115 protein-coding genes, 6 tRNA genes and 1 riboswitch (2 of these 122 cut by a window edge) are annotated in these 109,030 nt (G+C 68.4%); of the genes, 61 read left to right on the top strand and 60 right to left on the bottom strand.

Annotation, left to right across the window (positions count from 1 at the left end):
* On the top strand, window positions 1-864 hold the 3' portion of the coding sequence (locus tag HDA39_RS42555; protein ID WP_238356162.1) for a serine/threonine protein kinase. It extends 729 nt beyond the left edge of the window; the window shows 864 of its 1,593 coding nt (coding positions 730-1,593); the start codon falls outside the window, past its left edge; its stop codon occupies window positions 862-864.
* A gap of 95 nt (window positions 865-959) precedes the next feature.
* Window positions 960-1,082 carry a hypothetical protein gene (locus HDA39_RS43435; RefSeq protein WP_273482333.1) on the top strand — a complete coding sequence of 41 codons (123 nt, stop codon included), beginning with the start codon at window positions 960-962 and terminating at the stop codon, window positions 1,080-1,082.
* Here HDA39_RS43435 and HDA39_RS27280 read toward each other — a convergent pair.
* From HDA39_RS27280 to HDA39_RS27260, 5 genes are all read right to left on the bottom strand, one after another.
* A complete protein-coding gene (locus tag HDA39_RS27280; protein ID WP_184799857.1) occupies window positions 1,074-1,772 on the bottom strand; it encodes a hypothetical protein in 699 nt (232 codons plus the stop codon). The genes HDA39_RS43435 and HDA39_RS27280 overlap by 9 nt on opposite strands.
* Window positions 1,773-1,848: 76 nt before the next feature.
* Window positions 1,849-2,544, bottom strand: coding sequence for a hypothetical protein (locus HDA39_RS27275; RefSeq protein WP_184799855.1), 696 nt, complete (start codon window positions 2,542-2,544; stop codon window positions 1,849-1,851).
* Window positions 2,541-3,152, bottom strand: a complete 612-nt coding sequence (locus tag HDA39_RS27270) for a thiaminase II/PqqC family protein (protein ID WP_184799853.1) — start codon at window positions 3,150-3,152, stop codon at window positions 2,541-2,543. Before HDA39_RS27270 ends, HDA39_RS27275 begins: the two co-directional genes overlap by 4 nt.
* Before the next feature lie 31 nt (window positions 3,153-3,183).
* Entirely contained in the window at window positions 3,184-4,614 is a 1,431-nt protein-coding gene (locus HDA39_RS27265; RefSeq protein WP_184799851.1) for a family 43 glycosylhydrolase, read from the bottom strand.
* Between the two features lie 61 nt (window positions 4,615-4,675).
* Window positions 4,676-5,524 carry a hypothetical protein gene (locus HDA39_RS27260; protein ID WP_184799849.1) on the bottom strand — a complete coding sequence of 283 codons (849 nt, stop codon included), beginning with the start codon at window positions 5,522-5,524 and terminating at the stop codon, window positions 4,676-4,678.
* 240 nt (window positions 5,525-5,764) lie between these two features.
* Between HDA39_RS27260 and HDA39_RS27255 the strand changes: the two genes are divergently transcribed.
* From HDA39_RS27255 to HDA39_RS27190, 14 genes are all read left to right on the top strand, one after another.
* Complete coding sequence (locus HDA39_RS27255; RefSeq protein ID WP_184799847.1) at window positions 5,765-6,031, top strand: hypothetical protein; 267 nt, start codon at window positions 5,765-5,767, stop codon at window positions 6,029-6,031.
* 63 nt (window positions 6,032-6,094) lie between these two features.
* A complete protein-coding gene (locus HDA39_RS43840) occupies window positions 6,095-7,534 on the top strand; it encodes an FGGY family carbohydrate kinase (protein WP_184799846.1) in 1,440 nt (479 codons plus the stop codon).
* Entirely contained in the window at window positions 7,531-8,148 is a 618-nt protein-coding gene (locus HDA39_RS27245) for a histidine phosphatase family protein (RefSeq protein ID WP_184799844.1), read from the top strand. Before HDA39_RS43840 ends, HDA39_RS27245 begins: the two co-directional genes overlap by 4 nt.
* On the top strand, window positions 8,145-8,939 hold the full coding sequence (locus HDA39_RS27240) for a DeoR/GlpR family DNA-binding transcription regulator (RefSeq protein WP_184799842.1): 795 nt from the start codon (window positions 8,145-8,147) through the stop codon (window positions 8,937-8,939). Before HDA39_RS27245 ends, HDA39_RS27240 begins: the two co-directional genes overlap by 4 nt.
* Window positions 8,940-8,949: 10 nt before the next feature.
* The gene (locus tag HDA39_RS27235) at window positions 8,950-10,431 is read left to right on the top strand and encodes an FGGY-family carbohydrate kinase (RefSeq protein ID WP_184799840.1); all 1,482 of its coding nucleotides are present in this window, start codon (window positions 8,950-8,952) and stop codon (window positions 10,429-10,431) included.
* Window positions 10,428-11,414, top strand: a complete 987-nt coding sequence (locus tag HDA39_RS27230) for a 2-hydroxyacid dehydrogenase (RefSeq protein ID WP_184799838.1) — start codon at window positions 10,428-10,430, stop codon at window positions 11,412-11,414. Before HDA39_RS27235 ends, HDA39_RS27230 begins: the two co-directional genes overlap by 4 nt.
* The gene (locus tag HDA39_RS27225) at window positions 11,411-11,926 is read left to right on the top strand and encodes an MgtC/SapB family protein (protein ID WP_184799836.1); all 516 of its coding nucleotides are present in this window, start codon (window positions 11,411-11,413) and stop codon (window positions 11,924-11,926) included. Before HDA39_RS27230 ends, HDA39_RS27225 begins: the two co-directional genes overlap by 4 nt.
* A 39-nt stretch (window positions 11,927-11,965) precedes the next feature.
* Window positions 11,966-12,766, top strand: coding sequence for an inositol monophosphatase family protein (locus HDA39_RS27220; protein WP_184799834.1), 801 nt, complete (start codon window positions 11,966-11,968; stop codon window positions 12,764-12,766).
* Window positions 12,763-13,713: a carbohydrate ABC transporter permease gene (locus HDA39_RS27215; protein ID WP_238356161.1), complete on the top strand. Its 951-nt coding sequence runs from the start codon at window positions 12,763-12,765 to the stop codon at window positions 13,711-13,713. The genes HDA39_RS27220 and HDA39_RS27215 overlap by 4 nt, the downstream gene beginning before the upstream one ends.
* Window positions 13,710-14,525, top strand: a complete 816-nt coding sequence (locus HDA39_RS27210; RefSeq protein ID WP_184799832.1) for a carbohydrate ABC transporter permease — start codon at window positions 13,710-13,712, stop codon at window positions 14,523-14,525. Before HDA39_RS27215 ends, HDA39_RS27210 begins: the two co-directional genes overlap by 4 nt.
* Window positions 14,522-15,844, top strand: a complete 1,323-nt coding sequence (locus HDA39_RS27205; protein WP_184799830.1) for an ABC transporter substrate-binding protein — start codon at window positions 14,522-14,524, stop codon at window positions 15,842-15,844. Before HDA39_RS27210 ends, HDA39_RS27205 begins: the two co-directional genes overlap by 4 nt.
* A 43-nt stretch (window positions 15,845-15,887) precedes the next feature.
* Window positions 15,888-16,571: a glycerophosphodiester phosphodiesterase family protein gene (locus HDA39_RS27200; protein WP_184799829.1), complete on the top strand. Its 684-nt coding sequence runs from the start codon at window positions 15,888-15,890 to the stop codon at window positions 16,569-16,571.
* 73 nt (window positions 16,572-16,644) lie between these two features.
* Window positions 16,645-17,835 (top strand): Gfo/Idh/MocA family protein, encoded by a 1,191-nt coding sequence (locus tag HDA39_RS27195; RefSeq protein WP_184799827.1) that lies wholly within the window; start codon window positions 16,645-16,647, stop codon window positions 17,833-17,835.
* Between the two features lie 111 nt (window positions 17,836-17,946).
* Window positions 17,947-19,554, top strand: a complete 1,608-nt coding sequence (locus HDA39_RS27190) for a phosphodiester glycosidase family protein (RefSeq protein ID WP_184799825.1) — start codon at window positions 17,947-17,949, stop codon at window positions 19,552-19,554.
* A 124-nt stretch (window positions 19,555-19,678) separates the two neighbouring features.
* On the opposite strand, the gene HDA39_RS27185 is transcribed toward HDA39_RS27190, so the two are convergent.
* The 3 genes from HDA39_RS27185 to HDA39_RS27175 form a co-directional block, all read right to left on the bottom strand.
* Entirely contained in the window at window positions 19,679-21,124 is a 1,446-nt protein-coding gene (locus HDA39_RS27185) for a hypothetical protein (protein WP_184799823.1), read from the bottom strand.
* A gap of 101 nt (window positions 21,125-21,225) precedes the next feature.
* On the bottom strand, window positions 21,226-22,146 hold the full coding sequence (locus HDA39_RS27180) for a hypothetical protein (protein ID WP_184799821.1): 921 nt from the start codon (window positions 22,144-22,146) through the stop codon (window positions 21,226-21,228).
* A 92-nt stretch (window positions 22,147-22,238) separates the two neighbouring features.
* Window positions 22,239-22,925 carry a GntR family transcriptional regulator gene (locus HDA39_RS27175; protein ID WP_184799819.1) on the bottom strand — a complete coding sequence of 229 codons (687 nt, stop codon included), beginning with the start codon at window positions 22,923-22,925 and terminating at the stop codon, window positions 22,239-22,241.
* 124 nt (window positions 22,926-23,049) lie between these two features.
* Here HDA39_RS27175 and HDA39_RS27170 point away from each other — a divergent pair, with 124 nt between their 5' ends.
* Genes HDA39_RS27170 through HDA39_RS27135 form a run of 8 tightly spaced genes read left to right on the top strand, consistent with a single transcriptional unit; the run spans window position 23,050 to window position 34,362 of the window.
* Complete coding sequence (locus tag HDA39_RS27170) at window positions 23,050-25,770, top strand: UxaA family hydrolase (protein WP_184799817.1); 2,721 nt, start codon at window positions 23,050-23,052, stop codon at window positions 25,768-25,770.
* An 11-nt stretch (window positions 25,771-25,781) separates the two neighbouring features.
* Window positions 25,782-26,672 carry a fumarylacetoacetate hydrolase family protein gene (locus HDA39_RS27165; RefSeq protein WP_184799809.1) on the top strand — a complete coding sequence of 297 codons (891 nt, stop codon included), beginning with the start codon at window positions 25,782-25,784 and terminating at the stop codon, window positions 26,670-26,672.
* Complete coding sequence (locus HDA39_RS27160; protein WP_184799801.1) at window positions 26,669-28,123, top strand: aldehyde dehydrogenase (NADP(+)); 1,455 nt, start codon at window positions 26,669-26,671, stop codon at window positions 28,121-28,123. The genes HDA39_RS27165 and HDA39_RS27160 overlap by 4 nt, the downstream gene beginning before the upstream one ends.
* Window positions 28,120-29,991: an IlvD/Edd family dehydratase gene (locus HDA39_RS27155; RefSeq protein WP_184799799.1), complete on the top strand. Its 1,872-nt coding sequence runs from the start codon at window positions 28,120-28,122 to the stop codon at window positions 29,989-29,991. Before HDA39_RS27160 ends, HDA39_RS27155 begins: the two co-directional genes overlap by 4 nt.
* Window positions 29,991-31,382 (top strand): nickel pincer cofactor-dependent isomerase, group 22, encoded by a 1,392-nt coding sequence (locus tag HDA39_RS27150; protein ID WP_460658503.1) that lies wholly within the window; start codon window positions 29,991-29,993, stop codon window positions 31,380-31,382. The genes HDA39_RS27155 and HDA39_RS27150 overlap by 1 nt, the downstream gene beginning before the upstream one ends.
* Window positions 31,379-32,239, top strand: a complete 861-nt coding sequence (locus HDA39_RS27145) for a hypothetical protein (RefSeq protein WP_184799797.1) — start codon at window positions 31,379-31,381, stop codon at window positions 32,237-32,239. The genes HDA39_RS27150 and HDA39_RS27145 overlap by 4 nt, the downstream gene beginning before the upstream one ends.
* Complete coding sequence (locus HDA39_RS27140) at window positions 32,239-33,603, top strand: FAD-binding oxidoreductase (protein ID WP_184799795.1); 1,365 nt, start codon at window positions 32,239-32,241, stop codon at window positions 33,601-33,603. The genes HDA39_RS27145 and HDA39_RS27140 overlap by 1 nt, the downstream gene beginning before the upstream one ends.
* A 54-nt stretch (window positions 33,604-33,657) precedes the next feature.
* Window positions 33,658-34,362: a class I SAM-dependent methyltransferase gene (locus HDA39_RS27135; protein WP_184799794.1), complete on the top strand. Its 705-nt coding sequence runs from the start codon at window positions 33,658-33,660 to the stop codon at window positions 34,360-34,362.
* A gap of 103 nt (window positions 34,363-34,465) precedes the next feature.
* Here HDA39_RS27135 and HDA39_RS27130 read toward each other — a convergent pair whose 3' ends face one another.
* The 9 genes from HDA39_RS27130 to HDA39_RS43420 form a co-directional block, all read right to left on the bottom strand.
* Window positions 34,466-34,663: a hypothetical protein gene (locus HDA39_RS27130; protein WP_184799792.1), complete on the bottom strand. Its 198-nt coding sequence runs from the start codon at window positions 34,661-34,663 to the stop codon at window positions 34,466-34,468.
* 36 nt (window positions 34,664-34,699) lie between these two features.
* Window positions 34,700-34,789 (bottom strand) — tRNA-Ser (locus HDA39_RS27125).
* Window positions 34,790-34,905: 116 nt separating this feature from the next.
* Entirely contained in the window at window positions 34,906-36,099 is a 1,194-nt protein-coding gene (locus HDA39_RS27120; RefSeq protein ID WP_184799789.1) for an RtcB family protein, read from the bottom strand.
* Between the two features lie 140 nt (window positions 36,100-36,239).
* Window positions 36,240-36,686: an HNH endonuclease gene (locus tag HDA39_RS27115; RefSeq protein ID WP_184799787.1), complete on the bottom strand. Its 447-nt coding sequence runs from the start codon at window positions 36,684-36,686 to the stop codon at window positions 36,240-36,242.
* 58 nt (window positions 36,687-36,744) lie between these two features.
* Window positions 36,745-36,818 (bottom strand) — tRNA-Leu (locus HDA39_RS27110).
* Window positions 36,819-36,837: 19 nt separating this feature from the next.
* A tRNA-His gene (locus tag HDA39_RS27105) sits at window positions 36,838-36,914 on the bottom strand.
* Between the two features lie 2 nt (window positions 36,915-36,916).
* Window positions 36,917-36,990 (bottom strand) — tRNA-Arg (locus tag HDA39_RS27100).
* A gap of 44 nt (window positions 36,991-37,034) precedes the next feature.
* Window positions 37,035-37,110: transfer RNA gene (locus HDA39_RS27095), tRNA-Pro, on the bottom strand.
* A 133-nt stretch (window positions 37,111-37,243) separates the two neighbouring features.
* Complete coding sequence (locus HDA39_RS43420; protein WP_273482322.1) at window positions 37,244-37,375, bottom strand: hypothetical protein; 132 nt, start codon at window positions 37,373-37,375, stop codon at window positions 37,244-37,246.
* A gap of 164 nt (window positions 37,376-37,539) precedes the next feature.
* Between HDA39_RS43420 and HDA39_RS27090 the strand changes: the two genes are divergently transcribed.
* The 3 genes from HDA39_RS27090 (at window position 37,540) to HDA39_RS27080 (ending at window position 39,001) form a co-directional block, all read left to right on the top strand.
* Window positions 37,540-38,319, top strand: coding sequence for an SDR family oxidoreductase (locus HDA39_RS27090; protein ID WP_184799785.1), 780 nt, complete (start codon window positions 37,540-37,542; stop codon window positions 38,317-38,319).
* A gap of 71 nt (window positions 38,320-38,390) precedes the next feature.
* Window positions 38,391-38,463: transfer RNA gene (locus tag HDA39_RS27085), tRNA-Thr, on the top strand.
* 253 nt (window positions 38,464-38,716) lie between these two features.
* Entirely contained in the window at window positions 38,717-39,001 is a 285-nt protein-coding gene (locus tag HDA39_RS27080; protein ID WP_184799783.1) for a hypothetical protein, read from the top strand.
* 56 nt (window positions 39,002-39,057) lie between these two features.
* On the opposite strand, the gene HDA39_RS27075 is transcribed toward HDA39_RS27080, so the two are convergent.
* From HDA39_RS27075 to HDA39_RS26985, 19 genes are all read right to left on the bottom strand, one after another.
* Entirely contained in the window at window positions 39,058-39,723 is a 666-nt protein-coding gene (locus HDA39_RS27075; RefSeq protein WP_184799781.1) for a hypothetical protein, read from the bottom strand.
* 13 nt (window positions 39,724-39,736) lie between these two features.
* Window positions 39,737-41,200, bottom strand: coding sequence for a hypothetical protein (locus HDA39_RS27070; RefSeq protein ID WP_184799779.1), 1,464 nt, complete (start codon window positions 41,198-41,200; stop codon window positions 39,737-39,739).
* A 46-nt stretch (window positions 41,201-41,246) separates the two neighbouring features.
* Complete coding sequence (locus HDA39_RS27065) at window positions 41,247-42,392, bottom strand: DUF5047 domain-containing protein (RefSeq protein WP_184799777.1); 1,146 nt, start codon at window positions 42,390-42,392, stop codon at window positions 41,247-41,249.
* Entirely contained in the window at window positions 42,389-43,189 is an 801-nt protein-coding gene (locus HDA39_RS27060; RefSeq protein WP_184799775.1) for a hypothetical protein, read from the bottom strand. Before HDA39_RS27060 ends, HDA39_RS27065 begins: the two co-directional genes overlap by 4 nt.
* Window positions 43,190-45,328, bottom strand: a complete 2,139-nt coding sequence (locus tag HDA39_RS27055; RefSeq protein ID WP_184799773.1) for a phage tail tape measure protein — start codon at window positions 45,326-45,328, stop codon at window positions 43,190-43,192.
* Window positions 45,321-45,782 (bottom strand): hypothetical protein, encoded by a 462-nt coding sequence (locus HDA39_RS27050; protein ID WP_184799771.1) that lies wholly within the window; start codon window positions 45,780-45,782, stop codon window positions 45,321-45,323. The genes HDA39_RS27055 and HDA39_RS27050 overlap by 8 nt, the downstream gene beginning before the upstream one ends.
* Before the next feature lie 127 nt (window positions 45,783-45,909).
* Window positions 45,910-46,197, bottom strand: coding sequence for a hypothetical protein (locus HDA39_RS27045; RefSeq protein ID WP_184799769.1), 288 nt, complete (start codon window positions 46,195-46,197; stop codon window positions 45,910-45,912).
* Window positions 46,197-46,604: a phage tail protein gene (locus HDA39_RS27040; protein WP_184799767.1), complete on the bottom strand. Its 408-nt coding sequence runs from the start codon at window positions 46,602-46,604 to the stop codon at window positions 46,197-46,199. Before HDA39_RS27040 ends, HDA39_RS27045 begins: the two co-directional genes overlap by 1 nt.
* Window positions 46,604-46,945, bottom strand: coding sequence for a hypothetical protein (locus HDA39_RS27035; RefSeq protein WP_184799765.1), 342 nt, complete (start codon window positions 46,943-46,945; stop codon window positions 46,604-46,606). The genes HDA39_RS27040 and HDA39_RS27035 overlap by 1 nt, the downstream gene beginning before the upstream one ends.
* A complete protein-coding gene (locus tag HDA39_RS27030; protein ID WP_184799763.1) occupies window positions 46,945-47,259 on the bottom strand; it encodes a hypothetical protein in 315 nt (104 codons plus the stop codon). Before HDA39_RS27030 ends, HDA39_RS27035 begins: the two co-directional genes overlap by 1 nt.
* Window positions 47,260-47,275: 16 nt before the next feature.
* Window positions 47,276-47,542 (bottom strand): hypothetical protein, encoded by a 267-nt coding sequence (locus HDA39_RS27025; RefSeq protein ID WP_184799761.1) that lies wholly within the window; start codon window positions 47,540-47,542, stop codon window positions 47,276-47,278.
* A gap of 14 nt (window positions 47,543-47,556) precedes the next feature.
* Entirely contained in the window at window positions 47,557-49,419 is a 1,863-nt protein-coding gene (locus HDA39_RS27020; protein ID WP_184799759.1) for an HK97 family phage prohead protease, read from the bottom strand.
* On the bottom strand, window positions 49,337-50,530 hold the full coding sequence (locus HDA39_RS27015) for a phage portal protein (protein WP_184799757.1): 1,194 nt from the start codon (window positions 50,528-50,530) through the stop codon (window positions 49,337-49,339). Before HDA39_RS27015 ends, HDA39_RS27020 begins: the two co-directional genes overlap by 83 nt.
* A 69-nt stretch (window positions 50,531-50,599) precedes the next feature.
* Window positions 50,600-52,054: an HNH endonuclease gene (locus tag HDA39_RS27010; RefSeq protein ID WP_238356158.1), complete on the bottom strand. Its 1,455-nt coding sequence runs from the start codon at window positions 52,052-52,054 to the stop codon at window positions 50,600-50,602.
* Between the two features lie 577 nt (window positions 52,055-52,631).
* Entirely contained in the window at window positions 52,632-53,750 is a 1,119-nt protein-coding gene (locus HDA39_RS27005) for an AAA family ATPase (protein ID WP_184799753.1), read from the bottom strand.
* Window positions 53,747-54,391: a hypothetical protein gene (locus tag HDA39_RS27000; protein WP_184799751.1), complete on the bottom strand. Its 645-nt coding sequence runs from the start codon at window positions 54,389-54,391 to the stop codon at window positions 53,747-53,749. Before HDA39_RS27000 ends, HDA39_RS27005 begins: the two co-directional genes overlap by 4 nt.
* Window positions 54,388-54,678, bottom strand: a complete 291-nt coding sequence (locus HDA39_RS26995) for a hypothetical protein (RefSeq protein ID WP_184799749.1) — start codon at window positions 54,676-54,678, stop codon at window positions 54,388-54,390. The genes HDA39_RS27000 and HDA39_RS26995 overlap by 4 nt, the downstream gene beginning before the upstream one ends.
* A 106-nt stretch (window positions 54,679-54,784) precedes the next feature.
* Window positions 54,785-55,204 carry a helix-turn-helix domain-containing protein gene (locus HDA39_RS26990; RefSeq protein WP_184799747.1) on the bottom strand — a complete coding sequence of 140 codons (420 nt, stop codon included), beginning with the start codon at window positions 55,202-55,204 and terminating at the stop codon, window positions 54,785-54,787.
* Window positions 55,201-55,386, bottom strand: coding sequence for a helix-turn-helix domain-containing protein (locus HDA39_RS26985; RefSeq protein ID WP_184799745.1), 186 nt, complete (start codon window positions 55,384-55,386; stop codon window positions 55,201-55,203). Before HDA39_RS26985 ends, HDA39_RS26990 begins: the two co-directional genes overlap by 4 nt.
* 302 nt (window positions 55,387-55,688) lie before the next feature.
* On the opposite strand from HDA39_RS26985, the gene HDA39_RS26980 reads away from it, so the two are divergent.
* Both HDA39_RS26980 and HDA39_RS26975 read left to right on the top strand, forming a co-directional pair.
* Window positions 55,689-56,870, top strand: a complete 1,182-nt coding sequence (locus HDA39_RS26980) for a tyrosine-type recombinase/integrase (protein WP_184799743.1) — start codon at window positions 55,689-55,691, stop codon at window positions 56,868-56,870.
* A gap of 198 nt (window positions 56,871-57,068) precedes the next feature.
* Complete coding sequence (locus HDA39_RS26975; RefSeq protein ID WP_184799741.1) at window positions 57,069-57,506, top strand: hypothetical protein; 438 nt, start codon at window positions 57,069-57,071, stop codon at window positions 57,504-57,506.
* 24 nt (window positions 57,507-57,530) lie between these two features.
* On the opposite strand, the gene smpB is transcribed toward HDA39_RS26975, so the two are convergent.
* From smpB to HDA39_RS26955, 4 genes are all read right to left on the bottom strand, one after another.
* A complete protein-coding gene (gene smpB / locus HDA39_RS26970; RefSeq protein ID WP_184799739.1) occupies window positions 57,531-58,013 on the bottom strand; it encodes an SsrA-binding protein SmpB in 483 nt (160 codons plus the stop codon).
* Window positions 58,014-58,050: 37 nt separating this feature from the next.
* Window positions 58,051-58,443 carry an SRPBCC domain-containing protein gene (locus HDA39_RS26965; protein WP_184799732.1) on the bottom strand — a complete coding sequence of 131 codons (393 nt, stop codon included), beginning with the start codon at window positions 58,441-58,443 and terminating at the stop codon, window positions 58,051-58,053.
* Window positions 58,440-58,991, bottom strand: a complete 552-nt coding sequence (locus HDA39_RS26960; RefSeq protein ID WP_184799730.1) for a dihydrofolate reductase family protein — start codon at window positions 58,989-58,991, stop codon at window positions 58,440-58,442. Before HDA39_RS26960 ends, HDA39_RS26965 begins: the two co-directional genes overlap by 4 nt.
* Window positions 58,992-59,126: 135 nt before the next feature.
* On the bottom strand, window positions 59,127-59,414 hold the full coding sequence (locus tag HDA39_RS26955) for a DUF1905 domain-containing protein (protein ID WP_184799728.1): 288 nt from the start codon (window positions 59,412-59,414) through the stop codon (window positions 59,127-59,129).
* Between the two features lie 110 nt (window positions 59,415-59,524).
* On the opposite strand from HDA39_RS26955, the gene HDA39_RS26950 reads away from it, so the two are divergent.
* On the top strand, window positions 59,525-60,319 hold the full coding sequence (locus tag HDA39_RS26950) for an LLM class flavin-dependent oxidoreductase (protein ID WP_184799726.1): 795 nt from the start codon (window positions 59,525-59,527) through the stop codon (window positions 60,317-60,319).
* Here HDA39_RS26950 and HDA39_RS26945 read toward each other — a convergent pair.
* Window positions 60,273-61,136 (bottom strand): alpha/beta fold hydrolase, encoded by an 864-nt coding sequence (locus HDA39_RS26945; RefSeq protein WP_184799724.1) that lies wholly within the window; start codon window positions 61,134-61,136, stop codon window positions 60,273-60,275. The genes HDA39_RS26950 and HDA39_RS26945 overlap by 47 nt on opposite strands.
* A gap of 95 nt (window positions 61,137-61,231) precedes the next feature.
* Between HDA39_RS26945 and HDA39_RS26940 the strand changes: the two genes are divergently transcribed.
* A complete protein-coding gene (locus tag HDA39_RS26940) occupies window positions 61,232-61,912 on the top strand; it encodes an HAD-IA family hydrolase (protein WP_184799722.1) in 681 nt (226 codons plus the stop codon).
* On the opposite strand, the gene HDA39_RS26935 is transcribed toward HDA39_RS26940, so the two are convergent.
* Complete coding sequence (locus HDA39_RS26935) at window positions 61,909-62,280, bottom strand: VOC family protein (protein WP_184799720.1); 372 nt, start codon at window positions 62,278-62,280, stop codon at window positions 61,909-61,911. The genes HDA39_RS26940 and HDA39_RS26935 overlap by 4 nt on opposite strands.
* Before the next feature lie 210 nt (window positions 62,281-62,490).
* Here HDA39_RS26935 and HDA39_RS26930 point away from each other — a divergent pair, with 210 nt between their 5' ends.
* Genes HDA39_RS26930 through HDA39_RS26920 form a run of 3 tightly spaced genes read left to right on the top strand, consistent with a single transcriptional unit; the run spans window position 62,491 to window position 64,338 of the window.
* The gene (locus HDA39_RS26930) at window positions 62,491-62,904 is read left to right on the top strand and encodes a VOC family protein (RefSeq protein ID WP_184799718.1); all 414 of its coding nucleotides are present in this window, start codon (window positions 62,491-62,493) and stop codon (window positions 62,902-62,904) included.
* The gene (locus tag HDA39_RS26925) at window positions 62,905-63,777 is read left to right on the top strand and encodes an alpha/beta fold hydrolase (RefSeq protein WP_184799716.1); all 873 of its coding nucleotides are present in this window, start codon (window positions 62,905-62,907) and stop codon (window positions 63,775-63,777) included.
* A gap of 60 nt (window positions 63,778-63,837) precedes the next feature.
* Entirely contained in the window at window positions 63,838-64,338 is a 501-nt protein-coding gene (locus HDA39_RS26920) for a DinB family protein (protein WP_184799714.1), read from the top strand.
* On the opposite strand, the gene HDA39_RS26915 is transcribed toward HDA39_RS26920, so the two are convergent.
* Complete coding sequence (locus HDA39_RS26915; RefSeq protein WP_184799712.1) at window positions 64,335-65,303, bottom strand: 2-hydroxyacid dehydrogenase; 969 nt, start codon at window positions 65,301-65,303, stop codon at window positions 64,335-64,337. The two genes, HDA39_RS26920 and HDA39_RS26915, sit on opposite strands and share 4 nt — an antisense overlap.
* 135 nt (window positions 65,304-65,438) lie before the next feature.
* Here HDA39_RS26915 and HDA39_RS26910 point away from each other — a divergent pair, with 135 nt between their 5' ends.
* The 3 genes from HDA39_RS26910 (at window position 65,439) to HDA39_RS26900 (ending at window position 67,964) form a co-directional block, all read left to right on the top strand.
* On the top strand, window positions 65,439-66,449 hold the full coding sequence (locus HDA39_RS26910) for a magnesium and cobalt transport protein CorA (RefSeq protein WP_184799710.1): 1,011 nt from the start codon (window positions 65,439-65,441) through the stop codon (window positions 66,447-66,449).
* 87 nt (window positions 66,450-66,536) lie between these two features.
* Window positions 66,537-67,469: a hypothetical protein gene (locus HDA39_RS26905; RefSeq protein ID WP_202893133.1), complete on the top strand. Its 933-nt coding sequence runs from the start codon at window positions 66,537-66,539 to the stop codon at window positions 67,467-67,469.
* 60 nt (window positions 67,470-67,529) lie between these two features.
* Window positions 67,530-67,964: a VOC family protein gene (locus HDA39_RS26900; RefSeq protein ID WP_184799707.1), complete on the top strand. Its 435-nt coding sequence runs from the start codon at window positions 67,530-67,532 to the stop codon at window positions 67,962-67,964.
* A gap of 37 nt (window positions 67,965-68,001) precedes the next feature.
* On the opposite strand, the gene HDA39_RS26895 is transcribed toward HDA39_RS26900, so the two are convergent.
* Window positions 68,002-69,123, bottom strand: coding sequence for a glycosyltransferase (locus tag HDA39_RS26895; protein ID WP_184799705.1), 1,122 nt, complete (start codon window positions 69,121-69,123; stop codon window positions 68,002-68,004).
* 37 nt (window positions 69,124-69,160) lie between these two features.
* On the opposite strand from HDA39_RS26895, the gene uppS reads away from it, so the two are divergent.
* Window positions 69,161-69,937, top strand: coding sequence for a polyprenyl diphosphate synthase (uppS, locus tag HDA39_RS26890; RefSeq protein WP_184799704.1), 777 nt, complete (start codon window positions 69,161-69,163; stop codon window positions 69,935-69,937).
* A gap of 21 nt (window positions 69,938-69,958) precedes the next feature.
* Here uppS and HDA39_RS26885 read toward each other — a convergent pair whose 3' ends face one another.
* Complete coding sequence (locus HDA39_RS26885) at window positions 69,959-70,447, bottom strand: Lrp/AsnC family transcriptional regulator (protein ID WP_184799702.1); 489 nt, start codon at window positions 70,445-70,447, stop codon at window positions 69,959-69,961.
* A 120-nt stretch (window positions 70,448-70,567) separates the two neighbouring features.
* Between HDA39_RS26885 and HDA39_RS26880 the strand changes: the two genes are divergently transcribed.
* Genes HDA39_RS26880 through HDA39_RS26870 form a run of 3 tightly spaced genes read left to right on the top strand, consistent with a single transcriptional unit; the run spans window position 70,568 to window position 73,909 of the window.
* Window positions 70,568-71,656: a thiamine pyrophosphate-dependent enzyme gene (locus tag HDA39_RS26880; protein ID WP_184799700.1), complete on the top strand. Its 1,089-nt coding sequence runs from the start codon at window positions 70,568-70,570 to the stop codon at window positions 71,654-71,656.
* 1 nt (window position 71,657) lies between these two features.
* The gene (locus tag HDA39_RS26875; protein WP_184799698.1) at window positions 71,658-72,644 is read left to right on the top strand and encodes an alpha-ketoacid dehydrogenase subunit beta; all 987 of its coding nucleotides are present in this window, start codon (window positions 71,658-71,660) and stop codon (window positions 72,642-72,644) included.
* Window positions 72,641-73,909 (top strand): 2-oxo acid dehydrogenase subunit E2, encoded by a 1,269-nt coding sequence (locus HDA39_RS26870; RefSeq protein WP_184799696.1) that lies wholly within the window; start codon window positions 72,641-72,643, stop codon window positions 73,907-73,909. The genes HDA39_RS26875 and HDA39_RS26870 overlap by 4 nt, the downstream gene beginning before the upstream one ends.
* On the opposite strand, the gene HDA39_RS26865 is transcribed toward HDA39_RS26870, so the two are convergent.
* Window positions 73,906-74,616 carry a TetR/AcrR family transcriptional regulator C-terminal domain-containing protein gene (locus tag HDA39_RS26865; protein WP_184799694.1) on the bottom strand — a complete coding sequence of 237 codons (711 nt, stop codon included), beginning with the start codon at window positions 74,614-74,616 and terminating at the stop codon, window positions 73,906-73,908. The two genes, HDA39_RS26870 and HDA39_RS26865, sit on opposite strands and share 4 nt — an antisense overlap.
* A 61-nt stretch (window positions 74,617-74,677) precedes the next feature.
* A complete protein-coding gene (locus HDA39_RS26860) occupies window positions 74,678-75,472 on the bottom strand; it encodes a S1 family peptidase (RefSeq protein ID WP_184799692.1) in 795 nt (264 codons plus the stop codon).
* 200 nt (window positions 75,473-75,672) lie between these two features.
* Between HDA39_RS26860 and HDA39_RS26855 the strand changes: the two genes are divergently transcribed.
* The 6 genes from HDA39_RS26855 to HDA39_RS26830 all read left to right on the top strand — a co-directional run bounded on the left by HDA39_RS26855 (window position 75,673) and on the right by HDA39_RS26830 (window position 82,028).
* The gene (locus tag HDA39_RS26855) at window positions 75,673-76,824 is read left to right on the top strand and encodes an abortive phage infection protein (RefSeq protein WP_184799690.1); all 1,152 of its coding nucleotides are present in this window, start codon (window positions 75,673-75,675) and stop codon (window positions 76,822-76,824) included.
* Window positions 76,825-76,950: 126 nt separating this feature from the next.
* Window positions 76,951-77,400 (top strand): MarR family transcriptional regulator, encoded by a 450-nt coding sequence (locus HDA39_RS26850; RefSeq protein ID WP_184799688.1) that lies wholly within the window; start codon window positions 76,951-76,953, stop codon window positions 77,398-77,400.
* 69 nt (window positions 77,401-77,469) lie between these two features.
* Window positions 77,470-78,726, top strand: a complete 1,257-nt coding sequence (locus HDA39_RS26845; protein WP_184799686.1) for a DUF1800 domain-containing protein — start codon at window positions 77,470-77,472, stop codon at window positions 78,724-78,726.
* 10 nt (window positions 78,727-78,736) lie between these two features.
* A complete protein-coding gene (locus HDA39_RS26840; protein ID WP_184799684.1) occupies window positions 78,737-79,981 on the top strand; it encodes a DUF1501 domain-containing protein in 1,245 nt (414 codons plus the stop codon).
* Between the two features lie 38 nt (window positions 79,982-80,019).
* A complete protein-coding gene (locus HDA39_RS26835) occupies window positions 80,020-80,688 on the top strand; it encodes a response regulator transcription factor (protein WP_184799682.1) in 669 nt (222 codons plus the stop codon).
* A gap of 2 nt (window positions 80,689-80,690) precedes the next feature.
* Entirely contained in the window at window positions 80,691-82,028 is a 1,338-nt protein-coding gene (locus HDA39_RS26830) for a HAMP domain-containing sensor histidine kinase (RefSeq protein ID WP_184806579.1), read from the top strand.
* Here HDA39_RS26830 and HDA39_RS26825 read toward each other — a convergent pair.
* Together HDA39_RS26825 and HDA39_RS26820 are read right to left on the bottom strand one after the other, a co-directional pair.
* The gene (locus HDA39_RS26825) at window positions 82,025-82,216 is read right to left on the bottom strand and encodes a DUF3099 domain-containing protein (protein WP_337925910.1); all 192 of its coding nucleotides are present in this window, start codon (window positions 82,214-82,216) and stop codon (window positions 82,025-82,027) included. The genes HDA39_RS26830 and HDA39_RS26825 overlap by 4 nt on opposite strands.
* A gap of 4 nt (window positions 82,217-82,220) precedes the next feature.
* Complete coding sequence (locus HDA39_RS26820) at window positions 82,221-83,126, bottom strand: LysR family transcriptional regulator (RefSeq protein ID WP_184799680.1); 906 nt, start codon at window positions 83,124-83,126, stop codon at window positions 82,221-82,223.
* 71 nt (window positions 83,127-83,197) lie between these two features.
* On the opposite strand from HDA39_RS26820, the gene HDA39_RS26815 reads away from it, so the two are divergent.
* The 6 genes from HDA39_RS26815 (at window position 83,198) to HDA39_RS26785 (ending at window position 90,114) form a co-directional block, all read left to right on the top strand.
* Window positions 83,198-84,253 (top strand): SDR family oxidoreductase, encoded by a 1,056-nt coding sequence (locus tag HDA39_RS26815; protein WP_184799678.1) that lies wholly within the window; start codon window positions 83,198-83,200, stop codon window positions 84,251-84,253.
* A 23-nt stretch (window positions 84,254-84,276) separates the two neighbouring features.
* Entirely contained in the window at window positions 84,277-84,867 is a 591-nt protein-coding gene (locus HDA39_RS26810) for a helix-turn-helix domain-containing protein (RefSeq protein WP_184799676.1), read from the top strand.
* 171 nt (window positions 84,868-85,038) lie between these two features.
* Window positions 85,039-86,187: an NAD(P)/FAD-dependent oxidoreductase gene (locus HDA39_RS26805; RefSeq protein ID WP_184799673.1), complete on the top strand. Its 1,149-nt coding sequence runs from the start codon at window positions 85,039-85,041 to the stop codon at window positions 86,185-86,187.
* Window positions 86,184-88,217: an FAD-dependent oxidoreductase gene (locus tag HDA39_RS26795; RefSeq protein WP_337925909.1), complete on the top strand. Its 2,034-nt coding sequence runs from the start codon at window positions 86,184-86,186 to the stop codon at window positions 88,215-88,217. Before HDA39_RS26805 ends, HDA39_RS26795 begins: the two co-directional genes overlap by 4 nt.
* On the top strand, window positions 88,214-89,116 hold the full coding sequence (locus HDA39_RS26790; RefSeq protein WP_184799671.1) for a dihydrodipicolinate synthase family protein: 903 nt from the start codon (window positions 88,214-88,216) through the stop codon (window positions 89,114-89,116). Before HDA39_RS26795 ends, HDA39_RS26790 begins: the two co-directional genes overlap by 4 nt.
* On the top strand, window positions 89,113-90,114 hold the full coding sequence (locus HDA39_RS26785) for a proline racemase family protein (RefSeq protein WP_184799669.1): 1,002 nt from the start codon (window positions 89,113-89,115) through the stop codon (window positions 90,112-90,114). The genes HDA39_RS26790 and HDA39_RS26785 overlap by 4 nt, the downstream gene beginning before the upstream one ends.
* Here the strand turns inward: HDA39_RS26785 and HDA39_RS26780 are convergent.
* Genes HDA39_RS26780 through HDA39_RS26760 form a run of 5 tightly spaced genes read right to left on the bottom strand, consistent with a single transcriptional unit; the run spans window position 90,095 to window position 94,892 of the window.
* Entirely contained in the window at window positions 90,095-90,943 is an 849-nt protein-coding gene (locus HDA39_RS26780; RefSeq protein ID WP_184799667.1) for a 5-oxoprolinase subunit C family protein, read from the bottom strand. The genes HDA39_RS26785 and HDA39_RS26780 overlap by 20 nt on opposite strands.
* Entirely contained in the window at window positions 90,940-91,575 is a 636-nt protein-coding gene (locus HDA39_RS26775) for a 5-oxoprolinase subunit B family protein (protein WP_238356157.1), read from the bottom strand. The genes HDA39_RS26780 and HDA39_RS26775 overlap by 4 nt, the downstream gene beginning before the upstream one ends.
* Window positions 91,576-91,594: 19 nt before the next feature.
* Complete coding sequence (locus HDA39_RS26770; RefSeq protein ID WP_184799665.1) at window positions 91,595-92,356, bottom strand: LamB/YcsF family protein; 762 nt, start codon at window positions 92,354-92,356, stop codon at window positions 91,595-91,597.
* 10 nt (window positions 92,357-92,366) lie between these two features.
* Window positions 92,367-93,650, bottom strand: a complete 1,284-nt coding sequence (locus HDA39_RS26765; RefSeq protein ID WP_184799663.1) for an NRAMP family divalent metal transporter — start codon at window positions 93,648-93,650, stop codon at window positions 92,367-92,369.
* 54 nt (window positions 93,651-93,704) lie between these two features.
* A complete protein-coding gene (locus tag HDA39_RS26760; protein WP_184799661.1) occupies window positions 93,705-94,892 on the bottom strand; it encodes a hypothetical protein in 1,188 nt (395 codons plus the stop codon).
* Window positions 94,893-95,018: 126 nt separating this feature from the next.
* Here HDA39_RS26760 and HDA39_RS26755 point away from each other — a divergent pair, with 126 nt between their 5' ends.
* The 4 genes from HDA39_RS26755 to HDA39_RS26740 all read left to right on the top strand — a co-directional run bounded on the left by HDA39_RS26755 (window position 95,019) and on the right by HDA39_RS26740 (window position 98,398).
* Window positions 95,019-95,750 carry a GntR family transcriptional regulator gene (locus HDA39_RS26755; protein ID WP_184799659.1) on the top strand — a complete coding sequence of 244 codons (732 nt, stop codon included), beginning with the start codon at window positions 95,019-95,021 and terminating at the stop codon, window positions 95,748-95,750.
* Window positions 95,751-95,777: 27 nt separating this feature from the next.
* Entirely contained in the window at window positions 95,778-96,551 is a 774-nt protein-coding gene (locus HDA39_RS26750; protein ID WP_184799657.1) for a putative hydro-lyase, read from the top strand.
* Window positions 96,552-96,563: 12 nt separating this feature from the next.
* Window positions 96,564-97,985 (top strand): aminopeptidase P family protein, encoded by a 1,422-nt coding sequence (locus HDA39_RS26745; protein WP_184799655.1) that lies wholly within the window; start codon window positions 96,564-96,566, stop codon window positions 97,983-97,985.
* A 194-nt stretch (window positions 97,986-98,179) separates the two neighbouring features.
* Window positions 98,180-98,398, top strand: a complete 219-nt coding sequence (locus HDA39_RS26740) for a hypothetical protein (RefSeq protein ID WP_184799653.1) — start codon at window positions 98,180-98,182, stop codon at window positions 98,396-98,398.
* 51 nt (window positions 98,399-98,449) lie between these two features.
* Here HDA39_RS26740 and HDA39_RS26735 read toward each other — a convergent pair whose 3' ends face one another.
* Both HDA39_RS26735 and HDA39_RS26730 read right to left on the bottom strand, forming a co-directional pair.
* Window positions 98,450-99,706, bottom strand: coding sequence for a S1 family peptidase (locus HDA39_RS26735; RefSeq protein WP_184799651.1), 1,257 nt, complete (start codon window positions 99,704-99,706; stop codon window positions 98,450-98,452).
* A 200-nt stretch (window positions 99,707-99,906) separates the two neighbouring features.
* Window positions 99,907-101,367 (bottom strand): alpha/beta hydrolase, encoded by a 1,461-nt coding sequence (locus HDA39_RS26730; RefSeq protein ID WP_184799649.1) that lies wholly within the window; start codon window positions 101,365-101,367, stop codon window positions 99,907-99,909.
* Between the two features lie 99 nt (window positions 101,368-101,466).
* Between HDA39_RS26730 and HDA39_RS26725 the strand changes: the two genes are divergently transcribed.
* Window positions 101,467-101,799, top strand: coding sequence for a DUF3817 domain-containing protein (locus HDA39_RS26725; RefSeq protein WP_184799647.1), 333 nt, complete (start codon window positions 101,467-101,469; stop codon window positions 101,797-101,799).
* Window position 101,800: 1 nt separating this feature from the next.
* Here HDA39_RS26725 and HDA39_RS26720 read toward each other — a convergent pair whose 3' ends face one another.
* On the bottom strand, window positions 101,801-102,718 hold the full coding sequence (locus HDA39_RS26720; protein WP_184799645.1) for a hypothetical protein: 918 nt from the start codon (window positions 102,716-102,718) through the stop codon (window positions 101,801-101,803).
* A gap of 136 nt (window positions 102,719-102,854) precedes the next feature.
* A riboswitch (glycine riboswitch) is annotated at window positions 102,855-102,947 on the top strand.
* 78 nt (window positions 102,948-103,025) lie between these two features.
* On the opposite strand from HDA39_RS26720, the gene HDA39_RS26715 reads away from it, so the two are divergent.
* Window positions 103,026-104,399, top strand: a complete 1,374-nt coding sequence (locus HDA39_RS26715; protein ID WP_184799643.1) for an L-serine ammonia-lyase — start codon at window positions 103,026-103,028, stop codon at window positions 104,397-104,399.
* 106 nt (window positions 104,400-104,505) lie between these two features.
* Window positions 104,506-105,111 (top strand): hypothetical protein, encoded by a 606-nt coding sequence (locus HDA39_RS26710; protein ID WP_184799641.1) that lies wholly within the window; start codon window positions 104,506-104,508, stop codon window positions 105,109-105,111.
* 254 nt (window positions 105,112-105,365) lie between these two features.
* Here the strand turns inward: HDA39_RS26710 and HDA39_RS26705 are convergent, their stop codons facing one another.
* A complete protein-coding gene (locus HDA39_RS26705; protein WP_184799639.1) occupies window positions 105,366-106,094 on the bottom strand; it encodes an SDR family NAD(P)-dependent oxidoreductase in 729 nt (242 codons plus the stop codon).
* Between HDA39_RS26705 and HDA39_RS26700 the strand changes: the two genes are divergently transcribed.
* Entirely contained in the window at window positions 106,093-107,046 is a 954-nt protein-coding gene (locus HDA39_RS26700) for a helix-turn-helix transcriptional regulator (RefSeq protein WP_184799637.1), read from the top strand. The genes HDA39_RS26705 and HDA39_RS26700 overlap by 2 nt on opposite strands.
* Here the strand turns inward: HDA39_RS26700 and HDA39_RS26695 are convergent.
* Both HDA39_RS26695 and lysX read right to left on the bottom strand, forming a co-directional pair.
* Complete coding sequence (locus HDA39_RS26695; protein WP_184799634.1) at window positions 107,043-107,993, bottom strand: hypothetical protein; 951 nt, start codon at window positions 107,991-107,993, stop codon at window positions 107,043-107,045. The two genes, HDA39_RS26700 and HDA39_RS26695, sit on opposite strands and share 4 nt — an antisense overlap.
* A gap of 69 nt (window positions 107,994-108,062) precedes the next feature.
* Window positions 108,063-109,030, bottom strand: the 3' end of a protein-coding gene (gene lysX, locus HDA39_RS26690; RefSeq protein ID WP_184799632.1) for a bifunctional lysylphosphatidylglycerol synthetase/lysine--tRNA ligase LysX. 2,368 nt of this gene lie beyond the right edge of the window; 968 of the gene's 3,336 nt are visible here — the last part of the coding sequence; the start codon falls outside the window, past its right edge; its stop codon occupies window positions 108,063-108,065.

The raw sequence follows: 109,030 nt of genomic DNA, 5'->3' as shown, positions 1-109,030 counted from the left end.
CGGGCGCTGGACCCCGACCGCGCGAACCGCTGGCCGGACGTCGCGAGCTTCACGCGGGAGCTGGTCGGTGCGCTGGACGAGACGACCCACGGGTTCCTGCCGTCGTCGGTCGCCGGGCTGACGACGGAGTCGATCGCGGTGAGCGGCGCGGACGCGCCGACCGAGCGACCGTCGTCGGAGGCGCCGACGCAGCTCCGGGCGGCTGAGGCGCTCACGACGCCGGTTCGCGTTGGTGACGACCCCGAGCCGACGGCGCCGAGCGACGAGAACGCGCCGACTTTGCTGAAGCCCGAGCAGGCCGCGGCCGAAAGGTCACCTGAGACCCCGCCGGTACTTGAAGAAAAGGCGGAGCGGGAAAGCGCAGGGCCGGCGACGGGCCTGCCCGGGCCGACCGCCGGTGCGGCGAGCGCCCCGACGACGGGCACGGCGAGCGCCCCGACGACGGGCACGGCGAGCGCCCCGACGACGGGCACGGCGAGCGCCCCGACGACGGGCACGGCGAGCGCCCCGACGACGGGCACGGCGAGTGCGTCGGCTGCCGGTGCCGGTGCGATCTCGGCGTTGGCTTCGGTTGACGTGGGCTCCGGTTCGGAACAGCAAGTAGTTGCTTCCGACAAGACCGGCCTGTCGCGCAAGGATCGGAAGGCTGCCAAGGCCGCTGAGAAAGCCCAAGCCGGGGAAGTCGCGAAGGCTGCCAAAGCGGCGGCCAAGGCGGCCAGGCCTCCTCGGAGGAAGGGGCGGTGGATCGCGGCTGCTGTCGTGACGTTCCTGGTGTCCGGTGCCGCCGGGTTCAGCTACCAGCGGTACGTCGAGCCGCGCACGATGGGCGTCCTGGACGGGTACAGCGCGGTCCAACGCAACTGATCGGTAAACTTTGGTGTCAGGGGGATTTCACTCTGCGCACCCGGACGCCTACTCTGCTGCGGCCCCCGTTTTCACCGCGCCGCTGAGGAGTCCCCGTGCGGGATGTGATCGACCGGCTGATGCCGTCGCCAGCCCTGGTCCAGTCGAGCCGTCGCCGGTTCTACCGGTTCCGCTCGATCGTCTTCCGCACGATCTGGCCGGCGGACGCCTCACAGTGACGAGTCGGAGCGCGTGACGCTGTCCGCCGCACGCTCCAGCACCGCCGGGATCGCTTCCTTGTCCTGGTTCAGCCCGGACACGGCGATCTCGACGGCACAGTTGCCGGAGCCGTCGAGCGCGACCCACCGCACCACGACGTACCGCAGGACCTTCTCCGGGTCCGGGACGTAGGTGTAGATCAGCGTCGCCGACCGCTTGTCCTCGGCGACCCGCTCGCTCACGATCCGCAGGTCCTGACGGTACGGCGTGCCGTCGAGCTGCCCGATCCGTTCGGCCATCGACGCCGCCGGTGGCCGCTCGATGGTGAATCCGGCCTGGACCCGGACGAACCGCCGTCCGGTCGGATCGGTGAACCGGGCCTGGTCCTGCGGGTCGGCGGACAGCGTCAGGTGCCAGTCCTTCGGCACCTCGACGGTCACCTGCGACCGGACCGTCTTCTTCGCGACGAACTCCCGCTCCTTGTACCGCAGCTCGCTCTTCTTCAAGGCCGGCGTCGGATCCTTGACCGCGACGTTGAGCGGCTCCGTCGGGGTGACCTCGGCGCTCGGACCCAACGGCGCCGCAGACTCCGTCGACTGGGCCCGCGGCTCGGTCAGCTGCCCGATCCCGTACCCGCCGGCCCCGCCGGCCAGCGTGATCACGAGCAGCCCGGCACCTAGCAGCACACCACCCACGAATCGCCCGGCCACGGGCATTCCTCCTCTCCCGGTTCCGCCCCCGATGGCACTTGGACACCGTAAACCGGAGAAAGGTTCGCCCCGCGGTTCAGTAGTCCCGAACTGTGACCGACTTGGTGGCTTCGGCCAGGAGGGCCTTCAGGGCGGTGGCGTCCTGGGGCAGGCCGGTGATGCTCATCTCGACCGTGGCCAGGTCGTCGCCGCGGGTCGAGACCCAGGCGACGATGACGTAGCGCAGCGTCTTCTTCGGGATGTAGGTGTAGATCAGCGTCGCGGCCGTTCGGGAGGTTCCCTCGATCTCGATCTGCTCGTCCTGGGACAGGATCTTCAGGTCGTTCTCGTACGGCTGGCTCGACTCCAGGCCCGCGATGAGTCGCTGCATCGAGTCGGAGGTGGTCAGCGACTCGGGCAGGGCCGACTCGACGCGGATCCCGCGCTCCTTCAGCGGGTCGAGGAACTTCACCTCTTGGGGTGCCTTGGGGTCGCGGGTCAGTTGCCAGCCGCGGGGCGCTCTGATCGACAGCGGAACCTGCGCGCCGGACTTGTCGCGGATGGTGAAGTTCTCGGTGTGGTACCGCAGCTTGGCGGCCGACAGTGGCGTCTTCGGGTACGGCTCCGCGGTCTTCTTGGGCAGCGGAACGTCCGGCGGCGAGTCCCCGCCGGTCGGGTACTCGTTGTTGGCGCTGGCCGACGTCGGCTGGGTGAGGTCGCCGACGAGGTAGCCCCCGGCCGCGCCGATCAGGCCGAGCGCGATGACGCCGCTCGCGAGGACCGCTGTCTTCACCCGTGCACCAGGTCCCAGAACGCGAGCTCGAAGCGGACCACGCGGTCGAAGCCGAGCTCCATCGCCTCGGTGAGCACCTCGCGGTCGACCAGCGCGGCGAGCTGCTCGACGTACGCGGCGAACTCCGGCGACGACCAGTTCGCGATGAAGCCCGCGTACCGCGTGTCCGGGCCGGTGGTGTCGCGGACCGAGGCCCACGCGTCGTAGTAGGCCTTCTCCACGGCGTACAGGACGGTGATCGCGACCGGCCAGCCCTCGCGGACCGTGCTCAGCAGGTACGACGAGTAGCCGACGTTCAGCAGCGACGGTTCGACGGCGAGGTCGAGGCCACGGCCGGCGGCGGCCTTCTCGAACAGGGCCAGCTCCGGGACGAGCGCGGCGACGCCCCCGGCGAGGACCTCACGGGCCTCGTCGTCGGGGGCGATCGCGCTCAGCTCGGCCAGGTAGACCTGGAAGGACCGGACGAAGTAGTAGTCCTCGGTCAGCCACCGGTCGAAGGTCTCGCGCGGCAGCGTGCCGTCGGACGTCCGGGCCACGAACGGGTGCGTGAGCATCCGCCGCCAGGCGGAGCTCTGCCCGTTCACCAGTTCCTTCGCAGTCTCACCCACTCAGCCATTCTGTCACTCACGGCGTACAGCGCTAGTACACCTCGATCCGGTCGACGCTGACCTGGGTGCTGGTCGAGGCCGGGTTCTTCTCGCCGGTGACGCGGATCTTCAGGGTGTGCGGGCCGGGGGACAGCGTCGGGCTGATGTAGGTGACCTGTTCGCCGACGCGCAGGGAGCTGTAGTAGTCGACGCGCTGCTCGGGTCCGCCGTCGATCGAGATGGCGGCGATGCCGTTGCCGACGTCGACGACGCTGAGCAGCGCGACCTTCGTCCCGGTGAAGCGGATCGTCGCGGACGCGTTGGCGATGCCGGTCCAGTGGTCGTTGCCCCAGAAGCACTGGTTGCCGCAGCCGGAGCCGGAGTTCCAGGCTCCGGCGTACTCGACCTGGTTCTGGCCGGTGCCGACGTCGGTGTCGTTGATCACCGAGGTGGTCGCGCCGGGGTCGCCGGACGGCAGTTGCTGGGTGGCGCCGGCGGCGAGCGGGCTGCCGAGGTTCGGTGAGCCGTCGGCCTTCCAGGTGATCTTCTGCACCCGCGCGGTGCGGAACGAGTACGTGTAGGCGCTGGTGTTCTTGCCGTGGTAGGCGATCCAGTCCTCGGTGCCGTCGGGCGAGGTGAAGAACGAGTGGTGGCCGGGACCCCAGACGCCGTTCGCGTCGTTGCGGGAGAAGATCGGGCCCGGGTGCTGGACCCAGTTCGCCGCGACCATCGGGTCGGCGCCGTTCGCGATGCTCTTCATCCACAGCTGGTAGTCGGGTTTGCCGGTGTCGCAGGACGAGTACGTGAGCCACGTCCGGCCGTTGCGGTACAGCGGTGTCGGGCCCTCGCGGACCTCGGAGCAGCCGCCGTCGGCGGGGATCGCGACCCGGTTGCCGGTCGCCGTCCACGGGTTGCTCATCCGCACGATGTAGAGCTGCGCCGGTCCACCCTGGCCGCGGCCCGGGCCGGTCCAGACGAAGTACTGCTGCCCGTTGTGCGTGATCGGCTCGCCGTCGATCGCGTACTCGCCGAAGTCCGCGATCTTCGCCTTGAACGTGTACGGGCCGAGCGGGTCGTCGCCGGCCGACTCCAGCACGTACATCCTGTGGTTCGCGTCGACACCGTCCGAGGCGGTGTAGTAGACGTACCAGCGGTTCCCGACGTGCCGGAAGGCCGGTGCCCACATCTGCGTGTTCCGGCTCGGGTCGCTGTCGCGGTAGACGACCTTCTCCGGCGCGGCCAGCAGCGTGGCCAGGCTGGACGACGACCAGATGCCGATCCGGTCGCCGGTGGTGGTGGCGATGTGGTACTTGCCGTTGTAGTGGATCAGCGACGGGTCGGCGCCGCGGTTCACCGGGTTACGGAAGGTCTGCGCCATCACGTTCTCCGTACTGGCAGGTGATTCGGGCAGTTCGGCAGCGGCGGCCGGGACGGCGGCCGTGGTCAGCATCAGGGCGGTCAACACAAGGTGGGCGATCCTCATGGGCCATTGTTACAACGTTGGAACTGCGAGCGGAACCCTTCACGCTCAGATCGAAGAGTGATCACCCACCGTAAGCGGCGACGGGTCCCGGGACGACGTGCTTGTTGGCCGCCCAGAAACGGTTGCGCAGGGCAAGCATCGTCTGGGTGAGCAGCTCCGCCCGCGGTCCGACCAGCTCGTCGTCCAGCAACCGGGTGCCACCGGACGTCTCGAACTCGCGGGCGCTGGTCGCGACCAGGTTGAGCAGCTCGGTGTTGCTGCGCAGGGTCAGCCGCTGCAGTGCGATCCGGTGTGCGGCGCCACCGCGCAGGCCGAGCAGCAGCCGCTCGGCGAGCAGGATCTCGGCCCATGCCTCGGACAGCTGCTGCGACAGCCCGCCCGCGCCGAGCCAGGGCTGGACCGCCGGATCGAGTCGTTGCCGGTAGCCCGCGAGCCAGGGGGAGCAGTCGGCCACGATCGCGGCGGTCGTGAAGTACGCCGGGGTCGAGCCGTCGCCGACCATCGCCCGCAGCATCGCGACCTTGTCGCGGACGCCGGCGAACCGCGGCGTCCCGGCGAACAGGTCCAGGTCGTACTCGACCAGGATCCCGAGGCTGCGCAGGATCTGGACGGCGAGGACGAGCTCGCGGACCCGGGCCGGGTCGCCGGCGGCGCCGCCGAGGTCGACCTGGGCAAGGAACAGGCCGCTGTCGCGAAGCTGCTGGAAGTTCGCCCACGAGACGTCGGTCGCCGTACAGGTCGTGCTCCAGAGGACCTGGCCGAGCAGGCCGTCGGCGGTGAGCCGGGCGACGGCATCGGCGCCGAACGGGCGGCCGGGACGCGGCCGGGCGCAGCTCAGCTTCAGCAGGGTCGCACCGCTGGTCCGGCCGGTGAACCGGTGCGGCAGTACGACGCTCTGATCAGTATCCATGGTCCCCCCACGACGCCGATCGACTGAGATCAAGGTCCGTCGGGCGGGCGGGGATGTCAACCCTCGGTGATCCGCACTGCGGACGGTGACGAGTAGTGGCTGTCGGCAACGGCACGCAGAGTGGCGATTCGTCACTACCTGTTGGGCTGTCCGAATGGGGCCCAGGGCCATAAACTTTACGAAGATTTAGGCGTGACGTTCGGACGACAAGTTCGTTGAGGAGTCAGACACTTCTCGCCGATGAGTCTCCTGGGGAATCCGGAAGGGCCGCCCGTGCATCGATTCAACTCACCACCCGACTGGCCTGAGCCACCGAGTGACAGCTGGCGACCACCCGTCGGCTGGGAGCCGGACCCCGAGTGGCCGGACGCTCCGGCGGGCTGGGGATTCTGGACCAACCGGCACGGCCGGCCGGCGAGCGGCCCGATCGGGGCCTTCGGTGCGATCGACGCAGGTCGCCTCGAGGTGGCGAGCGCTCATCCGTCGTTGCTCCTGATGCACAGCTAGCAGCAGCTCTTATCGCTTCTTGGTGTTATGTTACCAACGTAACTAACACCGGGAGGCGGAACTGTGGCGTGGATCGGCGTTGACCTCGGCACGCAGAGCGTGCGAGCCGTGCTGGTCGAGGCTACGGGAGAGGTCCTCGCGCGGGCGGCCCGTCCGCTGACCAGCCGCCGCGGCGAGGTCTGGCACGAGCAGGACCCGCAGGAGTGGATCACCGCCGTCGAGCAGGTCCTCGCCGAGGTCGCCTCGTTCGGTGAGGTCGAAGGTCTCGCGATCTGCTCCACCTCCGGCACGGTCCTGCTGACGGACCTGGACGGCCGACCGGTGTCACCGGCTCTCATGTACGACGACGCGCGCGCCGCGAACTTCCTGCCGAGGATCGTCGCCGCCGACCCCGACCGCTGGGGTTCGGCGATGCAGCCGACCTGGGCGCTGCCGAAGATCCTCTGGCTCGACCCTGCTGAGGACCAACTCGTCGCCCACAGCGCGGACGTGGTGGCGGCCGACCTCGCAGGTCACCCGGTCGCCACGGACACCAGCCACGCCCTGAAAACCGGCTACGACCTGGTTGATGTTGGGGAGCGGGGCAGCGACGCCCCCGGAGCCGACGGCGCTGCCGCGCCCGGCGGTTGGCCGGCGAGTGCGTTCGAGCGGCTCGGACTGCCCGGCCACCTACTTCCACAAGTAGTCCTCCCCGGAACACTCATCGGCACCGTCTCGGTCGCAAAAGCCCAGGTCACCGGGGTCCCCGCCGGTACGCCGATCGTCGCCGGCATGACCGACGGCTGCGCCGCGCAGATCGCGGCCGGCGCACTCACCCCCGGCGCCTGGAACTCCGTGCTCGGTACGACGCTCGTCCTGAAGGGCGTCACCAAGGACCTCATCACCGACCCCACCGGCGCCGTCTACAGCCACCGCCATCCCGACGGCGACGGCTGGCTCCCCGGCGGCGCGTCCAACACCGGCGCCGGCGCGCTCACCACGATGCTGCCCGGCGCGGACCTCGACGCACTCGACCGCGCGGCGACTCAGCTCGCCGGACCGGTCGGCGCCACGATCTACCCGCTCACCAAGCCCGGCGAGCGCTTCCCGTTCGTCGCGCCCGAGGCGGCCGGGTTCGAGCTGGGCGACGTACCGGACGACCTGCACCGCTACGTCGGTGTCCTGCAGGGCGTCGCGTTCATTGAGCGGCTCGCCTTCGAGCACCTGACCAAGCTCGGTGCCGAGGCGCCGCGATCCGTCGCGCTGACCGGCGGCGCGGTGCGCAGCGAGCACTGGAACCAGCTCCGCGCCGACGTCCTCGGCGTACCGGTCGAGCTGCCGGAGGCCGCCGATCCGGCGTACGGGATGGCTGTGCTCGCGGCATCCGGCGGTACGTCGGTGGCGGAGACCGCACGGCGGATGGTCCGGATCGGCCGCGTGATCGAGCCGCGGCCGAGTGACCGACTCACCGACCTGTACGGCGGATTCGTGGCCGAGCTGGACCGACGGGGGTATCTGCGATGAGGACGACCGTCGTCCTGGCCCGGCACGGGCGGACCGAGTGGCACCACGGCAACCGGTACACCGGCTCCACCGACCTGCCGATCGACTCGGTCGGACTGCAGCAGGCGGAGTTCCTCAAGGTGTGGGCCGAGGACTTCCAGCCGGACGCGCTCTGGTCGTCGCCGATGCTCCGTGCCCGGCAGACCATCGCGCCGACGGCCGAGGCGCTCGGGCTCGTACCGACCACCGACGCGCGGCTGCGCGAGGTCGACTTCGGGTCGGCCGAGGGCAAGATGCTGAGCGAGCTTCCACCGGCGGTCGCCGGTGCCTTCACGGTGGACCCGGTCGCGAATCCCTTCCCTGGTGGGGAAAACGTCGCCGACGCCGCCGAGCGGGTGCGGCGGGGCTTCGACGAGCTCGTCCAGCGGCACGCGGGCGGGAAGGTCCTCGTCGTCGCCCACAACACGCTGATCCGGCTGCTGGTCTGCCGGGTGCTCGGCCTGCCGGTCAGGGACTACCGCAGACTGCTACCGGCACTCGGTCCCGCGGCGCTGGTGCGTTTGCGGCAGCAGGACGGCACAGTGGGTCTCGAGGCTTTCAACGTCCCCGCAGTACGAACGGAGATCCCCGCATGACCGATGTGGACGACAGCACCGAACTGAGCCGGCCGGCTCGCCGTCAGGCCGAGATCGCGGCGTACGTCGTGCAGCACGGCTCGGTGTCCGCGAACGACCTGGTCGAGGCGTTCGGGGTGAGCGTGATGACCGTGCACCGCGACCTCGACGAGCTGGAGCGGCAGGGCGTCGTCCGCAAGTACCGCGGCGGGGTGAGCGCCCAGCCGACGAGCGTGTTCGAGAGCAACGTCGCGTACCGGCTCACGACGGCCTCGGCCGAGAAGACGGCGATCGCCCGGCACGCCCGGACGATGATCGAGCCCGGCATGTCGGTGATGCTCGACGACTCGACCAGCGCGCTGGCGCTGGTCGAGCTGCTGGAGGACATCACTCCGTTGACCGTGGCAACGAACTTCCTGCCGGCGATCACGCGGCTCACCCAACTGCGGGACGTCACGTTGCTGGCGCTCGGCGGGATCTACTCCGCGACCCACGACTCGTTCGGCGGGCTGCCGTGCGCGGAGGCGGTCGGCGCACTGCACACCGACCTGCTGTTCTGCAGCGTGTCCGCGGTGTCGCCGACGCACGCCTACCACCAGGAGCAGGAGATCGTCCTGGTCAAGCAGGCGATGCTCCGCGCCGCGCGGACGAAGGTCCTGCTGGTCGACCACGGCAAGCTCCAGCGCACCGCGCTGCACCGGCTGGCGCCGCTGACCGACTTCGACGTGGTCGTCGTCGACGAGAAGACCCCCGAGGACCTGGTCCACGCGCTGCGCGACCAGGGCGCACAGGTCGACGTAGCCCCTCTGTAGGAGACCGCCCATGGATATCGGTGTCGACGTCGGAACCACTGTCACCAAGGCCGTCGCCTTCGACGACCGCGGCCGACAGGTGGCCGAGGCATCCAGGCCGACCCGCCTGGCCCGCCCCGGCCCCGGCCGCTTCGAGCACGACACCGACGAAATAGTTGCCTCAGTCAACGAGGTGATCCAGGAGCTCGGGGCCTCCCTGGAGGGGCTTGCCTCTCCCTCCTCCATCGGGGGCGAGGCCGGCGAGCCCGTGATCGCGATTACTGGACAAGGTGATGGGTTGTGGTTGGTCGACGACTCCGGTCGTCCTGTGCGCCCTGCGATCTCCTGGCTGGATGCTCGAAGTAGTTCGATCCTCGGGAAGTGGACCGAGAGTGGAGTAGTCGAGCAGGTCTTCCGGCGGTCGGGCAACCGGATGTTCCCCGGAGCTTCCGGCCCCTTGCTGGCAGCTGTGCTGGCCGAAGAACCAGAAGTCCTGGAACGAGCGGCGACAGCGGCGTACTGCAAGGACGTCGTCATGCAACGGCTCACCGGCGTCCGGGCGACCGACGTGTCCGATGCGTCAGCGCCCTTCCTCGACCCCAGGACCGGCGAGTACGACGCCGAGGCGCTGGCAGCCTGCGGGCTGACGGACTGGCAACACCTGCTGGCCCCGGTGAGCGAGCCGGTCGGTGAGCTGCAGGACGACAGTCTCGGCCTCCCGAAGGGCACTCGAGTCTCATCAGGCCCGTACGACCTCCCCGCCGCGGCGATCGGCGCCGGCGTGACCGAGGTCGGCGACGCCTTGCTCACTGTCGGGACCACCCTGGCCTGTCAGGTCGTGACCAGGGATCTGCCGGTGGACGGCGAACCAGCCGGTCTCTTCCTCGGCACCTGGACCCCCGGAGTCTGGCTGCGCGCGATGCCGGCCATGGTCGGTACGGCGGCGCTCGACCAAGTGCTGAAACTCGTCGGCGCGACCACCACCCAGCTCCAGCAACTCCTCACCGGCAGCCGGCCAGGCGCCAACGGCGTCACCGTTCTCCCGTACCTCTCCGAAGCCGGCGAGCGCGCCCCCTTCGTCGCCACCGACGCCCGCGGCACCTTCGACGGCATCTCGCTCTCGACCACCCAGGGCGACCTCCTGCGCGCGACCTGCGAGGGCATCGCATACGCCGCCCGTCACTGCCTCGACGCGGCAGGCTGGACGGGCAAGGTCACGGTCTGTGGCGGTGGCGCCCGCAGCAACGAGTGGACCCAGATCCTCGCCGACGTCCTCGACGCGCCGCTGCACACCACGGAGGCCTCGCAGGTCGCCGCCCGCGGCGGGGTGATCGCGGCCAAGCGGGTCCAGGGCGAGGTCGGCGACGAATGGATCGCCGAGACCCGCCAGATCGATCCCGATCCCACCCGTGCTGCCTTCTACGCCGAGGGCTACGCGCACTACCTGCGCCGGATCGAGGCCGCCCGATCCCGCTGGGCCGACCCGGCCCCCACGTTCTCAGGAGTTCGATGAAAACCCTGCTCGCCGGCGATCACTTCGTCCGCAACGATCTGCTCGCCGAGAAGCTGTCCGCCCTGCCCGGCGTCACCTTCGAGTTCAGCGAACTGACCCTGCCCTGGCCGCTCACGCCGTACGGGCGGGTGGCCGAGGTCGACGAGGCGAGTGACGTCGAGGACGCGCTGATCGAGGCGCTGCCCGGCATCGAGCTGGTGGTCACGCAGATGGGCCCGTTCACCGAGCGCGTGCTCGAGGCCGCGCCCGACCTGCGCTACCTGGTCTGCTGCCGTGGCGGTCCGGTCAACGTGAACGTGCCCGCGGCCAACAAGCGCGGCGTACAGGTCGCCTCGACACCCGGCCGCAATGCGGGCGCGGCCGCCGAGCACGCGATCGCGCTGATGATGGGGGCCCTGCGCAAGCTTCCGCAGCTGCAACGCACCCTCGAGCGAGGCGAGTGGCGCAGCGATCTCTACGCGTACGACGAGTGCGGCGGCGAGCTGGACGGCTCGACGGTCGGCCTGATCGGGTACGGCGCGATCGGCAGCCGGGTCGCCCGGGTGATGCTTGCCTTCGGCGCCCAGGTCCTCGTCGCCGACCCGGTCCTCGACCCCGCCGCGCCGCCGCCGGGCATCGAGGTCGTCGAGCTGGACGAGCTGCTCGAACGGTCGGACGTGGTCAGCCTGCACGCCCGCCTGACCGACACCACCCGCGGCATGATCGGTGCCGACCAGCTCGCGCGGATGCCGCGCGGCGGCGTACTGGTGAACTCTGCCCGCGGCGGCCTGCTCGACTACGACGCGACCGTCGACGCCTTGGAGTCGGGCCAGCTCGGCGCGGCAGCGTTCGACGTCTTCCCGACCGAGCCGCTGCCCGAAGGCTCACGGTTGCTGACGGCCCCGAACATCGTCATGACCCCGCACCTGGCCGGAGCAACCCGGCAGACCGCCCACCGAGCAGCTTCGCTGGCCGCCAAGGCTGTCGCAGACTTCCTGAAATGAAGTTCGTCTCCGGCAGCACCGGCACCGAGCTGCTGCTGCTCCTGATCGCGTTCGGGCTGTCGATGCTGATCGGCCTCGAACGGCAGCTGCAGCAGAAGAGCGCCGGCATGCGCACGCACACGCTGGTCGGGACGGGCGCCGCGCTGTTCACGCTGGTCTCGGGCTTCGGCTTCTCCACCGTGCTCGGGACCGACGTGAACCTCGACCCGTCCCGGATCGCCGCCCAGGTGGTCTCCGGCGTCGGGTTCCTCGGCGCCGGCGTGATCTTCATGCGCCGCGACGTGGTCCGCGGCCTGACCACCGCCGCCACGATCTGGATGACCGCGGCGATCGGAATGGCGTGTGGGGCAGGGATGCCGGTGCTCGCGGCCGCGGCGACCGTGCTGCACCTGATCGCGGTCGGTGCCTTCGGCCACCTGGCCCGCTTCCTGCCGTCGCCGGACCGTCACCGTGCGGTCAGATTGCGCCTCGACAATGATCAATGTGAACTTGGTGAGAAAATCACATCGTAGGGCTGTTTGAAACCATCATTCGGTGATAATTTCACCGGCATGTCCACTCCCGACCCCCGTGACCTGCTCGGTCTGGCCACGCGTTTGGCCCATGCGGCCGGTGCGGAACTGCTGTCCCGGCAGGACGAGGTGTCGCTGGAGAGCGCACAGACCAAGAGTTCCGGTACGGACCCGGTCAGTGCGGCCGACAGGGCGTCCGAGCAACTGATTGTGGACGGCTTGCTGAGCGCTCGTCCAGGGGACGGACTGCTCGGTGAGGAAGGCGCCCGTGAGAAGTCCACGACCGGGCTGACCTGGGTGATCGATCCGCTCGACGGGACGGTCAACTACCTGTACGGGCGGCCGGACTGGTGTGTGAGCATCGCGGTCCAGGACGCGCGCGGCGCGCTCGTCGGCGTTGTGCACCAGCCGACGACGGGGATTACCTGGTCGGCCGTGCGGGGTGCGGGGGCATCGCGCGACGGGAAGTACCTGAAGGTCCACGAGGGTCGCAAGCTGGCCGAGGCGCTGGTCGCCACCGGGTTCTCGTACCTGGCGGAACGCCGCGCGGAGCAGGCCGAATACCTGCGGCACCTGCTGCCCGCCGTACGGGATCTGCGCCGTGGCGGATCGGCCGCGCTCGACCTGTGCTCGGTCGCCGACGGTACGGCGGACGCGTACTACGAGCACGTGATCCAGCCGTGGGACGTGGCGGCCGGTGGACTGATCGCACGGGAGGCCGGCGCGCGCACGATCGGCGGACCGGGAACGTCGTTGCCGGGCGGGTTGCTCGCAGCCCCGCCCGACCTGGCCGAAACCTTGGCCGGGGTGTTGAGCAGGACGAGGAGACGAGTGGCATGACAGTGGTGGACCTGCCGGCGCGGACCCATCCGGACGAGGTGAGAGCACCGGCCGGGACCGACGAACGGCGACGGCGCAGGCGCCGCGAGTACGGGCTGTTCGCGCTCCTGGTGGCGCCGAACCTCCTGGTGATCGCGGTCTTCGCGTACTGGCCGATCCTCTACAACGCGTTCCTCAGCCTGACCGACTGGAACATGATCGCGGCCCGGCCGACCTTCGTCGGCCTGACCAACTACGTGAACACGCTGACCGACCCGGCGTTCCACAAGACGCTCGGCGTCACGGTCGCGTTCACCGGACTGATCGTGGCCGGCAGCCTCGTGATCGGCCTGGCGCTGGCGGTGCTGTTCAACCAGCCGCTGAAGGGGCGCAGCCTGGTCCGGACGATCTCGTTCGCGCCGCACATCCTGTCCGGCGCCGCGGTCGCGACGATCTGGCTGTTCGTCTTCGACCCCGGCTACGGCCTGATGCGCGCGCTGATCGAACCGTTCGGCGCCGAGCCACCGGACTGGATGAACAACTCCGACTGGGCGCTGCCCGGCCTCGTCATCGTCTACCTGTGGAAGAGCGTCGGCTTCACCGCGCTGATCTACCTGGCCGGCCTGCAAGGGCTGCCGAAGGAGCTCGACGAGGCCGCCGCGATCGACGGCGCCGGCACCTGGACGCGATTCTGGGCGATCAAGCTGCCGCTGCTGGCGCCGATCACGTTCTTCCTGCTGATCACCACCGTGATCGGTACCTTCCAGGCCTTCGACGTGATCGCCGTGATGACCGGTGGCGGTCCGGGCGACGCCACCACGACGCTGAGCTGGTCGATCTACAACGAGGGTTTCCAGGCGTTCAACGCCGGCCGGGCCGCGACGCTGTCGATCATCATGTTCGTCATCCTGCTGGTGGTCACCGCGATCCAGGCCCGGGTGATGGAAAGGCGGGTGCACTACCGATGAAGGTCCGTGCAGTGCAGTACGTCGTCCTGCTCGGCGTCGCGGCGATCTTCCTGGGACCCCTGTACTGGTTGATCTCCGCGGCCGTGAAGCAGCCCGCCGAGATCTACCAGTGGCCGCCGGTCTGGTGGCCCGACGACTTCACCTGGGGCAACTTCAAGCTGGCCTGGGAGGCGGCGCCGTTCGACCGGTTCTTCGTCAACTCGACGGTGATCACGGTGATCGGCACGCTGCTGAAGGTCGCCAACGCCGTGCTGACGGCGTACGCGTTCGCCTATCTGCGCTTCCCGTTCAAGAAGGTGCTGTTCCTGCTGATCCTCGGCGCGATGATGGTGCCGGGCCACGTGACACTGCTGCCGAACTACCTGACGGTCGCGTCGCTGGGCTGGATCAACACGTACGCCGGACTGATCATCCCCGGCATCGGGTCGGCCTTCGCGACGTTCCTGATGCGCCAGCACTTCCTCACGCTGCCCGGTGAGGTCACCGACGCGGCGGCGGTCGACGGCGCCGGTCACCTGCGGACACTGTGGCGGGTCGTGCTGCCGATGTCGCGGCCGATGCTGGTCACCGTCGTGGTGATCACCGCGGTCGAGGAGTGGAACAACTTCGTCTGGCCGCTGATCGTCACCAACACCGCCAGCATGCGCACGCTGCCGGTCGGCTTGCTGATCCTCAAGGACGAGGAAGGTCTGGCCAACTGGGGAACCATCATGGCCGGCACGCTGCTCGTGCTCGCGCCGATGCTGCTGATCTTCCTGTTCGCCCAGCGCTACATCGTCGGCGGCATCACCCAAGGAGCGTTGAAGGGATGACCATGCGTCGCAGGGCCTTCCTCGGGCTGGCCGCCACCGCGTCACTGGCCGGGTGCGGCTACCGCTCGGCGGACGCGGAGTACAAGCAACCGGCCGGCGCCGTACCGAAGCAGTACGCCGGGCGGACCAGGGTCGTGTTCTGGTCGTCGTACGGCGGTGCGAACGGCAAGGCGGTCGACACCCTCGTTGCCAAATTCAACGAGTCGCAGGCCGACGTGTACGTCGAGGCGCAGTTCCAGGGCAGCTACGACGACGTCGCACAGAAGGTCGCGGCCGGACTGGTCGCGCGGCAGACGCCGGACCTCGCCGTGCTGTCCGATGTCACCTGGGAACGGTTCTTCCTCAACGACGCGCTGGAACCGCTGAACGGCTATTTCACCGACGGGTTCGGCCCGGCGGTCTTCCACCAGAAGCTGTTCAACGAGTACGTCGTGAAGGGGCAGAGCTGGTGCGTCCCGTTCGCCCGCAGTACGCCGATCCTCTACTACAACCGCGACGTCTTCGCGAAGGCCGGCCTGCCCGACCGGGCGCCGCGGACCTGGAGCGAGCTGCGGTCGTGGGGTGACACGCTCGCGAAGGTCGACGCCAAGGGCCGGCCGATGCGGACGCTGGCGCTGGCCAAGGTGGACGGCGACTGGCAGTTCCAGGGCAACGTGTGGCAGTTCGGTGGCGCGTACTCCAACGGGCTCGACGTCGCGATCGACCAGGACGGCGCGGTCGCGGCCGGCGAGTTCCAGCGGCAGCTGATTCACGAGGACGGGCACGGCTACATGGCCAGCAGTCCGATGACGGACTTCGCCGGCGGGCTGGTCGCGATGTGCCAGGACTCCACCGGTGGCCTGAAAAGCGCGATGAGCAAGGCGAAGTTCAAGGTCGGCGCCGGGTTCATCCCGTCCGAGGTCGCGGCCGGCCTGGCGACCGGTGGTGGCGGGATCGGGATGTTCCGGAACGCGTCGGCCGAGCGCAAGCAGGCGGCCGCTGCTTTTTTGCAGTTCCTCGCGACGCCGGAGAACTCGGCCTGGTGGACCACGCAGAGCGGGTACCTCCCGGTGGTCGACAAGGCCCGCGAGGACCCGGCGCTGAAGAAGCTGGTCGCCGACGAACCGAACTACGGCGTCGCGATCGCGCAGCTGGTGAACGCCCGCCCGCAGGACGCGATCCGGCTCTACGGGCGGAACGCGAACGTCGCGATCTACACCGGCCTGCAGCAGATCTACGCCGACAACGCGGCGCCGAAGAAGGTGTTCGCGTCGGTCGCCCGGCGCCTCGAGGCGATCAGCGAGGAAGTGTCCCGGCTGTACGAGGAGAAGGTGCTGTGAGCAACCAACGGACCGTGAGCTACCGGCGCGGGGGGATCGTGCTGTGATCATCACCGGGCATCGCGGAGTGATGGGTTCCGAGCCCGAGAACACCCTCCGCTCCTTTCGCCGCGCGGTCGAGTACGGGTGCGACGAGATCGAGCTCGACCTGCGGGTGACCGCCGACGACGCGTTGATCGTGCTGCACGACGCGACACTCGACCGGACCACGAACGGGACCGGTCCGGTGGAGGAGCTGACCTTCGACGAGCTGCGGTCGCTCGACGCGGGCCTCGGTGAGATGGTGCCGACCTGGGCCGAGACGATCGAGGTGGTCGGCGTACGGATCCAGGCCGAGGTGAAGGCCGCGCGCGCCGTACCACTGCTGGTCGCGTCGCTGCAGGCCGATCCGGCGCTGGCCGCGCGCACGATGGTGACGTCGTCGAACGCGGAGATCCTGCTCGCCGTCCGGCGAGCGATGCCGTCGGCCTCGATCGGGCTGATCTTCGGGCGGACGCCGGACGTGGCCGACGTCCTCGCGCTGACTCGGGCCGCGGAAGCTGGCTGGGCGCTGTGTGGGATCGCCGGGCTGACCGTGGAGGGTGTCGCCGAGCTGCACCGGGAGGGGCTCCAGGTGACGGCCTGGCCGGTGCCGGACGCCTCGGTGTTCGCCCGGGCAGTCGAGCTGGGGGTTGACGGGATCACGACCGACCACCCCGATCGGCTGATGGCCGCCGCCCGGCGCTGAGTGGCCTGGATCACACATTTCAACGTGCGGATATGTTCTTTCGTGGAACAAAAATGTGTGATTGCCTTGCGGTATGAGCATCAGCATCGGTGTGGTCGGAGCCGGCCAGTTCGCCCCCTCGTTCCTGCGGTTGTGGACCGCGCACCCCGACGTCACGGAGGTCCGGCTGACCGACGTGGTGCCGGAGCGGACGGTCGCGATGGCCGAGCAGCAGGGGGTGAAGGTCACCTACTCGTCGTTCGAGGACATGCTCGCCTCGGACGTCGACGCGGTGGCGATCTTCACCCAGCGGTGGCTGCACGGCGAGATGGCGATCAAGGCGCTCGAGGCCGGCAAGCACGTCTACTCGACGGTCCCGATGGCGATCGAGGCCGACCAGATCGCCCGCATCATCGAGCTGGTGCGCGAGACCGGTCTGACCTACATGATGGGCGAGACCAGCTACTACTACCCGTCGTCGGTGTACTGCCGGGACCGGCTGGCCAAGGGTGACTTCGGCCGGGTCTTCTACTCCGAGGGCGACTACGTGCACGACATGGACCTCGGGTTCTACGCGGCGTACCAGTACTCCGGGGGCGAGGACTGGAAGAAGACCGCCTCGTTCCCGCCCATGCTCTACCCGACGCATGCCGTCGGCAACGTTCTCTCGGTGACCGGCCAGCACGCCACGCACGTGTCCTGCGTGGGCGTGAAGGACGACCGCGGCGACGGCGTGTTCGACAAGTCGGTCAGCCAGTTCGACAACGACTTCTCCAACGCCACGGCGCTGTTCACGCTCGCCGACGGCGGCGTGATGCGGACCAACGAGATGCGCCGCGTCGGGTACCCGTCGCACATCCGCGAGTCGCGGCTGCGCGTCTTCGGCACGGAGGGCAGCTTCGAGCAGCTCGCCACCACCACGGTCTGGCAGACCAAGGAGGGTGTCGAGGACATCAGCCAGTTGATGGAGACGAAGCCGAGCGGCAACGCCGAGGAGCTCGACCACGTGGACCCAGCCCTGCGCGACGCGTTCCTGTCCGGCCTGTCACCGGTCCACGACCGGACCCGGCTGCCCGCCGAGTTCGCCGGGCTGCACAACGGCCACGAGGGATCGCACCACTTCCTCGCCGACGACTTCGTCCGCGCGATCGTCGACAAGACCGTCCCGCCGGTGAACGCCTGGGTCGCGGCCCGCTTCACGCTCCCCGGCATCTACGCCCACCAGTCGGCGCTGCAGGGCGGCGTACAGCTGGAGATCCCGGACCACGGCGACGCACCCGCCTGATCACTCCTCGGAAGGCCTCGACCACTTGGTCGAGGCCTTCTGCTGTCTCCAGCAGTCAGTTCCTCACCGGGAACGCTTGCGGGTGGTTGGCGGTTGACATACGAATTACGTATGACCCTTCGCCGTACCGCCCTGTCCGGCTCTGCCCTCCTCGCGTTGTCTCTGGCCGTTGGCGGCCTGGGAGCTGTCGCGAGTCCACTACGGCCTGATCGGCTGCCGCTGGGACCTGCTGACCTGTCCGAGTCGCGGGTGATCAGCACCCTGCAGCCTGGTGTCACGCTGACGAAGATCACCCGCGGGCAGGTCGGGCCCGGCTCGACGTGGACCGTCGAGGTGGCCATCCCGTCGAGTTCGCCGGATCCCGACGCACCGGCGACCGCGTTGTCGGACAAGGCTGGGGCGGATGCTGCCGCGGCGAAGCTCAAGGCTGCGGGGCTCGAGGCGCGGGTCGAGGACGTGCCGACGCCGCGGTTGGCTGATGCCGGCGGTGGGAGCCTCGGGTGGCGGGTGCGGCTCGGGGCGTTCGCGACGAAGGCCGAGGCGGACGTCGTACGGACGAAGGTGATTGCTGCTGGGCTGAGTGGGTCGAGCATCTACACCGGCTGGGACGGTGAGCCCGACGACGTCAGTGGGTCGACCGGGCCGTGGCAGGTTCAGGTGCTGACGATCGATCCGAAGAAGTTCCGCGGCAGGCTCGATGCGTCGTACGGGCTGGATCTGGAGGCGCGCGAGACGACCAGCACGCTGGCGACCCTGACCGGCGCGACGGCCGCGGTGAACGCCGGGTTCTTCGTGCTCGACCCCAAGGCCGGTGCGCCGGGTGATCCTGCCGGAGTTGCCGTGTACGACGGACGCCTGGTGAGCGAGCCGACGGCAGGCAGACCCGCGCTGGTGATCGGCGCCCGGGGGACGTCGGTCGAGCGCTTCCGCTGGCGCGGTGAGGTCCGTGGGCACGGTCGACCGCTGCCGCTCGACGGTCTCAACCGGGTCCCTGGGCTGATCCGCAACTGTGGTGGTACGACCGACGACCTTCCGACCGCCAAGCCGCTGCACGACGTCACCTGTACGGATGCCGACGAGCTGATCGCGTACGACGCGGCGTACGGCGTGGCGACGCCGAGCGGACCGGGCGCCGAGGCGATCGTCGACCGGCGCGGAGTCGTGACGGCGATCCGTCCGACGACGCGTGGCGGCGCGATCCCGGAGGGCGGGCGGACGGTGCAGGCGACCGGTCAGCAGGTCGCGGGACTGCTCGCGGCGGCGAAGGTCGGCAAGCGCCTGGAGATCAAGGCCTCGCTGATCGATGCCCGAGGCCACACTGTGCGGCTGGACCGGCGGACGACGATCGTGAACGGCGGCCCCGAACTCGTCCGCGACGGCCGGATCAACGCCACCCCGAAGGCGGACGGGATGGCGCCGGCGGACAACCCGAACTTCTACTACGGCTGGGCCCACAAGCGGAACCCGCGCACGATCGCCGGCGTCGACGGCCAGGGCCGGACCGTCCTGATCACCGCCGATGGCCGCGGCGTCGGCAGCCTGGGACTGGGCATCGGCGAGGCGGCCGCGGTCGCGAAGTCGTTCGGCCTGCGGGAGGCGATCAACTTGGACGGTGGGGGATCCACCACCATGGTTGCCAACGGCAAGGTGCTGAACACGCCGTCGGACGCCACCGGCGAGCGCCCGGTCGGTGATGCCCTGGTGATCACGCCGCGGTAGAACTGAAGGAGTGGGAGGAGGGGAGCGGGCCGCCCCCGAGCCCACTCGGCTGCGCCGAGGGGCACCCGCGCACAGCGCGAGGGCCGGGTCGGAGTTGTCTCCGGCCCGGCCCCTCGTCAGCGGATCAGCTGTTCAGGTGCTTCAGGCTGGTCAGCTCAGCGAGGTCGAAGTCGCCGTTCGGGTTGCCGCGGAAGCCGTCGAAGACGTACGCCGGCTGAACGCGCTCGGCCTGCTCGTCGGACTCCGTGCGGGTGGTGGTGCCGTGGTGGTCGGCAACCTCTTCGGTCACCGTCTTCGCGGTCGCCTGGCCGAAGTCGCCGGCCAGCGCGAAGCCCTCGTACGAGTACGGGAACGCCGCGTGCCCGACGGTCTTGCGGTCGGAGTGCGAGACCACCGAGTCACCGTCGGTCGCGAACAGGTCGCTGCGACGGTCGGTCAGACCGAGCGACGGGTTGCCCGTGATCGCGCCGGACTTCCCGGCGATCGCCTGGTGCGAGGCCGACTCCTTGGTCACGGTCTTGCTGACGCTGCCGTGCTCGTTCTCGAACGCCTTGCTGTCCGAGGTCTTCGAGGCCTGCGCCTGCGAGACGAAGCCGCTCACGCCGTCGAAGTGGAACGGCGCCGCGAGCTTGCCGGAGGTTTCGCTCGAGCTGCCGGCGACGAACTCGTCGTCACCGTCGGTCGCGAAGAAGCCGCCGCGACGGTCGGTCAGGACCGCTTTCGGGTCGGCCGTGAAACGACCGACGGCCAGGCCGGCGTCCGTGCTGGAGATCTGCTCGGACGAGTGCTCCTCGGTCCAGGTCCCACGCTTGGTGGTGAGGGTCTCCGCGCGGTGTGCGGTGGAGGCCTCCTGGTGCGAGGTCGTCGCGGTCAGCCCACCGAACGAGATCGGCGACGAGCCCTTCACCGTGCTGCCGGACTTCGAGCCGACGACGCCCGCGCCGTCCTTGCCGAACCAGCCGGCGATCGACTTGTGGCTGTCGAACGAGCCCTGCGGGGCGACCTTCAGCTCGCCGACGCCGACCGACGTACCGGTCTTCGAGGCGTGCTCCTTGGACTGCTCCGAGGTGCTCGTGCCCTTCTTGGTCTTGACCACGGTCTTCTTCGAGGTGGCCGACCAGTCCTCGTGCTCCGTCGTCACCTTCGCGCCGCCGATCGAGATCGGCGCCTTGATCGAACCGCTGGTGTGCTGCTTGGCCGAACCCTTGACCTTGTCGTCGGACTTGTGGCCGGACGACTTGGTGACGCTCTTCAGCGTTGCGCTCGGGTCGACCGAGATCTTGCCGGTGCTCACGCCGAGCGAGTCCTTGCGGCCGCTCGCCGACTCCTTGGTCGTCGTCGCCGTACCGTGCTTGCCGGTCGTGGTGACGGTCGAGCTGTGCTTTCTCGACGACTCGCTCTGCAGGCCGAGGCCGATCGAACCGATCTCGAGCGGGCTGGACAGGGCGGCCGAGCCGGAGCTGTCGGCCTGGCCGGTCTCGGTGGAGGCCTGGGCCACGGCGGCACCGGCGATGAAGAGACCGCCCGCGACCGCGGCGGTGCTGAGGGATCGCTTGATCCACACGTTCATGAGGAGGAAACCTTCCGTAGTTCGTTCGAGGTACGACGGCGAGGCCGTCGCTCGTGCGGGTCCGGCCGAGGTGGGGCCGGGTGCGAGTTCGAACGGGAAGGTCAGTCGGGCGTGGTCCCCGGGCGGCCGCCCGGAGCGGGACCGGTCAGGTCGTCGTCGGCGGTCACCGTGGCGGTGACGGCGAACTGCTGGGGTGCGATGCCGCCCAGTACGGCGTACTTCTTGGCGATCGTCGAGCCGGATCCGCCGGACAGCACCTGAGCCGGCGCCGAGGGCGCGGCGGGGGAGGGCCAGTGCGGCGCGGGTGAGGGGTCAGCCGGCTGCGGGATGGAGGCGTAGGCCGGTGCACTGCCACCGCTGGCGAACTGGATCTCGTCGGGCAGGGACGACTTGGTCAGGGTAGGGCGGGTGACTGAGTCGCTCGGAGCCGGTGCGGTGGCCTTGGTGGAGAGATGTTGTGTGGTCAGCTCGCCCTTGGCCGGCGACGACTTGAAGGACTGCTTGCTCACTGGCGGCGGGACCAAGCGGTCGGTGGCCGGGCGCTCGACCCGCTCGGTCGCCGGCTTGAGCGCGGGACGGAGAGCCGTGTCGACGACGGGCTTGAGCGTGGGGCGCAGTACGTGATCGACGACCGGCTTGAGCGTGGGGCGCAGTACTTGGTCGACGACGGGCTTGAGCGCCGGGCGCAGTACTTGGTCGACGACCGGCTTGAGTGCGGGGCGCACGACCTGGTCGACAACTGGCTTCAGCGTGGGGCGCAGCACCTTGTCGGTGACCGGCTTGACCGTCGGGCGGAGAACCTCGTCGGTGACCGGTTTCACGACCGGGCGGACGACCTGCTTGCGGATCGGGGCAACCGTGTCGGTCACCGCGCCGATCGTCGCGGGGAGCAGGTGGTCCTCGGTCGGTTCGGGAGCGGCCGAGGCCGAGGAGGCCGACAGAATCACGGCGGCCGTCGTACCGGCGAAGAGGCCGAGCGCCCAGAGCACGGACCGCGGCAAGCGGCGGCTCGGTGCGGTCATGGCGTCTCACGTCCCCAGAACGTCGTCCGGTGTTCCCTGACACGACGACTTCGGGGCCGGTCGCTGACCGGATAGGTGTCCGGTGAGACTTTTTACGACTGGTCGTAGATCCCGCGCAGCCGGATCGACATCGAGTTGATCAGGTGCTGCGTCATCGACGCCTCGGCGGCAGCGGGATCGCCGGAGCAGATGGCCTCGACCAGGTGGTGGTGCTCGACGAGGACCTCGGGCCCGGTGTCGCGGTCGTAGTGCAGCCGGAAGATGTGCAGGTGGCAGTGCGTCCGCTCGAAGGCGAGACGCACTTGGTCGCTCCCGGACAGCTCGGCGATCAGGGTGTGGAACCGGTTGTCGTGCGCGGTGAGTGACTTGTACCCGGCGTAGTCCACCGAGGTCGGCTCGACGGCGGTGGAGAGCTCGGCGGTCAGGCGTTCGCGGCCGGTGTCGTCGATCAGCTCGGCGGCACGTCGCGCGGCCCACGGCTCGAGCAGCCGCCGGAACGAGTACAGGTCCTCGAACTCCTCGAGCGTCAGCAGCGGCGTCGCCCGGTACCCCTTGAGCGGCTCCTTGTCGGCGAGCCCTTCCGACTCCAGCCGGGCCAGCGCCTCGCGGACCGGCGTCGACGAGACCTGGAACTCCCGCGCGAGCCCGTCGATCGAGATCCGACCGCCGGGCCGGATGGTGTGGTCCATCAGCATCGTCTTGATCGCCTCGTAGACGTCGTCCGCCAGCATCTGCCGGCGCAGCAGCCGCCGGTCGTGCGGCTCCAGGATGTCCGTCATCGGCCTCTCCACGGGGTGGTCCCGCCCTTGACCCAGCGTCTTCGATTAGGCAGGGTTACGGTCGTAATCATGCATCATGCACGATTTGCTGTCCGGCTGCTAGCACCCGGGTTTGGGAGAGGCGATGCTGAGGTTCGACGAGATCGGGGTCCTGCCGGAACCGGCGGACAACGCGGCGATCTGCTCCCGCCGGCTCGAGGCCGGGACGGTGATCGACTTCGACGGGACGCCGGTGACGCTGCCGCACACCGTGCTCGAAGGCCACCGGATCGTCGTACGGCCGGTGCGTGCGGGAGAGGCGATCACGTCCTGGCAGACGCCGTTCGCCCGCGCCCTGCGTGATCTCGAGGTCGGCGACTACGTCTGTACGCCGCCCAGCCTGGCCGCCGTCAGCGCCCGCGGCGGCGTCGAGGGTCTGCCGGACGAGCCGTCGGCGAGCAACGAGCCGCTCGACCCGTACGAGCTGGACGAGAACGCCCTCCACTTCGGTCGCCAGGTCACGTCGGTCGAGCAGCCGGGCACGTTCCTCGGCTTCCCGCGCGCGCAGGGCCCGGCCGGGACGCGGAACCACGTCGTCGTGATGGCGACCAGCTCGCGATCGAGCGGGTTCGTCACCGAGCTGGCGCGGCGCTTCGACGGCGCGGCGGCCGGCGACGGCGTCGTACCGGTCGCGCACACCGAAGGCGGCGAGGAGGGTACGCCGAACAACCTGCACTTCCTGCTGGCGACGCTGGCCGGCTTCGCGCTGAACCCGAACGTCGGCGCGGTGCTGATCGTGGACACCGAGGAGGACCTGGTCTCGGGGCAGGCGATCCGGGAGTTCGTGGAGGCGCAGGGGTACCCGTCACTGAAGGTGCCGCACGCGTACTTCACGCGCACCGGTGGGTTCGAGGCGGACCTGACGGCGGCGGGCCGGTTGATCGAGCCGTGGCTGCCGGTGGTCGACGCGCAGCAGCGGGTCGAGGTCCCGCTGGCCGACCTGCTGATCGCGCTGCAGTGCGGTGGGTCCGACGCCTTCTCCGGGATCTCGGCGAACCCGCTCGCGGGCAACGTCGGCGCCGAGGTGATCCGGCACGGCGGCGCCGCCGTACTGGCGGAGACCGACGAGCTGATCGGCGCCGAGAACTACGTGCTGAAGAACGTGCGCGACCTGGGCACCGCGCGGCGGTTCCTGGAACTCGTGCAGTCGTTCAAGGACCGGGTCGGCTGGCACGGGCACACCGCGGAGGGCAACCCGTCCGGCGGCAACATGTACCGCGGGCTCTACAACATCGTGCTCAAGTCGATCGGCGCCGCCCGCAAACTGCCGCGCGAGGTCCGGCTCGACCACGTCATCGACTACGCCGAACCGCTGCCCGGCACCGGGTACATCTTCATGAACAGCCCCGGCAACGACCTGGAGTCGGTCGCGGGCCAGATCGCCAGCGGCTGCAACCTGATCTTCTTCACCACCGGCAACGGGTCGATCACCAACTTCCCGTTCGTCCCGACGCTCAAGTTCGTCACCACGACCACCCGGTACGAGCACCTCCGAGCCGAGATGGACGTCGACGCCGGCCCGTACCTCACCGGTACGCCGATCGACGAACTCACCACGGCCACCTTCGACCTCACCGTCCGCGTCGCGTCCGGCGAACCCAGCGCCGGCGAACGCGCCGGCCACAGCCAGGTCTCCATCTGGCGCAACTGGCGCCAGTCCGGCCCGGTCGAAGGCATCTCCATCACCACCGACGGCCGCATGACCCGCCGGTTGGAAGACCTCCCAGCAGAAGACCGCGACGCGCTCCTCCCCGGTGAACCTCTACAAGTAGTCGCCACCGATCGACCGGCAACTCCTGTAAGTCTTCTGTCAGTCGACGGTCGCCAACTCCCCGAAGCAGTAGGCCTCATCCTTCCCACCAGTTTGTGTTCGGGGATGATCTCGCTCCGGCTCGCCGCGCAGGCTGAGCTCGAGCGGTGGGCCGGTGACTCCGTCACCCGCATGGTCGCCCTGCCGCACACCGAAGGGTGCGGAAGCTCCGGCGGCGCTTCCGAGGAGACGTTCGCCCGGACGATGCTCGGTTACCTCCTGCACCCGAACACCCGCATGGCCCTCCTGCTCGAGCACGGCTGCGAGAAGACGCACAACGACTACTTCCGCTCCAAGCTCGTCGAGGCCGGCGCTGATCCCTCGCGGTTCGGCTGGGCGAGCATCCAGGCCGACGGTGGACTCGACGCAGTCGGCGAGCGGGTTCGGGAGTGGTTCGGGAGCTTCGACCTGCCGGCGCCGGTCGAGGTCGACGGGGATGTCGGTGCGCTGACCGTCGGGCTGGAGGCTCGGGGGCCGTTGAGCGACGAGACAGCTGAGGCGTTGGCGCTGATCGGGTCAGAGATCGTCGGCGCAGGTGGATCGGTGGTGCTGTCGTCTCGGGGTGGACTACTTGAGAACGGCGTCTTCAGGACGGCGGCGTTCGGGTCGGCGGATGAGGTCGGGTCGACCGTTGCCCACGGCCAGCGGTTCGCCGTACCGGGCTGGCACGTCATGCGCATGCCGGGAACGGACTGGATGGAGACCGCGACCGGCTTCGGCGCGGGCGGGGTCCAGCAGATCCTGGCACACGTTGCCGGCGGCACCTTGTCCGCGCAACGCTTCGTCCCGGTCGTCGAGTTCAGCAGCGATCCCGAGACCGTCGCGAAGTACGGCGACGACCTCGACGCCGTCGCGGCCGGTGATGCGGCCGACCAAGCGAGGACCGGCCTGGAAGCGATCGCCGCGGTCGCCGGCCGCCGGCAGGTTCCTAAGGCGGTTGCCTCAGGCAACGTAGGTTTCCAGATCACCCGCGGTCTGCTCGGGACGTCGATGTGAAAGGTGAATCCATGCACGTGGTCCGATTCCAGTCTCCCGGCGGCCGTCCGCAGGCCGGCGTCCGAACCGGTGACACGGTGGCACCGGTTCTCGGCGTCACCGACCTGGCCGAACTGCTCCGGCTGACCGCCGAGGAGTTCCGCGCGGCGGTCGCGAAGACCGGGGACGCGATCGAGGTCGGCAGCGTCAAGCTGCTGCCGCCGCTGGACGGCCGCGGCGAGGTCTGGTGCGCGGGCGTCACGTACGAGCGGTCGCGCGGCGCCCGGATGGAGGAGAGCGGCGACGAGGACATCTACGACCGGGTCTACTCGGCCGAGCGTCCCGAGCTGTTCCTCAAGTCACCGGCCTGGCGCCTCGTCACCGACGGCGAGCAGATCGGCATCCGCGTCGACTCCGGCCACGACGTACCGGAGCCCGAGCTGGCGATCGTCGCCAACGCGCACGGCGAGATCGTCGGGTTCACCGTCTGCAACGACATGAGCTCGCGGTCGATCGAAGGAGAGAACCCGCTCTACATCCCGCAGGCCAAGGTGTTCGCCGGCGGCTGCGCGCTGGCCACCGGCATCCGCCCGGTCTGGGAGGTCGCCGACCCCAAGGACCTGACCATCGACCTGGTGATCCGGCGCGACGGCGCCGAGGCCTTCACCGGTACGACGTCGACCGCGCACCTGATCCGCGGCCTGCAGGACCTGATCGACGTGCTGTTCGTTCCGAACGACTTCCCCGACGGCGTGATCCTGGCCACCGGGACCGGCATCGTGCCCGAGCTCGACTTCGCGCTGCGGGCCGGTGACGTGGTCGAGATCGCGATCAGCGACGTCGGGACGCTGACGAATACGGTGGTCGTCGGACGTGAACCGTTCGCTTATCTGGCTGCTGACTCTCTGGAGGAGAACCGATGACCCGCGACACCACTCCCGCCGAGCTCGAGCAGACGCTGGCGGACGCCGCCGAGGCCGCGGTACCGCTGGCGGCGTCCGCGCCCGCCGTACGGGCTGGGTGGATCCGTGCGGTCGCCGATGCCCTGGACGCGGCGTCCGGCGAGCTGGTGCCGATCGCGCAGCGGGAGACCTCGTTGCCGGAGGCCCGGTTGAAGGGCGAGGTCGGGCGGAGCAGCGGGCAGCTGCGGATGTTCGCCGACGCGCTCGAAGCGGGTCCGTTGCTCGAGGTGATCATCGACACCGCAGACGCGGCCGCCAAGCCGGTTCCGCGGCCCGATCTGCGGCGGGTGCTGGTGCCGCTCGGGCCGGTGCTGGTGTTTGCTGCGAGCAACTTCCCGTTCGCGTTCAGTGTCTGCGGTGGCGACACGGCGTCGGCGTTGGCCGCCGGGTGCCCGGTGATCGTGAAGGCGCATCCGGGGCATCCTGAGCTGTCCGTACGGACGGCCGAGGTGATGATCGAGGCGCTGACTGCTGCTGGGGCACCGGCGGGAACGCTCGGGCTGATCCAGGGGTACGACGTCGGCGTGACGGCGCTGAAGGATGCGCGGATCACCGCGGCCGGGTTCACCGGGTCGGTGCCCGCGGGCAAGGCCCTGCACGAGATCGCGGTGACGCGACCGGAGCCGATCCCGTTCTACGGGGAGCTCGGGAGCCTGAACCCGGTCTTCGTCACGCAGGCCGCGATCGATGCTCGAGGCAAGGACATTGCGAGCGGGTACGTCGGGTCGTACACGCTCGGTGTCGGACAGTTCTGCACCAAGCCGGGCCTGCTGTTCCTGCCGGCCGGGCACGGACTCCAGGAGCAGCTCGTCGAGGCCACCGGTGGAGTCGCCGCGGCGACGATGCTGAACGAGCGGATCGCCGAGGGCTTCTCGTCCGGGCTGGACCGGCTGCGCAAGGTCGACGGGCTGCGGGTGTGGAGCGAGGGCGGCGGCGCGACGTTGCTGCAGACGACAGTCGGCGAGCTGCTCGCGCGCTCCGACGAGATCCTCGAGGAGTGCTTCGGGCCGGTCTCGATCGTCGTCGAGTACGCGTCGGTGGATGAGCTGGTCGCCGGGATCGAGGCCTTCGGCGGCAACCTGACCGCCACGCTGCACGCGGAAGACGCGGATGCATCGCTGGCTGCCCGCCTGGTCCCGCTCCTGACGGCCCGCGCCGGCCGAGTGTTGTGGAACGGCTGGCCCACGGGTGTCGCCGTCTCCTGGGCCCAGCACCACGGCGGCCCGTTCCCGTCGACGGTCGGCTCCATCCACACCAGCGTCGGCGTCACCGCCGCCCGCCGCTTCCAGCGCCCGGTCGCATACCAGGACGCGCCGGACGCGCTCCTCCCCGCCGTACTCCAGGACGACAACCCGGCCGGCATGAGCCGCCGAGTGAACGGGACCGTGACAACCGCGGAGGTTTCTCGATGACCGACCTACCCCCGACCAACGACCCCAACGAAGTCAATGATCTGAACCTTCCTGGTACTGATGGTGAGCCGACTCCAGAAAAAACTGGAAGGCCTGCTGGTACGGAACCAGGTGGTCCCGACGGCCACACGGGGCGCCGGAGCTTCGACCACTGGTTCGGGGAGAAGGACCGGAACGGGTTCATCCACCGTTCCTGGATGCGGGCGCAGGGGTTCTCGGACGAGGTGTTCGATGGGCGGCCGGTGATCGGCATCTGCAACACCTGGTCGGAGCTGACGCCCTGCAACGCGCACCTCCGCCGGCTCGCCGAGTCGGTGAAGCGGGGAGTGTGGCAGGCCGGCGGGTTCCCGCTCGAGTTCCCGGCGATGTCGCTCGGTGAGACCATGCTCCGCCCGACCGCCATGCTGTTCCGCAACCTGCTCAGCATGGACGTCGAGGAGTCCCTGCGCGGCAACCCGATCGACGGCGCGATCCTGCTCACCGGCTGCGACAAGACGACGCCCGGCTCGATCATGGGCGCCGCGTCGGTCGACCTGCCGACGCTCGTGGTGACCGGCGGCCCGATGCTGAACGGCAAGTTCCGCGGCTGCGACATCGGCTCCGGTACGGCGGTCTGGCGCTTCACCCAGGACCGCAACGCCGGCCGCATGTCCGAGGAGGACTACGCCGCCGCCGAGTCCGGCATGTCCCGCAGCAACGGCCACTGCATGACGATGGGGACGGCGTCCACGATGGCCTGCATGGCCGAGGCGCTCGGCCTGCAACTGACCGGTTCCGCCGCGATCCCGGCCGTCGACTCCCGCCGGTACTCGATCGCCCAGCAGGCCGGTCAGCGGATCGTCCAGATGGTGCACGAGGACCTGAAACCGAGCGACATCCTCACCCGCGACGCGTTCGCGAACGCCGTCCGGGCGAACGCCGCGATCGGCGGCTCGACCAACGCGGTCATCCACCTGTTGGCGATCGCCGGCCGGGTCGGCGTCGAACTGACGCTGGACGACATGGACGAGTGGGCGCGCGGCGTGCCGTGGCTGGTGGACCTGCAGCCGTCGGGCAAGTACCTGATGGAGGACTTCTACTACGCCGGCGGCCTGCCCGCGGTGATGAAGGAGATCCTGCCGCTGCTCAAGGCCGACGCGATCACCGTGACCGGCAAGAGCATCGGCGAGAACGTCGCCCGCGCGGAGCGGACCGACTGGAGCGGGCAGGAAGGACAGCCCGCGCACCCGGTGATCCGCCCGGTCGGTAACCCGCTCGGCAGTGGCGCGGGAACCGCCGTACTGAAGGGAAATCTCGCGCCGGACGGTGCTGTGGTCAAGCAGTCGGCGGCATCGGAGCGGTTGCTGCAGCACCGGGGCAAGGCGCTGGTGTTCAGCAGCATCGAGGAGTACGACAAGGCCGTCGACGATCCGGACCTGGACGTCGACGAGGACACCGTGCTGGTACTCCAGAACTCCGGGCCGCGCGGCTACCCGGGCATGCCGGAGGTCGGCAACATGACGATCCCGCGCAAGCTCGCGGAGATCGGTGTCGACGACATGGTGCGGATCTCGGACGCGCGGATGAGCGGTACGGCGTACGGGACGGTGGTGCTGCACGTCACGCCTGAGGCCGCGGTCGGTGGGCCGCTGGCTTTCGTCCGTACCGGCGACTGGATCGAGCTGGATGTGCCAGGGCGCCGGTTGCACCTGGATGTATCAGATGAGGAGCTCGCCAAGCGCCGAGCCGACTGGCAACCGCCCGCGGCACCGACCGGTCGCGGCTGGGCGAAGCTGTACGTCGACCACGTCACGCAGGCCAACCAGGGCTGCGACCTCGACTTCCTGATCGGCAAAACCGGCTCCGCCGTCGCCCGCCAGAGCCACTGATGGGCACCGACGACACCGCCCGCCCGGCTGCGCCGGGCGGGCGGGGGGTAGGGGAGGACGAGCGCCCCGAGGCCTCGGCTTCGCCGGGCTGGGGCCCCTTCGAGGCCATCCGGGGGCTTCGCCCTGACGGCGTTCTTCCGCAGGTTACGCCGGTTCGGCGGCTGATGCCTGACCTTCCCACCGAGACTGATCCGTACGGCGCTGCGCGGGTGGCGCTGGACGACATGCCGACCGTCCTGCAGCCTGGGGCGCGGATCGCGGTCACCGCGGGGAGCCGGGGGATTCGGGACCTGGTGCCCGTGGTTCGCGCCGCTGTCGACTGGTTGCGCGCAGCGGGTGCCGAGCCTTTCGTCGTACCGGCGATGGGGTCGCACGGTGGTGCGACAGCTGAGGGCCAGCGCGAGATGCTGGCGGGCCTCGGCGTCACCCCGGAGTCGGTGGGTTGCCCGGTCGAGGCAACCATGGAGACCGTTGTCGTCGGCAAGCTCGACGACGGGACGCCGGTGCACCACGACGCGATCGCCGCGGCGGCGGACGGCGTCCTGCTGATCAACCGCGTCAAGCCCCACACCGATTTCCACGGACCCGTGGAGAGTGGCCTCGCGAAGATCCTCGCGATCGGCCTCGGCAACCACCGCGGCGCGGCCTCGCTGCACGCCGGTGGCATCCCGTCGCTCGGCGGCGCGATCGAGGCCGCCGCCCGCACGGTGGTTGCTGAAGGCAAGATCATCGGCGGACTGGCGATCCTGGAGAACGCCGTCGACCAGACCGCGGCGGTCGAGTTCGTCCCGGCCGACGGCATCGGTGCCGCCGCCGAGAACGGGCTGCTGCAACGCGCCGGCAGCCTGATGGGCCGGCTCCCGTTCGACCAGCTCGACGTGCTGGTGGTCGACGAGATGGGCAAGGACAAGTCCGGCACCGGCATGGACACGAACGTGATCGGCCGCTGCTGGGTGCACGGGATCCCGGAGTTCGACTCGCCGCGGATCGCCGCGATCAGCGTGCACCGGCTGTCGGAGGCCTCGCACGGCAACGCCTCCGGGCTCGGCATGGCCGACGTGATCCCGGCCGGGATGCTGGAGCAGATCGATCTGCACGCGAGCTACGTCAACGCGCTGACGTCCGGCGCCGGCGGGGCACGTCGTTCGCGGTTGCCGATGGTGCTGGAGGACGACGCGGCCGCCGTACTGGGTGCAGTGACGATGAGCGGACGCCGGGACTGGTCCGAGCTGCGGCTGGCACGGATCCGGGACACGTTGTCGCCGCACGAGTTGCTGGTGTCGCCTGCGCTGCTGGTGGAGGCAGGCAACCGGTTCGACCTGGAGATCACCGGGACAGCGCGGGACCTGACCGACGCGTCGGGCTCGCTCGGGAGCTGGGGAGAGGTATGAGGCTGCAGGAAGCACACGCGTTGCTGGCCGAGCGAGGATTCGGCGCGGCCGGCGACTCGGACAAGCGGTTCACCGACGGTACGCCGTACAAGGTGGAGATCCCGAGCTGCGAGGGTCCGGCGGTGATGCGGGCCGTGCTCGACGAGGCTGCGGCGCGCGGGGTTCAGGTCGACCGGGTCTCGCAGGGCAGCGGCGTGATGATGCTGACCGACGACGAGATCCGCGAGATGGTCGCCCTCGGTGCTGCTGAGGACGTCGAGGTGTGCCTGTTCCTCGGGCCGCGCGGCGCGTGGGACATCGGCGGTCAGGCGAAGGTGTCGGCCGCGGTCGGTGGCGTTGCGCGAGGCAACGAGATGGTTGCCGCGTCGCTGTGTGACGCCTACCGGGCGGTCGATCTCGGGGTGCGCAGCCTGCTGGTCGGCGACCTCGGGGTGCTGGAGCTGATCGGATCGCTGAAGCAGGAAGGGTCGTTGCCTTCGGACCTGGTGCTGAAGACCTCGGTGCTGATGCCGTTGCCCAACGCACCGACTGCCGCCCTGTACGAGAGGCTGGGGGCAACGAGTTTGAACGTCTCGACCGACCTGCCCGTGCCGGTACTGGCCGAGATCCGGTCGGTGACGTCGGTCCCGATCGACATGTACATCGAGGTCCCGGACGACCAGGGCGGGCACGTGCGCTTCTACGACGTACCGGACGTCGTACGGGTCGCTGCGCCGGTCTACCTGAAGATGGGCCTGCGGAACGCGCCGAACATCTACCCGGTTGGCGCGCACCTGGCCGCGACCGCCGAGGCGCTGGGCCGGGAACGCGTCCGGCGGGCCTCGTTGATTCTGCGGTTGCTGGAGGAACAGGGCTGATGGACGAACTGGTCGACCGGCTCAGCTCGGTCGTGGGGTCGGTAGTCGTCGACTCCGATGTCCTGGAGGCCCATCGGCAGGACGCGGCGACGTTCTGCACGGCCGGCGTACCGCTTGTGCTGGTCCGGCCTTCGTCGACCGCCGAGGTGCAGGAGGTTGTCCGGGCGGCCGGCGAGTACGGCGTACCGATCGTGACGCAGGGCGCCCGGACCGGGCTGTCCGGCGCTGCGAACGCGATCGACGGCTGCATCCTGCTGTCGACCGCGCGGATGAACCAGGTGCTGGAGGTCTCGGTCGAAGACCAGGTCGCCGTCGTCCAGCCGGGTGTCATCAACGCGGACCTGTCCCGCGCGGTGCTCGAGCAGGGGCTGTTCTACCCGCCGGACCCGTCGTCGTGGGAGATGTCGACGGTCGGCGGCAACATCGCGACCAACGCGGGCGGGCTGTGCTGCGTGAAGTACGGCGTGACCGGCGACTTCGTCCGTGGGCTGGAGGTCGTGCTCGCTTCGGGCGAGGTGATCCGGACCGGGCGACGTACGGTGAAGGGTGTCGCGGGCTACGACCTGACGCACGTCATCGTCGGGTCGGAAGGCACGCTGGGGATCGTCACCGAGGCGACGCTCGCACTGCGCCCCGCGCCGGAGGCCGCGCTGACCGCCGCGGCGACCTTCTTGTCCATCGAGGAAGGCGTCGCTGCCGCTGCCGCCGTGATGGGCTCGGGTCTGCGGCCGTCGCTACTCGAGTTCATCGACGGCATCACCGCCCGGGCGATCCAGGACTACCGCGACATGGGCCTTCCGGCCAACGTCGGATCGTTGCTCCTGGCCCAGTCCGACCGCGGACCGCGCGCCGCCGAGGACGTCGCCGCGATCGCCGAGATCTGCACCGCCCACGGCGCCGTCGACGTCGCGGTCGCTTCCGACGCGGAGGAGTCCGCGATGCTCCTGGAGGCCCGCCGCCTGGTGCACTTCGCGAACGAGAAGCTCGGCACGTCCCTGATCGACGACGTCGCCGTACCGCGCTCCCAGCTGGTCGCGCTGCTGCACGGGATCGATGCCATCAGCAAGCAGTACGGCGTACTGATCGCCTGCCCCGGTCACATCGGCGACGGCAACATGCACCCCACCGTCATCTTCGACCAAGCCGACGAAGCCGCGCAGGCACGCGCCCTGGAGGCCTTCGGCGCGGTCATGGACCTGGGCTTGTCACTGGGCGGCACCATCACCGGCGAACACGGCGTCGGTAAACTCAAACGCCAATGGCTCGCGGAGGAACTCGGACCCGTCGGGCTGCAGCTGCAACGCGACGTCAAGGCCGCTTTCGACCCACGGGGCCTGCTGAACCCCGACAAACTGTTCCTCTGACGGCGAACGGCGCCCCGGGTGAGTCTCGGGGCGCCCGCCGGTACGTTCGTGAGCATGACGACTTCCGCGCGGTACGACGAAGTAGCCGACTACTACGCCGCCGGCTGGAGCGACGACCTCAGCGACCCGACCACGGTCGCGTTGCTCGACCTGCTCGGGCCGGTCGCCGACCGCGACGTACTGGAGATCGCCTGCGGGCACGGGCGGGTGTCGCGCGGGCTGGCTCGGCTGGGCGCATCCGTTGTCGGCGTCGATCTTTCGTCGGCGATGCTCGCCAAGGCGGCCGAGGCCGAGGCTCGGGACCCATTGGGCATCACCTATCTGCAGACGAACGTCGCCTCGCCTGAGCTGCTGGCAGGCGAGACCTTCGACGCTGTGGTGTGCAGCTTCGGGCTGTCGGACATCGACGACCTCGACGGCACGCTCGCCACCGTGCGCCGGGTCATGCGTCCCGGCGGTGTCTTCGCCTTCTGCATCCTGCACCCGTGCTTCCCGGGCGTGGACGGCGTCTCCGGCGCCTGGCCGACCGACGGCTCGTACTACGACGAGCGCTGGTGGCAGGCCGACGGCTCGCTGTCGACCCTGCGCCAACAGGTCGGCGCCAACCACCGCACGCTCTCCACGTACCTGAATTCCCTGCGGCAGCACGGCTTCACGCTCGATGCCTTCGCCGAGCCGCAGCCGGCTGTCGACGCCGACTCGCCGCGCGCGGCGATGACGTCGTACCCGGTCTTCCTCGTCGCGCGGTGCGTCGTCTAGGTCTCCCTGCCTGGAGTCGAACCAGGTACCCGGCCTTCGGAGGGCCGGGTGTGCATCCGTCACCAGGGAGTCGTACGGCGGCCGCGGTCGGCCGCCGTACCTGCTACTCGTGGACCACCAGCACGCGGACCCAGTCCGCGCAGTCTGCTTCGCACCAGACGTGGTCGCCCGCGTGCGCGATCCGATCGCGCTGCGTGTGACCGCACGCGAGATCGACGCGCCGCAGCGCGTGACCTTGCTGTACCGGAGCACCGGTCCTGCCACCGGGAATCTTGCGTCGCTTGTTCCTGAGGTCGGCCATGGGCCGGTCCTCCTCTCTTTTCTTGGTTGTCGGGAGCGGTGAGAGTGAGATTCGAACTCACGGACCGGGACGAACCCGGTCGACGGTTTAGCAAACCGCTGCCCCTGCCATCAGGCGGACCTCACCTCGGCCCGGCCGCCGTGCCCCCACGGCGGCCGGGCTCTCCGATGCCGCCGGCGATTCCGGCGGCGGGCTGGTGACGGACTGTCGCGTCCCCTGAGCGCGACAGTCCGACGTACGGATCAACCCTTCACACACACCACCTGCTTGAGGTGGGCAACGACCTCGACCAGGTCCGACTGTGCCGCGATGACCGACTCGATGTCCTTGTACGCCGCCGGCAGCTCGTCGAGCACCCCCGCGTCCTTGCGGGACTCGACGCCTGCCGTCTGCGCGATCAGGTCGTCGACCGTGTAGCGCCGCTTGGCCTCGTTGCGGCTCATCCGCCGGCCTGCCCCGTGCGAGGCCGAGTAGAACGACCGCTCCGAGCCGAGCCCGCGGACGACGTACGAGCCGGTGCCCATCGACCCCGGGATCAGCCCGAGATCGCCGAGCCCCGCCCGGATCGCGCCCTTGCGGGTGACCAGCAGGTCGACGTCGTCGATCGTCTCCTCCGCCACGTAGTTGTGGTGGCACGAGATCGGCTTCTCGAACGTCAGCTCGTGCGCGAACGACTCCCGGACGGCCTGCATCACCAGGGCGAGCATCACCGCGCGGTTGCGCGAGGCGTACTCCTGCGCCCAGGTCAGGTCGCGCCGGTACGCGTCCATCTCCGGCGTACCGGACAGGAACACGGCCAGGTCGCGATCCGGCAGGTCGGCGTTGTGCGGCAGCGCCTTCGCGATCCGCATGTGCCGCTCCGCCAGCTCCTTGCCGATGTTGCGCGACCCCGAGTGCAGCATCAGCCAGACCCGGTCCTCGTCGTCCAGGCAGACCTCGATGAAGTGGTTGCCCCCACCGAGCGACCCCATCTGCTGGTGCGCCTTCTTCTCCCGGTCCTGCACGCCGTCGTGCAGGCTCGAGAACGAACCCCAGAAGGTGTTCCAGCCCCGGTCGAGCCCGAGCTTGCGCACGCTCACCGGGTACTCGTGCGCCCGGAACCCGACCGGTACGGCGGCCTCGATCCGGCTCCGGATCTTCGACAGGTCGTCCGGCAGGTCCGCCGCGGTCAGCGAGGTCAGGACGCCCTCCATGCCGCACCCGATGTCGACTCCGACCGCCGCCGGCGACACCGCCTGCTTCATCGCGATCACCGAGCCCACCGTCGCCCCCTTGCCGAGATGCACGTCCGGCATCACTCGTACGCCGTGCACCCACGGCAGCGCGGCGATGTTCCGCAGCTGCTGCAGGGCTTGCGCGCCCACCTCGTGCTCCTGAGCCCACATCAGAGTGGAGCTCTTCGCCCCACTCAGCGGGACCGGGTACTGCACGTTCATCTCCCCACTCCTGTTCGCTTGGTTGTCTGCAAGCTGCCAGGGCAGGGCTCGAACCTGCGGGGCCTCGGGTCAGAACCGAGGATGGGACGCCGTCGCCCACCTGGCACCGCTCCGACCGGGCACCAGGATGTGGGCTCGGATCAGAGGGCTATCTCCGCACGGGAAGGGATCCAGGGCTGCCACAACAGCGGCATCCCGGCTTCCTCAGGGGTGCGGCACCCCTTCTTCTCGTTGCACGACGCGTGCGCGGCGACCGCGTTCAGCCACTCGCCGCGACCACCGCGCGACCGTGGAACCACGTGGTCCATCGTGGTCGCGCCGGACTTGCCGCAGTACGCGCAGGTGAACTTGTCCCGTTTCAGGACGCCGGCCCGGGTGTACTGCAACCGGCCGGTCGCGTAGCGCCACTTGGTGACGACGTACCGGACCAGACGGAGCACACGCGGCCGGGGGAACGGACCGATGCCGGCGCCGTCGTGCGCTTCCTCGACGACCGCGACCTCCCGGACGAGCATCCGGATGGCGTGCTGGATCGACACGACGTGGAGCTGCTCATACGAGGCGTTGAGCACGATGACACCGCTCATGGTGGTTCCTCCTCTCTCCAGTGTGCCCGAACGATGGTTGCCGGGTCGGTTGAATCGGTGCGGCTCCAGGGACTCGAACCCCGAACCTTCTGGTCCTAAGCCAGACGCCTCTACCAATTGGGCCAGAGCCGCGAGGGTGGTGTTGCCGTGCTGGGGTGTCCGGCGGGGCTCGAACCCGCTTCCTCCGGGGTCACGTCCCGGTGCATCGCCCACTTCTGCTTCGGACACAGCACGCCCGGCAGGATTCGAACCTGCAACCTCCTGCTTCGTAGGCAGGTGCTCTCTCCGGTTGAGCCACGGGCGTCTGGGGCGCCCGCTCGGCCGGTAGCAGAGCTTCCCGCGGGCGCCTGGTCGAGCTGGAGAGATTCGAACTCCCGATGTCCTCATCCCAAATGAGGTGGCCTGGCCACTGGCCTACAGCTCGGCATAAAAGAATGCAGATGGAATTGTCAATCATGCGAATCCCCAGCCGTGGCCGGAGCGAAGTTTCACGGGCAAACAAAAAGCCGCCCTGATCGGGTTCCCCCGACGGGCGGCTGCGCGCTGATCGCTGCGGATCAGTCGGGCGGGCCGCCGTACGCCGGGCTCAGCGCTGCGCTGAGCTCATAGCGGTGGGAGTTCGAGGTCAGGGGTCGCAGGCAGGACAACGGGCTGTCCACCCGCTGAATCTTCTGCGTCGTCCCGAACACTTGGTACTCCCTGATGGTCGTGGTTTGTCTTGCGGGCACAAGTTTCACCCATACCTCGCAGCTACGTCAATGCAATTCCCGCAGAATCTATTCCCGTGCTTTTCGACGGTGCCCGAGCGGTGCCGGTTCCTTCGACTGTCGGTGGCGTGTGCTTGCCTGGACCGATGACTGTTCTCGTACTCGGATCAACCGGTTCGACCGGCCGCCGCGTCGCCGACCAGTTGCGCTCCCGCGACATCGCCGTCCGCGCCGCCTCCCGCTCAGGCCCCGACGTCTTCGACTGGACCGCCCCCGACACCTGGCCCGCCGCCCTAGACGGCATCACGTCGATCTACGTGATGGCCCCCGACGGCGTACCGGTCGACCCAGCCTTCATCACCCAAGCCGCGGAGGCCGGCGTACAACGCCTCGTCCTCCTCTCGACCATGCACCCCGAGGAGATCGGCGACACCCGCCTGCTCGCCGCCGAGGCCGCTGTCCGCGCCTCCGCCGCCGAGTGGACCATCGTCCGAGCCCACTGGTTCAACCAGAACTTCGACGAAGGCTTCTTCCTCCCCGCCATCCAGGCCGGCCGCCTCGTCGTCCCCCTGGCCGACCAGCGTCAAGCCTTCGTCGACGCCACCGACCTGGCCGCCGTGGCCGTGGAAGCCCTACTAGGTGACGGCCACCACACCCAAACCTACGAAGTCACCGGCCCCGAACCCCTCACCTTCACCGAAGCCTGCGCCACCATCTCCCGGGTCACCGGCCGCGACATCCAGTACGACGGCACCCCTGAGGCCTACCTGGCCACCCCCGGAGCCACCGAAGAAGCCCTCAACTTCTTCCTCAACCAACTCCCCCTGGGCGACTCGGTCCCCACCGACACAGTCCAACGCCTCACCGGCCGCCCAGCCATCCCCTTCCACACGTACGCCGAACACGCCGCCCCCGCCTGGACCTGACCCCATCCCGAATCCGATTCGGCTTCCCCCGCCCCTTCCCGCTACACTCTTCCTCGGCCCTCCGGGGCCACGCCGCCTTAGCTCAGTCGGCAGAGCGTCTCACTCGTAATGAGAAGGTCGTCGGTTCGATTCCGACAGGCGGCTCGGTAGAAACATGCAGGTCAGCTCTACATTCAGCGCCCTCTGGTTAACCCCCGACCGGAGGGCGCTGCCGCGTTCTTACACGGTCTGTACACAGCCAGAATATCGGCTGGCCTGATGGACCAGTTCTGATGCTCCACTGACGTCGTCACAGCCGATAGTCTGAGGTCAGTTCGCTCGCCGAGTGAACGGCGGAGGGCCGAGTTGGCGCTCGAACCCCCCGCCTCGATGACCTCCACTACCACTGGAGAGCACCGTGGATGAATCATCTCAGACGGGCGCGCCCTCGTGCGCCCCCCGCAAGTTCCCCCGACTCAGGCCGCTCGCTCGGCTCCGTCGAACCGGGCGAGCGGCCCTCGTCGCCAAGATCGATGACCTGTACGACGCTCCGCTGGACGAGCGCGAGTTGGTCCGGGCCATCGCGCAGGTGATCTACGACGGCGACGGCGGGCTGCGGTATCGCCGTCGTGGCGACCTGGCACCGAGACGCACTGTGATCGGCCTGCCGGACTCGGAGAGTCCGTACGACCCCCGCGACTGACCCGCACGACACGGCCCCCGGCTCGAGATGAGTCGGGGGCCGTTCGGTCTCGGGGGCTAGCTGATCTTGTTCACCTTCATGAAGGAGTTCGCCTTGACGGTCACCCCGTTGGCTGAGGGGTTGTCCTGAGACCAGGCGAAGGTGACGGTGCCGGTACTCACGCCCATCGTGATGATGCCCTCGATCTCAACCTTGGTCGTGCCAGCGTTGTACAGGCCGAAGCGGAGGTATCCGTTGACTGTCCCGTACAGCGCCTGCCACTGGCCCCCGCCAACAGAGGAGCTAGCGGCCATCGCTGGGTCAGGCCCGGTACCCCCGAACGCTGCTGCGGCTCCAGCGGGCAGCAGGAATCCGGCGCGGAAGTCGGTAGTGCTGTTGCCTCCCGCAACTTCCACAAAACAAACCACCTTGACTAGGTAGCGCTGACCGCCCAGAGCGGTGAAGTCCAGGTGGTTGTCGAGTTGCGGAGTGTCGTTGCTGGTGACCGTCTCGTCGGCGGTCTTGCGGATGAACTGGAAGCCCTGCGCCGTGTTGGCGTTCTCCAAGGCGGTGATGTCTGCGTTCTGGCTGGTGTTCACTCCCTGGATGGTGGTGATCGCAGAGTCAACCGCAGCGATCTTCGTCTCGACGGCCTGGGCGAGATCTTCGAGCCCAGTGGCGATGTCCGGTGGGTCGCCAAGCTCCAGGTAGGGAAAATTGAACAGCGGTGTCGTGTCGGCCATAAGTCAGTCCTCCTTAGACGATTTGGATTGCGATCCAGCCGACGTTCGTTGCAACGCCTGGATTCCGCTTGAAATGAAGAGTGAAGCCGGTAGACGACTCCCCGCTCACGGCCACTTGTGTGACGACATCTGCCGACGTCCTAGCTGTGACCGCGACCGTTGGCGCTGCGGTAAACCTGCCGCCCGGGAACGACACGGCGATGTCCTGTTTCGTTGCTCCGGAGCCAGTGAGAACGTTGCCGGTGGCAACACGAGTGTTTCCAGCTGTGAGGACGCGGGCGCCGTTCGCGGACAGTGCCCCCGGTGCAACGAGGTCGAGAGCGCCGGTGTCATCGTCCCAGTACAGGCCCAAGGTCCCTGCTGGTGAGCCGAGAGCGCCTTGTTCACCCACTGCTTCGACTGCCGACCTGCCCGTACCTTCGTGCGTCGAGATGCGCAGCAGTGGATTGTTCGTGTCGCCACCACTCACCGCGCTGTATGGAGCAGTGATTCGCGTCTCGTACATCCAGCCACTCGCGCCAATTGAAGTCGAGTCGACCATGATGACGCCCGGCTGCGGGTTGTTGACGTTGGAGGCGGGTCGGCCGATGAGCTTATTGGAGTTCGTGGACGACAACTCCCAACGAGCCGACGTGCCTCCAGCGGTGAGGAAGGTAGCGCCTGTGATCGTCTTGCCGTCGATCGCATCAGCGCTGAGCTTCGCGGCGGTGATCGCACCAGCGGCAATCTCGGTTGCCGTCACTGCGCCTGCTGCGATCTTGGCAGTGGTGATAGCGCCAGAACTGATGTCTGCGGCAACGATTGTGCCTGCAGCGATCTTGCCCGCCGTGACTGCATTGGCCGCAAGCTTGGAAGCGGTCACCGAGTCCGCAGCGAGATGGGCTGCCGTGATCGCATTGGCCGCAATCTTCGGGGTGGTGATCGCATCGTTACTGATGTCGGTCTCAGTGATGGGCAGGATGGCGTCCACGTCGCTCTGGGCATTGGCCACAGCGGTGGCAAGGTCACCCAGGTCTGACTGGAGGGCAGGCAGGGTCGTGCCGGTCAGAGTCGCTACAGCGGCCTCCACAGCGCCTACAGCGGCCTCAGCGGCCTCCAGGGCGACCCGTAGGGCATCAGCCGCTGCCTGGGCTGTAGCGGCGTCCAGGGCGGCCTGTGCGGCTGCAGCGGCTGCAGCGTCGGCGTCCGCCTGTACGGCAGGGATCGTGACGGTTGTTACCGAGGTCATCGAGGCATCCAGGGCGAGAATGTCGTTTGGCCAGGTCGGCACAGTGCCGGGGTCGCCAGGATCCTTCACCTTGCCCAACAGGAACCACCGGTCGCCGGTTGTCAGCAAGGCCACCACATCGCCTTCGTCCAGCACGACGGTCTCCCCGATCAGTACCGGAATGTTGACCAAGGTGCCTCCTGCAACGGAGATCGTGTTGGCCCCTGTGTCGGCGTCCCAGGCAACTACCGTCCCCTGACGCAGCGCCATGGGAGCAGGCTTGCTGGGGTCGGACTGAAAAAGATTACTGAGGCCGCTAGACATTGATGTCTCCAATGTTCTCGCCGTACTGCTTGCGGGTCTTCAGGCTGACCGGCACGCCCTCTACAAGCGGGATCGTGATGGTGTCGATGATGTGAGCCTCACTTCGAAGAGACAGCGACCGCAGCCTTGACGGGTAGCGGACTCGGATCACGTCATCAGGCTCAAGGGCAGGGTTGGGCACCGCTTCAAGCTCGACCTGGTAGGGGAGGCCCAGCGACTTGCGCAGCAGCACGGAGGCTGCACTGACGGCTTGGCCGTAGGTCGTGATGAACGGACTCGCGTAGAACCTCGGCACGGGGCCGAAGGGTCCTCCGTAGCGAGTCGGGCTGTTGGGATTGCGATCAGCAACGGCAGCGTAGAGAGGAGGCGTGGTGTCCGTACCCTCGCCAGTTGCGACCACGACGTTGTAGATGCCCTCACGAGTGATTGCCCTAGACATCTTTACGAGAACACCGTTCGACCCCGCGTCGATGGTCCAGCTTGGTGCACCAGTCACGGAGGCCACCGTCCGCACCACGAAGACACCTCGGTAGTCGAAGTAGCCGACCTTGCCTAGCGAGGTAACTAAATCCCGCAGGGTCTCGTAGCGTTCTCGCTCGGCAACGATGGTGCGACCAAGAACCGAATCCCTCACTCCCGTGTCGTCCCACTCGATCAGCGCTGACGGGTACACCTCAGTGATCAGCGTAGCGACGACCTGCCCCCTGGTCAGCGAGCTTGAGAACTGTCGAGGAGTCAGGAAGCGGCCAGCAACGATGCCCGCCATCCGATCGCTCCCGGAGATGTCGACTGCTCCACCAGGAGTCTCCTCCTGCTCAGGTGCGTCAATCCTGAAGTAGCCCAGGCCCACGTACTCCGTCTGACCGTTGCCGTAAGAGAGCCCCCGTTCTACGAAGATCTCGTTGCCATAAGGGGTTAGCAGGCCGTCAGCGTTCTTCGGCCACTCGTAGCTAGTAGTCAGACTGAGTGTCGCCCTGATATCAGCCGTGGCTGCACACTGCACGTCTCCGGACACGATCGGAATCTCCACGCCTGTTGGATTCGTGCCGGTCTGGAAGGTCTCGCAGACACGGGCTCTGAAGACAGCGTTGTGACTGCCGCGCAGTGTCGCCAGGAACCGAGCGCTGACTGCTCTCATGGCACGATGACTTCCGCGGGCGTGCCAGTGCGCTGAAGCAGGTCAGCAATCGTGGCGTTGTCGGCCATCATGTCGCTGATGGTCGCGTACTCGAATATGGCCGAGGAGATCGTGTAAGCAGATCCGATTACCTCAGGACCAGGTACAGCGACCTTCTGCAGCGGGAGTGTCCAGACCCTGCGCGGCGACAGTCGCAATGTTGACTCGCGAGAGACGTCCCCCACCGAAAAGTGCCCACCAGGGATCGTCTCTTGGGCGGCTGGTAGGTGAAGGAAGATCACATCACCCGTCGCGAGGGTGTACTCCATATCGCGCTCTGCTGCAGCCGTCAGCGTTAGCAACCGAAGCTCGTAGCCAAGGCTGCTACGGACCCCACCCACATGCACAGGGTCAGTCCGGCCGACGATATCCAGGAGCCCAGCGCGAGACCTATTGATGATCTCGCTTCGGTCGGCAACGATGACTGGCTGATTGAGAAAAGGAGCCGCAGGCACCTTTAGCCAGACTTCATCGAACGCTGCCGCCGCAACCGAATAGTCGGTGAGGGCGGTCTGGGTCCCCGCAGCGTTGAACTGCCTCACCCGGTACTTGTACGCAACACCCTCAGGGAACTCGTAGTCGAACGAGGTTACTGCCGTGGCGATGACGGGCTGGGCCGACCACCCACGGACCGGGGTCCACTGGACGTAGGGAGCGGTCGCACGTTCCACTGTGATGTGGTCCGTAGTTCCACCTAGGCCCGTTACAGCGATCACGCGTCGACATAGGGTCGCATCGAAGTTCGCTACCAGTGCCATTTACCTCACCCCCGCACTGACAGTGCGCTTGAGATTCCTCTGGTCCTGCTTGATCTCGGAGCGGACGACGCGCACAACCTCGCCCCCGATCTCGATGTGGTTCTCGATGATGGTTGTTCCACCCAGGGCACTGTTCGGCGTGATGTTGCCTGAGGCCCCTCCCATGGTCAGGATCTCGGGACCACGCTCACCAACCAGGTACTGACGTCCGGCAACGACGGGGCCGCCGGAGGCACGACCAGGCAGGCGGACGCCGATGTCCTGCGGGGGCTTCTGGCCGATGACCTTCTGAAAGAACGTGAGGGTGACCGTCTTGCCTCGCAGCGAGTCGATCGCAGACTGGGCCTGCTGCTTTGCCGCCAGCAACTGACCGATCTCTGCTTGCAGCTTGGCCTTCTTTGTCGCGGTCAGCTTCGAGTCACCGAGTGCCGACTTCGCCTGCCTGATCTTGGTGTCCAAAGAGGTCTTGTCCGCCGTCAGCTTCGCGATGCGCTGCTTGACCAAGGCGGGATCTTCAACCCCTCGCTTGGCCTTCGCAAGGTTTTGCTGCCAGCTGTAGATGTTGGCTTCCAGCTTGGCCCTAACAGGTGCCGTGAGCGTCTTGTCCTGCAGCTTGGTCTTCGCAGTCGAAATCTTGGTTTCCAGGTCGGCAATGTCGGCCTCAACCTTGACCTTCGTCTTGGTCTTGGCCAGCTCGCCGCGCAAACCGGCAATCTGCTCCCGGGCCTTGCCAATACCTGTCTCCGCCGACGACCCCAAGTTCTTAAGGTCGTTGGCCCGCTGGACCAGACTCGCCGCAAGCGTTGGGTTAGTCAGCGCGACCGTGCCAGCTGCTGCGAGAGCGGCGACGGCTCCGTACTTGGCCAGACCACCAGTGACGCTCTCAAGACCCCTCAGCGTCGTGTCAGCGAATGCCAGGATCGCGTCTGCCGCATCGATCGCCCAACCCGTGAGGATGAACTTGCCAGGCCCGTTGAACCAGCTCGCGAACTTGTCGAGCTGCGGAACGATGTACTTGCCAATGGCATCAACGAAGACCTGCTGCAGGGTGCGCATAGTCTTCTGAAGCTTCGCTGCAGGAGTCGCCGAAAGAGCGGCGTTGGCTTTGTCCGTAGCCCCTGCGACCTGACCGAGCGAGGCAGCGGCAGTGTCGAGATCTGCGTTCTTGATCGCGCCACCAAGGTCTTCCCACTGAGTGCCAAACAGCGCAACGCCTGCCTGGTTTCGCTTGACGGGATCGGTGATCTGGTTCAGCCCATCAAGGATGTCTCCGAAGGCCGTACGAGCCGCAGGTCCGCCCTTGCCGATCTCGGCCGCCATCTTGCCTGCATCGAGACCAAGCGCCTTGAAACCGGCCGCCGTGGTCTTGCTGCCATCGATGGCACGGATCGAGAACTCCTTGATCGCGTCGGCAGCTACGTCGCTGTCCCTGGCTCCGCCACGGATGAGCTGATTCATCAGGCCCAGCGAGTCCGTTGCATCGAGCCCCAGCTTGCGGAACTGGGTGCCGTACTCGTTGAAGGTGTCGAGCAGATCCTCTGCCTTGTTGATGCCCAGCTGCTGCCCACGGGTCAGGATGTCGAAGGCGGCCTCAGCATTCGGGGCGAGGTTGTTGCGCAGCATCTGCGAGACAGCACGCGTTGCAGCGGTAGCGTCCTCGCCCGTCAGCGTAGTGTAGGTCGAGACGCTGCCGACCACCTTCTGAATCTCGGCATCGGTGCTCTTCAGCGAGACAAGACCATTCTCGAACGAGGTCTTGATCATGCTGGCGGTCTCGTCCATCGACTCGCCGTAGCCGTCGACGTAGAGCTTCCCGGCCAGCTTGCCAAGCCGAGCAGCATCGGGGCCTGTGGCACCAAGCTGAGCCGCGAGCTTGGCCTTGATGGCTCCCTGTTCGAGTGCCTTGCCGACGTTGCTGACAACCAGCGCACCTAGCGCGACACCGGCAGCGCCTACAGCCAGTGCGCCACCCTTCATGCCCTTGCCTAGGGCATCAGACGCCTTCTTGCCGAAACCGTCCATCTTGGACGCTGCTTTGTTGAACTTGTCGAGGCTGTCCTCGGCCTGCTTGCTCGACCTCTTGAGACCGTTGGCGTCACCGTCGAACTTGACCTTGACGGTGCGGGACGGGCTAGCCACCGGAACCCCACTTGCCGAGAACCTTGTCTACGGCAACAAGCCACTCACGCTCGATCTGTGCTTGGTTATCCTCAACGGTGCTGAAGAACCAATGGTCGGGACCTGTCGGCCTCGGGAACTGCTTGAGCACGTTCGCGCCGAAGTTCGATCCGTAGATCAGGTCAGACACCGTCGTCGGGCTCTGCCCTTTGGACTTGCGGCTCTGAGAGCCGGCCTGCTTCCTACCGCCTGCCTGCACAGACGGCACACGATCCCGCCTCGCCTTCACCGTGGGAGCGACAAGAGCACCCTGCCCGTTGGCGGACGTAGCAGCAGAATGGATCTTGCCTGCTAGCTCTTCAGAGATCTTCTGGTTCGCGTCACGCAATTCCGCCGAGGCTTCTTTAGGCAGAGTACGGAACTTGGCGAGGGTTTCCCTGACGCCAGTGATCTTGACCTTTACGCTAAGTCCCATCCTGCTGGCGCCCCCTCTCGTTGCTCGTTGTTGCCTTCGGCTAGTAGTTCCACCGCCGTAACGATTGCCTGCTCGCCCTCCTCGGCCCAGGCCGTCGGCGAGATCCCCGTACGGATTGCGAGAGCGATCAGCGTCCGGTGGAGGGTTCCGGCTCGGTAGGGTCCGGCTCTTCGGTCTCCTCCTCGAAGGTGACCTCACAGGAGTCCTCGAACTCCCTCTGATTGCCCGTGAACAGGCCCTGTCGCCAGCACGCGAGATGCGCGATGCGGTAGAGGTCAACCATGGTCGGCGAGGCCATCAATTCGATGAACGTCTTGCTGCCCTTGGTGGACTTTTCCCAGCTCAGGATGTCGCGAGCCGTAGCCGTCACGCTGTACGGCTGTGCGCCGTCAGGCGTGATCTGCAGAGTGAGCATCAGGCAGGGTCCACGAAGACAGGAGCGCCCTTGCAGGGAAGCTCAACCGAGAAGGTCGTGAACGCGCCCTGCTCACCACCGAACGGAACGGCCTTGGCTACAGCAGTGACCGTGGCCTTGACTCCGCCCTTCTTCGGCTCGAACTCAAGGTCCACGTCAGTGCCCGACATCTCGGTCAGGTAGCGCGCCAGGCCCTGAGCCTCGACGTAGTCCTGAATACCGTTGATGGACAGGGTCCAGACGGCAGAGTCGACGTCCTGCACGATCCCATCGGGAACCATCGTGCGCAGGGTCTGAGTCGGCTGCTCAGGGGTGAGCATTACCGACGTGCACTGTGCGGCGTAATCCGTCGCCTCGATCTTTACGAGCGCGTCCCGAAGGACGTACGCACCTGCTGGGGCAGCCATTATTCGCTCCTTGCGAGAAAGACAATGGCAGTCATCGGACCGCCTTCGGATGGAATCAGTTCTGGTGAAGCCGAGTCGATAAAGATCTCCGACCTGGTGGCTTCGATGATCGGGTCAAAGAGCGTGTCCAGCTGATCGATAGCTACGCCTTCATCACCCGAGAGCAAAAGCACAATGCGCCAGGTGGCCTGGGTGATGACGCCCTCAACCTTCTCCAGCCGATCGAGAAAGACGACCGCATCACCAGAACCCCAGACTGTCGGGCGCGCTACATAGCCCGTTACGCCGTCCACTGCGGATAGGGCGGCAGCGATGGCCGTCCGGGTAGCCGAGAGGGCCATCAACCCACCACCAAACGCCGATGGGGGGCTTCGTAGCGACGTACCTCCGGATCGCGTCCGGGAAGGATCGTGCTACCCGACTCGGCGTCACCCAGGAGGACCGCCAGGGGGATCTTGCGTAGGGCGAGGTTCCTGGCAACCCGACGACATAAGGCTTCGGCCAGATCGTCGGGGTAGTCCTCCGGCGCTGCAGGGATACGACAAACGACAGCTTGCGCTGCGGTTTCGGCAGCCAGCGCTGACTCGATCGCCTCGTCAGACGCAGAGGTAACACCGAGGTAGTTCTTCACGGCGCTGATGTCCGGTCGAGTCATCGCTGGTCACCTCCGCTCAGGCACTCGGTGGTGCAGGCGGACCGGCAGGGTGCTTCGGCGGGTTGGTCGGCAGCATCACTTCTGGTTCGTCGGCCTTGGACTTCCTGGGCTTGTTCGGATCGACCACGTCGTACTCGACGGTCTCGGTGCCGAAGGCAACGTGCTTGCCTTCGTGGCGCACGGTGTAGGTCGCGCCGGAGGTCACCACCGCGCCATCAGGGAGGCTGACATAGCCGACCTTCCCGAGGTCGATGTTGTCGCCGATGTTGATCTGCTTAGCCATCGGTCAAACTCCAATCAGGCAGTCGGGTCGTAGGCGATCTTGCGGAGACCGGTGATGTCGTAGACAACCCCGGCGAAGTAGGCGAACACGCCCATGTCCCAGCCCTCGACCTTCTCCTGGAGTTTGTCCAGTCGGGTCAGGCCCGACGACCAGACGTGCACGGCGTTCGGGTCTGCGACGTAGGAGTTGCTCGCGCTGGTGCTCGTGGCGCCGAGGCTCGGCGTCGGCTCCATGCGGTACCCAGCAATGTCAATGAACGAGTACTTGGCGCCCTGGATGCCGTCCCGGTTCTGCGGGTTGATGATCGGGTAGACCTTCTCGCCGGTCGTATCCCCGCTGAACTGCGGCATCACGGCCTGCGACAAGGCCTTGTAGAGATCGATGTGCCCGAACGCCTTGGTGAAACGGAACCCGTCTACCAGGAACTGAAGGTCCAGAAGGCCAGACTCAACCGCACGTCCCGCAACGATGCCCGAGGCACCAGCAGCGATGGTCGTGAGCGCGGTCATCGAGCCCGCTGCAGCGGTCAGCAGGCCAGCTGTCTTCGTCTCCAGCGCGATCCTGAAGGACCGCTGGAACTCCGACCACACCAGCCCGGACACGACCGGGTTGCCGCCCTGGTCTGCGACCTCACGCGTGATGTGGACTCGGCCGGACACCGGCGTCGGGGTCACCGTCGTACCAGCCGCCGTGACCAGGTCACGCGACTCCGGCTCGACACCCTCGGTGTGGTCGGCCACGCCGACGTCAGTGTTCGCCCGGTCAAGCTTCGACCAGAAGAACGGGGTCACGTTGCTGAGGCTGCCCTTGTAGAACGTGTCATAGAGCGGGCTCTGCGGAGTCGGAGCCTGACCAAGGAACATGTCTGGCCGGTACTGACTCTGGTTGACCGCAGCAACGTCGGCCGTGGTCGTCGGCTGGTCCGCGAACTGTGGGCTCATGTTCTCGGCAGTGAACTTCTGCAGCCGAGCCAAAGCCGCCGAGTCACCGTCCTTCGCAGCGGCCAGAAGGTCCGTCGCGAAGTCGAAACCGGACGGCGCAGGCTCGCTGCCAGCGAACCGGTAGATCGGCTCTTCGCTGACCTGGAACTGCGCCGGTCCAGGGCCGACCGGGATCTTGATCTTCTCGAGCGCGGCGATCTTCTCGGTCAGGGCCGTGACGTCCTGCATGAGCTTGTTACCGTCGGCCACGGAAAACGCGACAGGGGCAGCGGTGAAGGCTGCCAGAACTGCTGGGTCACATGCAGTGACACCCGCAGCATGGATCGCACCGCACTTGGTGCACTTCATGTTGTTCCCTTCGTTGTCTGCGGCGGATGCCGCAACACCTGTGATGTGTGCACCCGCGAAAGCGGGCTTGGGGACGACGGCAGCGCCCGTCAAAGTCGTTGCCTTGGAGTACTGAATGCCGTCATTGCCGGCCTCGAACTCACCCTCGACCTCAGCCGAGAAAGCCTTGAGAACCCGGTCTGCAGCCAGGGCCAAAACGCGGTCACCCTCGGGCGTCTGCGCGACCTTGAACTTGGCCTGCACGCCCTGGGGGTCTGTGGCCAGAGCAACGGCGACACCGACCTGCGTGTAGAGCGACTTCCCGTCATGGCCATAGTTGAGAACGACATCGGAGAAGTCCTCGGGCAGGGTGATGGTGCCCTCGGCAAACGAGAAGCGTGCCGACCTTCCGGTGGAGGGGTCCATCGCGGGCCGCGACACCTCGCCGAACGGGAGCAGAACGCCCGTCAGCGTGCGCTTCTCCTGGTCCACGGCGAACGAGGCGACCTCGAACGTGACGCGGCTGTTAGCCATTGACGGCCTCCTGTGCGGCTGGCAGCGCAGCTGGGTTGGTCTGTGGGGCCGGGAGTCCCAACGGCTCCAGGCCACGCTTCTCGCGCCCCTCGTCGGGGGTGAGCACGTTGGACCTGATGAGAATCTCGTCGGACTGGGCTGCGGCGAGGTCATCCAGGCGCAGGTAGGAGCTGGTGTCGAAGGCAACCTTGAAGCCGCGAGGCGTCACGTCCTCCATCGACAGACGACCCTCAACTGCGGTCATGAACGGTCCCAGCACTGACTCGATGCGCTGACGACGGCGGTCCTGCGAGTTGAAGTAGGTGCGACTGGTGGTCGAGACGCTGAGCTCCTCGGCGTCAATGCCGGTCAAGCGAGCAATCTCAGTGATCGCAAACTCGCGTGCTTCGGCCATCTGCAGCTGCTCGGGATTGAAGCCGTCCCGGTTGTACTTCAACGCGGTCGGGACGTAACCAGTCCGACGCAAACGACGCGCAGCCTGCCAGTTGTCGAGGACATCCTGAATGTCGTCATCGTCGGCAGGGTCCGCACCCTCGGCTGGGGTGAACCAGTCCATAGGAGGCGCACCATCTAGCGCCTGCATCGCCAGCAACGAAAGGGCGATGTATGTCCGAATGGCAGTCGAGGCAGTGAGCAGACCCCCGTTTGGAGAGTCAATGCGAACCAAGCCGGGAACATCAGGCCAGACGAGGGCCGACCCCTCCGGGTACGTGACGTACCTCGGCTGGACCGTCACCGTCTCGGCATCCAGGCGCACCACTTCGATCGGCCGGTTGTGCCATCCCAGGTGAGTGACCTTCCACCAGGCCCGCTCCGACAGGAGCATGTCCTCAATCGTTCGGGTCATCGTCACCGAACGAGCAACGCCGGACTCTGGTTGATTGAGCAGCGCCCAGTCAGTCGGTTTGCCATCCGGGCCAATGAGCAGAAGGGGGAACTGACCGATCTCGCCGCAGATCAGGTCACGGGCTCGTTTGATCGCCGGAACCGCTAATGCATCGACTCTGGAAATCTTGCCTCGGCCGTAGATGTAGTCCTCTAGTGAGGGGGTTCCGTACAGAACACCAGAGTCAATATCGACCGAGAAACGCGGTCCGCTGGACGGGGCTAGGTTCGTGGCCGTTTGGACGCTCAGCGCGTGCCCAATGACCGATGAACGGCCGGTGATGGTGCGCCAAATCCCCATGGCGCGGAACGTAGCTCGACGGCATCGGGCCGGTCAATCATTGCAAGGAATGACCGGCCCGATGCCGTTTCACCTTGCGTAAAGAATGCGCGGTTTACCTACCGACTTCTTACGGCAGGCTAATACTGCCCACAGCGCCGCCTTAATAGCATCGGCGCGCCCAGTCGAGACCATCCTTGGCCCGTCAGGGCCATTCACCGTACGTGCCTTCAGAACCTGGCTTGTAAGTTCATCGCCTCCGTCGTGCCAGACACCATCCTCGGACAATAGACGCTGGAACTCACGCACTGATGCGCTCACTAGCCCTTGACCCTTGGTACATCGAATGCCCTGGAGGGCCGGATCTTCCACAAGGCTCGCACCGACCGTTGCGGTGCCCCTGAATCCGGAATCCTTGAGTGCCGCTGCAGCTTCTTCGAGGTCGGCGTAATCCTTGACCGAGACGATTGCCCTACTGCCTTCCTTCCAAGCGAGGGCGAGTGACACACCTTCCGCGAACCAGGACTCAATGGCAGCCGACTGGGGAACGGCTGCGGGAGGCTCGACGGTACGCGACAGCCAAGCCTCCTTTTCGATAAGCGGCAGACCCTTCTGTCGTAATGCAACATTGAGTTGCCAGATATTGAGGTATTGCGCTGTGAATCCAGCCATTGGATCGGGGTCGTCGGCCTGAGGATCGAGCTCGCCCGCTAGAACCTTTGAATACTTCTTGTCGATCATGCTCCGACGATCCTCTGACCAATAAGGCGACGCCGCACGCCAGACCTCGGGGTCACCGGGATCGGCACCCTGCTTAGCAGCCCAGAGCATCAGCAGCGTGGTCGGGTCGTCCATCGTCAGTGCCGTCTGAAGCTGAGTTCGCATAAGTGACGTGGCTCGTCGGTGCGCCGTACTGGTGATGTAGATCTGAGCAGAAAGTCGCTCAAGAGATGCTGGTTCCAGACCTTCGTCCACCGTTTCGGGCTTCACGTTCCAGGCTTCGTCCACGATGCCCAATGTCACATCGAAGCTGTAACCAGCAGCTTCCTGCGCCTTTACAACCCAGCGATCACCGTCAGGTGTCTCGATGGCGCGACGACCGTTAGCCCGCGTGACCTTCCAGGCCATGACATCTTCACACCAGCGCCACGCATCGCGCTGAATCTCCTCGCAGACTGCAATATCGGAGCCGGTATGCACAATGGTCTGAATCTCACCGAACAGGTGCGGGTTGTTCATGCGCCACACCGCGAGCGTCCGCATACGCACCGACTTGCCAGCGCGACGCGGGCATGACTCGACAACTGTCCGATAACACAGCGACCCATCCTCGCGGTGCTCGAGTTGACGGGTAATTGCTAGTGCCTGCCACCATCGGAGCGTCAGTGGCCTTCCCGACTTGTCCGTCTGTGTCAGCTCAATCCAGCGAATCGCCTGGGCGCCATAGGAGCCGACCGCATCGGGCGCTGGCGGACTCATATACAGCGGCGGCGCAGCATCATCGGGAACGTCCACGAAGGGTTCCAGCCATTTGTAAGAGGCCATGCGCTGGGTATTCCACATGAGCTCTTCGCGAGCTTGAATCGGAGTGTCGTTCTCGGAGGGAGAGAAAGGACGGGGACCGGGATGTCCTAGGCCTGTAGAACTGGGGAAAACTGGTGATGCCTGCTGTGGTGTTGGGTCTCCGACCTGAAGGTTGCATTCTTTGCATGAGGCAACGAGCCTATCGGGCGGCACGATGATGCCGTTGTCTGTCCCATCAAGATGATGCACGTGTGTTGCAATGACAGTGCACTGCATCGTGCCTGCCTTCGTGGTCCATGTACCTGGGACCTTTAGCTGGCATTCGTAGTTGTCGCGTGTAAGTACTCGTGCACGCAGTTCCCTCCATGCACGAGTACTACCACCAGCCCATCCCTTACTCATTGCCATCTCCTACTCGGTATATCTTCCATCAGTTGTCCTTCAGCCCCCATGTAGTTATGGGTGGTATGTCAAACCGTCTAGCCGAGATGGTAGGTGGTGCTGGTGGGTGGTGGTGGTGGTTAATACACCACCAAACCACCCCACCCTCTCCATGGTATTCAAACCACCCCAAACCACCCCATACCATCTGGGCGCCCTAGGGCTTGCCGGGTACTGTTCCGGGTATCCAATACTCGCTCTTAATGATCTTGCTACCGCTCTGACTCCAGGTTTGTTCGACCTGAAGACCCCCCGTTTTGACTAGGTCATCGACCAGGCTGGCCAGCAGCTTTGTCTCGCCAGTGATTCCACTCAACTTGGTAATCAGGTTCTTCGAGCACAATGGGTGGTTGCGCACGTAATCCAGAATGGCCGCTCGCGTTCCTGCACTGCTCAACTGGCTGCGCGTAAGACCAAGTGCGTCATATGTCAGCAGGTTCGTAACCGGATCTAGCTCCGTCAGGCGTTCGGGCATTTCCGGACTGCGTCCCCAGTCGTTGCGGAAGTAGACCTTGTTGTCGGTACGGGATGTGGCCCAGCGATTGTCTGCCCAGCCGTCACTCTCAGATCCGCCCCTGGCACGCTCCTTTCCCTTCATGCCTTCAGCTGCACGTCCGGCATGGATGGGCATGAACAGGTCAACGACCCCCGCCTCGCTCTTGATCCAATCCAGCCGCTCGAGGAAGTCGCCAACCTCGCCATTGTCGTTCTCGTTCCCGTGGAATGCTCGCGTGAAGGGGTCTACGATCCAGACCTCAATCTCACGGCGCTTAAGTTCCGTGATCGTCCACTCCGCAGCCACGTCGGTCATAATGTCGAACCTGGTTCCACGCAGATGCACTGGCCAGATGTTGTCGAGGCGGCGAATCTTCATCTTCCGGAACTGGCGCTTCACCATCGCCTCTGGGAGCTCGAAGTTCCAGAATGCAACCCGGCCGTCCAGTTCGCGCATCGCGTGCTCGCCGATGAAGGGCTCACTGTCCACGAGTGACCTGATTAGATTTTGCATAAGGGTCGTCTTGCCGCTCTTGAATGCGGCTGTAATGATCGTATTTGTTCCCTTCTCATGCAGTTGACCTACCGTCCAGATCACCGGCTCATCAGGTCCGGCGAGCTCATCCTCCATGCTGTCAAACGAGGCCGGTGGGCTGAATAGACTCGAATTTCTGATGTTCTTCGCACGAGCATCAGCCTCAAGCTGAATGAGCCTGTCAGTGGTCTTGTCAGCTAGCCGCTTTCGCTTTTGCTCATCGGTGAGCTCCGACTCGTCACTCACGAACCACTCCCCAGGAATTTGACCCACGAGTTGAGATTGGCCTCGGCCCGATCGGCGCGCAGGGCGTCGTAATCAACCCCACGAAGCTCTTTAGCCAGACGGCACTTGATTCGGAACAGATCCATCGGGAGCTGCATTCCCCATGCGAGGGCAGCCATCTCGTAGATGTAGCCACCCTGCCAGCAGGTCCCACAGTGGTACTTGTTGGTAATTGTGTTTAGCCAGGCCGAGGGGTGCTCGTCGGGGTGATTAGGATTCGGACAGCTGATCTTGATGCCTTCCCTGATTTCACCCTGATATGGGCGCTTCCAGCGGTTCTTGCTGATTTTGGAGTAAACCTCGGCTATGCTGAGGCTGTTGCACGCGTCGTTAACTGCTTGCGCAGCGGCCGATGGTGCCGTGACGCCAAGGTCTAGATCTTCCAGGCCGATGTTCGGTGGTACCGGAGCTGGCGGTGGCACAGGGGCTGCAGCGACCTTCGGGCGGCTATTGAGATCCTCAATTGCCTTCGATTGCCAACTATTGAGAGCGTCAAAGTCCTCGCTGGTTGCATTCGGGTCATTAAGGAGTCCGTGTAGCCTTCTCTCGTAGGTCGACTCGATCTGGTTTCGCAGATGCGCGTCTACGAAGCCGTCTTTCATCGCACATCCCGCCTGTAGACCTGTCCCTGGTAGGAATAGGTTCCGAGCGCATAATCGATCAGGGTTTGTGGAACCATGATCTCGGAAATCAGCTGATCGCGCTTATTGCGAAGTGCCCGAAGACGATCCCAGTAGTTGCCTCCGTCGTCGTCATTCAAGTTCTCTTTGGCCCACTGCTGCTCGTATCGAAGGCGTGCGAGTGCGGCATCTAAGGCTAGAATGACCTCGATGTTCCTCCGGTCGCATTCGAGCATCGTCTCAGCAAGCTCGCGTTGTTTGTCGTTCATCTTTCACCCCAGGATGTGTGGAAGGAAGTTGCTGATCCCGAAGCCGACAGCGCCGGAGGACATCAGCAACAGCAATAGCTCGATCGGTCCGAATGCGATAGCGCGCCTACGCTTCATTCCAGTTCCCCCTCTTGGCGAGCCACGTGAGCACGTGCTCGACCTGGTAGTAACGACGGCGTCCACCCGCAGAACTCGTCATGAAAGTTGCCTGAGGTCCGCGTCCTTGATGCACGGCTGCGTAGAAGGCATGCCGTGTAATACCGGCAACCTTCGCCACCTGCTCTGACGTGTAGTAGCCAGACGGCACATGTGCAGGTGCCTTCGGCGTCTTGTCAACGCTGGCCAGCCAGAGGTCCAAATCATCAACGGCATACACGACGGAGAGGCCGCTCTTGTAGTAGCGAGGGCCAATGCCTGCGGTTCTCCACTGCGCCAAGGTTCCCTTGGTGCGATTCAGGTACTCGGCAGCCTCGGCAGCAGTCAGTAGGCCGTACTCGTCGCCAAGGCTGATCTCGTGCTGGGTCATTTCGTGCTCGCCTCAATCCAGGCGGCAACTTCAGCGCGCTTGTACCAAATGCGAATGCCGATCCGCAGGAATGCAGGCCCTTGGTCGTGGCGTCTCCAGTTTCGGAGCGTTTCAATCGTGACGCCAAGGTAGTCAGCTAACTCCTGGGCGGACAATAGGTCTTGTTCTTCATGAATTGTCACCGTTTAGCTCCCCTTCGTACGTTTCCCGGTCGTTTCCGGGTTGGTCCACGGAGCCTAGGGACCCGACCGCCGATCCGTCACGCATTGACCTAGGTGCGCATGACGCACGCCATCAGTCGTTCTCGAGTCTTCATGCGTGACCGTCATCTAGGTGCCGTTTAGGTGCCGGTCGGACTGTCAATCAGGCGTTTTAGTCTTCGCCGTACTTACCGATATTTCTTTGATCAGCCTGGTATAAGCCTGGACTTCTGACGCCAGACAGAGCGAAGCTCCTGCTCCGTTACACGAGTTGGGAGATGGTCATGGCAAGCATCGAGACCCGATCAGGCACCCGCCGCACGTCCTACGTGGTGCGCTACCGAGACGACACGGGCAAGCAGCGGGCCAAGTCGTTCGACGCCTACAAGGACGCCCTTGCGTTCAGCAACAAGGTCGAGGTCCAGATCGCCGAGGGCGACTACATCGATCCCAAGCTGGGCCGGACGTTGTTCGGTGACTTCCACGCCCGCTGGGTGGCTGCCCGCAAGGTGTCCCGCAACCGCACGGTCACCGAGGCCAGCCAGGCGAAGTGCCACATCCTGCCCCGCTGGGCCAACGTGCCGCTTAGCCGCATCAGGCCGCTCGATGTGGACGCCTGGGTCAACTCGATCGCGGCAGGCCCGCACACGGCCTCCAGTGCCCTCCAGCAGTTCAAACACTGCCTGGATGATGCGGTCCGCGAGAGTCTGATTCGCGCCAATCCTGCAGCGTCCACGAAGCGACCCAAGCTGCCGAAGAAGCGGGTGACGACCGCCGATGTGCTCGACGCAACCGAGCTCTACGCGCTGGTCTGCGAGATGCCCTGTCAGTGGAAGGCGCTCGTCTACCTGTCCGGCTGGCTCGGCTGGCGCTGGTCGGAGGCGATGGGCCTGCGTGTGAAGGACTTCGACTTCGAGAGTGGAGTCGTCTACATCGGACGCGAGACGGCGACAGAAACGTCAGGCCGGATCGAGCGCAAGGAGGGCGGCAAGACCGATGCGTCCGTCCGTACGGTGCCGTTGCCACAACCGGCCGCCATCATGGCTAGGTGGCACATCACGTACGTCCTGGACAACCCCCGGCCGGACGGGTTGATGTTCGTCACAGCGACCGGCACAACGCCGCTACGTTCCAACTTCGCCAGACTGCTCAAGGATCGGAAGGTCAAGGGCAAGCTCATCCCCGGTGCCATCAGCAGGGCTGGCCTGGCCGGACGTGGCGTCAACATGCGTCAGCTGCGCCACACGGCCGTCACACTCATGCTTTCGATGGGCCTGGACATCCTCGACGTGCAGGAGCGGATCGGCCACGCGCAAGGCTCTACGACACTCGACATCTACGGGCGGGTCCTGTCCATGCGGCGCAAGTTAGGCACCGACCTGATGGCCGCCGCGATGACAGAAAACATGCGCACGCGTTTTACACAGCCCAGGCCAGAAATATCGGTTGAATCGGCCGCAGCCTGATGCATCAGTCGCCCGGATCTAGGCGTAAAACAGCCGATATTGCGGGCTATCGGCAACTAAGTCTAAGCCGGGTTACTACCCTCGTAATGAGAAGGTCGTCGGTTCGATTCCGACAGGCGGCTCCACCAGAACCCCCAGGTCAGAGGGCAGTTTCCTCGCCCGGGGGTTTCTTCATTCCGGCTCCGCTAGCATCGCCCGATGGCAGTGACGGCGTCTGGGGTGTTCCGGCGGACCGCGATCGAGCGGTCGGACCAACGAGTCTCCTGGGAGCGGACGGACCAGGCCTTCTTCTCGAGCGGTGCGTGCCACGTGCTCGCCTGGACGTGCCGGGATTTTTATCCCGATCAGGAGATTGCCTTGGCGGCGCTGTACCTGGGTGACTTCGAGCATCCGTTGCACGTCTACGCGCGGTGGGGGGCGTGGGCGTTCGACGCGTCGGGGTGGAACCTCGAGGCCGAGCTCCTCCAGGCCAACAGCGACTTCGAGGGTCTTCCGGTTCGTGAGGTGGAGACGATCAGCTGTGGTCTTCGGGAGTTCTGCGAAGCGCATGTGCATCGGCAGCCGCATCAGTACTGGGCAGACCCGACTGAACGCGCCCGCGCCTACGTGGCCCGCTACGACCCGCCCTGGCTCTAGGCCGTACCCCGGCGTCCTACTCGATCAGTCCGGGCGGCCCTTGAGGCGGCGGTGGAGGATGCGTTCGGTCTCCCGGGTGGCTTCGCGTTCGGCGAGGGCGTGGCGTTTGTCCCAGGTTTTCTTGCCGCGGGCCAGGGCGATCTCGACCTTGGCGCGGCCGTCCTTGAAGTACAGGGTGATCGGGACGATCGTCAGGCCGCTCTCGTTGACCTTGCGCTCGATCTTGTCGATCTGGGCGCGGTGCAGCAGCAGTTTGCGCTTACGGCGTGAGCCGCCCTCGAACCAGCGGGCCTGCGAGTACTGCGGGATGTGGACGCCGTGCAGCCAGAGCTCGCGGTCCTCGATCTGGGCGAACCCGCCGACCAGCGAGGCCCGGCCGGCGCGTAGGCCCTTCACCTCCATGCCCTGCAGCACGATCCCGGCCTCCCAGGACTCGCCCAGCTGGTACTCGTGGGCGGCCTTCCGGTTGCGCGCGATCACGGGGTTGGCCTCGGGCTTCTTCTTCACACACAGATTCTGCCCTGCCGGCGTCACCGGCCGACAGCTACGTGGTGTGGCGGGCGATCTGGTCGAGCATCGCTTCGACGGCGGATCGATCAGCGGGGGATGTCGCTGGGCCGGCGTACGCGTAGGTGAGCACAGTGCCGTCCGGGGCGTCGGCGAGGGTGATCGTGACCTCCTCGTTGGCGCTCGGGTGGAGGACCACCCGGCGGGGTGGCTCGACGGCGCCGTATCCGACCGTGAAAGGGATCTCGGTGCTGCCGTCCTCGGCCACCATGACGGCTTGGGCGGTGCCGCCGGGGTGAGCGTTGATGTGGACCTGCTCGGTGCGGAAGCCGGGGACCACGAACCACTGCGAGAACGGCGTCGGCTCGGTGAAGAAGCGGAAGAGCTGGGCGGGAGTCGCGGTGAAGGTGCGGTGGAGTTGGTAGGTCACTTCGCACCGCCCGCGGTGTAGGAGAGTACGACGACGCCGGAGGCGAGTGGCTTCGCGCCGGCGTACTGGAGGTGGGCGGTCAGCCCTTCGGTGTGCAGCCGGTCGTCGGCGGTCCCGACCCCGGCGAACGACGGGTGGTACCAGAGGTGCAGCTCGTCCAGCAGACCCTCCGCGAGCAGTGTCTTGGCGACCGGGCCGAAGCCGTGCATGAGGATCGAGCCGCCGTCCGACGACTTGAGGCGACGGACCTCGTCGGTCAGCGAGCCGGTGAGAACCTCGGTGTTCTCCCAGGTCGGGTCGGTGAGGGTCGTCGAGGCGACGTATTTCGGGAGCGCGTTGATACGTGCGGCGTACTCGCCGTCGCGGCCGGGCCATGCGCCGGCGTACACCTCGTACGACCGTCGGCCCATCAGCATCGCGTCCGCCTCGGTGAGCTGCTCGAGGGCCAGCGCGTCGGAGTCCGCGTCGACGAAGTCGAAGTGCCAGGTGTCCATGTGATTGACCACGCCGTCGAGGGTGACGAACGTCGAGTTCACGATCTTGCGCATGGAGAGCGCCTCCAGGAGTTCGGTTGTCTGTGCCTTCATCCTGGGTGCGGGCCGGATGCCGCTGAAGGTCCGATTCCGAGGCTGTGGAGTGAACCACTTCGAGTGTCCTGGACCCGCAGGACAGACGCTGAGGCCTCAGAGGGCGATGTGGAGGGTGGGGGTGATGGTTCGGCCTTCCTCCAGGGACTCGGCTTTGCGGATGGCGTCCTTGAGGGGGAGGTAGTACTTGCCGTCCTTGGGGAAGAGGGCCGTGGTCCACTCGGTGCTGCCGATGTGGGCGGTGACGGGGATCATGCCCCAGCCGTAGCTGACCGACGTGGACGTGGCCTGGATGTCGGTGGACTCGTCCTCGGGGACGGCGACGAAGTAGAAGGGGGACGGGCCGCGCCAGTAGAAGATCTCGCCGGTGAAGGTGACGTCCATGGGGGCAGGATACGCAGGCTGCGCGGACCGGTGAAGGATCGGCAGGGCTTATCGAAGTGATCGGGATTCATCGCTTTTCTTACTGCACCGGCGCCGCTTAGCGTCGGGGCATGAAGCGTGCGCTGTGGTTCCCGTTGTTCGACGAGTTGGCCGATCCGGTGGTGGTCGCGGAGATCGCGGCCGAGGCGGAGGCGGTGGGGTGGGACGGGGTGTTCGTGTGGGATCACGTGCGGTGGCGGGAGCCGGTGCGGGCGGTGGCTGATCCCTGGATCACGATGGCGGCGATCGCCACCGCGACGCAACGGCTGGAGTTCGGGCCGATGGTCAGTGCGATCACGCGGCGTCGGCCGGTGAAGCTGGCACGGGAGACGGCGACGCTGGATCGGTTGAGCGGTGGGCGGTTCGTGCTGGGCGTCGGGCTGGGGAGCGATCGGTTCGCGGGGGAGTTCTCCAGGACCGGCGAGGAGTGCGACGACCGGATCCGGGGGCGGATGCTGGACGAGTCGCTCGGGATTCTTCAAGCTGCCTGGTCGGGGGAGGTTGTCGAGCATCAAGGCGAGCACTACACCGTGGACGGGATCCAGTTCCTGCCGACGCCCGTACGGCGGATCCCGGTCTGGGCCGCCGGCTTCCCGGGCAACCGGCGGCCGTTGGAGCGGGCGGCGCGGCTGGACGGGTTCTTTCCGGTCAACCTGAGTTCGGCCGACGAGTTCGCCGAGGCGGTGGGGAAGATCGATGCCTTGCGCAACAAGACGACGCCGTACGACTACGCGGCCGAGCTGGAGCCGGGGCAGGACGGGACGCCGTACGAGCGGGCCGGGGCCACCTGGTTGCTGCGGAATTTCGATCCTGCGACGGTTACTGTCGACCAGGTTCGTGGTGTGCTGCGCGATGGGCCGGGGTGAAGAAGTCGTCGACGGTCGCGGCGAAGGCGGCGGGGTCGTCGAGCCAGGGGAAGTGGCCGGAGGCCGGCTGGATGGTGAGGGTCGCGTGGGGGAAGAGCGCGGCGTACGCCGTGGCGAAGGCCGGCGGGGTGCCGACGTCGGTCTGGCCGGAGACGACGAGGACCGGGTTGGTGAAGTCGGTCAGACAGCTCGTCGAAGGGGTCAGCTCCGAGGCGTAGATCGCGGCGGCCTTCTCGTTCTGCTGCGCGGGTGTCGCGGCTTCGAGGGCCTGGGCGGCGGCGTCCCAGCGGCCGTGGGAGAACGGGCGGATCGCCTGCCAGAGGTCGTCGGTGAACGTGCCGGAGGTGATCTGCTCGAGCGCGGCGTACGCGTCGGCGAACCACGGCTCGGAGGCGCGTTGGCGGGCGGTTTCGAGGCGCTGCTCGGCGGTGATCGTGAGGCCGACGGCGAACGCGCTGGGCGAGATCGCGGCGTACCGGCGGACGCGGTCGGGGTGCGCGGCGAGGTAGAGCGCGGCGAGGTTGGTGCCGGCCGAGTGGGCCAGGAGGTCGAGCTGGTCGAGGCCGAGGTGGTTTCGGAGGACTTCGAGGTCGGCGACCTGCCGTTCGACCTGGTACGACGTGGGGTCGGCGGGGGTCGCGGAGTCGCCGGTGCCGCGGAGGTCGAGTTTGACTAGCTGGTTCGCCAAACCGCCGCCGAGGTCGCCGAGGTAGGCGGAGGCCTGCATCGGGCCACCGGGGATGCAGACGATGGGGTCGCCGTCGCCGATCAGGTGGTAGGCGAGCTCGGTGCCGTCGTACGAGGTGAAGGTGGGCATGCGGCCGACCATGGCAGCGGGAGCGGCGCGCGGCAACCGAGTATCAGGTCGACGGCGATCGACTGAGCTTGCTCGGCGTCTGTGACACTGGGGCCGTGACGGTTGCGGAGATGTTGCGCGGGAGCCGGGTGGTGCTGCTCGACTTCGACGGGCCGGTGGCCGACCTGTTCCCCAAGGGGAGTGGGAGCGGGATCGGTGATGCGGCGCGGGAGCCGCTCGATCGGGCGGGGGTGGAGCTGCCGGACGCCGTACGGCGGACTGTCGAGCATCTGGTCGTGCTGGAGTTCGCCGGGGCTCATGCGCCGGGGTGTGTCGAGGACGTCGAACGGGCCTCGGTGGCGGGTGAGATCGCGGCGGCGGGTACGGCGCCGGTGACGGCCGGGGTGGTCGAGTTCCTCGACGCGTGCGCGGAGACGGGGCGGCCGGTGGTTGTGGTGAGCAACAATTGCGAGCCGTCGATCGTGCGGTGGCTCGAGCGTGAGGGACTGCAGGGGCAGGTTGCAGGTGTGGTGGGTCGCCCGTTCGGGCGGCCGGGGTTGATGAAGCCGAATCCCGCGTTGCTCGACGGGGTATTGAAGGAGCTGGACGTTCCCGCCGAGAGCTGTTTGATGGTGGGGGATTCGGTGAGCGACATCGAGTTCGGGCGGCGGGTGGGGGCTCGGTCGGTGGGGTATGCGAAGTCGGCGGAGCGGGGTGCTCAGCTGGCCGAGGCTGGTGCTGATGCGATCACGGACGACATGGGGCGGCTCGCCGCGGCGTTGCGGTCTGTGGGTTAGGCCCGCTCGGCCGCGCTGCGTTCGATACAGAACTCGTTGCCCTCGGGGTCGTGCATCGTCACCCAGCCCGGGCCCTCGGGTGTGCGGTGGTCCTCGTGGATCGTCGCGCCGAGCGTGAGTAGCCGCTCGACCTCCTCGTCGCGCGTCCGCTCGTCGGGGACCCAGTCGAGGTGGACCCGGTTCTTGACCGACTTGCGCTCCGGCACGGCGATGAACAGCAGCCCGGGAAGCGGCGCCGGCGCCTCGACCAGCACCTCGTCGTCGCCCGGCTGGTCGATCGCCGACACCGGCCAGCCGGTCGCCGTACTCCAGAAGACCGCCAGCTGGTAGGGATCAGCCGCGTCGATCGTGAGGTGCCGAGGAATCATCGCCACACCCTAGTCGGCGCCCGGTCGGCCCGCTGGGAATTTCCCGGGCCCGCACCATTAGTTGTCCTAGGCAAGCACTACGGAGCGGGCTGGAACGGTGACGTGACGAGGTTGTCGTGGAACTGTGGGGCTGAGGCATCGCGGTGGGGGTGCGGGCGGGTCTAGGGTGCGAGGCATCTGGAGGTCGGTTCGGGTCAAGGGGAGTGTGTGATGGCGTCTCGGCTCAATCCTTACATCGCGTTCGACGGGCAGGCCCGGGAGGCGATGGAGTTCTACCGGCAGGTCTTCGGGGGTGAGCTGACGCTCAGCACCTTCGGGGAGTTCGGGGCGACCGACTCGCCCGACGCGGACAAGATCATGCACAGCCAGCTGGAGACCCCGAGCGGGTACACGGTGATGGGGTCCGACGTCCCGGAGGGCATGGAGTACACGCCCGGTACGAACGTCTCGGTCAGCCTCAGCGGCGACAACAGCGACGAGCTGCACGGGTACTGGGACCAGCTCGCCGAGGGCGGCACGGTCTCGGTCCCGCTGGAGAAGCAGATGTGGGGCGACGAGTTCGGCATGTGCGTCGACCGGTTCGGCATCGCCTGGATGGTCAACATCAGCGGTTCGCAGGCCTGATTGGCCACCCTGCACCTGCCGGACGGGCGGCAGGCCCAGTACTGGGACACGGGCGTCGGGGAGACGGTCGTGTTCTTCTTCCACGGCTGCCCGGACACGCGGCACGCGGCGTTCCCGGGGGCCTCGGCGGCGCGCGCGTACGGCGTACGGCTGGTTGCGGTGAATCGGCCGGGCTACGGGGCGTCGGACGTCGCGGCGTCGGACCATCTGTCGGTCGCGGACGATGTCGCGGCGGTGGCGGACCGGCTGGGGATCGGGCGGTACGCCGTCCTGGGGATGTCGGTCGGTGGGCCGTACGCGCTGGCTTGTGCGGCGCGGCATCCCGATCGGGTGACGCGCGCCGCGGTGGTCGCGAGTCCGGCGGTGGTGCCGGCGCTCGACCCGCCGTACCACCGGGACGATCTGGCGGCCGAGCAGCAGGAGTTCTTCGCGGGGATCGCCCAGCTGGGGGTCGACGAGTCCGTCGAGCGGATCCGGCCGGACTTCACGGCGTACGTCGAGCAGCTCGATCCGGGCGATCCCGACGACGAGGCGCTGGCCGCGCGGTGGACGACGGGGCATCCGCCGCTGGACTCGAAGTGGTTCGCTCAGCAGTCGCCGGCAGAGCTGGCGGCGGCCGCGCGGGAGGCCTTGGTGAATCTGGCCGGGTATCTGCGGGATGCCGCGATCTCCTTCAGGGACTGGGGTTTCCGGCCTGAGGACGTCACCTGTCCGACGACGGTCTGGCACGGCATGGCCGACCCGCAGGTCTCGATCCGCAACGCTCGCTGGCTCGCCGAGCATCTCCCCGACGCCCAGCTGGAGCTGCGGTCGACGGCGCATCTCAGCACGCTGCACAGCCATTGGCCGGAGTTGCTCACCGCTCTGCGTTAAATCAGTTCAGGTCTCGCGGCTTCACGCGTTAGCGTCGAAGGCGACGATCGGAGACCGAGCATGCACGACGTGTTGACGGATGCGGTACGGCACAACAACTGGGCGACCCAGCAGCTGATCGCGTTCTGCCGGGCGCAGGACTTCACTGCCGAGCAGCTGGAGGTGACCGGCGTCGGCACGTACGGCGGGATCCTGGCGACGCTCGACCACATCGTGCGCTGCGACGGGAGCTACGTACGCCGCCTGGCGCAGCGGGAGCTGGACTTCGTCGACAGCGACGAGGTGGCCGACCTCGACCTGCTCGAGCGGTGGAACGAGGAGTGCCGCGTCGTCTGGGAGGACGTCCTGGCCCACCCGATCGAGGTCGAGCGGGTCGTCATCATCGACGACAACACCCGCGGCACCCGGGCCGGCATCTTCATCGCCCAGTCCCTCAACCACGCCAACCACCACCGCGAACAGGTCAACGCCATCCTGACCGGCTTCGGCATCGAACCCCCCGACACCCAAGCCTGGGAGTACGCCTGGCACACCCGCCGCATCTGGGACCTGGAGAACTAGAGGTCTTTCCGTACCAGGTCCGCGGACTCCTGGACAGGGGTGATCGGTACGCCGTGGTCGAACCAGCTGACCAGGTTTTCGACGACCAGGCGGCCCATGGCGTCGCGGGTGGGGATGGTGCCGGAGCCGACGTGGGGGAGGAGGACGGCGTTGTCGACCTCCAGCAGGCCGGGGTGGATCTCGGGCTCGTGCTCGAAGACGTCGAGGCCGGCGCTCAGGATCGTCTTGGACTTCAGGGCGTCGACCAGGGCGGACTCGTCGACGACGGTGCCGCGGGCGACGTTGATCAGGATGCCGTCGCGGCCGAGGGCGGCGAGGACCTCGGCGTCGACCAGGTGCTTGGTCTCCGCGCCGCCGGGGATGACGATCATCAGGATGTCGCTCGCGGCGGCCAGCTCGACCAGGGTCGGGTAGTAGTCGTAGGCAACGTCCTTGCGGTGACGGTTGTGGTAGGCAACGGAGATCCCGAACGCCGCGGCGCGGTGTGCGATCGCCTCACCGATCCGGCCGAGGCCGAGGATGCCCATCGTCCGGCCGCTGAGCGTTGCCGGAGTCAACGGGTACGGCCGCTCGGTCCAGCGCCCGTCGCGCAGGTACCGCTCGGCTGACGACAGCTCTCGCGCGGTCATCAGCAGCAGTCCCATGGCGGTGTCGGCGACCTCGTCGTCCAGTACGCCGGGGGTGTTGGTCACCACGACACCGCGCTCAGCAGCGGCGACCGCGTCGATCTTGTCGTACCCGACGCCGAAGCTCGCCACGATCTGCACGTTCGGCAACCGGTCCAGGTAGGCGCCGTCGATCGCCGTACCGCCGTTGGCGATCGCGACGACGTCCTTGCCCCGTTCCTCGAGCACAGCGGCGGGATCGTCGGCCTCCCACAGGCGGATCACCTCGAAGCCGTCGGCCAGACCGTCCGGCACCGAGCGGTTCATCGGACCGGGCATCAACACGAGCGGGCGGGCCATCGGATCTCCCTGAAGTTCACTGCGACTTTGTCAGGGCAAGCCTATTCCGCGCGGCGGTGCGGGGTCAGGATCGGTCCAAGGACCGGCGCGCGAGGCCGGCAGGCCCGGCGTACCGGGCCGGAGAGGAGCCGTTCCATGATCGTCGACTGCGCCCACTACAAGGACGGCCGCCGTCAGCACGTCGGTGCGATGTCGGTCCAGGAGGCGGCGGCGTGCTGCCGCGAGGGCGGGTTCGTCTGGCTCGGCCTGTTCGATCCGACGCCCGAGGAGCTCGACCAGGCGAGCGAGAGCTTCGGGCTGCACGAGCTGGCCGTCGAGGATGCCCAGACCTTCCACCTGCGCCCGAAGGTCGAGCCGTACGAGGGTGACATCCGGCTCGTCATCCTACGCACCGCCCGGTACGACGACGCGCGCGAGGAGGTCGACTTCGGCGAGGTCAGCGTGTTCGTCGGGCCGGCGTTCGTGATCACCGTCCGTCAGGGCGCGGCGAGTGAGCTGCACGGCGCCCGGTCCCGGCTGGAGCAGCGGCCGGAGCTGCTCGAGAACGGGACGAACGGCGTGCTCTGGGCGATCCTCGACCAGGTCGTGGACAGCTACGGCCCGGTCGTCGCCGAGCTGGAGCGCGACATCGAGCAGGTCGAGCGGACCGTGTTCGCGGGCTCGGTGGCGCCGACCGAGCGGATCTACTTCCTGCGCCGCGAGGTGACCGACTTCTACCGCGCGGTGCACCCGCTGCTCGCCGTACTCGCGACTATCGAGCGCGGTGCTCGAAACACTGACCTGCTGCCCTACTTCCGGGACGTGCGCGACCACCTCGTGCTGGTGAACGAGGAGGTCGCCGCCCAGCGGGACCTGCTGGCCACGGTGCTGGAGGCGAACATGGCGGTGATCTCGGTCGAGCAGACCAAGGTGAGCGTCCAGCAGAACGCCACGATCGAGCAGCTGACGATCCTGTCGACGGTGTTCCTGCCGCTGACCTTCGTGACCGGGTTCTTCGGGCAGAACTTCGGCTGGCTGGTCGACCACGTCGGCGGACGCGGGGCGTTCTTCGGGCTCGGCTTCGGCGGGCTCGCGCTGCCGTGTATCGCGTTGCTGATCTGGTTCAAGCGGCGACGGCGGCACGTGACTGACTCGGCACTTGGCTGACGCGACAGGTTCATGCGGGGGACGGCGGTTGTTCCGGCGTACGGCGGAGGCTGCCGGAGGCGTTTCCGTTCCCCTCCGGAGGTCCTGATGAAGAAGCTCCTCGTCCTGGTGGCCGTGGCGGCCGCGGCTGTCCCTTCCCTGGCGGCCGCGGCGCCGGCGGCCGTCGTACCGGCTGCTGTCGTTGCCTCGGTCGACCCGCCGTCCTTCGTGGCGACGCCGGTGAAGTCGTTCCCGGCGTTCGACGCCAACCAGGCGGTCGCGGTCGACGCGAAGTACTTCTACGCGGTGAACAACCGGACGATCACCAAGCACGACCGGCGGACCGGTGAGCCGCTGCTGCAGTTCGCCGGCGACCTCGACGGGCCGTTCGAGCACCTGGACAGCGCGGCCGTGGTCGGCAGCAAGCTGTACGCCGTGCACTCGAACTACCCCGAGTACCCGATGGAGTCGTCGATCGAGGTGTTCGACACCCGCACGATGCGGCACGTCGGCACGCACAGCTTCGGGATCGAGCGCGGCTCGCTGACCTGGCTGGACCGGCACGACGGCGCGTGGTGGGCCGGGTTCGCGAACTACGACAACCCGCGCGAGGACGGTTCCGGCGAGCTGTACGGCGAGACGTACAACACCCAGGTGGTGAAGCTGAACGACAAGTTCGAGGTGGTCGCGGGGTGGACCATTCCGAAGACGATCCTCGATCGCTTCAAGCCGATGAGCAACTCGGGTGGGTCCTGGGGGCCGGACGGGCGGCTGTGGCTGACCGGGCACGACCTCGGCGAGGCGTACGCGATGAAGCTGCCCGTGGCCGGGTCGGAGCTGCGGTGGGTGGCAACGGTCGACCTGCCGGACGTGCAGGGGCAGGGCATCGCGTGGGACCGGTCGACGGCGAAGAACCCGACGTTCTGGGCGATCAGCCGGCCGGCCAAGCAGGTCCGCAGCTTCACGATGCCGCTGCGGTCGATCGTCGACCCGGTCGCGAAGGGCTGGCAGGTGAACGGGCCGGGGTCGTTCCGGCGCTGAATGCGTTTTTGGGTGGAGTAGCGGTCACGAACTGGCCGCTACTCCCGGCAGGATGAAGACATGACCGAGAACAGCAGCACCCCAGTCGCCACCCTGCACGTCTTCCTCTCCTACCGCGGTGCCCCGGCCGCTCTGCGCTGGCTGGAGAAGGCCTTCGGGTTCGAGGTGACGATGGAGTTCCCCGACGACAAGGGCGGGATCATGCACGCCGAGGTCCGGTACGGGACCGGCGTCGCTTTCAGCGTCTTCACCGACGAGGTCGGCTACGACCGCCCGGCCCGCAAGGGCGACACCCGCGGATCCGGCCTGTGGATCTCGGTGGAGTCGGAGGAAGCCGTCCAGGCCCTCCACGCGAGCGCAACAGCCGCCGGCGCCGAGTCGATCTGGGCACCGGAGCTGACCGAGTGGGGCAACTACCGCTGCCGCGTCGCCGACCCGGAGGGCTACGAGTGGACCTTCGGCACGCATGTACCGGGGCAACCGCAGTCCTGGTGATCCGCGGCGGGCCCGGCCGCAACCGGGCCTGCTCGGCTCAGGCGAGGGACTCGATGAGGGGAACTGCTTGTGCGACCTCCGGTAGGGCGTTCAGCTCTGCCTGCAGGCGCTGTGCGGCTTCGACGTAGTTGCTGTTGGCAAGTACTTCGGTGGCTGCTTGGGTGACGTCGGCCGGGGTGAGGGTTACCGGGTCGAGGGCCGCGCCTGCGCCGAGGGTGAGGAGGCGTTGGGCGTTGTGGGGTTGGTCGGCGCCCAACGGGAGGACGATCGACGGGAGGCCGTGGGCGAGGGTGCCGAGGATGCTGCCGGAGCCGCCGTGGGAGATGACGAGGTCGCAGGTTGGGAGCAGGTCGTCCTGGGGGATGAAGCGTTCTACGCGGATGTGGGGTGGTTGGGGGCCCAGGGCGGCGGGGTCGTTGCGGTCGCCGACGGTGACTACGACGTTGGTGGACAGGTCGCGGAGGCCGGTGAGGACTCGGGTGAAGAGGTCGTCGGTGTCGGGCTGGAACAGGGTGCCGAGGGTGAAGTAGACCGTGGGAGTGTGGGGTTCGGCGGGCGGGATCTCGGCGGTTCGGTAGGAGAACGCGTTCGGCGGCAGGGGGTGCGACGGGTGGCGGAAGCTCGGGGGGAACGGCGAGAGGGTCAAGCCGCCGTCGAGGAAGGCGAGGTCGGGGTCTGGTGGGAGGTTGTGGTCGGCTCTGACCTCGCCTAGCGGGCCGGCCAAGAGGTCCTTGCGGAGAAGGGCTCCTGAGGCGAGGACCAGGACTGTTGTGCAGGGGATGCCTAGTTTCTCGGCGGCGACTGCGGTGCCGAAGTCGGCTTCGTCGCGGACGATGACGTCGGGTTTCCAGGACGTCGCGATCTCGAGCAGGGCGGCCGCGTGGCGGCGGGCGCCGGGGCCGCCGAAGGCTGCAGCGAAGTGCTGTTCCTCGGCTGCGGGGTCGGCCGGCTGGAGCGGCTCGGGGATTGGTGGCGGAGCGTCCGCGGGGCGGGGGCCGCTGGTGGCGAAGGTGGTGAAACCGGCGGCTTCGACGGTCGGTGTGACCTTGCCGGATCCGGCGACGCGAACCTCGTGGCCGGCTGCTTCGACCGCGCGGGCGATGGGGACGAGCGGCCGGAAGTGCCCGATGCCCCCGATGAACGTGAACAGGATCCGCATCCGACGCACAGTACCGGCGGGCGGATAGGTTTTGTGGATGGCGATCAACGACGTGCTGTACGGGATGTACAAGTGGCGGCTCCGGCGGCAGCTCGCGGGCAAGCCGCGGCCGCGGCACGTCGGGCTGGTGATGGACGGCAATCGCCGCTGGGCGCGCGGGCAGGGGCACGCGAACCCGAGCGTCGGGCACCGGTACGGCGCGATGCACGTCGAGAACGCGCTCGGCTGGTGCGAGAACGCCGGCGTCCAGCACGTCACCGTCTTCGTCTGCTCGACCGAGAACCTGGTCAAGCGCGGCAACGAAGAGGTCCTGTACCTGATGAAGCTGATCGAAGAAGTCGTCACCACGCGCCTGACCGAGCCGGGCGGCCGCTGGCAGGTCCACGTCGCGGGCCTGATCGATCTGCTGCCCGACACCACCGCCCGCGCGCTGAAGGACGCCGTCGAGGCGACGAAGGACATCGCGACCGGCAACCACGTCACCCTCGCCATCGGGTACGGCGGCCGCCAGGAGCTCGTCGAGGCGGTCCGGTCGCTGCTGGAGTCGGAGGCCCGGGCGGGCAACGACCTCGACTCGCTCGCCGACACGCTCGAGGCCGACGACATCACGAAGCATCTCTACACCGCCGGGCAGCCCGATCCTGACCTGATCATCCGCACCAGCGGCGAGCAGCGGATGTCCAACTTCCTGCTCTGGCAGTCGGCGTACTCGGAGCTGTACTTCTGCGACCCGTACTGGCCGGCGTTCCGCGAGATCGACTTCCTCCGCGCGCTGCGCTCGTACGCCGCCCGCCAGCGCCGCCGCGGCGCGTAGCCGCAGTACGTCGTACGAGCGTCAGAGCGTCCCGAGGTCCTCGAAGATCAGCGCCGTGCGGGTGCCGAGCACCTCCGGGATCGCCTGCAGCTTCTCCAGTACGACGCGACGCAGCCCCTCGTTGTCGGCGGCGCGGACCAGCAGGATCGCGTCGAAGTCGCCGCCGACCAGGGCCATGTGCTTGATCTCGGGGATCGTCTGCAGCTGTTCGCGCAGCGCCCGCCAGGAGCTCTGGCGGAGACTGAGGGTGACGTACGCCGACGTCGCGAGGCCCAGTTTCAGCGGGTCGACCGTCGTCGTGAAACCGGTGATGACGCCGGTCGCGGTGAGGCGCTCGACGCGGGCGTAGGCGTTGGCGCGGGAGATGTGCACCTGGTCCGCGAGCGCCCGGATCGAGAGCCGTCCGTCCTGGGTCAGAGCCTCGACGATCTGCCGGTCGAGCTCGTCCAGCGCGGGGGCGACGACCATCTGTCCAGGGCGCTGGGCGGCGGTTAGCACTTCTTCGGACATTCTGCTCCCTCTTCAGCCTGGCATCAGAGCCGATCGTCTCGCAATTCTGCAGGGTCTGGCAGCGAATGGCCAGAAGTACGACGATGAGGCATCAGTCCGTCTCCCTGTAGGAGGGCTCTTGTGTCCACCGTTGAGGAGCGTCTGCTCCCCTCCGCCGAGCCCGTCCGGCTGATCGACGAGCACGGCGCCGCGCACCCGCACACGTCGTACCAGCTGCCGTCCGCGGAGACGCTGACCGACGGTTACGCACAGTTGGTCAAGGGCCGGCGGCTCAACGACCAGGCCAGCGCGCTGGTTCGCCAGGGCCGGCTCGCCGTCTACCCGTCCTCGCACGGCCAGGAGGCCTGCCAGGTCGCGGCGACGATGGTGATCGAGGAGCGCGACTGGCTGTTCCCGACGTACCGCGACACGGTCTCGATCGTGAGCCGCGGCGTCGACCCGATCGAGACGCTGACGCTGCTGCGCGGCGACTGGCACTCCGGGTACGACCCGCACGAGCGCAACGTCGCGCCGCAGTCCACGCCGCTCGCGACCCAGCTGCTGCACGCGGTCGGCGTCGCGCACGCCGCGCGGCTGAAGGGCGAGGACACCGTCGTGATGGCGCTCGTCGGCGACGGCGGGACCAGCGAGGGCGACTTCCACGAGGCGCTCAACTTCGCCGCGGTCTGGCAGGCGCCGGTGGTCTTCTTCATTCAGAACAACGAGTACGCGATCTCGGTGCCGCTGGCCAAGCAGACCGCCGCGCCGTCCCTGGCGCACAAGGGCATCGGGTACGGCGTACCGGGTGAACGGGCCGACGGCAACGATCTCGCCGGGCTGCTCGCCGTACTGGGGACGGCTGTCGAGCGCGCGCGGGCCGGCGAAGGGCCGCAGCTCGTGGAGGCGCACACGTACCGGGTGCAGGCGCACACCAACGCCGACGACGCGACGCGGTACCGCGACGACGCCGAGGTCACGCCGTGGCTGGAGCGGGATCCGATCAAGCGGCTGGATGCCTATCTGAGTGGTGCCGGGCTGCTGGACGACGCCCGTCGGGCCGCTGCGCTTGCCGAGGCGGACCGGGTGGCCGAGTACACGCGGGTGGGGCTGATGGAGGACGTGCAGCCGGATCCGGCCGAGCTGTTCCAGCACTTGTACACGGTGCAGACGCCGCAGCTGCGCGAGCAGGCCGCGTTCCTGGCCGACGAACTGGCTCGTGAGGAGGCCTGAGATGACGCACGTGAAGCTCTCCATGGCGCAGGCCCTGAACCAGGCGCTGCGCGACGCGATGCGGGCCGACGACACCGTGCTGATGTTCGGCGAGGACGTCGGCGCGCTCGGCGGTGTGTTCCGGGTGACCGACGGGCTGACCGCCGAGTTCGGCGAAAGTCGTTGCTTCGACACCCCGTTGGCCGAGTCCGGCATCGTCGGCACCGCGATCGGGATGGCGATGAACGGGATGCGGCCGGTCGTCGAGATGCAGTTCGACGCGTTCGGCTACCCGGCGTTCGAGCAGGTCGTCAGCCACGTCGCGAAGATGCGCAACCGGACCCGCGGCAAGATCACGCTGCCGATGGTGATCCGGATGCCGTACGCCGGGGGCATCGGCGGCGTCGAGCACCACTGCGACTCGTCCGAGGCGTACTACGCGCACACGCCGGGGCTGACCGTGGTCGCGCCTTCGACCGTGGCCGATGCGTACTGGCTGATGCGGCGGGCGATCGAGTTCCCGGATCCGGTGATCTTCCTGGAGCCGAAGAAGTTGTACTGGGCCAAGGAGGAGATCGATCTCGGAACCCCCGAGCCGGGGATCGGGAAGGCCGTCGTACGGCGTGAGGGCGCGGACGCGACGCTGATCGCCTATGGGCCTACTGTGCCGGTCGCTTTGGAGGCCGCGGAGGCTGCGGCTGCCGAGGGGCGGTCGGTGGGAGTCGTGGATCTTCGGTCGATCGTTCCCTTTGACGACGAGACGGTGTGTGCTGCGGTGCGGTCGACTGGGCGGGCTGTGGTGGTGGCCGAGGCCTCGGGGTTTGCTTCGGTGTCGTCGGAGATCGTTGCCCGGGTCACCGAACGGTGCTTCCACTCGCTGGCGGCGCCGATCCGGCGGGTGACCGGGTTCGACATCCCGTTCCCGCCTCCGCACCTGGAGCGGCACCAGCTGCCGTCGGTGGACCGGATCCTTGACGCCGTTGACGATCTGCAGTGGGAGGACTCGTGAACACGTTCCTGCTGCCGGACCTCGGCGAAGGGCTGACCGAGGCGGAGATCGTGCGGTGGTTGGTTGCTGTCGGCGACGTTGTGGCTGTCGACGCGCCGATTGCCGAGGTGGAGACCGCGAAGTCGTTGGTGGAGGTGCCTTCGCCGTACGCCGGGGTGGTGACCGAGCTGCATGGTGCTGAGGGGTCGACGATCGACGTCGGTCAGCCTTTGATCACGATCGGGTCTGCTGCTGGTGAGGCCTATCGCGAGGAGGAGAAGGCCGGGTCGGGGAATGTGCTGATCGGGTACGGGACGCCGGAGAGTGCGGGGTCGGGGCGTCGGCGGAAGGCTCGGGTGAATGGGCAGCCTGCGGCTGCGAACGGTTCCGCGCTGGCAGTTGCCGAGCGGCCCGCGGTTGTTGCGCGTGCGGTGCCGTTGGTGATCTCGCCCCTGGTCCGCCGGATCGCGAAGGATGCGGGGCTTGATCTGAGGAGTTTGCAGGGGTCGGGTGCGGGTGGATTGATCGTGCGCCGGGATGTGGAAGCTGCTGTGGCGGCGCGTACTCCTGCTGTGGTTGGGGATTCGCGGACCGGGCTGCCTGAGCTTCGGCGTACGACGATGAACGGGTTCCGGAAGACCGTCGCGGCGACGTTGAGTCGGAGCCGGTCGGAGATCCCCGAGGCGACGACCTGGGTGGACGTCGACGCGACCCCGTTGGTCGAGCTGCGGGCTTCGATGCGCACGGCAACTGATCCCGGGCCGGGTCTGCTCGCGCTGATGGCGCGCTTCGTGGTCGCCGGGCTGCGCAAGCACCCGGAGCTGAACGGTTTCGTCGACGGTGATGATCTCGTTCAGTACGACGGCGTCAACCTCGGGCTGGCCGCTCAGACCGACCGCGGCCTGGTCGTGCCCGCCGTACCGAACGCGCACACGCTCACCGCTCGCGAGCTGGACGGCGAGATCCGCCGCCTGACCGCCGCCGCCCGCGACGGCAAGCTCACCGCGCACGAGCTGTCATCGGGGAGCTTTACCCTCAACAACTACGGCAGCTTCGGCGTCGACGGCAGTGCGGCGATCATCAACCACCCGCAGGTCGCGATCCTCGGCGTCGGCCGCATCATCGACCGCCCCTGGGTCGTCGACGGCGAGCTGGCCGTCCGCAAACTCACCCAGCTCTCCCTCGTCTTCGACCACCGAGTCTGCGACGGAGGAACAGCAGCAGCCTTCCTCCGCTTCGTCGCAGACGCCTTCGAAAACCCCACCTCAGCTTTCGCTGATCTCTAGGAAAGACGACGAGGACGCAGGCCTACGAGGATGACTCGTAGGCCTGTGGTGAAGCGGGCGGTGGGGCCGGCGGGGTTGTCCGGCGTGAGGTAGGCGGTCAACGCTTCGGGCTCGATGTCCAGGTGCTGGCCGGCGGCGTTGGCCCAGGTGGGGTCGGGGAGGCCGCTGCGGTGGATGGTGGAGTGCCAGGCGGCGTCGGTGACGGCGGCGCCGATGATGTAGTGGAAGACGGCGGAGACTGCGGCGTCCAGGTGGATGTTCTTGAAGCCGGCGGTGGTGAGGATTTCGACCAGGCGGGCGGTGTAGGTCTGGTAGTTGGGGCCGAGGCCGGCGTGGGAGGCCAGGAGTTGGGTGGCCCAGGGGTGGCGGTCGAGGGCTTCGTACGCCGCCAGGCCCAGGACGGCGAGCTGGTCTCGCCAGTCGCCGGCGTCGTCGGTGGGGACCAGGGCCCCGGCGAGGATCTCGTCGACGGCTAGTTCCAGGAGGTCGTTCTTGGTGGCGACCCGCCAGTAGAGGGCCGACGTCGCGGCGGTGCCGAGTTCGACGGCGACGCGGCGCATCGAGAGACCGTCGAGGCCCTCCTTGTCGAGGATGCCGATCGCCGCACCGACGATGTCCTCGCGGGTCAGCGGGGCCCGGGTCGACGAAGGTTCCGCTCGCAGCCAGACCGAGCCCAGGGCCGTCTTCTCATCAGCTTCACGTGCCACCGGCGACACACTAATACGCCGTACCAGAACCTGGTACGGCGTATCAGTCGCGTGTCCCGAGCTAGTTGTTGATCTGCGCCGTCAGCGCCGAGGCGTACGTCGCGACCTCGGCGTACACGCCGGGGTTGCCCGCGTCGGCGCAGCCGATGCCCCACGACACGACCCCGAAGAGCCGGCCGTTCAGCACGAGCGGGCCGCCGGAGTCGCCCTGGCAGGAGTCCTTGCCGCCGGCCTTGTAGCCGGCGCAGATCTCGCCGTTGGCGACGTACCCCTCATCGGCGTACACCTGACCGCAGTACGAGTCACCGAGCACCGGCACGGTCACCTTCTGAAAGGTGTCGGCCGGGCCGGTGCCCTCGGTCTCGCCGTAGCCGTAGACGACCGACTGCGCGCCGACGGCGTCGGCCGAGCGGCTGGTCTCCAGCGGCAGGGTGGCCACACCGGTGAACGGCGTGGTCAGCGTCAGCACGGCGACGTCGTGGCCGGCCACCCGCCCGTACTGCGGGTCCTTCCAGATCTTGGAGATCTTCGAGGTCTTGCCGGCGGTAGTGCTCAGCCGGTCGCGGCCCTGGATCGCGGTGTAGGTGCTGATCGGCTGGGTCACGCAGTGCGCGGCGGTGACGATCTTGTTCGCCTTCACCAGCGTCGCGCCGCAGTACTGGCCGCTCGGCACGGGGGACCGGCTGTTGTTCAGCGCGATCGCCCACGGGGCCTGGGCGGTGCTCGCCGTCGTACCGCCGACGATGTTGGTTCCCGGTGTCACGCGGGCCTCGGCGGCGCCGACCGCACCGGCCGACGCGACCGCGACCATCACGGCGACCAGGGCCGCACGGGTGAACTTGAGCTTTCCTGACATGCTCACACTCCAGGTGTCGTCGGCCGCATTGGGCGGTTGCGGCCTCTGACCAAGAAGAGTCGTCCCCTCACGGTCCGTGAAGCAAGCAATCGCCCCGGCACATCAGTGCTGTGTCAGTCCTGGGCCGCAAAACTTAAGTTGCGCAAGGGAAAACCTCTGCCCGACGACCGTTCGCGGCGAGCGGCGGAGAGTTGTCCGGCATGAGCCAACCGATCAGCAGGTCCCGATTTCTGCAGCGCGCCGCCGCGCTCGGCGTGGTTGCCGCCACCGCCGGAACCGTTGCCGCGAGCCCCGCAACCGCAGCCCGTACGACGCCCGCCGGTACGCCGGACAAGCGCCATCTCGACTTCCGCGGCGTCGCCTACGACACCGGCACCGGATTCATCGGCGACGAGAGCCGTGTCCTCTGGCGTCCCGACATCGTCCGCGGCGAACTGAGTGCGATCCGCCACCGCCTGCACGCGAACTGGGTCAGCATCTACGGCACCCAGCCGAAGCGCTTGCGCGACACCGCCACCGAGGCGCTCCGGCAGGGCCTGCGCGTCTCGATCCAGCCGCGGTTCTTCGACGAGCCGCAGGCGGACTCGCTGCGCAAGCTCGCCGACGTCGCCCGGGACGCGGAGCGGCTGCGGCGCCGGTACGGGCCGGAGGTGATCCTGGTGATCGGCTGCGAGTTCATGCTGTTCACGCCGGGGATCGTGCCGGGCGCGGACTTCTTCGAGCGGGTCGAGCACCTGACCAACGGCAACCCCGACATGCCCGCGATCGTCCGCCGGTTCCGCGCTTACACCGCGAAGATGGCAAAGGTTGCCCGCAGCAACTTCCATGGACGGATCACGTACGGCGCGGCGACGGACCTGGAGCCGGTCGACTGGTCGCTGTTCGACATCGTCGGGCTGGACTACTACTCGTACCACGCGGATCCGGCGGCGCACACGGCCGAGCTGGCGCCGTTCCGGAAGTGGGGCAAGCCGATCCTGATCCTGGAGTTCGGCTGCTGCACGTTCACCGGCGCGGCCGAGGCCGGTGGGATGGGCTGGGACATCGTGGACTACACGGTCGATCCGCCGGCGATCAAGGACGGGTACGTGCGCAACGAGCAGGAGCAGGCGACGCACCTGGCGACCATGCTGGGCGTGTTCGCCAAGGAGGGGTTGCTGGGCGCCTCGCCGTACACGTTCATCTCACCGGACGCACCGCATCGGGCCGACGACCCCAAGCACGACGACGACATCGCGGGCTACGGGCTGGTCAAGGTGATCCGCGAGGACAGCTGGGACCCGGCGTCGCCGTACCGGTGGGAGCCGAAGAAGTCGTTCCACGCGGTGCGTGAGATCTACCGGCGAGGCTGAGGTGGAGCCGGGCTGGGCGGGGACGGCGGCCGGCATGGCTTTTCCGCGTCCGGTCGGTAGTCTGGTGACTAATACCCGCGTCCGCGACAGTTGCATGCGCGGACTATTGCTGGGTGAGGAGGAGCTGTGGGACTACCGGACGACGCCGCGGAGGCTCGGGCGCAGGGGTGGCGCACCCTAGCGGCTCTGCACGCGCGGATCGAGGACGAGCTGGAGCGCGCGCTGAACAAGCAGCACGGGCTCTCGGTGAGCGAGTACAGCGTGCTCGACGTACTGGCCCGGCAGGACGACTACCACCTGCGGATGAACCAGCTGTCGAACGCGGTGGTCCTGAGCCAGTCGGCGACGACGCGGCTGGTGAACCGGTTGGAGGACCGCCAACTGCTGTCGCGGTACCTGTGCCCGACGGATCGGCGCGGGATCTACACCGAGGTGACCGAGGCGGGGCGTGCGTTGCTGGCTGAGGCTCAGCCGACGCACGACGCCGTCCTGTCCGCTGCTCTGGAGAAGGCTGCTGAGCTGCCTGAGCAGGCGCCGCTGGTGAAGGCGCTGGCCGAGGTCGCACTGCCGGTCTGAACCTGTGGGTTGGCTGAAGATGGCTTTGGTTTGCTGGGGTTCTGGCCGGTCGGTGGCCAGGATCGGGGCATGGGTGAGATCAGCGAACGCGCCGCCGTCCGGCGGCTGAACGACCGGCTCGGGTTCGGGTCTGTTGGTTCGAACGAGGGGTTCGATGCGACCGTTGCGCGGCTGCTCGGGCCGCCGACGGTGGCCGTGGTACCGCCGCCCGGCCTGACACCACCGGAGTACGCGGGGAAGAAGGACGACAAGGCCGCGAAGAAGGCGGCGAACAAGCAGCGGGCGGCGCAGGAGTTGCGGCTGACCAGCTGGTGGCTGGACCGGATGGTCGCCGAGCCGACGGCGACCGAGCGGCTGACCTGGTTCTGGCACGGGCACTTCGCGACCAGCAACCAGAAGGTCCGCAACGCGCAGCTGATGTTCACGCAGAACCAGGCGTTCCGGACGCAGGCGCTCGGCAAGTTCGGGGACCTGGCCCGGGCGATGGTGGTCGACCCGGCGATGATCCGCTGGCTCGACGGCAACGCGAACCGCAAGGGCTCGCCGAACGAGAACCTCGGCCGCGAGTTCCTCGAGCTGTTCACGCTCGGGATCGGCCACTACAGCGAGGTCGACGTCTTCGAGGGCGCCCGTTGCCTGACCGGGTGGACGATCAAACGCGGCGCGACCCAGGCGCGCTTCGTCGCGGCCCGGCACGACGCGGACAGCAAGACCCTGTTCGGGAAGTCCGGCGCGTACGACGCGCGCGGGTTCGCCGACCTGGCCGTCGCGCAGGCGGCGTCGGCGCCGTTCGTGGTCGGGCGGTTGTGGTTCCGGCTGGTGTCGGCGACTCCGCCGTCCGCCGACGCGCTGCGGCGGTTGGTCGCGGCGTACGGGAGTGAGCGGGACGTACGTGCGCTGCTGCGGGCGATGGTGGCCGAGGCCGCCTTCACGGACAGCGCGTCGGCGTTGGTGAAGCAGCCGGTGGAGTGGGCGGTCGGGTTGCTGCGGGCGTTGCGGCTGCAGCCCGCGCGGCTGGACGAGAAGACGCGGATGAAGCTGATCGCCGGGTTGCGTGGCATGGGCCAGGTGCCGTTCCGGCCGCCGAGCGTGGGCGGGTGGCCTTCCGGCGGGAGCTGGCTGACCACGTCGGCCGGGGTGACGCGGCTGCAGGTGGCGCAATTGCTGACGAAGGCGGCCGAGCTGGACCCGGCGACCGACGTACAGGAGTTGCTGGGGGTGGACGGGTGGTCGGCCCGGACGAAGGCCGCGTTGGCTTCGGTGAAGGATCCCGCGCAGCTGACGGCCGTGGCCGCCTGCGCTCCCGAGTACGTCGTGAGTGGTTGAGGAGAAGACTGTGGACAACCTGACTCGACGCCGGTTCCTGACCATGAGTGGAGTGACGGCCGCGGGTGCGCTCGCGGTCGGCGCGACCCAGGTCAACTGGTCCGACCTGATGACCGCCGCGGTCCGCGATCCCTTGCCCAGCGGGGATTCCGTGCTCGTCGTCGTCACGCTGTACGGCGGGAACGACGGGCTGAACACCGTCGTACCGGCGGCTGATCCGGCATACCAGGACGCTCGGCCGGAGCTGGCGTACAAGCCCGAGGAGGTGCTCGATCTCGGGGAGGGGCTAGGGCTGAATCCGGGGCTCAAGGGGTTGAAGGGGCTGTGGGACGAGGACCGGCTGGCGGTGGTCCGGGGAGTCGGGTATCCGGAGCCGGACCGGAGTCATTTCCGGTCGATGGCGATCTGGCAGACGGCTTCGCCGGCGACGTCGGTGCCGACCGGGTGGCTCGGGCGGTGGCTCGATGCGACCGGCGCGGATCCGTTGCGGGCGGTGTCGGTCGAGCCGACGTTGCCGCCGATGCTGGCCGGGGCGACGACCGCGGCGGCGTCGTTGCCGGTTCGGGGGTTGAAGCTTCCGCAGGGTGCGTTGGGAGAGGCCTTCGCGGCGCTGGGGAAGCCGAGCCCCGGTGAGGAGCGCTGGCAGGCGCAGGCTGCCAAGTCGCTGGGTGATCTGCAGAACGCCGTACGGGTGCTGGGTGGTCACGAGGCCGGCGAACGGGAGGACGACGAGGACGAGGAGAAGACGAAGGGTGCTTCGGCTGGTGGGTCTTCGCAGCTGGGGACCCAGTTGGATCTCGTCGCCGGGCTGATCGAGGCCGGCGTACCGACTCGGGCCTACTCGGTGTCTTTGGGCGGGTTCGACACGCACGCGGACGAACGGGGCACCCAGCAACGACTGCTGACCGAGCTGGACTCGTCGTTGACGCCGTTCGTGCAGCGGCTGCGGAAGACCGATCGGGGCAAGAACGTGGTGGTGCTGGTGTACTCGGAGTTCGGGCGGCGGGTGCATGCGAACGGCAGCGACGGCACCGACCACGGGACCGCCGGTCCGCTCTTCGTGCTCGGGGAGAAGGTCAACGGCGGGTTCCACGGGGCTCAGCCGAGTCTCACCGACCTGTCGAACGGTGATCTGAAGTCGACGGTCGACTTCCGCGACGTCTACGCGTCCGTGCTCGGTGGGGTGCTGTCCACCGACCCGGGCAAAGTGCTGGCCGGCCACACCGGAGTCGTCGACGGGCTGCTGCGGGTGTGAGGTCCCGGTCCCGGGACGGACGGTGGCAGGATGACGGGATGGCGCGGGTGCTGCTGGTCGAGGACGCGGAGGTGCTCCGTACGTCGGTCGGGATCGCGCTGGAGGAGGCCGGGTTCGTGGTCGAGACGCGGGCCGACGGGGAGACGTTCGAGCGGGATCTCGCGGAGTACGACCCGGATCTGGTGCTGCTGGACGTGATGCTTCCGGGGCGCGACGGGTTCGCGTTGCTGTCGGTTGCTCGGGAGGTTTCCAACGCCGGCATCGTGTTGCTAACGGCGCGGGACGGCGTACAGGATCGGCTGCACGGGCTGCGGACGGGGGCTGATGACTATGTGGTGAAGCCGTTCGTGCTGGCGGAGTTGATTGCGCGGGTCGAAGCGGTGCTGCGGCGGATGGGGCGGTTGCGGACGGTCGTCCAGGTGGCCGATCTGACCGTTGACGTGGATGCGGGCACTGCTTCGCGCGGTGGTCGGCCGCTGGTTCTCACGGCGACCGAGTTGAAGCTGCTGAGCTTTCTGGCCGGTCGGCAAGGGCGGGTGGTCGGCAAAACCCAGCTGCTGACCGCTGTGTGGGGGTACGACGACTACGCGCCCAACTTGGTGGAGGTCCACATCAGCGCGCTGCGGCGCAAGCTCGAAGCTCATGGTCCGCGGCTGCTGCACACGATTCGAGGGACTGGCTACATCTTGCGGGCGGACCAGTCGTGAGTATGCCGTTGCGGACTGCTTCGTTGCGGCGGCGGGTGACCTGGTTGGCCTTGCTGGTGCTGGTGGTGGTTCTGCCAGTGACCGGACTCGTGGTGAAGAGCGTCTTCGACGCGCAGGCCGAGCGGAACCTGGACGCGCTGCTGAGTGGGCGGACTCAGTTGGCGCAGCAGTTGGCTCGGCAGAATGTCGCTCCCGCGGCGCTCGTACGGCGGATCGATGCTGACGGCGTACGGGTGACGTTGGTGCTGCGGTCCGGCCAGGTGCTCGGGGCTCCGCCGGTGGAGGCTTCGAGCGCCGTTCGGCAGGTGCGGGCGACGCTGCAGGCGGGGCAGCGGACGCGAGGGGCGGAGCTGACGTTGTCGGCCGACACCTCGTTGCTGGCGGAGGCGAGCGGGACGTTGCGACGTACGTTGCTGATCTCGGGGGCTGCGGCGCTGGTGATCACCGCGGTGGCGCTGGTGGTCGGGATGCGGTTCGCGCTGGCGCCGTTGGACGCGATGACGGGGTTGGCGCGGTCGATCGCGGCCGGGCGGCGGGGTGGGCGGTTGCAGCCGACGCGGGACGACACGGAGCTCGGACGGACGGCGGCCGCGTTCGACGAGATGCTCGATGCGCTGGAGGGCGCGGAGCAGCAGGCGCGGGGATCGGAGGCGCGGATGCGGGAGTTCGTGGCCGACGCCGCGCATGAGCTGCGGACGCCGGTCGCGGGGATCCGGACCGCGGCGGAGACGCTGCTGCGGCTCGGGCCGGATGCGTCGCGGCGGGAGGAGTTGGAGTTGTTGCTGGTTCGCGAGTCCCAGCGGGCGGGTGCGTTGGTGGACGATCTGCTGGACCTTGCGCGGATCGACGCGGGGCTGGAGCTGCGGCTGCGGCCGGTGCGGTTGAAGGAGATCGCGGTGGCGCAGGTGGAGCGGCTTCGGCTTGCTGCTCCGGAGCTGACGGTGGAGGTCGTTGGTGAGGACCTTGAACTGCAAGCCGATCCGGAGCGAGTTGCGCAGGTGCTGACCAATCTGACGAACAACGCACGGACGGCGGCCGGTGATCGGGGGAAGATCGAGATCCTCGTCCGCCGAGTGCCGGGGGAGGGCGGAGGGCCAGAGGGCGCCGCAGGCCCGGCGTACGCGGAGATTGTTGTGCAGGACAACGGACCTGGGGTCTTGCCGGTGGACCGGGAGCGGATCTTTCGGCGATTGGTGCACAGTCCGGCGACTCGGGGGTCGGGGCTGGGGTTGCCGATCGCGCGGGGGTTCGCTCGGGCCCACGGCGGGGATCTGACGTGTGGTGACCGGGCGGACGGGCAGCGAGGAGCTGCGTTCCGGTTGGTGCTGCCGTTCGGCTAGTCCTGGCGGTTGTTGGCGACGATCGCGGCGACCGGTGGGAGGACCGCGGCGACTGCGCTCATGGCGATGGCGGCGGGGATCGAGAACAGGCGGACCACGAACCAGGCCAGGATGATGAGGCCGACGCAGGTGCCCATGATCAGGACGTACGCGCGTTGGTTGCCGGGGCGGCCGGTGAGTTTCGGCACGGTGTCAGCGTACGCCGGGAGTTTGCGCCGTACCGGGGATCTGGGACCAGGTGGTGGTGAGGACCTCGATGAAGGCTGTCGTGAGGGGGTCTGGGGTGCCTCGGGTGTACGCCGTGAGGGGGCGGCTGATCGGCGGGTCGGGGCGGAGGACGTGGCCGTCGAAGCCGGTCGGGAGGATGTTGGCGGGGACGAGCGCTGGGCCCAGGCCGGCGGCGGCCAGAGCGGGGGCGGCGGCGGTTTGTTCGGTGCGGACGGCGATGCGGGGCTCGAAGCCGGCTTGAGCGCAGGCCTGGTCGAGTAGGTCGGCGAGGCCGTGGCCGGGCGTGTAGTGGACCCACGCGCGGGCGGCCAGGTCTTTCAGCTTGATCTTGGACCGACGGGCCAGTGGATCGTCGACTGCCACGACTACGACGAACTCTTCGATGCCCAGGACGTGGGGTGGTGTCGGCCAGCTCGAGGGAGCCGGGCCGATGGCTACGTCTGCCTGGCCGGTGGTCATGGCCTCGGTCAGCTCCGTGGTGTGGCGGTGTTCGAACAGGCGGATGCCGACCTCGGCGTACTGGCGGCGCCAGGCCTTCAGCACCGGGGGCAGGATGCCGAGGCTGATCGAGTAGAGCGTCGCGATCTGCAGCTCACCTGCTTCGAGGCCGGCGGCTTGGCGGGCGGCGCAGCGGGCGCGTTCGGCGTCGGCGAGGGCGGCCCGGGCGTGCGGGAGCATCGCGCGGCCGGTGGGTGTGAGGCGCAGGTTCTTGGGGAGGCGCTCGAGCAGCGGGCCGCCGGCGGAGCGCTCCAGGGCGCGGATCTGGTGGGACAGCGCGGGCTGGGTGACGTGCAGCAGCTCGGCGGCCCGCGTGAAGGAGCCCTCGTCGACGACTGTCACGAGGTACTCCAGCTGCCGGAGCGTCGCCATGCACGGAGTTTATGCACATTGTGAAAAGGATGCCTTGGACTTATCCACAGGTTCACCCACATGCTGGGGATATGACGGAGCAGAAGGTCGCGCTCGTGGTGGGCGCGCGCGGTGTGATCGGCAGCAACCTGGTGGAGCACCTGCACGGACTCCCTGACTGGGAAGTCGTCGGACTGTCCCGGCGGGGCGGCGACGACGTGGACGGCGTACGGCACGTCGCGGTGGATCTGCTCGACGCCGACGACAGCCGGGCGAAGCTCGCGGGGCTCAGCGACGTGACGCATGTGTTCTATGCGGCGTACCAGGAACGCCCGACGTGGGCCGAGCTGGTCGCGCCCAACCTCGCAATGCTGACCAACGTGGTCGACGCGATCGAGCCGGTCGCCCGCGGGCTGGAGCACGTGAGCCTGATGCAGGGCTACAAGGTGTACGGCGCGCATCTCGGTCCGTTCAAGACGCCGGCCCGCGAGGACGACCCGCCACACCTGCCGCCCGAGTTCAACGTGGACCAGCAGGACTTCCTGGTCGAGCGGCAGCGTGGCAAGGCGTGGACCTGGTCCGCGCTGCGGCCGTCGGCCGTCGGCGGTACCGCGCTCGGCAACCCGATGAACCTGGCGGTCGCGATCGCCGTCTACGCGTCGATCTCGAAGGAGCTCGGGGTGCCGCTGCGGTTCCCGGGCAAGCCGGGCGCGTACGACGCGCTGCTGGAGCTGACCGATGCCGGGTTGCTGGCCAAGGCAACGGTCTGGGCGGCGACCGAGCCGCACGCGGCGAACCAGGCGTTCAACATCACCAACGGGGACCTGTTCCGGTGGAGCGAGCTGTGGCCGAAGCTGGCCGCGTGGTTCGAGCTGCCGGTGGCGCCGCCGCTGCCGATGCCGTTGCAGGACGCGATGGCGGACAAGGAAGCGCTCTGGGACCGGATGCAGGCTTCGCACGGGCTCGCCGGCACGTCGTACGCCGAAGTGTCGTCGTGGGGGTTCGCGGACTTCGTGTTCGGGTGGGACTACGACTTCTTCGCGGATGGGTCGAAGGCGCGGCGGGCCGGGTTCCACGAGTACGTCGAGACCGAGCAGATGTTCTACCGGCTGTTCGAGGAGCTGCGGAAGGCCCGCGTCATCCCGTAGGCCGGTATGGCATGCTCCGGGCCATGGCTGGTCAGGGAGCGGGGCGCGTGCTCGGGGTGAACCTGCGCGCGCGGCGCGACGAGCAGGGGATCTCGCTGTCGGAGCTGGCCCGGCGGTCGGGGATCGCGAAGGGCACGCTGTCGCAGCTGGAGTCCGGGGCGGGCAATCCGACGATCGAGACGGTGTTCAGTCTGTCGAACGCTCTGGGAGTGCCGGTGTCGGCGCTGCTGAACGAGCCGCCGGCGTCGGACCTGGTGCTCGTGCGGTCGGCGGACGTCGAGGCGCTGAGTGGTGCCGCGGTGGATCTGCGGATGCTGCGGCGGCTGGAGAGCCCGGGGAGTCTGTTCGAGGTGTACGACCAGCGGATCCGGCCTGGTGAGGTGCAGCACTCGAGCGGGCATCCGGGGACCGAGCATCACGTGATCTTGACTGGTCGCGTGCGGATCACTGCCCGGGACCGGAGTCAGGAGCTCGGGCCGGGGGACTACCTGGCGTTCCGGGCGAACGGGCCGCACGAGTACGAGGCGCTGGACGGCGAGGTGCGGTCGGTGCTGCTGCTGGAGTATCCGCCGGACACGATGCCCGTGGTGCTCGAGACATTGCACGCGGACTGATCTCCTCCACCTGCTTCTGAAAGGGAAGACAGGTGTCGAGGAGAGTCCCATCAGGGGAGGAAGGGGAGGCGCGGGGAAGACTTGGGGCAGGTTGAGCCCGTTGACCTCCGGTGGTTGGCGTCGTACGCTCGAATCGTTCATTAAAGTGAACGGCGACGATGAGGTCAGGGTATGCCGGACGTGGTGGTGGTCGGGGCAGGGGTGATCGGTGCCGCCTGTGCTGAGGCGCTGTCGGCGGCCGGGGTCGACGTGACGGTGATCGATCGGGGGACGCCGGCCGGCGGGACGACCGCTTCCGGTGAGGGCAACGTGCTGGTCTCGGACAAGGAGCCGGGGCCGGAGTTGACGTTGGCCATCGCGTCGCGGCGGGAGTTCGGGGTGGTGCTCGCGCGGTTGCCGGAGCAGGTCGCCGATGTCGAGTGGGAAGCCAAGGGCGGGCTGGTCGTCGCGAAGGGTGAGCCGGAGCCGTTGGAGAAGTTCGCCAAGACGCAGCGTGAGGCGGGGGTCGACGCGCGGGTGATCAGCCCGGCCGACGCGTTCGAGCTGGAGCCGTTGCTGACCCGGGCGGTGACGACGGCGGTCTACTACCCCGACGACGCGCAGGTGCAACCGGTGCTGTTGGCAACGGCTTTGCTGGCCGCCGTACGGGCTCGTGGTGGTGAGGTCCGGGCCGGCGTGACGGCGATCGCCGTACGGCAGAAGGACGGTCGGGTGACGGGGGTCGAGACCGAGGCCGGCGTGATCGAGTGTGACGCCGTCGTGAACGCGTGCGGGCCGTGGGCCGGATCGTTCGGTACGGCGGCCGGCGGGCCGATCGAGATTCTCCCGCGGCGCGGGATGATCCTGGTGACGGCTCCGCTGCCGGAGTGCGTCCGGCACAAGGTGTACGACGCGGACTACGTCGGCGCGGTCGGGAGCGGTGACGCCGACCTGCAGACCTCGACGGTCGTCGAGTCGACGCGGGCCGGGACCGTGCTGATCGGGTCGAGCCGGGAGCGGATCGGGTTCGACGACGCGGTCAAGGTGCACGTGCTGCGGGAGCTGGCGCGGAAGGCGGTCGGGATCTTCCCGTTCCTGGCCGACGTCCCGGTGATGCGGACGTACGGCGGGTTCCGGCCGTACGCGCCGGACCACCTGCCGGTGATCGGGCCGGATCCGCGGGTCCCGGGGTTGTGGCACGCGACCGGGCACGAAGGCGCCGGGATCGGCCTGGCGCCGGCGACCGGGCGGTTGCTGACCGAGCTGTTCATCGGGGTGCCGCCGCACCTGGACCCGTCGCCGTTCCGCGTGGATCGGCCGGCTGTGGTGGGGGTGTCGTGAGTCCGTACTTGCGTTCCGCGGAAGGGGATCCGGCCGAGCCGCGGTTCGGGCCGCCGGTGGAGATCACGGTCGATGGCGAGCGGGTCGACGCGTTGCCGGGGCAGACGGTTGCGGCGGCGTTGATGGCGACCGGGCGGGAGTCGTGGCGGACGACGCGAGGGGCGGAGAAGCCTCGGGGTGTGTTCTGCGGGATCGGGGCGTGCTTCGACTGTCTCGTGGTGGTGAACGGGACGCCTGATGTGCGGGCGTGCCAGCGGACGGTGTCGGCCGGGGACGAGATCAGCACGCAGATCGGGGCGATGCTGCCGGGACCAGGCGCCGGCGAGGAGAGGACGATGCGCGGGAGCGCGCGGTCGGCGTGGGACAGCAGCCGGCAGGCCTTTCAAGTACCGGCCACCGGTCGGGGGCCGGTACTTGAAGGGGGCCAGGCGGCGAGCAGGCCAGTGGCCAACGACGCGCGGTCGGCGTGGGACAGCAGCCGGCAGGCCTTTCAAGTACCGGCCAGCCATCGGGGGCCGGTACTTGAAGGGGGCCAGGCGGCGACCAGGCCAGTGGCTAACGACGCGCGGTCGGCGTGGGGCAGCAGCCGGCACGCCTTTCAAGTACCGGCCACCGGCCGGGGGCCGGTACTTGAGGGGGTTCTGGCGGTTGGTTCGTCGTACGACGTTGTGGTGATTGGGGCTGGGCCTGCGGGGCTGAATGCTGCGTTGGCTGCTGCTGAAGCGGGCGTTGCGGTGGGGTTGATCGACGCTGGGCGGAGTGTTGGTGGGCAGTTCCATCGGCAGTTGCCGGAGGAGTTCTCGGCGGAGCGGCCGGGGCGGTTGCAGCACGGGTGGGGGAAGTTCGTTCAGTTGCGGGATCGGGTGGGTCGGCATCATCGGGTGACGCACCTGGCGGAGACCTCGGTGGTTGCGATCGAGGGGAAGCGGTTGTGGGTGCAGCGCGGGGCCGCTGATGCTGTGGGGCGGCGGGTCGAGGCTGTGGACGCGGGGGCGATCGTGCTGGCGCCGGGGGCGTTCGATCGGGTGTTGCCGTTCAGAGGGTGGGATCTGCCGGGGGTTTACAGCGCGGGGGCGGCGCAGGCGTTGGCCAAGGGGCAGCGGATCGCTGTCGGGCAGCGGGTGGTGCTGGCGGGGACCGGGCCGTTCTTGCTGCCGGTGGCTGAGGCGTTGCTGGGGGTTGGGGCTGAGGTTGTCGGCCTGTACGAGGCCAATGCGTTGCGGACGGTGGCGCGCGGCTGGATGAGCGATCCATTGGTTGCCCGAGGCAAGCTGCTTGAAGCGGCGGGGTACGGCGGGGTGCTGGCGCGGCGGGGGATTCGGCTGCGGCACGGCCGGGCGGTGATTGCCGCGCACGGTGATGGGCGGGTTGAGGCGGTGACGGTGGCTCGGCTGGATGCTGACTGGCGGCCGATCGCTGGGTCGGAGGAGCAGGTCGAGGTCGACGCTGTCTGTGTTGGTTACGGGTTCACGGCGCAGCTGGAGTTGGCGGTTGCGGCGGGGTGTGGGCTGACTGGGGACGGGTCGGCGGTGGTGGTCGACGCGCGGCAGGAGACGAGCTCGTCGGGGGTGTACGCCGCGGGGGAGATCACTGGGATCGGTGGCGCGGACTTGGCTTCGGCTGAGGGCCGAGTTGCCGGAGCGGCGGCTGCGCGCCGGGTCGCCGGGCGCGAGGTGGCGGGGGCAGGGGATCGGGCTGCGGGTGAGGTTGCCAAGGGCAAGCGGTTTGCGGCGGCCCTGGCGGCGGCGTACCCGGTGCGGGACGGGTGGAAAGCGTGGAGTGACGACCAGACGGTGGTCTGCCGGTGCGAAGAGGTCTCGCGGGGGGATCTCGAGCGGACAAGGCAGACCAGAGGGCTGGAGACGGGGAAGAGTTTGAAGCTGGCCGGCCGGGTGGGGCTCGGGTTGTGCCAGGGGCGGGTGTGTTCGCGGAACGCGGCCTGTCTGACCGGCGACGGGCCGGCTGACCACAAACGAACGATCGCGGTGCCGGTCCGGCTCGGCGACCTGGCCAACGAGGAGGAACTGTGAGCGAGAAGCTTGATGGCGTGATCGTGGCGACCGCACTGCCGTACGCCGAGGACGCGAGCGCGCCGGCGGGACTGCGGCCCGATCTGGACAAGTACGCCGAGCACTGCCGCTGGGTGATCGAGAACGGCTGCCGCGGTGTCGGGCCGAACGGGTCGCTCGGCGAGTACTCGTCGCTGTCCGACGACGAGCGCCGCGCCGTCGCGCGGACCGCGATCGAGGCGGTCGGTGACGACGGGATCGTGGTCGTCGGCGTGCACGGCGTCGGCGCCCACCAGGCCCGCAGCTGGGCGGAGAAGGCGGCCGAGGACGGCGCGCACGGCGTATTGTGCCTGCCGCCGACGATGTACCGGGCCAACCGCGGCGAGGTCGTGCACCACTTCAGCGAGGTCGCCAAGGCGGGCCTGCCGGTGATGGTCTACAACAACCCGCTCGACACGAAGGTCGACCTGACGCCGGACCTGCTCGCCGAGATCGCGCAGCTGGAGAACATCGTGGCGGTGAAGGAGTTCTCCGGCGACGTCCGGCGGATCCTGGAGATCCGCGAGAAGGCGCCGGAGCTGACCGTCGTCGCCGGCGCGGACGACCTGACGCTGGAGGCGCTGCTGATGGGCGCGACCGGCTGGTTCGCCGGGTTCCCGAACGTGTTCCCGGCCGAGTCGGTGCGCCTGTTCAACCTCGCGCTCGAGGGGAAGCTGGCCGAGGCCCGTGCGCTGTACGAGCCGCTGGTGGCGTCGTTCCGGTGGGACTCGCGGGTCGAGTTCGTCCAGGCGATCAAGTGGGCGATGGACTACGTCGGCCGGTACGGCGGCCCCTGCCGCCCGCCGCGCGGCCCGCTGGTTCCCGAGCACGTCGCGCAGCTGGAGCAGGACATGAAGCGCGCCGTAGAGTCGTTGGTATGAGGTCTGTTCGTACACTCGCCGCGATCGACTCGCACACCGAGGGGATGCCGACCCGGGTGATCACCGGTGGGGTCGGCGTCATCCCGGGCACGACAATGGAGGAGCGGCGCCAGTACTTCCTGGCGCACGACGACGACCTGCGGCTGTTCCTGATGAACGAGCCGCGCGGTCACTCGGCGATGAGCGGCGCGATCCTGCAGCCGCCGACCCGGCCGGACGCGGACTGGGGCGTGCTCTACATCGAGGTGTCCGGCTGCCTGCCGATGTGCGGGCACGGGACGATCGGCGTCGCGACCGTGCTGGTCGAGTCGGGCATGGTCCCGGTCAGCGAGCCGCTGACGCAGGTCCGGCTGGACACCCCGGCCGGGCTGGTCGTGGTCGACGTCGCGGTGAAGGACGGCCGGGCCGAGCACGTCACGCTGCAGAACGTCCCGGCGTACTCGCACGCTCTGGACGCCTCGGTGGAGGTGAAGGGGCTCGGGACGGTCACGTACGACCTGGCGTACGGCGGGAACTTCTACGCGATCCTGCCGCTGGAGCAGCTCGGGATTCCGTTCGACCGGTCGGAGAAGGACCGGATCCTGCAGGCGGGCCTGGACATCATGGCCGCGATCAACGAGAACGACCGGCCGGTGCATCCGGAGGATGCGGGGATCTCGGGGTGCAAGCACGTCCAGTTCACGGCGCCGGGGCGGGACGGGAGCGACTCGCGGAACGCGATGGCGATCTACCCGGGCTGGTTCGACCGGTCGCCGTGTGGCACGGGGACGTGTGCGCGGATGGCGCAGCTGCATGCTCGCGGTGAGCTGGAGCTGGGACGGGAGTTCGTGAACGAGTCGTTCATCGGGACGAGCTTCACGGGGAAGTTGCTGGAGACAACGACTGTCGGTGGGCGGCCGGGAGTCGTGCCGACGGTGCGTGGGCGGGCGTGGATCACGGGGATGGGCAACTACTGGCTGGACCCGACGGATCCGTTCCCTACCGGGTTCGTTCTCTGAAACGCAACGACTGGCCCGGGCGGAGTTGGCCGCAGAGGTCCAGGTCCGGGGCGGCGACGTAGCCGATGACCGGGTAGCCGCCGGTGACCGGGTGGTCGGCGAGGAACAGGACCGGGAGGCCGGACGGCGGGATCTGGAGGGCGCCGAGCTCCATGCCCTCGCTGACGAGCTCGCCGTCCCGGGCCCGTTCGAGCGGCTGCCCTTCGAACCGTACGCCGACGCGGTTGCTGTTGCTGCTGACCGTGTACGACTGGCCGGTCAGCGACTGCCAGCCGGCGTCGGTGAACCAGTCGCGGCGGGGGCCGGGGAGGACCTGGACCACTACCTCGCCACCGGGTGGGTCCGCGACGGGGGCGAGGTCGACGCCGGGCATCGGGCCGTGATCCTTGCCTAGGGCAAGTACGTCGCCGACGGCGACCGGCGCCGGGCCGAGGCCGGAGAGCAGGTCGGTCGAGCGGGAACCGAGGACCGGATCGACGTCGAGGCCGCCGCGGAAGGCGACGTACGTGCGAAGGCCGGTGCGCGGGGGGCCGAGCTGGAGGACCTCGCCCTTGCGGAGCAGGGCCGGGGCATTGAGTGCGACGTTCGAGCACGGTGCCCCGGCGACGGCGTACACGAGGTCGGCCTCGGCGAGCACCGAGAGCCCGCCGAAGGTGACTTCCAGGGCGGCGGCGTCGGGGTGGTTGCCGACGAGACGGTTCGCCAGCTGGTACGACGTCCGGTCGCACGCGCCGGACCGGCCGATGCCGAGTGCTGCTTGGCCGGGACGGCCGGAGTCCTGGATGGTGGTCAGTGGGCCGGTCGCCAGGACCTCGAAGCGGGCGGTCATCCGCGCCGGCCGTTGGGGGCGGCGGAGGAGGTGGCGTCGACGAAGCGGATCCGGCGGCCGGGGCTCAAGAGAGCAGCAGGGTCTTGGTCGAGGTCGAAGACGTTGACGTCCGTGCGGCCGAGCAACTGCCAGCCGCCGGGCGACTCCCGCGGGTAGACCCCGCTGAACTCTCCGGCCAGTGCGACCGAGCCGGCGGGGACCTTGGTGCGCGGCGACGACCGGCGGGGAATGTCCCAGGACGACTCGCCGGTGAGGTAGCCGAAGCCGGGCGCGAAACCGCAGAAGGCGACCGTCCACTCCTCGGCCGTGTGGCGCTGGACGACCTCCTCGATCGAGCAGGAGAGCAGCTCGGCGACGTCGGCGAGGTCCTCGCCGTCGTACACGACGGGGATCTCGACGAGGTCGCCGCCGATGCGGCGGTCTACCAAAGGGGTTGTGCTGAGCAAGATGCGTTCCAGGGCCGCAAGGTCGGTGTGGTCGACGGTCACCATCACGGTCCGGCCCGCCGGCACGATGTCGACGACACCGGCCGGCGGGTCGGCGCGCAGCGCCGCGTAGTACCCGAGGACCTCGTCGAGGTCCCCGAGCTCCACGAGCAACGCCGAGCTGCCGCAGGGAAGGACACGCATCATGCAGGCGCCTCGCCGCAGCTCACGCCGCGAACGGGGTCAGTTCGACCCCGGCGTCGGTGAGGGCCTTGCGGACCCGCTGAGCGATCTGTACGGCGCCAGGCGTGTCCCCGTGCAGGCAGATCGACCCGGGCTCCAACCGCAGCTCGCCGCCCTTGACGTCCTTGATCGGCGCACCGGTCGCCATCGCCACGCACCGCCGGGCGATCTCGCGCCCGTCGTGCAGCACCGAACCAGACTCGCGCCGCGAGACCAGCGTCCCGTCCGGCGAGTACGCCCGGTCGGCGAAGGCTTCGTGGACGACGGTCAGCCCGGCCTCCTCGGCCAGCTTCAGCCAGACCGCGCCGGGCAGCCCGAGCACCGGCAGCGCGCGGTCGTAGTCCGCGACCGCCGCCACGACGGCCGCGGCCTGCTCCTCGTGGTGCCCGATCGTGTTGTACAGCGCGCCGTGCGGTTTCACGTACGCGACCTCGGACCCGGCGACCCGGGCGAAGGCGTCCAGCGCGGCGATCTGGTACAGCACCTCGTCCCGCAGCGCGGCCGGTTCGATGTCGATGAACCGCCGGCCGAAGCCGGGCTTGTCGGCGTACCCGACGTGCGCGCCGATCGCGACGTCGCGATCGGCGGCCCGGCGGCAGACCGCCCGCATGATGGAGGGGTCGCCGGCGTGGAAACCGCAGGCGACGTTGGCGCTGGTGACGACGTCGAGCAGGGCGTTGTCGTCGCCCATCGCCCAGTTGCCGAAGCCTTCGCCGAGGTCGGCGTTCAGGTCGACGGTGCTCATCGCGGGCCTCCTAGTTGAACAGGTCGATGACCGGGCGGACGGAGCGCACGGCCAGGTAGATGGTGAGCAACCAGGCGGCGGCGCCGATCCCGAGGAGCCAGGCCGGGTAGTGGTAGCCGTTCAGCAGGTCCTTGCGTCGCCATGCCACCCAGAGAAGCACACCGATCCCGACGGGCAGCAGCAGACCGTTGAACGCGCCCGCGAAGACCAGCAGCGTGGTCGGCGCGGTCCCGACGGCCAGGTAGATGATCGTGGTGACCGCGATGAACCCGACCACGAGAGCGGTCCGCGTCCGGTCGCTGGTCTTGGTTCGGGAAGTGATGAACGAGACCGTCGTGTACGACGCACCGATCACGCTCGTGATCGCCGCGGCCCACAGCACGATCCCGAAGACCCGCAGCCCGACCTCGCCGGCCGCCTGCTGGAACGCCGACGCGGCCGGGCTGGCCGGGTCGAGCTTCGCGCCGCCGGCCACCACGCCGAGGATCGCCAGGAACAGCACGATCCGCATCACGCCGGTGATCAGGATGCCGGTCACCGAACCGCGGGTGATGTCGCGGATGTGCTCGGGGCCGCTGATGCCGGAGTCGAGCAGGCGGTGCGCACCGGCGTACACGATGTAGCCGCCGATGGTGCCGCCGATCAGGGTGGTGATGGCCAGGAACTCGACCTGCTCGGGCAGTACGACGTTCTTCAGGGCTTCGCCGACCGGTGGGCCGGAGGTGATCGCGATGTACGTCGTGAGCACGATCATCAGCGCACCGAGCACGAACACGATCCGGTCCATCGCCAGCCCGGCGCGTTTCGACAAGAAGATGCCGATGGCAACGAGCGCCGAGAGCGCGCCGCCGAGCTTCGGGTCCAGTCCGAACATCGCGTCGGTGCCCAGCCCGGAGCCGGAGACGTTGCCGATGTTGAAGACCAGGCCGCCGACGAACAGCAGCGCGGCCATCGCCCAGCCGAGCCCGGGGGCGACCAGGTTGCCGAGCTCCTGCGCGCGCCGGCCGGAGACGCCGATCACCCGCCAGACGTTCAGCTGCAGGGCGATGTCGACCAGGATCGACGCGGCGATGGCGAAGGCGAACGCGGCGCCGAGCTGGACCGTGAACGTCGTGGTCTGGGTGATGAAGCCCGGCCCGATGGCCGAGGTGGCCATCAGGAACATCGCGCCGATCAGCGTCGATCGGGTACTGGCCTTCATCGAGCCGGTGGACTCGGAGGTGGGGCGGCCGACACGGCGGACCGGGCGTCGTGAGCCCGGTTTGGTCGGCGGCTTGAGCGGCGGGTTGGCCATGGTTGTCTCCTGGTCTCAGCAAACGGGGTGTTGAGAGAAGGGACCGGTCCGGAGCTAGGGCCGGACGGTCTTGCCGGCGGCCTCGACGAGGGCGACGGTCTGATCCACGACAGCCTTGCGGTCAGCCTCGAACTCGGGGCTGGTCAGTGCACTCACATCGGTGGGGTACTCCAGGGCCGAGATGTGCAGGTGCCCACCCGGCATGGTCGGGTGACCGGTCCCCAGCCGCAGCCGGTTGGTCCGGTACATCGACTCGTTCGACAGATAGTTGCTGCCCGGGGCGCTGGCCGCGTGCGAACCCGGCGACGGGTCGGGCGCGGCGCGCAGGGCCTCGGGATCGGGGAAGGTGCCGGCCGGCCACTCGGTGATGCCGGGGTTGAGCGTGACCGGCCACGGGCCGGTGCCGGCGGCGATCATCGCGGCGTACGGGAGCGTGGTCTCGATGAACTGCGGCGACGGCTGCGGCTGCGGCCAGAGCGCGGCGGCCGAGATCGGGCCCCAGTTGAGCGCGCGGTTGTTGTCCGGCGTACCGCCGCGGAAGCCGCCGGCCCACTTCTCGACGTGCATGGCGCCGCGGCGGGTCTGGCTGATCGTCATCAGCGCGTCGATCGCGCCGCGGTGGCGCGGGTCGTCGGGACCGACCAGCCACGGGCCGAAGGCGTCCTCGACGATGCCCTGGTCGAAGTCGGTCCAGTTCACCGGGAGGATCACGGCCTGGGCCGTGAGCTCGCCGACCTGCCGCCCGTGCAGCTGCAGCGCTGCGGCGCCGGACGGGTTGGAGTGCCGGAGGCTGTCGTCGAGGCTGTAGGTGTCGAAGCCGCTGACCAGGAGCTTGGCGCCGTCGTCCGGGAACGACACCTGATCGATCCCGCGGGAGGCGTAGTCGAACTGCCGGAGGATCGCCCGGTGCTGCAGGTTGGTCAGCGGGAACGACGGCTCCCACTCGCGGACGGCGCGGCTCATCGAGGTCCGGGCCCAGTAGAGCGGGCGGTCGTCGTACGGGTCGATGGTGCCGGAGGTGAGGCGGCCCTGGGCTCGGTCGACGGCGGTCGTCCACAGGGCGGCGCCGGCTTCTTGGATGACGGTCGCGGCCTCGGCGACGCCGGCGTGGCCGGTGAGCTTGGCGGTGAAGTCGTCGACCAGGCCCTCGAAGCCGGCCGCCTCAAGGAAGTCGCGGGCGACCGGGGTCGTGCGGCCGGGCAGGCTCAGCGTCATGCGCTGCTCCTCGACGGTCAGCATCATGGCGACTCCCTGCGATCGACTGCGCTACGACTGGTGACCTCAAAGGTAGAGATTGTTCAACAATCCTGCAAGACTCTCGTTCAACGCAGTTTCGCTTCCCGGCCCGGAGTGGGTGATGATGCGAGGGTGTCCAGTTCCAGCGAGATCCGTCCGACCGCTGAGCCCGGGACCGACACGTCCTGGCTGCGGTCCGTCGCGGACGACGCCGCGCTCTTCGACCGGAGCAGTTCGGCCGAGCGGGTCGCCGACGTCCTGCGCCGCCGGATCACCGAAGGGGTGCTCCGGCCCGGGACCCAGTTGTCCGAGGAACTGCTCAAGGAAGCCCTCCAGGTCAGCCGGAACACGCTGCGTGAGGCCTTCCGGCTGCTCACCCACGAAGGCCTGCTGGTGCACCGGATGCACCGCGGCGTCTTCGTCCCCGACCTCACCGAGGACGACCTGCTCGACCTCTACCGGCTCCGGCGCGTGCTCGAGTGCGACGTCGTACGGACGCTCGACGGCCTGGAGCCCGACCAGCTCGAGCCGCTGCGCGAGGACGTCGCCGCCAGCGAGGCCGCCGCCGGGGCCGGGGACTGGATCTCGGTCGGTACGGCGAACATGCGCTTCCACCGGCACCTCGTCGGCCTGGCCGGCAGCACCCGGATGGACGAGATCACCGGGCGCCTGCTCGCCGAGCTGCGCCTGCTCTTCCACGTCATCGCGACACCGCGGGCTCTGCACGAGCCGTACATCGCGCGCAACCGTTCCCTGCTCGAACTGCTCGAAGCCGGTGAGTACACCCGCGCCGCCGACGAGCTCAACGCCTACCTGCTCGACTCCCAGGCGGCCCTGCTCGCCGCCTTCCGCGCTCGGCCGTGACCTGGGGGTCCTCGCGAAGGAGCCCCGATGACCGCCACTCCCGCCGAAGCCCGCGCCCGCTACCGCGACGGACTCGTCGCGCCGACCACCGGCCACGCGCCCGGATTCACCCAGGCGAACCTGGTGATCCTGCCGCGCGACTGGGCGTACGACATGCTGCTGTTCGGCCAGCGCAACCCGCAGCCGGTCCCGCTGCTCGACGTCACGGACGCCGGATCGTTCCGTACGACGCTCGCTCCTGAGGCCGACCTGCGCACCGACCTTCCGCAGTACCGGGTCTGGCGCGACGGCGAACTGGTCGACGAGCCGAGTGAGATCACCGGGCTGTGGCGCGACGACCTGGTCAGCTTCCTGATCGGGTGCAGCTTCAGCTTCGAGACCGCATTGATGGATGCCGGCGTACCGGTGCGGAACCTCGAGCAGGGGCGGAACGTGTCGATGTACGAGACGTCGATCCGGTGCCGTCCGGCCGGGCGGCTCGAAGGGCCGCTGGTGGTGTCGATGCGGCCGATCCCGGCTTCGTTGGTGGCGACCGCGGTCCAGGTGACCGGGCGGATGCCGCAGGTGCACGGAGCGCCGGTGCACGTCGGCGAACCGGCGGCGCTGGGAGTGCGCGACCTCGCCGTACCGGACTTCGGGGAACCGGTGCAGAGCGCTCCCGGCGATGTTGCCGTTTTTTGGGCTTGCGGAGTGACGCCCCAAGCTGCGTTGATGGCTTCACGGCCCCCGTTCGCGATCACGCACGCCCCCGGGCACATGTTCGTGACGGATGTGCCGGACAGCGTCTACCGACAGCCGTAGGGGAGCAGGGGCATGGGCGAGGACAGAACCGAAGAGCAGCGCAAGTCGTACCGGCCGATCGACGCGAAGGGGTTCCGGGACGCGATTCCGCGGAACTGGGGGCCGGTCGACCGGTCGGTCGTGCTGCCGGAGGGCCTGGCCGAGGCGGCCGCCGAGCACCGGCGGAAGCTCAGTACGGCGCTGCCGGGGCGGCGGATCGCGCTCGGGGCCGGGCAGGCGCCGGTGCGGTCGAACGACACCGACTACCGGTTCCGCGCCGACAGCGACTTCGTCTGGCTGACCGGGTGCCAGGCCGAGGGCGCCGTCCTGGTGATCTCGGCGGACGGCGACGCGACGCTCTACCTGCGGGAGACCGCCGGGCCGGACGAGGCCGACTACTTCGCGAACGCGCGCGACGGCGAGCTGTGGATCGGGCCGGTGCCGGGGCTGAAGGACTGGTCGGAGGCGCTGCAGATCGCGTGCCGGCCGATCGAGGAGCTGCCGGCCGCCGTACGGGGTGCTGTGCCGTTCATGCTGTCCGTGCCCGGGGTCGAACCGATGCTGGACGCGCTGGTGCGGACCTCACGGACCGACGGCGACATCCTGCGGCAGTCGATCTCGGAGCTGCGCCGAATCAAGGACGACTGGGAGCTCGACCAGCTGCGCGAGGCGGTCGCGGCGAGCGTGCAGGGCTTCGCGGACGTCGCCCGGGAGTTGCCGGAGGCGATCCGTGGTGGGGGCGAGCGGTGGCTGGAGGGGACGTTCGACCGGCGTGCCCGTACGGCGGGCAACGGGGTCGGCTACGCGTCGATCGTTGCTGCCGGCAATCACGCGCCGGTGCTGCACTGGGTGCGCAACGACGGCGCGGTGCGCGAGGGCGACGTGATCCTGCTGGACGCCGGAGTCGAGACGCGGACGCTGTACACCGCCGACGTGACCCGGACGTTCCCGGCGACCGGTGAGTTCACGGCGCCGCAGCGTCAGGTGTACGACCTGGTGCACCAGGCGCAGCTGGCCGCGCTCGCGGCGGTGACGCCCGGTGCGCCGTACCGGGCCTTCCAGTACGAGGCGATGCGCGTGCTCGTCGAGGGCCTGCGGGACTGGGGCATCGTCGACGTCTCGCTCGACGAGGCACTCGGCCCGGACGGCCAGCAGCACCGCCGGTACGTCGTCTGCGGCCTCGGCCACTTCATCGGCCTGGACGTCCACGACTGCGACGCCGCCCGCCCCGAGACCTACTTCGCCGCCGACCTCGAGGTCGGCATGGCCCTGGCGGTCGAGCCCGGCCTCTACTTCCACCCCCACGACGAGACCGTCCCACCCGAGCTCCGCGGCATCGGCATCCGCATCGAGGACAACGTCGTCGTCCACTCCGACCGCCTCGAGATCCTCACCGACCCCCTCCCGATCACCGCCGAAGGCCTGGAACAGTGGGTCAAGGCCCAGCGACAGTGAGCAGTCAATCAATCACTTAAAAAAATGTGGTCACAGGTAGTAACGCTGGGGCGGGTGGCTCCGATGTAGTCAGCGGGGGAGGGTCGCTTTCGGCTCGGTGCGTGGTGGTGGGGGGCCGCGGCCACGCACCGGCCGGACGGCCCCGGCTTGGGCCCGGGGGGACCCAGGGGGAGTGAGGCACGGGGGTGCGGACGATGAATCTACGGGTGCGGGTTGTGCACTGCGGCTGTGCGGGCGGCCGGCACTGGTACGCCGACATCGACGACGCGGAGGATCCGCAGCCGGACGATCCGTTCTGGTACGTCGACGGGTGTGCGAGTCAGGCGCAGGCGCTCGAGACGGCCTGCCGGCAGTTGTCGAGCTTGGCCCGCAAGGTGTATCGCGGCGATCGCCTGGTGCGGGTGCTGGACTGACAGACCGAAGCCCCCACCTGATGAGGGTGGGAGCTTCGGTCTGTCCCGGAGTCAGCCCCGGGTCAGCGTGACGCCGTAGTAGTTCGCGGCGTCGACGACCGGCTGGTAGAACGAGTACGAGCCGGTGGCGTTGCCGCCCTGGTTGAAGCCGCAGTCGTGACCGTCCGACGGGCCGCCGGACGTCATGCCCTGCGCGACGGTGCCGGAGATGTACGCACCGCCGGAGTCGCCGCCCTCGGTGCAGACGGTCGACCGGGCCAGGCCGCTGGTGCGGGTCACGCTGCCGCCCGCGCCGCCGTAGTTGACGGTGAGGTTGTACTGCGTGATCGTGCCGCAGGTCCAGCCGGTGGTGTTGCCGGCCTTGCAGATCGTCGAGCCGACCGGAGCCTTCGACGAGCCGGTGACGCGCGTGGTCTGGCCGTTGCGGTTGTCGATGTAGCCGCGGCCGACGTTGTTGGCGTCGATGTCCATCAGACCCATGTCGACGCTCGGCTGCCCGGTCCGGAAGCGGCTCGCGACGCCGACTCCGAGCCGTACGCCGGACGCGTTCTGCACCCGCGGGTTGCCCTCGACGCAGTGGCCCGCGCTGAGCATCACGTTGTCGCTGCCGTTGCGCGTCCCGGAGAAACCGAGCGAGCAGTTCGTGCCCGGGACCAGGTCCATGATCTGGCCGCCGATCACGTCGGCGGTCATCGCCAGCGTCGTCGTGTTCGTCGACACGACCACGCCCGGGACCGCCCTCAACTGCTTGACCAAGGCAACGGTCTTCGCGGACTGCCGGCCGGGCTGCAGGATGATCCGCAGCGTGTCGGTCGGCAGGTCGGCGCCGATCTGCTGGACCTGCGTCGAGCCGGACCTGTCGATCAGGGCCTGGGCCCGCGTCTGCAGCGCGGTCAGCGCCTGCTCGCCGCGGGCGACGGTCCGCGGGGTCAGGCCGTTCGCCGTGGCGGCGTCAGCGGCGGCGGTGCTGTGCACGTTCACGACCAGCCGGCGGGCCGAGTCGAAGAACGCACCGTCCAGGCCGGGCTCGGCCTTGGCGGCGCGGGGGGCCTTGGCCAGCTGGGCCTGCACGGCTTCGAGTGCGTCGGTCTTGCTGTGCTCGGCGTCCAGCCGGAGCTTGGCGTCGGACGCCGAGACACCCCAGCTCGTGCCGAGGACGTCGTACACGCCGTCGATCGGCTCGGGGGCCGGCGCACTGCTCGCGGACTGGATCGGCGCCAGGGCGGCGGCGCCGAGTCCGAGTGCCAGAGCAGCTCCGACCAGGGTTTTGCGGAACTGTCGGGGGCGGGGCGGGGAAACAAAGGACATGGTCACATCCGGTTCCTCTGGGTGGCCTTGCCTCACAGGGCCACGGTGAGGGAATCGTTGAGGCTACGGACGATGACCACAAGGGAACGGACGGTAGTGGTTGCCTCGGCAAGGGCCGGTCAAGGGAAAGCCTTCGGGTGAACAGGCGATCACCCCCGGTCGACCACCGGTCGACCGAGGGTGATCCTTCGTAGACCGGTTTAGCCCGTAGGGTCGACCGCCGCGCACTGCTTGCCACGGTGTGGAACGTCGCGGTCGATCAGGTAGCCGTCGACCGTTGCCTCCATGCACGGACTCGTCGTGTAACTGCCGTGGCCCCAGCCCCGGTAGGTGACCAGTACGCCGTCCCGGCCGAACTGGCGGGCCACGCTCTTCGCGCCGTTGTAGCCCGTCGCGGGGTCGTGCAGGCTGTTGATCAGCAGCGCCGGCGTCCGCAGGTCGTACCGCTTCGGATCGCGCTGCGGATTGACCGCCTTCGGGAGACCCAGGCAGGTCGTCACGGCCAGCAGCTGGCCGGGGTATCGCAGATCCTCGTTGTCCCGCGCCAGCCGTCGCAGGTGACCGGCGTACTCGCGGTAGTCGCGGACCGGCAGGCTGAAGTCGCGGCAGAACGTCACGAACGAGAAGCTCGTCAGTCCGGTCGGGACCGGCGGCTGCTGCGTCGGCGGCGCACTCTTGTCCAGCTGGGCGAGCAGGCCGGCCAGCTTGACCCAGTCCGGACCGTAGAAGGTCCGGAACGTCACGAAGCTCAGCTGGAACGCATTGATCGGGTACGACGGCCGCTGCGGATCCGGGAGCTCGCCGCGGCCGGCCCGCGCGAGCAGCCGGTCCCACACTGCGTGGATGTCCTGGCCGTGCAGCGCGCAGGTCGTTGCCGTCGTACACCACTTCACGAACTCGTCGAAAGAGTCCTGACCGGCCCAGGCCTGCGCGTCGAGGAACTCGCCGGTCGTCGCGGCGCTGTGGTCGAACACGCTCTCCAGGACCAGCGCGCGCACCCGCCGCGGGTAGCGCTCGGCGTACTGCTGGCCGAGCAGCGTCCCGTACGAGCTGCCGTGGAAGGAGATCTGCTGCTCGCCCAGGGCGGCGCGGATCGCGTCGACGTCGCGCAGGGTCTGCAAGGTGTCGAGGTGGTCGTAGACCGGGCCGGTGTTCTCGCGGCAGTCCGCGGCGAGCTCACGGTTGTAGTCGACGGTCGCGTCGAAGTCCCTCTGGTTCTTCAGGATCGGCGACGGCTGCCGCGCGACGAGCGCCGCCGAGCACTTCACGGCGTTGCTGCGGGCAACACCTCGCGGGTCGAAGCTGACGATGTCGAAGCGGTCCTCGAGCCGCTGGCTGAACCGGCTCATCCCGGTTCGGATCCGGTCGACACCGGAGTCGCCGGGTCCGCCCGGGCCGAACACCAGGACGCCGACGCGTTGGCCCTGGGCCTTCCGTCGGGAGACGGCCAGCTCGAAGGTGCCTTCTGCCGGGTCGTTCCAGTCGATCGGCACCTTCAGCGTGGCGCACTCCGAGCCGGGGAGGAGGGCGATCTCCTCCGGGGTGTCACCGGGCTCGGGCTGGCAGGCAGCCCAGTCGATGGACGGCGCCGCAGTGGCCGGGACCGTCAGCGTTGCCAGTACGGCGGCCGCGGCCGCACACCAAACAATCGGTCTCTTCATTGGGACGATCTTTCGCCGCGCCGACCCTGACCGGCATCCGGTGCCGACCCGGAGGGAACCCGGGAGCGGTTGGGCCGACTTGTTAGGGTCACTGGTCTGATGACCGAGACTGTTGCAGCCGTGGACGCGCCGGCTGGTTCGAAGCATGCGACCTGGTTCCGGGTGGTGGCGATCGCCGAGGCGATCTCCTGGACCGGGCTGCTGATCGGGATGCTGTTCAAGTACGTGCTGTCGGACAACGAGATCGGCGTGAAGATCTTCGGGCCGATCCACGGCGGGATCTTCGTCGCCTACGTGCTGACCGTCGCGGTCGTCCGCAAGCCGCTGCGCTGGACCTGGCCGACCACGCTGCTCGCGCTGGCCGCCAGCATCCCGCCGCTGTTCACCTGGTTCTTCGAGCTGTGGGCGGCACGGACCAACCGCCTGGGCTGACTCACCGGCCGCAGCCGCGGCAGGGTCGGCGCGTGCGGAGGTAGTACCCGTACGTCGCCGTGAGCAGGCCCGCGCCCCAGAGCACGTACGCCGGGACCGCGACCCAGAAGAACGCCTCGGGCAGGCCCATCTCTCCGAAGACCGGCTCGTGCCGCAGCGCGGCGGCGACCATCTGGAGCAGTCCGACGCCGAAGTACGCCGTGATGCCGGCGCCGAGCCCGCCGCCGGGGAGCAGCAGCATCCAGCGCGGGAAGATCCGGCCGGCGCGCGTCACCAGCAGGAGCGGGAGCAGGAGGCCGGCGAGCAGGAAGCCCGCCTCGAACAGGATCACCGCCATGCCGGCGTCGTACGGCGTGCTGCCGAAGCCGACGACCGCCTGAGCGGCCAGGCGGATCAGGCAGCCCGCGGCGGCCACAGCTGCTCCTGCGATCGCCCACCTGGGTGTGGACGTGACCGACCGGAGCCCACTGCAGCGCAGGCAGGACGGGTCGAGCGCGCGCTGCCTGGTCAGTGCGGTCGCCGCGAGCAGGCCCGCGCCGGTGAGACCACCGAGACGGCTGAGAAGACCGATCGGGTCGAACGGGATGCCGAGGCCTGGCAGGACGGCGGCGACGACGTCAAGCAGCACGAAGGCGCACACGGCGACCCAGCCGGCAGCTGTTGCCCAGGTGAGCCTGATGGTCATCCGCGACACCGGCAGGACGACCAGGACCGCGCTCAGCACGCAGAAGGCGAGCGACAGCCAGTAGGAGATCAGCAGGTCGCTCCCGGGCAACTCCCAGGCCGGTGCATGTCCAGTGGCGAACCACAACCGGACCAGTCCGTACGCCGCCGCCCAGCTGACCGCGGCGAGCGGCATCCACCGCTGCGCTGTCGCCTCGCTCGGTGCGTGGTCGCGCGGACGCGTGCTCGTCGTCATGCGTTCAGCTTGTGGTGGCGGTGCTTCCGAGGGATCCCCCGCGCGGGGGAACGCTCTCCCTCGGAGGAGTGCACGGCCGGATTGACGGGGAGCGCGGGTCCGCCGTACCGTCGCGACCGTCAGCACCACCGCCGCATGAACCCGTGCGGGAGAGACCCGGGCCCGACCCGGGCGCCGTAGGAGCAACTCTCCCCAAGAATCTCTCAGGCACCCTCACCGCACGGGCGAGGCACCTCTGGAAGACAGCACGTCTGACAGAGCGGGGAGGCACACCGATCGGTCAACGACGACCGGAAGGAACCTCCAGATGGCGATCAGCGTTTTCGACCTGTTCAGTATCGGGATCGGCCCGTCGAGCTCCCACACCGTGGGACCGATGCGCGCCGCCCGGACCTTCGCCGTCGGCCTGGCTGCCGACGGCCTGCTCACCCGGACGACGGCCGTCGAGTCGCAGCTGTTCGGCTCGCTCGGCGCGACCGGCCACGGACACGGCAGCAACAAGGCCGTCATGCTCGGTCTCGAGGGCGAGGACCCGGAGACCGTCGACACCCGCTCGGTCGAAGGGCGCGTCGAGGCGATCCGCGCGGCCAGGACCCTGCGGCTGGCCGGCGAGCACGAGATCGCGTTCGACGAGAACTCGCAACTGGTGATGCACCGCCGCAAGGCGCTGCCCTACCACCCGAACGGGATGACCTTCGTCGCCCGCGACGCCGACGGCGCCGTACTGCGTGAGCGCACGTACTACTCGGTCGGCGGCGGGTTCGTCGTCGACGAGGACGCGGCCGCCGGCGACCGGATCGTCCCGGACCGGACGCCGCTGAAGTACCCGTTCCTGTCCGGCGCCGAGCTGCTCGACCGCTGCCGCGAGTCCGGGCTGCCGATCAGCGAGGTGATGCTCGCCAACGAGCTGGCCTGGCGGACCGAGCCCGAGATCCGCGAGGGCCTGCTGCACATCTGGCAGGTGATGCAGGACTGCGTCGACGAGGGCTGCGAGACCGAGGGCGTGCTGCCGGGCGGCCTGAAGGTGCCGCGCCGGGCGCACGGTCTGCACCAGAAGCTGAGCAGCGACAAGTGGTCGGTCGACCCGCTCAAGGTGATGGACTGGGTGAACCTGTTCGCGCTCGCGGTGAACGAGCAGAACGCTTCCGGCGGCCGGATCGTCACCGCGCCGACGAACGGTGCCGCGGGCATCATTCCCGCCGTACTGCACTACTACCGGCGGTTCGTGCCGGGCGCGACCGAGGACGGCACGGTCCGGTTCCTGCTAGCCGCCGGCGCGATCGGCGTGCTCTACAAGGAGAACGCGTCGATCTCCGGCGCCGAGGTCGGCTGCCAGGGCGAGGTCGGGTCGGCCTGCTCGATGGCCGCGGCCGGGCTCTGCGAGGTACTCGGCGGGACGCCGGAGCAGGTCGAGAACGCCGCCGAGATCGCGATGGAGCACAACCTGGGCCTGACCTGCGACCCGGTCGGCGGGCTGGTCCAGATCCCGTGCATCGAGCGGAACGCGATGGCCTCGGTGAAGGCGATCAACGCCGCGCGGATGGCGATGCACGGCGACGGGGTGCACGTGGTCACGCTGGACAAGGTGATCAAGACGATGCGCGAGACCGGCGCGGACATGAAGATCAAGTACAAGGAGACCTCACGCGGCGGCCTGGCCGTCAACGTGATCGAGTGCTGACGGGTCACCGCGGGGTTGCTCAGTGTCGCGACGGGGTGCGGTTTGCGGTGAATATCGTTCCAAGACCTGTTTGAAACGTGTGAACACCCGCTACTGTGCCGGAACTGTGAGTCTGTTCTCCGAGGAAGAACAGGCAGCACCGCGCCGGACCCCGCTGAGGAGCAAGAGGGTCCGCCGTACCGCCGCCTGCATCGCTCTGCCCATCGGTCTGTACGCCGCCCTGGCTGTCGTGGGCCTGTTGCCGCTGCCCGGCGCAGGCGACCCCGACACGGTCACGCCGGTCGCCGGCCTGCCGATCGCCGACCCGGCCGACCGGAACTACCCGTACGTCGAGTCGGACGGGCGGCCGGCCGCGACGCCGACTCCGTCGCTCCCGACCGCATCGCACGGGGTCGGTCGGGGTGACGTCCAGCCGGACGGTCACGCCGGGGACGAGGCAGGCCGCCCGACACCGGGCGCGCCGACGACCGGTACGGCGGAGGACGCGACGCGCAGGGTGCTGCCGACGATCACGGCCCGGCCCCCGGTGCTGCCGACTCCGAGGCCGACCGAGCCGCCTCCGCCGGGGACGCCGTCGCCGTCGACCCCGGGGTCACCTTCGCCTTCGCCGTCCCCCTCGCCGAGTCCGACCGGTACGCCGCCGGTCACGAACGACCCGGATCCGGGCCTGGTCGGCCAGTTGTTCGGCTGGCTCGACGCGCTGGTGCCGTAGGCGGCGCTGGCGCACGGCTTCGGGTGCGCCGAGGTGCCGACGCCTAGCTCCGGCTGCGCGAGGCGCTGGGGCACGGCTGCGCGAGGCGCCGACGCACAGCTCCGGCTGGGCGAGGTGCTGGGGCATGGCTTCGGCTGCGCCGAGGTGCTGGGGCACGGCTCCGGCTGCGCGAGGTGCCGACGCACAGCTCCGGGTGCGCCAGTTGCAGTCACCCGGCGTAGCAGTCGGGCGGTCGGCGTACGCGTTTCGGCGACCTACCAGGCGACCGGGCCGTGGATGCTCAGGTACTGACCGGTCGGTCCGTCCTTGGCGATCGTGGCGGCCTGGACGATGATCGCGGCGCCCTCCTCGACCGTCTGGGTGCCGCGGTGGCCGTTGAAGTCGGTGGCGGTGAAGCCTGGGTCGACGGTGTTGATCCGCAGGTCCGGCAGCAGGTAGGCGAACTGCGCGGTGAGCATGTTGAGTGCGGCCTTCGAGGCGGCGTACCCCGGGACGGGGATCCAGGACTGCACCGCCGACTCGCCGTCGAAGGGCACCCCCGCGATCGAGCCGAGCCCGCTGCTGACGTTCACCACGACCGGGTGGTCGCTCTTGGTCAGCAGCGGCAGGAACTCGTGCAGCACCTGCGCCGCGCCGAAGACGTTGGTCTCGAAGACCGTCCGGAGCGTCTCGGCGGTCACCTCGGACGCCGTCGACGGGTGGCCCGGGATGCCGGCCGCGTTCACGTGCCCGGGGATGCCGGCGTTGTTCACGAGTACGTCGAGCCGGCCCTCCGCGGCCTCGATCTGCTCGGCCGCGGCCCGGATCGAGGCGGCGTCGGTGACATCGAGCTGGACGGTCTTCGCGCCGAGGTCGGCGGCGGCCTTGCGCCCCTTCTCCTGGTCGCGCGCCCCGACGTACACGATGTGGCCGAGGGCAACGAGTTCGCGAGCGGTCTGGAAGCCGAGGCTCTTGTTGGCCCCGGTGATCAGTGTGATGGTCATGGCAACGACTCTGGCCGGTCGCGACGCGGACAGGCAGTACCCGGAACAGCCTGGGGAACGGCAGTACCAGGCTGTTGCCAGGCCGGGCCGCAATACTGGAGACGTGTCCGAACTCGGCAAGACCCTGCACGCCTGGCGCGACCGGGTGACCCCGGCCGAGGCCGGCCTGCCCGCGAACGGCGTACGGCGTGCGCCTGGGCTCCGGCGTGAGGAGCTCGCCCTGCTGGCCGGTCTGTCGGTCGACTACGTCGTACGGCTCGAGCAGGGCCGGTCTTCGTCGCCGTCGCCGCAGGTGCTGACCTCCCTGGCTCGCGCGTTACGGCTGGACGACGCCGAGCGGGACCACCTGTTCGTGCTGGCCGGTCAGGCGCCGCCCGCGCCGGGGCGCATCTCGACGTACATCCCGCCTGGTGTCCAGCGCCTGGTGGACCAGCTCGAGGGCGCACCGCTGAGCGTGGCCGACGCGTCCTGGACGATGATCAGCTGGAACTCCCTGTGGGCCGCGATGCTCGGCGACCCGTCGGGTCTGCGCGGCCGCGAGCGCAACATCGTCTGGCGGCGCTTCGCCGGCGATGACGACCTCCCGGACGGCTACGGCCGCGTCCGCCAGACCGACGAGCAGGCCGAGCGGTTCAAGATCGCGATGATCACCGACCTGCGCGCCGCCGTCACCCGCTACCCCAAGGACACCGAGCTGCACTCCCTGGTCGCCGATCTGCGCGCGATCAGCACCGAGTTCGCCACCGCCTGGGACGACCACCAGATCGCCTTCCACGGCTCCGACCACAAGACCATCGAACACCCCGATCTGGGCCCGATCGTCCTCGACTGCGACGTCCTGACCGTCCCCGGCAGCGACCTCCGCATCGTCGTCTACACCGCACCCCCGAACTCCGAAGCCGCCGAAAAACTCAAACTCCTCGCAGTGATCGGCCTGCAGTCCCTCGCTTAGAAGGCGTCCACGTCGCTGGTGGAGGCGTTGCCGAGGGCGGTGGGCTGGAGGTCGATCTTCCAGCCTTCGTTGCGGCCGAAGCCCTCGTCGAACTTGGAGAAGCTGCAGCCGGCGCTGAACTGGCGGCGTTTGGGGTTCCAGTCGGTGCCGCTCTTGAAGTAGACGTGGTACTTGCCGCCGATCCGGCTGATGGTGGCGGTCTTCTTGGCCTGGACGTAGACCAGCAGGTGCGGTTTGCTCGGCGGTTTGCCGTCGGTGACGATCGCGATCGCGACGTCCTCGGCCGTGCCGTTGGTGACCTGCAACCGGCCCGAGCCGCGGGTGCCCGAGCGGACCAGGACGTCGCCGTTCGACGGGCGCTGGTCGGCCGGTTCGGGGCCGACGTCGGGCAGCGTCGTACCGAACTTCAGGCCGAAGCGGCCCAGCGGTGCGATCGCGCCGGTCAGGTCGGTGGCGAGCTTTCGCTGCACGTTCTGCGAGGTGTAGACGACGCCGCCGCACTTGGCGTTCGTGTCGACGTTGTCGGACTGCGGACCGGTCAGCGACGAGGCCGCGGCGCGGAGCTTGGTCTGCAGCGTCTTGTGCGCGGTCGCGATGTTCGGCTGGACCTTGAGCAGCGCCAGCTCGGCGGCCGTCGAGTTCAGCGACTCGGCCAGGGTGTCCATCGCGTCGGCCAGGTTGTCCGCCGACCTCGCGCCGGTGAGCCCACGCAGGTCGGTCGCGATCTGCTGGTCGAGCTTCGCCAGGTTCGCCTGGTACTGCGCGCCGGTCAGCGGTCCGGCCGGTTTCGGCGGCGGAGCGGGCGCGGTCGTGGTCGTCGTCGCGCTGGCCGTCGGTGTGGTCACCGCCGACGGACTCGGATCGGCTTCCGGCGCCGAGCCGTCCCCACACGCTGCCGCCGTACCGAGCAGTGCAACCCCGAGCACCACAGAGACCAGCTTCTTCATCTGCCCCGCCCCCTAGAACCCCTTGGAGATCAAGCGTAGGGGGCATCCGGGTCGGCGGCGACCCGGAAGTCAGCTCCGGGGTGCCGGGCGGACGAACGGGAACGCCAGCGTGGCCCGGATGTTCTGCCCGGTCAGCATCATCACGATCCGGTCGACGCCGAGCCCGAGCCCGCCGGTCGGCGGCATCGCGTACTCGAGCGCGGCCAGGAAGTCCTCGTCCAGCGACATCGCCTCGGGGTCGCCGGCGGCGGCCTTCAGCGACTGCTCGGTCAGCCGGCGGCGCTGCTCGACCGGGTCCACGAGCTCCGAGTACGCCGTACCGATCTCGGCGCCGAAGGCGACCAGGTCCCAGCGCTCGGCCAGCCGCGGGTCGGTGCGGTGCACGCGGGTCAGCGGCGACGTCTCGAGCGGGAAGTCGGTGTAGAAGGTCGGCAGGGTGGTCCGCGGTTCGACCAGTTCGTCGTACAGCTCCAGGACCAGCTCGCCGGCCGACAGCTCGAAGCCCGCCCGTACGCCGTGCTTGGCGCAGACCGCGCGCAGGTGGGCGACCGGCGTACCGGAATCGAGGTTGACGCCCGTCGCCCGGCTGACGGCTTCGTGCACGGTGATCACGGGCCAGTCGCCCGAGATGTCGAGCTCCTCGCCGTCGCGCTGCACGACCGGCTTGCCGAACACTGCGGTCGCCGTCTCCAGCAGCAGCTCGCGGGTCAGCTCGCGCATCACGTGGTAGTCCGCGTACGGCTGGTAGGCCTCGACCGACGTGAACTCCGGGTTGTGCGTCGCGTCGGCGCCCTCGTTGCGGAAGTTGCGGTTCAGCTCGAAGATCTTGCCCAGCCCACCGACCCCGAGCCGTTTGAGGAACAGCTCCGGCGCGATCCGCAGGAACAGCTCGGTGTCGTAGGCGTTGATGTGCGTGACGAACGGGCGCGCGTTCGCGCCGCCGTGCACGGCCTGCAGCATCGGCGTCTCCACCTCGGTGAAGCCGCGGGTCTCGAACCCCTGCCGCAGAGCCCGTACGGCGGTACTGCGGTGCCGCA

It is taken from the genome of Kribbella italica (assembly GCF_014205135.1).
In the GTDB taxonomy this organism is placed as follows: Bacteria; Actinomycetota; Actinomycetes; order Propionibacteriales; family Kribbellaceae; genus Kribbella; species Kribbella italica.
The sequence above is the reverse complement of the archived record's forward strand: the minus strand, read 5'-3'. Positions and strand labels throughout refer to the sequence as shown.

Excerpts from the sequence above, each read along its gene's own strand:
- HDA39_RS27265 (WP_184799851.1), bottom strand. The coding sequence starts at position 4,614 with ATGAGGATCGCCCACCTTGTGTTGACCGCCCTGATGCTGACCACGGCC.
- HDA39_RS27260 (WP_184799849.1), bottom strand. The coding sequence starts at position 5,524 with ATGGATACTGATCAGAGCGTCGTACTGCCGCACCGGTTCACCGGCCGG.
- HDA39_RS27255 (WP_184799847.1), top strand. The coding sequence starts at position 5,765 with ATGAGTCTCCTGGGGAATCCGGAAGGGCCGCCCGTGCATCGATTCAAC.
- HDA39_RS27245 (WP_184799844.1), top strand. The coding sequence starts at position 7,531 with ATGAGGACGACCGTCGTCCTGGCCCGGCACGGGCGGACCGAGTGGCAC.
- HDA39_RS27240 (WP_184799842.1), top strand. The coding sequence starts at position 8,145 with ATGACCGATGTGGACGACAGCACCGAACTGAGCCGGCCGGCTCGCCGT.
- HDA39_RS27235 (WP_184799840.1), top strand. The coding sequence starts at position 8,950 with ATGGATATCGGTGTCGACGTCGGAACCACTGTCACCAAGGCCGTCGCC.
- HDA39_RS27230 (WP_184799838.1), top strand. The coding sequence starts at position 10,428 with ATGAAAACCCTGCTCGCCGGCGATCACTTCGTCCGCAACGATCTGCTC.
- HDA39_RS27225 (WP_184799836.1), top strand. The coding sequence starts at position 11,411 with ATGAAGTTCGTCTCCGGCAGCACCGGCACCGAGCTGCTGCTGCTCCTG.
- HDA39_RS27220 (WP_184799834.1), top strand. The coding sequence starts at position 11,966 with ATGTCCACTCCCGACCCCCGTGACCTGCTCGGTCTGGCCACGCGTTTG.
- HDA39_RS27215 (WP_238356161.1), top strand. The coding sequence starts at position 12,763 with ATGACAGTGGTGGACCTGCCGGCGCGGACCCATCCGGACGAGGTGAGA.
- HDA39_RS27210 (WP_184799832.1), top strand. The coding sequence starts at position 13,710 with ATGAAGGTCCGTGCAGTGCAGTACGTCGTCCTGCTCGGCGTCGCGGCG.
- HDA39_RS27205 (WP_184799830.1), top strand. The coding sequence starts at position 14,522 with ATGACCATGCGTCGCAGGGCCTTCCTCGGGCTGGCCGCCACCGCGTCA.
- HDA39_RS27195 (WP_184799827.1), top strand. The coding sequence starts at position 16,645 with ATGAGCATCAGCATCGGTGTGGTCGGAGCCGGCCAGTTCGCCCCCTCG.
- HDA39_RS27190 (WP_184799825.1), top strand. The coding sequence starts at position 17,947 with ATGACCCTTCGCCGTACCGCCCTGTCCGGCTCTGCCCTCCTCGCGTTG.
- HDA39_RS27185 (WP_184799823.1), bottom strand. The coding sequence starts at position 21,124 with ATGAACGTGTGGATCAAGCGATCCCTCAGCACCGCCGCGGTCGCGGGC.
- HDA39_RS27180 (WP_184799821.1), bottom strand. The coding sequence starts at position 22,146 with ATGACCGCACCGAGCCGCCGCTTGCCGCGGTCCGTGCTCTGGGCGCTC.
- HDA39_RS27175 (WP_184799819.1), bottom strand. The coding sequence starts at position 22,925 with ATGACGGACATCCTGGAGCCGCACGACCGGCGGCTGCTGCGCCGGCAG.
- HDA39_RS27170 (WP_184799817.1), top strand. The coding sequence starts at position 23,050 with ATGCTGAGGTTCGACGAGATCGGGGTCCTGCCGGAACCGGCGGACAAC.
- HDA39_RS27165 (WP_184799809.1), top strand. The coding sequence starts at position 25,782 with ATGCACGTGGTCCGATTCCAGTCTCCCGGCGGCCGTCCGCAGGCCGGC.
- HDA39_RS27160 (WP_184799801.1), top strand. The coding sequence starts at position 26,669 with ATGACCCGCGACACCACTCCCGCCGAGCTCGAGCAGACGCTGGCGGAC.
- HDA39_RS27155 (WP_184799799.1), top strand. The coding sequence starts at position 28,120 with ATGACCGACCTACCCCCGACCAACGACCCCAACGAAGTCAATGATCTG.
- HDA39_RS27150 (WP_460658503.1), top strand. The coding sequence starts at position 29,991 with ATGGGCACCGACGACACCGCCCGCCCGGCTGCGCCGGGCGGGCGGGGG.
- HDA39_RS27145 (WP_184799797.1), top strand. The coding sequence starts at position 31,379 with ATGAGGCTGCAGGAAGCACACGCGTTGCTGGCCGAGCGAGGATTCGGC.
- HDA39_RS27140 (WP_184799795.1), top strand. The coding sequence starts at position 32,239 with ATGGACGAACTGGTCGACCGGCTCAGCTCGGTCGTGGGGTCGGTAGTC.
- HDA39_RS27135 (WP_184799794.1), top strand. The coding sequence starts at position 33,658 with ATGACGACTTCCGCGCGGTACGACGAAGTAGCCGACTACTACGCCGCC.
- HDA39_RS27130 (WP_184799792.1), bottom strand. The coding sequence starts at position 34,663 with ATGGCCGACCTCAGGAACAAGCGACGCAAGATTCCCGGTGGCAGGACC.
- HDA39_RS27120 (WP_184799789.1), bottom strand. The coding sequence starts at position 36,099 with ATGAACGTGCAGTACCCGGTCCCGCTGAGTGGGGCGAAGAGCTCCACT.
- HDA39_RS27115 (WP_184799787.1), bottom strand. The coding sequence starts at position 36,686 with ATGAGCGGTGTCATCGTGCTCAACGCCTCGTATGAGCAGCTCCACGTC.
- HDA39_RS27090 (WP_184799785.1), top strand. The coding sequence starts at position 37,540 with ATGACTGTTCTCGTACTCGGATCAACCGGTTCGACCGGCCGCCGCGTC.
- HDA39_RS27075 (WP_184799781.1), bottom strand. The coding sequence starts at position 39,723 with ATGGCCGACACGACACCGCTGTTCAATTTTCCCTACCTGGAGCTTGGC.
- HDA39_RS27070 (WP_184799779.1), bottom strand. The coding sequence starts at position 41,200 with ATGGCGCTGCGTCAGGGGACGGTAGTTGCCTGGGACGCCGACACAGGG.
- HDA39_RS27065 (WP_184799777.1), bottom strand. The coding sequence starts at position 42,392 with ATGAGAGCAGTCAGCGCTCGGTTCCTGGCGACACTGCGCGGCAGTCAC.
- HDA39_RS27060 (WP_184799775.1), bottom strand. The coding sequence starts at position 43,189 with ATGGCACTGGTAGCGAACTTCGATGCGACCCTATGTCGACGCGTGATC.
- HDA39_RS27050 (WP_184799771.1), bottom strand. The coding sequence starts at position 45,782 with ATGGGACTTAGCGTAAAGGTCAAGATCACTGGCGTCAGGGAAACCCTC.
- HDA39_RS27045 (WP_184799769.1), bottom strand. The coding sequence starts at position 46,197 with ATGCTCACTCTGCAGATCACGCCTGACGGCGCACAGCCGTACAGCGTG.
- HDA39_RS27040 (WP_184799767.1), bottom strand. The coding sequence starts at position 46,604 with ATGGCTGCCCCAGCAGGTGCGTACGTCCTTCGGGACGCGCTCGTAAAG.
- HDA39_RS27035 (WP_184799765.1), bottom strand. The coding sequence starts at position 46,945 with ATGGCCCTCTCGGCTACCCGGACGGCCATCGCTGCCGCCCTATCCGCA.
- HDA39_RS27030 (WP_184799763.1), bottom strand. The coding sequence starts at position 47,259 with ATGACTCGACCGGACATCAGCGCCGTGAAGAACTACCTCGGTGTTACC.
- HDA39_RS27025 (WP_184799761.1), bottom strand. The coding sequence starts at position 47,542 with ATGGCTAAGCAGATCAACATCGGCGACAACATCGACCTCGGGAAGGTC.
- HDA39_RS27015 (WP_184799757.1), bottom strand. The coding sequence starts at position 50,530 with ATGGGGATTTGGCGCACCATCACCGGCCGTTCATCGGTCATTGGGCAC.
- HDA39_RS27010 (WP_238356158.1), bottom strand. The coding sequence starts at position 52,054 with ATGGCCTCTTACAAATGGCTGGAACCCTTCGTGGACGTTCCCGATGAT.
- HDA39_RS27000 (WP_184799751.1), bottom strand. The coding sequence starts at position 54,391 with ATGAAAGACGGCTTCGTAGACGCGCATCTGCGAAACCAGATCGAGTCG.
- HDA39_RS26995 (WP_184799749.1), bottom strand. The coding sequence starts at position 54,678 with ATGAACGACAAACAACGCGAGCTTGCTGAGACGATGCTCGAATGCGAC.
- HDA39_RS26990 (WP_184799747.1), bottom strand. The coding sequence starts at position 55,204 with ATGACCCAGCACGAGATCAGCCTTGGCGACGAGTACGGCCTACTGACT.
- HDA39_RS26980 (WP_184799743.1), top strand. The coding sequence starts at position 55,689 with ATGGCAAGCATCGAGACCCGATCAGGCACCCGCCGCACGTCCTACGTG.
- HDA39_RS26975 (WP_184799741.1), top strand. The coding sequence starts at position 57,069 with ATGGCAGTGACGGCGTCTGGGGTGTTCCGGCGGACCGCGATCGAGCGG.
- HDA39_RS26960 (WP_184799730.1), bottom strand. The coding sequence starts at position 58,991 with ATGCGCAAGATCGTGAACTCGACGTTCGTCACCCTCGACGGCGTGGTC.
- HDA39_RS26955 (WP_184799728.1), bottom strand. The coding sequence starts at position 59,414 with ATGGACGTCACCTTCACCGGCGAGATCTTCTACTGGCGCGGCCCGTCC.
- HDA39_RS26950 (WP_184799726.1), top strand. The coding sequence starts at position 59,525 with ATGAAGCGTGCGCTGTGGTTCCCGTTGTTCGACGAGTTGGCCGATCCG.
- HDA39_RS26945 (WP_184799724.1), bottom strand. The coding sequence starts at position 61,136 with ATGCCCACCTTCACCTCGTACGACGGCACCGAGCTCGCCTACCACCTG.
- HDA39_RS26935 (WP_184799720.1), bottom strand. The coding sequence starts at position 62,280 with ATGATTCCTCGGCACCTCACGATCGACGCGGCTGATCCCTACCAGCTG.
- HDA39_RS26930 (WP_184799718.1), top strand. The coding sequence starts at position 62,491 with ATGGCGTCTCGGCTCAATCCTTACATCGCGTTCGACGGGCAGGCCCGG.
- HDA39_RS26920 (WP_184799714.1), top strand. The coding sequence starts at position 63,838 with ATGCACGACGTGTTGACGGATGCGGTACGGCACAACAACTGGGCGACC.
- HDA39_RS26915 (WP_184799712.1), bottom strand. The coding sequence starts at position 65,303 with ATGGCCCGCCCGCTCGTGTTGATGCCCGGTCCGATGAACCGCTCGGTG.
- HDA39_RS26910 (WP_184799710.1), top strand. The coding sequence starts at position 65,439 with ATGATCGTCGACTGCGCCCACTACAAGGACGGCCGCCGTCAGCACGTC.
- HDA39_RS26905 (WP_202893133.1), top strand. The coding sequence starts at position 66,537 with ATGAAGAAGCTCCTCGTCCTGGTGGCCGTGGCGGCCGCGGCTGTCCCT.
- HDA39_RS26900 (WP_184799707.1), top strand. The coding sequence starts at position 67,530 with ATGACCGAGAACAGCAGCACCCCAGTCGCCACCCTGCACGTCTTCCTC.
- HDA39_RS26895 (WP_184799705.1), bottom strand. The coding sequence starts at position 69,123 with ATGCGGATCCTGTTCACGTTCATCGGGGGCATCGGGCACTTCCGGCCG.
- uppS (WP_184799704.1), top strand. The coding sequence starts at position 69,161 with ATGGCGATCAACGACGTGCTGTACGGGATGTACAAGTGGCGGCTCCGG.
- HDA39_RS26885 (WP_184799702.1), bottom strand. The coding sequence starts at position 70,447 with ATGTCCGAAGAAGTGCTAACCGCCGCCCAGCGCCCTGGACAGATGGTC.
- HDA39_RS26875 (WP_184799698.1), top strand. The coding sequence starts at position 71,658 with ATGACGCACGTGAAGCTCTCCATGGCGCAGGCCCTGAACCAGGCGCTG.
- HDA39_RS26860 (WP_184799692.1), bottom strand. The coding sequence starts at position 75,472 with ATGTCAGGAAAGCTCAAGTTCACCCGTGCGGCCCTGGTCGCCGTGATG.
- HDA39_RS26855 (WP_184799690.1), top strand. The coding sequence starts at position 75,673 with ATGAGCCAACCGATCAGCAGGTCCCGATTTCTGCAGCGCGCCGCCGCG.
- HDA39_RS26845 (WP_184799686.1), top strand. The coding sequence starts at position 77,470 with ATGGGTGAGATCAGCGAACGCGCCGCCGTCCGGCGGCTGAACGACCGG.
- HDA39_RS26835 (WP_184799682.1), top strand. The coding sequence starts at position 80,020 with ATGGCGCGGGTGCTGCTGGTCGAGGACGCGGAGGTGCTCCGTACGTCG.
- HDA39_RS26830 (WP_184806579.1), top strand. The coding sequence starts at position 80,691 with ATGCCGTTGCGGACTGCTTCGTTGCGGCGGCGGGTGACCTGGTTGGCC.
- HDA39_RS26820 (WP_184799680.1), bottom strand. The coding sequence starts at position 83,126 with ATGGCGACGCTCCGGCAGCTGGAGTACCTCGTGACAGTCGTCGACGAG.
- HDA39_RS26815 (WP_184799678.1), top strand. The coding sequence starts at position 83,198 with ATGACGGAGCAGAAGGTCGCGCTCGTGGTGGGCGCGCGCGGTGTGATC.
- HDA39_RS26810 (WP_184799676.1), top strand. The coding sequence starts at position 84,277 with ATGGCTGGTCAGGGAGCGGGGCGCGTGCTCGGGGTGAACCTGCGCGCG.
- HDA39_RS26805 (WP_184799673.1), top strand. The coding sequence starts at position 85,039 with ATGCCGGACGTGGTGGTGGTCGGGGCAGGGGTGATCGGTGCCGCCTGT.
- HDA39_RS26785 (WP_184799669.1), top strand. The coding sequence starts at position 89,113 with ATGAGGTCTGTTCGTACACTCGCCGCGATCGACTCGCACACCGAGGGG.
- HDA39_RS26780 (WP_184799667.1), bottom strand. The coding sequence starts at position 90,943 with ATGACCGCCCGCTTCGAGGTCCTGGCGACCGGCCCACTGACCACCATC.
- HDA39_RS26775 (WP_238356157.1), bottom strand. The coding sequence starts at position 91,575 with ATGATGCGTGTCCTTCCCTGCGGCAGCTCGGCGTTGCTCGTGGAGCTC.
- HDA39_RS26770 (WP_184799665.1), bottom strand. The coding sequence starts at position 92,356 with ATGAGCACCGTCGACCTGAACGCCGACCTCGGCGAAGGCTTCGGCAAC.
- HDA39_RS26765 (WP_184799663.1), bottom strand. The coding sequence starts at position 93,650 with ATGGCCAACCCGCCGCTCAAGCCGCCGACCAAACCGGGCTCACGACGC.
- HDA39_RS26760 (WP_184799661.1), bottom strand. The coding sequence starts at position 94,892 with ATGATGCTGACCGTCGAGGAGCAGCGCATGACGCTGAGCCTGCCCGGC.
- HDA39_RS26750 (WP_184799657.1), top strand. The coding sequence starts at position 95,778 with ATGACCGCCACTCCCGCCGAAGCCCGCGCCCGCTACCGCGACGGACTC.
- HDA39_RS26745 (WP_184799655.1), top strand. The coding sequence starts at position 96,564 with ATGGGCGAGGACAGAACCGAAGAGCAGCGCAAGTCGTACCGGCCGATC.
- HDA39_RS26740 (WP_184799653.1), top strand. The coding sequence starts at position 98,180 with ATGAATCTACGGGTGCGGGTTGTGCACTGCGGCTGTGCGGGCGGCCGG.
- HDA39_RS26735 (WP_184799651.1), bottom strand. The coding sequence starts at position 99,706 with ATGTCCTTTGTTTCCCCGCCCCGCCCCCGACAGTTCCGCAAAACCCTG.
- HDA39_RS26730 (WP_184799649.1), bottom strand. The coding sequence starts at position 101,367 with ATGAAGAGACCGATTGTTTGGTGTGCGGCCGCGGCCGCCGTACTGGCA.
- HDA39_RS26725 (WP_184799647.1), top strand. The coding sequence starts at position 101,467 with ATGACCGAGACTGTTGCAGCCGTGGACGCGCCGGCTGGTTCGAAGCAT.
- HDA39_RS26720 (WP_184799645.1), bottom strand. The coding sequence starts at position 102,718 with ATGACGACGAGCACGCGTCCGCGCGACCACGCACCGAGCGAGGCGACA.
- HDA39_RS26715 (WP_184799643.1), top strand. The coding sequence starts at position 103,026 with ATGGCGATCAGCGTTTTCGACCTGTTCAGTATCGGGATCGGCCCGTCG.
- HDA39_RS26700 (WP_184799637.1), top strand. The coding sequence starts at position 106,093 with ATGGCAACGACTCTGGCCGGTCGCGACGCGGACAGGCAGTACCCGGAA.
- HDA39_RS26705 (WP_184799639.1), bottom strand. The coding sequence starts at position 106,094 with ATGACCATCACACTGATCACCGGGGCCAACAAGAGCCTCGGCTTCCAG.
- HDA39_RS26695 (WP_184799634.1), bottom strand. The coding sequence starts at position 107,993 with ATGAAGAAGCTGGTCTCTGTGGTGCTCGGGGTTGCACTGCTCGGTACG.